Below are 112438 nucleotides of genomic sequence, written 5' to 3' on the forward strand. Positions count from 1 at the left end.
GCTGGTGCTGGTGCTGGTGCTGGTGCTGGTGCTGGTGCTGGTGCTGGTGCTGGTGCTGGTGCTGGTGCTGGTGCTGGTGCTGGTGCTGGTGCTGGCGCTGGTGCTGGCGCTGGCGCTGGACTTGTTGCATCTCCCCCACCACCGCCGCCACAAGCTGCCAGCAAGAAAACCAATCCCATTGAGTATTGCCGCATGTTTCCTCTGTATCAATTTGAAATTTTTGCAGCGGCATTGTATGAATTCCAGTGCATGCGGCGGCACCACCAGTGCAAATTCTGCGTACGTGACTTGAGGGGGATGACTTACCACCGTTTCATGCGCCGTTCGGGGTGCCGCAGCCCTGGGCTATGGAGGGTTTCGACACATGGGCAGCCAAATCCACGTCAAGCGCTCATAATCCGCCAACGTCCCCTCCTGCAGGAGCCTCCCGCCATGTCCTCCATTTCCTCCATCGCCTCCTCCGGCCTGCGCGCCGCGCAGCTGCAGCTGGACACTTCGGCGCACAACGTGGCCAACATGAACACGGAGGGTTTCCGCCGCCAGACGGTGGAGCAGTCTGCGGTGCCGGACCAGGGCGGGGTGGAGGCGCGCGTCGGCCGGGCCGCGCGGGAAGGCGCCTCGCCGGAGGCGGACTCGGTGGACCAGATGTCCGCGACCTATGCCTTCTCGGCCAACCTGCAGACACTCAAGACCGAGGACCGCATGCTCGGTTCGCTGCTGGACACCCGCGCCTGACCCTGCGGCGGCGTCGGGGCGGGGTTCAGCGCCCGGTGGCGAGGTCGGCCAGGCGCTCGACCAGCCAGTGGGAGAACGGCAGTGCCCGGGGCTGCATGGCGAGCGGGTGATGCGCTCCTGCGGTGCGTGTGCAAGCATGTTCCATGGTGGTTCTCCGGCCCGTGGCGCTCAGGCGCCTGCAGCGGCGGGTTGCGCTGCCGCTGCAGCGGCGCGGCGCCGGCCCGCGCGCTCCCAGGCCTTCTCATGGAAGAAAAACGCCACGGCCTGCACGGTGGGCTCCAGCAGGCTCAGCGTGAGCGAGGCGATCAGGTTGCCGGTGACCGCATAGGCCACCATGGCCGCCACGCAGATGTGGATGAGGTAGTAACTGCCCGTCTTCATGAGCGTGGGGAGGTTCTGGCGGGTGGCTTGGCGGATGCGGTCCATGGCGGCTCTCCTTCTTTTGTTCCGTATCGGTGTTCGTGGGGGATTTGTGAATGCTAGGCATTCTCATTGGCGTGCGCCAATTGATCCTCTCGAATCCGGCGATAGCGCCGCGGCCCGGCGCCGCTATGATCGGCCACCGCACGGACGGGTTGGCAGTCCGTTTTCCCTTCTTACAGCCGGAGCACCGCATGGCCCTCATGGACTTCATCAAGAAGCAGTTCATCGACATCATCCAGTGGACGGAAGACGACGACGGAACGCTGGCGTGGCGCTTTCCCATGCGCGACCTGGAAATCCAGAACGGCGGCACGCTGGTGGTGCGCGAGTCGCAGATGGCGGTCTTCGTCAACGAGGGCAAGGTGGCCGACGTGTTCGGCCCCGGCACCTACAAGCTGACCACGCAGACCCTGCCGGTGCTCACCTACCTGAAGAACTGGGACAAGCTGTTCGAGTCCCCGTTCAAGAGCGACGTGTACTTCTTCAGCACGCGCCAGCAGGTGGACCAGAAGTGGGGCACGCCGCAGCCCATCACCATCCGCGACAAGGATTTCGGGGCGGTGCGCCTGCGCGCCTTCGGCAACTATGCATACCGCGTGGCCGATCCCAAGCTGTTCCACACCGAGATCTCGGGCACGCGCGCGGCCTACACGGTGGGCGAGCTCGACGGCCAGTTGCGCGGCCTCGTGCTGCAGAACATCAGCAACGCGATCGCATCGAGCGGCCTGCCGTTCCTCGACCTCGCGGCCAACCAGATCATGTTCGCCGATGCGCTCGCGAAGGAGCTGCAGCCGGCCTTCGCGAAGATCGGCCTGCAGCTGGAGGCGATGACGGTGCAGAACCTGTCGCTGCCCGAGGAGCTGCAGAAGATCCTCGACCAGAAGATCGGCATGGGCATGGTCGGCAACGACATGGGCAAGTTCATGCAGTACCAGACGGCGCAGTCGATCCCAAAGTTCGCGGAAGGCGCGGGCAACGGGGGAGGCGTCGCGGGCGACGCGATGGGCCTGGGCGCGGGCGTGGCGCTCGGGCAGGTGCTGGCGCAGAACCTGCAGCAGGGCCTGCAGGGCGGCGCCGGTGCGCAGGCTCCTGCCGCTGCGGGCGCCGTGCCCGTGTCTGGCGTGCGGCCCGAGGACGTGATGGCCACGCTGGAAAAGCTGGGCGACCTCAAGGCCAAGGGCATCCTCACGCAGGAAGAGTTCGACGCCAAGAAGGCGGAGCTGCTCAAGAAGCTGGTCTGAGCGGGCGAGTCCCGACGCGGCGCAGTCGGCGGGTGGCAAGGTCGCCCACCGCTGCGGCGTGAACCAATCCCTGCCGGCGCGGATGCCGGCAGGAGGCCGACAACACCGATTCCCACATGGCCGACCCCCAACTCCAGCGCCACTACCGCGCACCCTGCCCGGGCTGCGGCGCGCCGGTCGAATTCCGCAGCGCGCAGTCCACGCACGCCGTCTGTCCCTACTGCCAGAGCACCGTGGTGCGCAGCGGGGAGGTTCTGTCGCGCGTGGGCAAGATGGCGGAGGTGTTCGACGACCACAGCCCGCTGCAGCTCATGGCGAGCGGCCGCGCCATGCTGGATGGGCGCGAGCAGCCGTTCACGCTCATCGGGCGGCTGCAGTACAAGGCCGACACGGGCACGTGGACCGAGTGGAACGCGATCCTGGAGGATGGCACCACTGCCACGCTGGGCGAGGACAACGGGGGCTACGTGTTCACGCGGCCCATCGAGCCGGGGCGCGAGCTGCCCGCACCGGAGCGCTTCCGCGTGGGCGCCACCACGGCGATCAACGGCGTGCCCTACAGCGTGGCGGCGAACGTGCAGGCGCACCTGGTGTCCGCACAGGGCGAACTGCCCAGGCTGCCGCCGCTGGGCCAGCCCTTCGCGGTGGTGGAACTGCGCAGCGAGCAGGGCGAAGTGCTGTCCATCGACTATTCGCAGGCACCCCCGAGGGTGGAGCGCGGCCGGGCCGTGCGGCTGGAAGACCTGCGCATGCAGGGCCTGCGGGAGGAGTCGGCGAAGGACGAGAAGGCACGCCAGTTCAGCTGCCCGCATTGCGGTGCGCCGGTGCAGGTGGCGTTCGACACCACCAAGAGCCTGACCTGCCCGTCGTGCGCGAGCCTCATCGACATCTCGGGCGGCATCGGGGGCGAGTTGCGCCACGCGGTGCAGGACGAGCCCGTGCAGCCGCTGATCCCGCTGGGCACGACCGGCCTGCTCGAGGGCGTGGTCTGGCAAGTGGTGGGCTTCCAGCACCGCATGGGCAGCGAGCCGGACGACGACGAGAGCTTCGGCTGGGACGAGTACCTGCTCTACAACCGCCAGCGCGGGTTCGCCTTCCTCGTGGACGCCTCGGACGGCTGGAGCCTGGTGCGGCCCGCGACGGGCGCACCCAAGCTGTCCGCCGACGGGCAGACCGCCACCTACCTGCAGAATCCCTACCGGCTGGATTACCAGTACCGCGCCGAGACCACCTATGTGCTGGGCGAGTTCTACTGGCCCGTGGAGCGGGGGCAGGCCACCCAGAACCGCGACTACAGCAGCAAGGGCGGCCGGGGCCGGCTGTCGATGGAGCAGACCCCGCGCGAGATCACGTGGTCGGTGGGCAGCCTGGTGGACAGCGCCCTGGTGGCCCAGGCGTTCAAGCTCGAAGGGCAGAAGGACCTGTTCAAGCGCGACGATGCCGCTCCGCTGGCGAGCGCCGGCAGCCTCGGGGGGGTGGGCTGCGTCACGGTGATCATCGTGGCGGTCGTGCTGGTCCTTCTGCTGCTGCTGTTCTCGCGGGGCTGCAGCTCCTCCTGCGATCCTGCGCGGGAGAACTGCACCTCGTCGAGCTACCGCTCCTCGGGCGGCTCCTTCGGGGGCTGGTCCAGCGGCGGCGGGCACAAGTAGCGGCCGTGATCGCGGAGCCCGTTTTTTTCCGGTTCGTTGTTTGAATGAAGGAGTTCACCATGCCATTCGACTGGCTGCACCCCGCCGCCTTCTTCGGCTCCATCCTGTTCGCGCTGATCGGCGTGCTGGTGTTCTGGATCAGCTTCATCGTCATCGACAAGATCACGCCCTACGACCTGTGGGCCGAGATCGTCGAGAAGCAGAACAAGGCCCTGGCCATGGTCGTGGCGGCGATGTGCCTGGGCATCAGCATCATCGTGGCGGCAGCGATCCACGGGGGGTGAGGCCGCCGTGGTGCGCTGGCTTGCGGTGCCGGCTGCGGGGGCGGGCGCTGTCAGGTCGGATCGGGTTCCGACGCTGCGAGGGGCACGGCATGGAAGAAGGCCGGGGCATCCAGAGGGAACGCCATGAGGACGACATATCGCATGGTCCGGCCGCACTGGGCCAGCGTCCACAGCTCGATCGAGCGGCGCCCCGCGGCAGCCGTGGCGCTGATGTCGCGCACGATGCGCGAGGCCGCTGTCTCGATGCTCGGGCAAGCCGCCATTTCCGTGGCCTTGGCCTTCACCATGGCCAGCACTTTCGCGCGCTGCGCGGGTGATGCGACGCTGCTGCCAGTGAAGGCCACGGCCGCAACGTCGCCAGTGGCGGGAAAGCCCGCGCCGCCGAGGGCCTTCAGTTCCACCCACGGGTCGGGCGGTGCATCTTCCAGGCGCCAGTCGTAGTGCATGTTGTAGGACGACTGCATGGGCGAGCCAGTGGAGTCGTGTGCCGGCTGGAACCGGCAGGTGGACATGGCGTCCTGGGCCGCCAGGTCCAGCCGCGCGGATCCGCTGGGATGCGCTCGTCGGCTGGCGCTCCGCGCCGTGGACGGTGACGGCGGCCGTCTCCAACCTGTTCGACAAGGAGTACTGGCGCCCGGGCACCAGCGCGCTGCCGGGCACACCGCGATCACTGCTGGTGAGCGCGAGCTACCAGTTCTGAGGCGCTTCGCGGTTCAGAGGCCCAGGGCCCGGCGCATCTGCGCGCCCGTGAGCCGCTGGCGCGGGCCGGCGAGCAGGGCGCACATGCGTTCGTTGCAGGGCGCCCGCAGGCCATGCTCCGCGGCCAGCCGCACGACGGCGCCGCAGAGGTCGTCGATCTCGGTGGGCCGGCCGGCCTCCAGGTCGTCCCACATCGATGAGCGCGCGGCCGGGTCGATGCGCAGCATGCGGCGTGCGAGCCGCGTAAACAGCGCGTCCGGCAGCCGCAGCACGTGCGGCAGCAGTGCCGGCGGCACGGGCGCGACCTTCGCGGGGCGGATGCCGGCGCGCGCCATGGCGCGCAGCGCTTCGGCCTGCAGCGCCGCGAACACCTTGCGGCAGTCGCGGTCCTGCAGTTCCTCGCGCAGCGGCAGGTCCGAGAGCGCATTCACGGGGTTGTTGAGGTTCAGCAGCAGCTTGCCCCACTGCACCGGGCGGATGTCCTCCACGACCGTGGTGCCGAGTCCTGCTGCCCTGAAAGCGCCAGCCGCCGCGGCGACGGCCGGATCGCGCTGCAGGTGGATGTCTCCGGTGGTCGCGCGGTGCACGTGCGTGCCGCGCAGCACCACGTTGTAGGGCACCATGCCCCCGATGGGACGCAGTGCCGGCGCATGGGCGGCGATGCGTGCCACGTTGTCCACGCCGTTCTGCAGCGACACCACCGGCGTGCCGGGCGGGCATGCGCCGCCGAGCGCGCGGGCCGCCTGCGCCGTGGCGCCGCCCTTCACGCACAGCAGGACGACGGCGTCGCCGGGGCATTCCATGCCGTCCAGCGCCGGGGCCAGCCGCAGCGCGTGCGGGGGCACGTGCGCGTCGGCCCCCTCCAGATCGCTCACCCGCAGGCCGTCCCGCGCGATCGCGTCCAGGATGCGGGGTCGGCCCACCAGGGCCACCGTTTCCCCGGCCGCGGCCAGGCGCCCGCCCACGTAAAGGCCGATGGCGCCCGCGCCCATGACGATGAAATGCATGCGAAGCCTCCGGAGGGCCGTACAGGGGCCCGGCGCCCGTGACGGTGTGGGTGGATTGTGCGGCCGGTGGCGGCAAGGTGCGGCGGCGCGCATCCCGCAAAATAGCGGGCTTGACCGCCGCCGCTCCCCTCCCATCCCCCCCGCAGCCCGCTCCCCGTCCGCTGGACATCGCGCTGCTCGCCAGCGTGTTCGTGGTGGCCGCCTGCGGCCTGCTCTACGAACTCGTTGCGGGCGCGCTCGCCTCGTACGTGCTGGGCGATTCGGTGCTGCAGTTCTCCACCATCATCGGAACCTACCTTTTCGCGATGGGCGTGGGCTCGTGGCTGTCGCGGTATTTCGACCGCCAGCTGCCCGCGCATTTCCTGCGGATCGAGCTGCTGGTGGCGGTGGTCGGCGGGGCGCTGCCCGCGCTGCTCTTCCTGGCCAACGCCTACGTGCCGGGCGCGTTCCGGCTGCTGCTCTACGGCATGGTGCTGCTGGTCGGCATGCTGGTGGGGCTGGAGATACCGCTGGTGATGCGCATCCTCAAGCGCAATGTGGCGCTCAAGGACCTGGTCTCGCAGGTGCTCACCTTCGACTACCTGGGCGCGCTCGCGGTCTCGCTCGCATTTCCGCTGCTGCTGGTGCCGCACCTGGGGCTGGTGCGCACGGGGCTGTTGTTCGGCATCTTCAACGCGGTGGTGGCGGTCTGGGCGCTGTGGCTCTTCCGGCACGAACTGCGGCGCTTCCGGGCGCATGCGCTGGCGTGCGCGGCCGTGCTCGTGGCGCTGCTGGCCGGCTTCGCGGGGGCCGAGCACATCACCCGCCTGGCGGAAGACCATTTCTACCAGGACCGCATCGTCATCGCCAGCGCCTCGCCCTACCAGCGCATCGTGGTCACGCACGGCCGCTCGGGCTACCGGCTGTTCCTGAACGGCAACCTGCAGTTCGCCGAGCGCGACGAGTACCGCTACCACGAGGCGCTGGTGCACCCGGCGATGTCCGCCCACGGAGCCCCGAAGCACGTGGCGGTGCTCGGCGGCGGCGACGGCATGGCGGTGCGCGAGATCCTGAAGTACCCCTCGGTCGAGTCGGTCACGCTGGTGGAACTCGATCCGGCCATGACGCGGCTCTTCCGCACCGATCCGGCGCTGGTGTGGCTCAACGCCGGGGCGCTCAACGATCCGCGGGTGCACATCGTCAACACGGATGCCTTCCAGTGGCTGCAGGAGGGGGGCGGGGTGGATTCCACTTTCGACGTGATCGTGGTGGACTTCCCCGATCCCACCAACTTCGCGATCGGCAAGCTCTACACGAACAGCTTCTATGCCCTGCTGGAACAGCGCCTCTCGGCGAGTGGCTATGCGGTGGTGCAGACCACCTCGCCGCTGGTGGCGCGCCAGAGTTTCTGGACCGTGGTGCAGACCGTCGAGTCGGTGGGCCTGGCCACGGCGCCGTACCACGTGCACGTGCCGAGCTTCGGCGAATGGGGCTTCGTCATCGCCAGCCGGCGGCCCTGGCGCCTGCCGGAGCACCTGCCCGGGGGGCTGCGGTTCCTGTCGGTGCCCACGCTGCCGCTGCTGTTCGACTTCCCGCTGGACATGGCCCGGGTGCCGGCGGAGGTGAACCGATTGTCGAACCAGGTGCTGGTGCACACCTACGAGCAGGAATGGGGCAAGGTGGCGGCGCATTGATGCCGGGCACGGCCTGACATGGCCGTGGCGTAGAGTACGCCGCATGCCAGCTTCCCACCTCGATCTTCCCGCGCTGCAGCGCCGTACCCTGCTGCGGGGCGCCACGGCCACGGCCACGGCCGCCGCCTGCGCGCTGGCCGGGTGCGGGCCGGCGCCGCGCGACCTGCCCGGAGGCTTCACGGGCATCGACATGGAACGGGGCCATGCGCTGCGCGACCGGTTGCAGAAGGGCGGGACGATCGAGCCCGATATCGTGCGCCGCACCCAGGTGGTGGTGGCGGGCGGCGGGGTGGCGGGCCTGGCCGCGGCGCGTGCCCTGCGCCTGGCCGGAGTCGATGACTTCATGCTGGTGGAGATGGAGGATTCCGCGGGCGGCAACAGCCGCGCCGGCCAGGTGGATGGCATCGCCTGCCCCCTGGGTGCCCATTACCTGCCGGTGCCGGGCGACGGCGCGCGCGAGGTGCAGGACCTGCTGGAAGAACTCGGCCTGCGGCGCCGCGTGGCGGGGCGCTGGCAGATCGACGAGCGCAGCCTGTGCCACAGCCCGCAGGAGCGGCTGTTCTTCCGGGGGGCCTGGCAGGAGGGCCTGCTGCCCGTGAACGGTATCGGCGCGGACACCCTGGAGCAGTACCGGCGCTTCTCCGCACGCGTGGCGGAGCTGGGCCGCACGGCGCGTTTCGCCATGCCCACGTTCAAGCTGTGGCGGCCGGACCAGCCGGTGTCCGCCGTGCTGCGCTCCCTGGATGCCCTCACGTTCGACGCCTGGCTGTCGCAGGAGGGCTTCTCGGATGCGCACCTGCGCTGGTATCTGGACTACTGCTGCCGCGACGACTACGGCGCCGGCACGGCGCGGGTGTCGGCCTGGGCGGGCATCCACTATTTCGCCAGCCGCCACGGATTCCATGCGCCCGGCGATGCCGCCAGCGAGGACCGCGAAGGCGTGCTGACCTGGCCGGAGGGCAACGGCTGGCTGTCCCGGCGGCTGGCCGCGCCGGTGAACGACGCCGGGGCGCTGCGCACCGGCAGCACCGTGCTGCGCATCGAGGAGAACCGGCGCGGGGTGGAGGTGGACGTGCTGCACCATGCGAGCGACAGCATCGAGCGCTGGCAGGCGCGCCGCTGCGTGGTGGCGTTGCCCGTCTTCGTGGCGGCACGCGTGGTGCGCAACCCGCCCGCGTTCCTCGCGCAGGCCGCGCAGCGGCTGCAGTGGGCTCCCTGGCTGGTGGCGAACCTGCGCATCGACGCCCCGCTGTCGGACCGCGAGGGCGCGGCACCCGCCTGGGACAACGTGCTGTACGACGATCCGGCGCCGGGCGGCCTGGGTTATGTGGACGCGGGCCACCAGCGCCTGGATCCGCGCCCCGGCCCCACGGTGCTCACCTATTACCGGGCGCTGGGCGACGTGCCCGACGGCCGCCGCCAGCTCGCCGAACAGCCCTGGACGCACTGGCGCGACGCCATCCTCGCGAGCCTGTCCGGCCCGCATCCGGACCTGCGCGCCCGCGTGACGCGCGTGGAGATCACCCGCTACGGGCACGCCATGTCCATCCCCGTGCCGGGGACGCTGGCCTTCCTGAGCCAGGCCGGCCGCATGCCCGCGCCCCGGCAGCGCTATGTGCTGGCGAACGGCGAGCGGATCGCCGCGCCTTCCGTGCCCGGCACGGCCCGCCTGGCCTTCGCCCATGCCGACTGGTCCGGCTACTCGGTGTTCGAGGAGGCGTTCACGCGCGGGCATGCGGCGGGCATGGCGGCCGCCGCCTGATCCCGGGCGCCTTCGCTGCGCCAGGCTCCGCCCAAGTCCCCGGTTCGGCCAGGGGATTTCGGTGGGGAGATGTGATTCGATATGAATTCGATATATCTTAGATAAATCGATCTATCGGAGTACGTCCCATGAAAGACCTTGACCTGCTCGAATCCCGCGGCGCGCCGCCCGGCCCGCGGCGCGGCGGCGGCCGCTTTTTCGGCCACGGCGGCCTGCGCCTCGTGCTGCTGCAGCTCATCGCGGACAAGCCGCGCCACGGTTATGAACTCATCAAGGCCATCGAGGAGCGCCTGGGCGGCAGCTACAGCCCGAGCCCGGGCGTGGTCTATCCCACGCTCACCCTGCTGGAGGAACTGGGCCACGTCACCGTGAGCGCCGAGGGCGGCGGCCGCAAGCTGCACACCGCCACGCCCGAAGGGCTGGCCCACCTGGAGAACCACCGCGCCGAGGTGGATGCCCTGCTCGCGCGCATGGCCGACGGCATGGCGCACCGCAGCCACCGGCCCGCACCCGTGGAGCGGGCGGTGCACAACCTGCGCCAGGCCCTGCACATGCGCCTGGCGGGCGCTCCGCTGGATACGGAGCAGATCCACGCCATCGCCGACCTGCTGGACGACGCCGCACGGCGCATCGAACGGCTCTGACCCAAGGATTCGCCATGAGCCAGACACCTCTTTCCACCCCTTCCCAGCCGTCCCCTGCACAGGTGGATGCCCGCGCGCTGCAACGCGTGCGGCACGAACTGCGGCTGCGCACCCTCACCGTGCAGCGCGCCGAACGCATCACGCCCCACTGCGTGCGCGTGACGCTCGGGGGCGAGGAACTCGCCGGCTTCCACAGCCCGGGCTTCGATGACCACGTGAAGCTGTTCCTGCCCGATCCGTCCACCGGCGAGCCCGTGCTGCCGGCCTTCGACGCCCAGGGCGCTGCGGTGCCGGGAGCGCCGCGCCCGGCCATGCGCGACTACACGCCGCGCCTGCACGATGCCCGGGCCGGCACGCTTGCCATCGATTTCGCCCTGCACGATGCGGGCCCCGCCACCGCCTGGGCGCTGCAGGCCGCGCCCGGCCAGCGCATCGCCATCGGCGGGCCGCGCGGGTCGCTGCTCGTGCCGCTCGCGTTCGACGGATACGTGCTGGCCGGGGACGACACGGCCCTGCCCGCCATCGCCCGCCGCCTGGCCGAACTGCCCGCGGGCACGCCCGCCCTCGCGCTCATCGAGGTGGACGGGCCGGCGGACGAGCAGCCCTTGCCCACGCAGGCCGCGGCGCGCATCCATTGGGTCCACCGCCGGGGGGCGGCCCCGGGTGAAGGCCCGCGGCTCCTGGAGGCCCTGCGCGCGCTGCCCCTGCCTGGGGGCGACGTGCATGCGTGGGTGGCCTGTGAAACCGCTGCCGCCAAGGCCCTGCGCGCGCATCTGGTGGACGAGCGCGGCGTGCATCCGAAATGGATCAAGGCGTCGGGCTACTGGCGCCGGGGCAGCGCGGCCACGCACGAAACGCTCGGCGACTGAAAGGCGTCCGGCCGCCTGCGCGGCCTGCTACGGGCATGGGCACGGTCGAGCGCGCGTCCTATAGGGCCGGGCCGCACCGGCAGGCGATACTGCCGGGCCGCCATGTCCTTCATCCGCGAGCATTCCATGCCCCAGCCCACCGACGTGACCGTATCCGCATCCGACCTGCCTGCCGGCGCGGGCGCACACGGCCGCCACGGCAGCGGCGATGCCGCCGGGCAGCGGGCCCTGCGGACCATCGCCACCCTGGAAGCCGTCAAGGGCGTGGTCGCGCTGATGGCCGGCCTGGGCCTGCTCGGCCTGCTGCACCACGACCTGCACCACGCCGCGGTGTCCCTGATCGGGCATGTGGGCCTGAACCCGGGCGAGCGCTACCCTGAGATGCTGCTGTCCCGGCTCGACCTGCTCGCGCACGAGGATTTCCGGTGGCTGATGCTGGCCGTCACCGCCTATGCGGCCCTGCGCTTCACCGAGGCCTGGGGCCTGTGGAAAGGCCGGGCCTGGGGCGAGGCGCTGGGGGCACTGTCGGGCGGCCTGTACATCCCGTTCGAACTCTGGCACTGGCTGCACCGGCCTTCGTGGGCCGCCACCCTGGTGATCGCGTTCAACGCGGGGGTGGTGGGCTACCTGGCCTGGCGGCTCCGGACGCGGCCGGGGCAGGGCGCGTCACCGGCCTGACACCGAAAGGCGGCATCGTGGCGGCCTCATCCGCCATCGCCAAGACATCCCGATGCCTGCCGCTTTCCGCTCCGCCACGCTGGCCGCCGCCCTCGCATTCGCCGCACTGCCGTGCGCCCATGCCGAGCCGGCCGCCTATCCCGCCACGCTCGCCGGCCACGCCGTGCTGCCGGCGCAGTCCTTCATCGCCGCGCCGCCGGACGCACCGGCGGACCTGCGCACCAGCGGCAAGTTCACCACGCCGCGGCGCGTGGATGCCGTGGGCACGGTCGAGGGCACGTCCGCCGGGCGGCCCACGGGCGTGTCGCTGCCGTTCCAGGGCCAGCCGCTGCAGGGCCACTCGGGCATCAAGCGCATGGCGGACGGCACCTTCTGGATCCTGACGGACAACGGCGCCGGGGCCAAGGCCAATTCGCCGGACTTCATGCTCTACCTGAACCACTATGCGGTGGATTTCAAGTCCGGCCGGTTCGAGCGCCTGAAGACCGTGTTCCTGCACGACCCCGACGGGAAGGTGCCATTCCGCATCGCCGAGGAGGGCACCAGGGAGCGCTACCTGACCGGCGCCGACTTTGATCCCGAGAGCTTCCAGTTCGCCGGCGGTGCGCTCTGGATCGGCGAGGAATTCGGCCCCTTCCTCATCAAGGCCGACCTGGACGGCAAGGTGCTGGCGGTGTTCGACACCCAGGTGGACGGCCGCGTGGTGCGCTCGCCCGACCATCCCGCCATCACCACCGCCGCCGCGCCCGATGCGAAGGCCCCGGCCTTCGACATCAAGCGCTCCAAGGGCTTCGAGGGCATGGCTTCGAGCCCCGACGGCAGCAGGCTGTACGCGCTGCTCGAAGGCCCGGTGTGGGACGAATCCGCCAGGGCGTATGAAGCCGTGGACGGCGGCCGGCAGTACCTGCGCGTGCTGGAGTTCGATGTGCGGCAGGAGAAATGGACCGGCCGCCACTGGAAGTACGTGCTGGAGGCGAACCAGAACGCCATCGGCGACTTCAACATGATCAGTCCCACCATGGGCCTCGTCATCGAGCGCGACAACGGCGAGGGCACGCCCGACAAGGCCTGCCCCGAGGGCCAGAAGCGTGCGGACTGCTTCCACGACGTGGCGAAGTTCAAGCGCGTGTACAAGGTGGAGTTGACCGATGCCAACGCGGGCGGCCCGCTGCGCAAGGTGGGCTACATCGACCTGCTGAACATCCAGGACCCGAAGCGCCTGGCCCGCAAGCCCCTGACGGGCGGCGTGCTCGCCTTCCCGTTCTTCACCATCGAGAACGTGGACATCGTGGACGCCACGCACATCGTGGTGGGCAACGACAACAACCTGCCTTTCAGTTCCAGCCGCGAGCCCAACCGCGCCGACGACAATGAGCTGGTGCTGATCGAGGCCGGCGACCTGTTGCGCGCCCGCTGAGGGCCGCGCCCGGGCGGACGTGGCGGATGCGGGCGTCCTTGTTGCGCCCTGCAACGGTGCCGGGCCGCAGTTGCGTCACAATCTCCACCGTTTTCGCCATCGTGGTGCCTTAGTCCGACGCGGCCGCCCCGGTGGCCCGTTTGGGGAGATTCCGTCCTTTGACCCTGTCGCCCGTTCCTCCGCAGCCACCCACGCCCGGGGGCGATGGCGATCCCGTGCCTGGCGGGTTGGCCCCGGTGCCGCTTGCCGTGGCGGGGCAGCGCGTGCGTGCGCTCGAGGAGCGGGAGGCGCACCTGCGCTTCGCCGCGATCGCGGGGCGCATCGGCCTGTGGGAGCTGGACCTGGAGACGTTCGCGCTCACCAGTTCCGAGGTCTGCCGCGAGCATTTCGGCCTGCCTGCCGAGCAGCCGCTGAGCTGGCGCGCAGTGGCGGCATCGGTGCATCCCGACGATGCCGCGCGCGTGCGGGCCGCTTTCGAGCACAGCATCGCGCACCGCCAGGAGTACGCGCTCGACCACCGCATCCGGCGCGCGGACGGCCAGGTGCGCTGGCTCAAGGTGCTGGCCCAGGTGCAGGGCGGCGTGGCCGGCCGCAGCCTGCGCATCGCGGGAACGGCCCAGGATGTCACCGAACAGACGCTCGCCGGGCGCCGGACCCAGGCGCTGCTGCAGCTCGACGACAGCTTCCGCTCGCTCGAGGATCCCGCCGACATGGCCTACGCCGCCGCGCGCGTGCTGGGCGAAACGCTCGGCGTGGGGCGTGCGGGCTACGGGGACATCGACGAGACGAACACGGTCACCATCGTGCGCGACTGGACGTCCCTGGGCATGTCCACGGCCGTGGGCCGGCACCATCTTCCCCACTATGGCCGGTTCTACGAGGACCTGCTGCGCGGCCATATCGTCACCGTGAACGATGTGTCCACCGACGAGCGCACCGCCAGCCACGTGCCCGCCCTGCGGGCGGTGCAGGCGGGGGCGCTGGTGAACCTGCCGCTGATCGAGGGCGGACGGCTCGTGGCGATGCTGTTCCTGAACCACCCGGTGCCGCGGGAGTGGTCCGAGGACGAACTGGCGCTGATCCGCAGCGTGGCCCACCGCACGCGCATGGCCGTGCAGCGGCGCACCGCGGAGCAGCAGTTGCGCGTGCTGGCCGACACGCTGGAAACCAAGGTGGAAGAGCGCACGCGCGAACTGATGGCCGCCGAGGAGGCATTGCGCCAGGCCCAGAAGATGGAGGCCGTGGGGCAGCTCACCGGCGGCATCGCGCACGACTTCAACAACCTGCTGGCCGGCATCATGGCGAGCCTGGACCTGCTGCGGCTGCGCGTGTCCCAGGGGCGCGTGGCCGACATGGAGCGCTGCATCGACACGGCGCACCGCTCCGCCAAGCGGGCCGCCTCGCTCACGCACCGCCTGCTCGCGTTTTCCCGCCGCCAGACCCTGGCACCCGTCGTGGTGGACCTGAACCAGCTCGTCGCGGACCTGCTGGAGCTGGTGCAGCGCACCGTGGGGCCCGCCATCACGGTGCGCTTCGAGCCTGCCGCAGGGCTCTGGATGGTGCGGGCCGATGCCGGGCAGATCGAGAATTCCCTGCTGAACCTGTGCATCAACGCGCGCGATGCGATGCCCCGCGGCGGCACCCTGCGCATCGCCACCGCCAACCATGCCGCCGGCCAGCCCGGCGACGGGCCGCACATGCGCCGCGCCACCGACCTGCCGCCGGGTGAGTATGTCGCGCTGTCGGTGGCCGATACCGGCGAGGGCATGGCGCCGGACGTGGCGGCACGGGCCTTCGAGCCCTTCTTCACCACCAAGCCCCTGGGGCAGGGCACCGGCCTGGGGCTGTCCATGGTCTATGGCTTTGCCCAGCAGTCGGGCGGTTCCGCCCGCATCGCTTCGGTGGCCGGGCAGGGAACGACGATCACGCTCTGGCTGCCACGCCATGCCGGCGCCGATGCGGAGCTGCCGGCCGGCCCGGGCACCGCCGTGCCGCCTGCCGGCCAGGCCCGGGCGCCCGTGGCCGGGCCGGGGCGCGACATGCCGGCGGTCCTGCTGGTGGATGACGAGCCTGCCGTGCGCTCCACGGTGGCGGAGTCGCTGCGCGAGCAGGGCTACCGCGTGCTCGAGGCGGAGGACGGCCCCTCGGCGCTGGAGATGCTGCGCGGGGCCGGGCCGCTCGATCTCCTGCTCACCGACGTGGGCCTGCCCGGCGGCATGAACGGCCGCCAGGTGGCCGACGCCGGACGCGCGCTGCGCCCGGACCTGCCCGTGCTGTTCATCACCGGCTATGCGGAGCAGGCCGTGATCGGCGATCGCGACCTGGACCCGGGCATGGGCGTGCTCACCAAGCCCTTCGACCTGGACGTGCTTGCGGCGCGCGTGGCCGCGGCCCTGGGCGCGTAGCGCGGTCCGCCTTCCCGGGGCGCCCCTGCCGGAGCGGGGGCGAGGGCCCCGGTGGCACAATGCCCGGCGCCTCCCCGCTTCCTTCATCCACAGAGATCCGCGCCATGTTCACAGGTATCGTCCAGGCCACCGCCACCCTCGCCGAGCTGCAGGACCGCGAAGGGCTGCGCACCTTCGTGATCGAGTTCCCCCCCGGCTTCTGCGAAGGACTCGCCATCGGCGCCAGCGTCGCGGTGGATGGCGTGTGCCTCACGGTGACGCGCCTGGTCTCGCCCACGTCGGCCGCGTTCGACGTGATGCTGCAGAGCCTGAACGTGACCACGCTGGGCGGCTATGCGGCCGGGCGGAGCGTGAACGTGGAACGTGCGGCCCGCGACGGCGCGGAGATCGGCGGCCATCCGCTGTCGGGCCACATCGATTTCGCGGCCACGCTGCAGAGCGTGCGCGATTCCGAGAACAACCGCGTGTGGCGCGTGGCGGTGCCGGCCCCGTTCCGCCGCTATGTCTTCGCCAAGGGCTACATCGCCCTGCACGGCGCCAGCCTGACCGTGGCGGAGGTGAACCGTGCCGAGGGGTGGTTCGAGGTCTGGCTGATTCCCGAGACGCGCCGCGCCACCGTGTTCGAGGACCTGCGCGCGGGCGACGCGCTCAACGTCGAGATCGAGCGCAGCACCCAGGTCGTGGTGGACACGGTGCGCGAGGCGGTGGAGGAAAGCCTCGGCGAGTTGCGCCCGGTGCTGGAATCGCTGCTGCGGGAGAAGGGCCTGTCGCTGGACGACTTCGTGCGCCCGCCGGCCGCCCTGCCGCGCTGAGCCGCCGGCCCTTCAGGCAGCTTCCTCGACCCGGTTGCGGCCCCGGTCCTTGGCCCGGTAGAGGGCGGTGTCCGCTTCCGAGAGCAGGTGGTCCAGCACCAGGCCGTGGCGCTGGGAGACCGCCACGCCCAAGCTGGCCGTGAGCCGGAAGCGCTCCCCCGAGGGCAGGATGACCGGTGCCGTCTCGATGGCGTGGCGCAGGCGCTCCGCGAAGGCCGCACCCTCGCGGCCCGCGCAGGGGCCGAGCAGCACCACGAATTCCTCGCCCCCATACCGCGCCACGAGGTCGCCCGGGCGCAGGGTGTTGCGCACCGCGCGTGCCACGGCCCGCAGCGCCTCGTCGCCGGCAGCATGCCCCGCGCGGTCGTTGAAGCTCTTGAACAGGTCCACGTCCAGCAGCATCAGGGCGACGTCGAAGCGCTGCTGCCGCGCCTGCGCTACGCGTTCGCGCGCCGCCGCGAAAAACGCGCGGCGATTGGGCAGCCCCGTGAGGAAATCGGTGAGCGACTGCTCCCGCAACTGCGCGATGAGGCCGTCGCGCTCGCGCTCGAGCACCTGCCGGGCCTGCGTGTGCTCCTGCAGCGCGCGCACGGCGCCGATCACCGCGGCGATCTCGTCGTCGGCCGCAGGCTTGGGCAGCGGTGCGTCCAGGCGGTTGCGGGCCAGGTCCTGCAGGGCCTGGGTGGTCTGGGCCAGGGGGCGCAGCACACGGGCGTGCAGCATGGCCAACGTGCCCGCGAGGATGGCCCAGAGCAGGGCGGAGGCGCCCACCACCTCCACGAAGCTGTGCAAGGCGCGCTCCCGGGCGGCGAGCGCGTCGGCCTGCAGCCGCGCCATCAGCCGGTCGCGCAGTGCCACCACCTTGCCCAGTTCGGGCACGTAGCGCACCGCGAACTGGGCGGCGGTGATGCCGTAGCGCCCGTCCCGCTCGCCGGCTGCCAGCACGGGCGCGACGATGTCCCGCGCCGCATGGCCGAAGTAGCCGCTGTCCACGGCCTCCCAGGCTTCGGCGATGTCGGGCGGGGCATCCTGGCGGGCCAGGCGCTGTTCCAGCAGGAACTGCAGCGCCATGATGCGTCCGCGCGTCTGCTCGATCGCATTCCGTTCTTCGGCCGTGAACGGCCGCTGCTTTGCCAGCGCGGCGGTGAAATGCGATCCGAGCAGGCCCGCATGCTCGCGCAGTTCCGCGGTGATCCGCAGCACCTGCGTGTCGCCGTCCATGGACGGCTGGGCCGTCCGCACGGCCTGGATCAGTGCACTGTTGACCGGTGCGAGCCGCGGCACGATGGCCACCAGGCCATAGACGCTGGCGCGGACGGCCTCGGGCGTGCGCCGGGCATGGGGGAGGGCGATGACCTCGTCGGCCGCCGCCCGGGCGCGTGCGAGCGCCTGCGCGGTGTCGTCCGCCCCGGCCAGCAGGGCGCCCATGTGCGGTGCCTGCGACCGGGCAGCCAGCATGGCGCGCAGCTGTGCCATGGCCTGGTCGGTGCTTTCGCGCGCCTTCGCCAGGGCGGCGACAGCCTGTGGATCGGGCGTTCCGTCGAGCGCACCCAGGCGGGCGTTCGTCGGGCCGCGCTCGCGCGACACCCGTTCGGTCGCCACCAGGCCCAGGCCGAGGTCCGCGAGCGCGCGCGATCCGGCGTCCGCGGCGCGCCACGAACGCCATTGCCCCCAGCTGGCATGCGTGGCCAGCAGGGCCGTCACGGTGGCCAGCACGATGCCGATGAGGCGCAGGAAATGGTTCAGGGACATGAAGGCGCTTGGCCGCCACCGGTCCGGGTCCGCCCGCCCGCCGGAGCACTGATCGCGTTGTGATGTACTGTCGGCACTCTATTACATACCGTGTCGCCCCACGGCCGGGTTGCCCTGCGAACCCGACCGTAACACAAGGATTCATGCGATCTCCAGCCGATCCGACCGCCGTGCCTGTCCTGTCCGCCGTTCCCGTGCCGCCCATGCGCGGGCTGGGCGTGGAAGATCTGCCCGGGCTGCTGGCGGTGCAGCGGGCCTGCTATGGGGAAGGATTCATCGAAAGCGCGGACGTCTTCGCCCGGCGCCTGGCCAGTCCCGTGAACTGTTCGCTGGTGGCCGGGGCGCCGGGCTCCGTGCAGGCCTATCTGGCCGCCTACCGCTCGGTTCGCGGCAAGGTGACGCCGCTGCACGGCGATTTCGAGGTGCCCGCCGAGGTGCCCGACACGCTCTACCTGCACGACATGGCGGTGCATCCCGCCTGCGCGGGGCGCGGCCTGGCCGGCGCGCTGCTGCAGGCAGCGTGGCACGAAGCCCGCGCCGCCGGTCTGCGGCACACCGCCCTGGTCTCGGTGCAGGGGTCGCGCGCCTACTGGGAGCGCCAGGGCTATGCGGTGCGCGAGCCCGCATCGGCCGAATCGCGCGAACGCCTGGCGGGTTATGGCGCGCAGGCGGTGTACATGGAGCGCCTGTTGTAGGCCTCCCGCGCGCCGCCGCTTCTGCCGCCGCGGTGTGCAGTGCGCAGTGCGCGGTCGTTCAGGGCGGCACGGCCCCGTGCGCTGAGTCGGGCGAGGAAGGGATCTCGACGAGCTGGACCGTGGAAGGCGTGCGCTGCGCACCGCGCGCATGGTGCTGGAAAAGCTCCAGCGCGTTGTGCCCGACGTTGCGCAGAGTGCTCCACAGGTCCGCCGGCCGCAGCGAGCGCAGCGTCTCGTACAGCTTCTCGAATCCCTGGCCGGCCGCGTGCCCGATGGGGCCGGGAATGGTGACGTTGAGGACCGCCATGGCCGCTGCGCCCATCAGCATGCCCGAAGTGCTTTTCTCGATGAAATCGTCGCCGGCGTGGTTGGCCGTCAGCACGGCGATCATCACGAGGCTGAGCCCGGCGAAGGACTTGAATTCGTCGAGCGCGTCGGTGCGCGTGACGTTCGGGTTGCGGGCGTTGGCCGTCATCAGGGCCATGGTGAAGACGGCATCGGAGGCCAGGTCCACCATGCCGATCTGATCGGGATACATCAGCGCCGTGGTGGTGGCGCAGACCGCCGTGGTGAACGCCGCCAGCGCGTACTTGGCCACGCGGTCGGGGTCGCCGGCACCCTCCGCGGGCGTGGCGGCGTCCGGCAGACCGTCGGGGTGCAGTACCCGTTCCAGGTCGGTGGCGATATCCAGGAACGCGTTCGCGGCCAGGGTCACCTGCTTGCTGGTGGCGGGACTGAGTTCATGGCCCTGGGCCAGGAACCCGCTCTTGCCATCGGCCAGGGCCTGCTGGTCGGAGCGCGCCCGTTCCAGGGCCTGGGCGAGGAGGGTGAGTGTCTGCGCGGCTTCGGGTGCATCTTCGGCCTGCGCGGCCTGGAGTTCGCGGCCGGCCGCGGCGAGCGACGGGTCCGGCACGCCATGGCGCATGCGCTGGCCGATTTCCTTGATCTCCTTGCCCAGGAAGCCCATGAACAGCGCCGCGGTGGACACCATGCCTGCGCCCACGTTGAAGGCCGGATGGGTGTTGAGCTTGTGCAGTTGCGGCACGAAGGTCGGCAGCGCGAAGATCGCCGCCTGCATCACGTTGATGTAGTGGCGCGACATGAAATGGTCCATCACGCTGTGCCGGTTGGCGGCCGTGGGCGAGCGCACCGAACCGATGGCCATGAGCGCCGTCTTGGCATAGAGGCCCGCCAATTCCGCTTCGAACTGGTTCTGGTGTCCGCGGAAGGCGATGGCGATGGGCAGGGCCGGCAGCAGGGTGTTCATGCCCAGGTAGATGGCTGTGCGGCGCGCGAGCGGCTGGTCGGTCTCCAGCGCAGCCAACGTGGATTCGAGGTGCGCGATCTTGCCCTGGAAGTGCTGCTTCAGCGTGGGGGGTACGTCGGGCGCTTCCAGGATCTGCTCGCGAAGTGCCTGCGTGCCCTGGCGCAGTGCGGGCAGTGTGGCGCCGGCCTGGAGTGCGCCGTTTTCGGGGTCGCCTCCGCCCCTGAGTGCCTCGATGAACTGTGCGTCGTCGCCGCGCATCAGCACCGTGCGGGCATCCATGAGGCGCCCGGCGGTGCTGATCGCCTGTCGCGTGCGCGCCCAGGCCCCTGCGGGCGCGCCGGATGCGGGCCCTTCCGCGGGCCGGGCGGCTCCCGGCGCCTGAGGCGAGGGCGAGGGCGAGCGCGATTGCGCCGCCGGGCTTGCTTCTTCACGGGCGGAGCGCTGGGGCGACGGCATGCCCTGCGGCGCGACCAGGCGCGCAGGCTCGCGCTGCGGGCTCGCCGCAGGCGTGCGGCCTCCCTCCGTCTCCGGCAGGGATACGGGCGACAGCGGGGTGAAGGTGGGGCTATTGATGGATGGCATTTGATTTATAAGGCAAATAAATCGAAGACTATCCATGGCCGGCCGGACAGCCGATGCGCGCGCGAAACCCTTGCTTGGCCGGGCGAAGCCACGTCAGGACGGGCCGGCCTGCTCCATGATCCAGTCCCGGAAGGCGCGCAGGGAAGGGTCCACCAGTACTTCGGGCCGGTGCACCAGCCGGTAGGCCAGTGGCGTCGCCAGCGCGGCCGACGGCACGGCCACGAGCATGCGCGCCGCGATCTCCCCGGCCACGAAGCCCTGCCGCGCCAGGGCGAAGCCCCGGCCTGCCAGGGCTGCCTCGATCGTGCCGTTGGAATGCGTGAACACCACGCCCTGGTTGCAGTCCACGCCCAGGGCCCCGTTCGCCTCGCACCAGAGCCGCCAGTCGCCGCGGTGTCCGTCGTGCAGCAGCCGGGCGCCGGTGATGTCGGCGATGCGGGGCACGCGCCGGGGTGCGATCAGGTGCGGGCTGCAGACCGGCACCAGGTCGTCGGCCACCAGCACCTCGGCCTGCAGCCCGGGCGCCACGCCCAGGCCATGGCGCACCGCGAAATGGATGTCCTCGGACGCCAGATCGACCACGCGGTCGGTGGTGCTCACATGCACATCGACATCCGGTGCCACACGCGAGAAGTCCTCCAGCCGCGGCACCAGCCACTGCACCGCAAAGCCGGCGGTGCAGCTGAGCCGCACCACACGCCGCTGCCCCAGCGCCTGCAGGCGCGCGGTGGCGTGGCCGACGAGCGCCAGTGCCTCGGCGCAGGCCGCGAGGTAGTCGCGCCCCGCCGGCGTGAGCGCGAGCCCGCGCGGCAGCCGCTCGAACAGCGCGCAGCCCAGGAAGCCTTCCAGCCGGCGCAGCTGCTGCGACACCGCACCCGGGGTCACGTGCAGTTCCGCGGCCGCGGCGCGCACGCTCAGGTGGCGGGCGGCCGCCTCGAAGAAGCGTACGGAAGCAAGCGGGGGAAGGCGCATGGCTGTTAAGCAGGGATAAACGATCCAACAGGATAAATCGTTTGCGGCCGCTGCAGCCCACTGCCGAGAATGTCCCTGCGGCCGCACGCCGGCCTGGTCTTCTGTTCTTCCGTTCACCTGCCTGGATACCACCCGCCATGTCTTCCGCCAGCCTCCTGCGCCTCCTGCTGCTCGCCGCCCTGTGGGGCGGGAGCTTTCTCTTCACCCGCTACACGGTCCCGGCGCTGGGTGCCGTGCCCACGGCCTTCGGGCGCGTGCTGCTGGCCGCGCTGGGGCTGATGGCGCTGGTGGCGCTGACGCGGCAGCGCCCCGCGTTCCGGGGGCGCCTGGGGGCGGTGCTCGTGCTCGGGGTGGTCAACTCGGGCATTCCGTTCTGCATGTTCGCACTGGCCGCGCGGGTGCTGCCCGCGGGCTACAGCGCGATGCTGAACGCCACCACGCCGCTCATGGGCGTGCTCATCGGCGCGGCGGCTTTCGGCGAGCGCATCACCGGCGCGGGCGCCGCGGGCGTGCTGCTCGGCATGGCTGGCGTGGCCGTGCTGGCGCAGGCCGGGCCGGTCGTCCTCACCGCGCCAGTCGCGGCGGGCATCGCGGCGTGCCTGGCAGCCACGGCCTGCTACGGCCTCGCGGGCTTCCTGACGCGCCGCTGGATCACCGCACGCGGCGGGCTGGACAGCCGCCTGGTCGCGCTGGGCAGCCAGTGGGGCGCCGTGCTGGCGCTGGCGCCCTGGGCGGCATGGCAGGCCTGGAGCCAGCCGGGCCTCGCAGGCCAGTGGGCCGCGGCGCCTGCGCAAGTGTGGGCGGCGCTGCTCGCCATGGGGCTGCTTTGCACCGCCTGGGCTTACGTGCTGTATTTCCGGCTGATCGCGGACGTGGGGCCGCTCAAGGCCCTTTCCGTCACCTTCCTGGTGCCCGCGTTCGGCGTGGCCTGGGGCTGGCTGCTGCTGGACGAAACCGTGACCGTTGCGCACGCCGCGGGCGGCTCCCTGATCGCGGTGGCGCTCTGGCTGGTGTTGCGGCCGGCACCCGCGCGGCCGTGACGGTAGCGTAACGGGACTGGCTCACCCGGCCGCCGCATGGTCATAATGCGCGCCATGCCCAACCGCTGGAAACCCAACGTCACCGTGGCCGCCGTCATCGAGCAGGGAGGCCGCTTCCTCCTCGTGGAAGAGGACACGGCCGACGGGCTGCGGCTCAACAATCCCGCCGGGCATCTCGACCCAGGGGAATCGCCCGAACAGGCCTGCGTGCGCGAGGTGCTGGAGGAAACGGCTTACGACTTCACCGCCACCGCACTGGTCGGGATCTACCTCAACCGTTTCACGCGCACCCGCACGGGCGACGACATCACCTACCTGCGATTCGCCTTCACCGGCACGCTGGGCGCGCACCATGCCTGGCGCACGCTCGACGACGGCATCGTGCGCACCGTGTGGATGACGCCCGATGAACTGCGCTCCTGCGCCGACCGCCACCGCAGCCCGCTGGTGATGCGCTGCATCGAGGACTACCTCGCCGGGCAGCGGCATCCGGTGGACATGATCCATACCGACCCGAGCGTGCTGCGCGGCACTTGAAGCGGCTGCGGTCACGTTGGCGGCCTGCCGCCGGCAGGCCTTTGCCGCGCGCCGCGAGCAGGCCCCCCGCTCGAAAAATACAATCCCGGGGATGACAGCCTCCCCCAAGCAGCGCATCGTCGTCGGACTCTCCGGCGGCGTGGATTCCGCGGTGACCGCCCACCTCCTGAAGCAGCAGGGCCACGAAGTCGTGGGCATCTTCATGAAGAACTGGGAGGACGACGACGACAGCGAGTACTGCTCCTCCAATGTCGATTTCGTCGATGCCGCGGCCGTGGCCGACGTGATCGGCATCGAGATCGAGCACGTCAACTTCGCCGCCGAGTACAAGGACCGCGTGTTCGCCGAGTTCCTGCGCGAGTACGAAGCCGGCCGCACCCCCAACCCGGACGTGCTCTGCAACGCCGAGATCAAGTTCAAAGCCTTCCTGGACCACGCCATGCGCGTGGGCGCCGAGAAGATCGCCACCGGCCACTATGCACGCGTGCGCCACAACCCCGCCACCGGCCTGCACGAACTGCTCAAGGGGCTGGACCCGGCCAAGGACCAGAGCTACTTCCTGCACCGCCTGAACCAGGCGCAGCTTGCGCGCACGCTGTTCCCCGTGGGCGAGCTGCGCAAGACCGAGGTGCGCCGCATCGCGGAAGAGATCGGCCTGCCCAACGCGAAGAAGAAGGACTCCACCGGCATCTGCTTCATCGGCGAGCGGCCGTTCCGCGAGTTCCTGAACCGCTACATCCAGCACGCGCCGGGCCCGATCCTGGATGACCGGGGGCGCAAGCTGGGGCAGCACGTGGGCCTCTCGTTCTACACGCTCGGACAGCGCCAGGGCCTGGGCATCGGCGGCGTGAAGGAAAAAGGCGCGCAGCGCGGCGGCGGCGAGCATGCTCCGTGGTTCGTCGCGCGCAAGGAGGTCGAACGCAACGTGCTGCGCGTGGTGCAGGGCCATGACCATCCCTGGCTGCTGTCGCACACGCTGCAGGCCACCGATGCGAGCTGGGTGGCGGGCCGGCCGCCGGCCGCCGGCGCCTGCGCGGCCAAGACGCGCTACCGCCAGCAGGATGCGGACTGCACGGTCACGCAGGCGGAGGGGGGGGATTTCGCGCTCGCGTTCCCCGAGGCGCAGTGGGCGGTGACGCCGGGGCAGAGCGCGGTGCTGTACGACGGCGAGGTGTGCCTGGGGGGCGGGGTGATCACGGCCGCCGGGCCCGCGAGCAGCGCGACCTAGCGCAAGACGTCGCACCAGGACCAGAGGGTTTGTCCTTGGGAACTTTTGCGGGAAAGATGGCTTCCCGCGGTGCTGCCGCGCTTTGAAAAATTCCCTACTGCGGCGATCATGTTTCCCGCGGCGCCCGGCGCCGTGCCGGGCGCCCGCGCGCGCCCGTCTTTGCGCCCGAGAGAAACAGACATCGTTCATCCAACGGAGACAAGCGCATGGCCTGGCAGCAAATCTACGACCCGTTCGGCAGCATGGTCCTCTCCACCGCCCTCGCCGCGGTTCCGGTGGTGGTCATGCTGGCGGCCCTCGGCTTCTTCCACATCAAGGCGCACATCGCCGCGGGCATGGGGCTCGTCGCGGCCCTGCTCGTGGCCGTCTTCGCCTACGGCATGCCGGCGGACATGGCCGGCCGGGCCGCGCTGCTGGGGGGCTTCACGGGCCTGCTGCCGATCGGCTGGATCGTGCTCAACATCATCTTCCTGCACCAGCTCACGGAGCAGAACGGCAGCTTCAAGGTGCTGCAGGATTCGCTCTCGGGCATCACGGAGGACCGGCGCATCCAGCTGCTGCTGATCGCGTTCTGCTTCGGCGCGTTCTTCGAAGGGGCGGCGGGCTTCGGCACGCCGGTGGCGGTGACGGCGGCCATCCTCATCGGGCTGGGCTTCTCGCCGCTCGCGGCCTCGGGGCTCTCGCTCATCGCCAACACGGCGCCGGTGGCGTTCGGCGCGCTGGGCACGCCCATCCTCACGCTGGCCAAGGTGCATGGCTACGACGTGATGGCGGTCACGGCCATGGTGGGCCGGCAGCTGCCGTTCTTCTCGCTGCTGGTGCCGTTCTGGCTGATCTGGGCCTTCGCGGGGCGCAAGGGCATGATGGAGATCTGGCCGGCGATCCTGGTCACGGGCGTGTCGTTCGCGGTGCCGCAGTTCCTGGTCTCCAACTTCATCGGGCCCGAACTGGTGGACATCATCGCGGCCATCGTCTCCATGGTCTGCCTGATCGCCTTCCTGCGCGTCTGGAAGCCGAAGTCGGTATGGACTTCGCCTTCGCTGCGCGGCAACGACGTGAGCGCGGCCGAGGCCAAGCCGCCCCAGCCCGTGGCGCGCCACACCCGGGCCGAGCTGGTGGCGGCCTGGATGCCCTGGGCCATCCTGTCGGTGTTCGTGTTCATCTGGGGGCTGCCGCCCGTCAAGGCCTGGCTCAACGGCCTGTTCGCGCCGTCCTTCCCGATGGCTGGGCTGCACAACCTGATAGAGAAGGTGCCGCCCGTGGTGCCCGTGCCCACCAAGGAGGGCGCGGTCTATACGCTCAATCTGCTGTCGGCCACCGGCACGGCGATCCTGCTCTCGGCGGTGGTGAGCGCCTTCCTCATGAAATACAACCCGGTGGCCATCGTCCGCACCTTCTTCAAGACGATCTGGCTGGTGAAGTTCTCGCTGCTCACCATCGTGCTGATGCTGGCGCTGGGCACGCTCACCCGCTATTCGGGCACGGACACCACGCTGGGCCTGGCGTTCGCCAACACGGGCGTGCTGTACCCGTTCTTCGGCACGCTGATGGGCTGGCTGGGCGTGGCGCTCACGGGTTCGGACACGGCGTCCAACGTGCTGTTCGGCGGCATGCAGAAGGTGGCGGCCGAGCAGCTGGGACTGTCGCCCAACCTGATGGGCGCGGCCAACAGCTCGGGCGGGGTGATGGGCAAGATGATCGACGCGCAGTCGATCGTGGTGGCCTCCACCGCCACGCGCTGGTTCGACCGCGAGGGCGAGATCCTGCGCTACGTGTTCTTCCATTCCATCGCGCTGGCCTGCCTGGTGGGGCTGTATGTGACGATGCAGGCGTATGTCTGGCCGTTCACGCTGATGGTTGTGCATTGAGCGAGCGGCCGGCACGGCCCTTCCGGCGTCGTTGCTGCATCTTGTCGTACTGTCCGTACTGCCTGCGATGCAGCGCCTCGCCGGAACCGCTTCGCTGGGCCGTGCCATCCGCTCATTAGAAAGGTTCACATGGAACCTGGCGGCAGTTCCTTCAATGCATCGCGGATCGTGCGCGCGACCAGCTGCTGGCGCTCGCGCGGCATGCGCGCCAGCGTAGTGGCCACGCTGACGGCCGCCACCGGCCGGCCGCGCGCGTCCCGCACGGCCATGCCCACGGCCAGCACGCCGCGCGTGGCGTGGTTGCCGATGACGGACCAGCCGCGCTCGCGCGTGGCGCGCACCAGCAGGCGCATGCGCTCCGGCGTCATGCCGCCGTAGGCGGCCAGGCGCGGGGCGTTGGCCGCGATGATGGTTTCCACTTCCGCGTCCGGCAGGGCGGCGAGCAGGGCCAGCCCCGCCGCCCCCACGCCCAGCGGCTGGCGCGTGCCCACCTCGATCACCAGGATCTGTACCGGGTGCGTGCCCACCTGCCGCGCGATGCAGTGCGACAGCGGCCCTTCCCGCACGATGGCGAAGGCCGCGTCGCCACAGGCGGCGCTGATGCGCGCGAGCAGCGGCTGCAGGTGCACCGCGCGGTTGGGCAGCGCGCCGGCCGGCGCGAGCGCCGCCATGCGCGGCCCGGGCACGTAGCGGAAGCGCCCCTGCCGCGCGACGTGTCCGGCCTCGAGCAGCGTGGACAGCAACCGGTACACGGTGGCCCGCTCCAGCGCCACGCCGCGGCACAGGTCCACCACGCGCACCCCTTCCGGGCCGCCGGCCAGCACGGCATCGAGCACCTGCAGGCCGCGCCGCAGCGTGCGGCTGCCCGGATCGTCCGCTTCCTGATCCGGAGCCTGGTGGCGTGGATCGTCCGGCTGGCGGACGTTTCGATTCGTGGTGCGTGGTGGCATTGCGAAGAATCCAGGTGTCGATGAAGTCCGTGCGCAGTGTGCCCCAGGCCGTGCGACCCGGACCGCGATTGCCCCGTGCCCACCCAGGAGACAAGACCATGACCGCTGCCCCCCTGCACCCTGTTCCAGCCGGCCCCTGTGCCCGCCCCCTCCCGCACTTCCTCGCGCGCCGCCGCATCGTGGCCTTCGGTGCCGCCCTGTGCGCCATTGCCTGCGCGGCCACCACGGCATTGCATGTGCCCGCCGCGCATGCGGAGACGCCTTCTTCCGGAACGTGGCCGTCGCGGCCGATCCGGCTCGTCGTCGGCTATGCGGCGGGCGGCGCGACCGACGTCATCGCGCGCATCGTGGCCGTGAAGCTGGGCGAACGCCTGGGGCAACCCATGATGGTGGACAACCGGGCGGGCGCCAACAGCAACGTGGGAGCCGAGGTGGTGGCGAAGTCGCCGCCGGACGGCTACACGCTCTACGTTTTCACCATCGCCAACACCATCAACGCCTCGCTGTACGGCCGGCTGGGCTACGACCCGCAGAAGGATTTCGAGCCCATCGGCCTGATCGCCAAGATCCCCAACCTGCTGGTGGTCAACAACAGCCTGCCGATCAGGAGCGTGGCCGACTACCAGCGCTTCGCGAAGGAGTCCAGGGACGGCATCACCTTCGCTTCGTCGGGCAACGGCTCCTCCATCCACCTGTCGGGCGAGATCTTCAAGATGCAGACCCATCTGAACATGCTGCACGTGCCCTACCGCGGCAGCGCGCCCGCGATGACCGACCTGCTGGGCGGGCAGGTGCAGTCCATGTTCGACAACGCGCCGTCCGCCCTGCCCCACGTGCAGGCCGGGCGCCTGCGCGCGATCGCCATCACCAGCGCCCAGCGCTCGCCCCTGCTGCCGAACGTGCCCACGGTGGCCGAGTCGGGCCTGCCGGGCTTCGACGTGCAGTCGTGGTTCGGCCTGGCGGCACCGGCCGGTACGCCCAGGCCGATCGTCGAGCGTCTCAACGCCGAGCTGAACAAGGTGCTGAACGCGCCCGACGTGCGCCAGCGCCTGCAGGAAATGGCCGCCACGCCCGTGCCCGGAACGCCGGAGCAGATGCGCAGCTTCGCCCTGAGCGAGACCCAGCGCTGGCGCGAGGTGGTCAAGGCCTCGGGTGCCAAGGCCGAGTGAGCGGCGCAGAGCGCCCTCCTGCCCCATCCACCCTTTCCGACCACCACGACCCGTAGTACCGCTGCCTCCGCAGGAGTGACCCGACCCATGTACCCCATCGACTTCTTCTGGCGCGCCGCCACGCGCTGGCCCGACCGCATCGCCATCGACGCGCCGGAGGGCGCCATCCGCTACGGCGAGCTCGCCGCGCGCGTCGCCGCCCTGGCGGCGGCCCTGGTGGCGCGCGACCCGGCGCCGCAGAGCCGCGTCGGCATCTGCGCGCACAACAGCGCCGACCACATCGCCGCGCTGTTGGCGGTGCTGGCCTGCGGCAAGGTCTGGGTGCCGCTCAACCCCAAGAGCACGGCGCCGGAGATCCGCCGCATCACCGACGCCACCACGCCCGGCATCCTGGTGCTCGATGCGGACTGCGCGCCGCTGCTGGAGGGCGTGCCGGGCGCGCGCATCCATGCCCACGGGCCCGACAGCGAGGCCGTGCCCAGCGTGGCCGCGCTCGCGCGGCGGCATGCTGGCGCTCCGCGCCCGGTGTTCGACCTGCCGGACAGCGCCACGCAGGCCATCAAGTTCACCGGCGGCACCACGGGCGCGCCCAAGGGCGTGATGCAGCCCTACCGCGCCTGGATGGCCAACATCGCCAACCAGATCCATGCCTGGGGCTTCGATGAGCACGAGCGCTACATCGTCGCCGCGCCGATCACGCACGGCACGTCCACCTACCTGCTGCCCATCCTGGCGCAGGGCGGCTGCCACGTGGTGCTGCAGGGCGCGGGCGCCGAGGCCGTGCGCACGGCCTTCCGCGAACGCGGCGGCACCGTGTGCTTCATGCCGCCCACGCTGGTGTACATGCTGATGGCGCTGCCGGGCGCGAGCCGCGCGGACTTCCCGCGCCTGCGCCGGCTGATCTACGGCGGCGCCCCCATGCCGCCCGAGAAGATCCGCGAGGTGCGGGCCTTCTTCGGCCCCGTGCTGGGCACCACCTACGGCCAGACCGAGGCGCCGCAGATCCTCACCGTGATGCGTCCGGAGGACTTCGAGGACGAGCGCAACTGGGCCGCCGTAGGCCGCACCACCTGGTTCAGCGACGTGGCCGTCATGGCGCCCGACGGCCGCCTGTTGCCCCCGGGCGAGGTGGGCGAGGTGGTGGCGCGGGGCGACCTGCTCATGACCGGCTACTGGCGCCTGCCGGAGAAGACCGCCGAAACCCTGGTGGACGGCTGGCTGCACACCGGCGACCGCGGCCTGATCGACGAGCGCGGCTACCTCTACCTCAAGGACCGCCTCAAGGACCTGGTCATCACCGGCGGCTTCAATGTCTATCCGGTGGACGTGGAGAACGCCCTGGGCCAGCACCCGGCGGTCCACGAATGCGCCGTGTTCGGCATCCCCGACGACAAGTGGGGCGAGGCGGTGCAGGCCGCCGTGCAGCTGCGCGCGGGCCATGCCGCCACCGAGGCGGAGCTGATCGCCTTCGTGCGCGAGCGTCTGGGCCCGGTGCAGACACCCAAGCGCATCCACTTACTCGCCAGCCTGCCGCGCTCGCCCGTCGGCAAGGTGCTCAAGAACGCCGTGCGCGAACAGGCGCTCGCCACCCCCTGAACCGGAGAACCCATTCCATGACATCCGTCCGCAACGACGCCCCCGTCACCCGCCTGTGTACGCACACCCTCACCAGCCTGCACTATCGCGACGCCGACCTGGTCGAGGATCTGATGGGCCAGAAGACCTTCACCGAGGTGATGCTGATGCAGATTCTGGGCCGCACGCCGCGCCCGGTGGACCTGCGCATCACCGACGTGGTGCTCATCGTGCTCATGGAGCACGGCCTCACGCCCAGCGCCATCGCCACGCGGCTCATCTACATGAGCGCGCCGGAGAACCTGCAGGGCGCCGTGAGCGCCGGCCTGCTGGCCGTGGGCAGCTCCTTCGTGGGCACCATGGAGAACTGCGCGCGCCTGCTCGACCGCATCATGGCCGCGGAAGATCCCGATGCCGAGGCGCAGGCCATCGCGCGCGACTGCAAGGCGAGCAGGAGCGCCGTGCCCGGCTTCGGCCACCACCTGCACAAGCCGGTCGATCCGCGCGCCTACAAGCTGCTGGAACTGGCGCGCGCCGAGCCTGACCTCGCAGGGCGGCACGTCCGGGCCCTGGAGACGCTGTCCAAGGCCGTGGACGCGGTCGCCGGCCGGCCCATCACCATCAACGCCACGGGCGCCGTCGCCGCGCTGCTGGGCGAGATCGGCGTGCCCACGGGCGTGATGCGCGGCTTCGCCGTGATCTCCCGCGCGGCGGGGCTGGTGGCGCACATCGTGGAGGAGCAGCAGAGCCCCTCGGGCCGCTTCATCTGGGACACCGTGGAGCACGCCATTCCCTATGTGGGCGAGGGCGGCAAGCCTTCGGACGGCGGGGCGCCGGCATGAGTGGCGAAGATGCCGATCCTGGTGCCCGCTGCCCGCCCGCGCTGCCGCTGGACCTGTCCGGCCGTGTGGTCTTCGTCGCCGGAGGGGGCTCTGCCGGCCCCGGCTGGAGCATCGGCCGCGCCGCCTGCGTCACCTATGCCCGCCTGGGCGCGGCGGTCTGCGTGGCCGACCGCGATGCGGCATCGGCCGAGGAAACCACCGCCCTCATACAGGCCGAGGGCGGCGAGGCCGCCACCTTCGTGGGCGACGTGGCGCTGGAGGCCGACGTGCAGCGCCTCTTCGCCGAGGCCCGCGCGCGCTTCGGCGCCATCGACGTGCTGCACCACAACGTGGGCATCGGCAAGACCGGCGGCCCGCTGGAGACAACCGCGGAAGACCTGGACCGCATCCATGCCGTGAACGTGCGCAGCCTGCTGCTGTGCGCGCAGCAGGTGCTGCCGGACATGGTGGAGCGCGGGCGCGGATCGGTGATCGCCATCTCGTCGGTGGCTGGCATGCGCTACGTGGGCTATCCGCACCTGGCCTACAGCGTCACCAAGGCCGCGGTGACCCAGTTCACGCGCATGGTGGCGCAGCAGTACGCGCCCCACGGCATCCGTGCCAACACCGTGGTGCCCGGCCTGATCGACACGCCGCGCATCGCCACCACGGTGGCGAAGATGTTCTCGGAGGGCTGCCTGGACGAGGCCCGCGCCGCCCGCGCGCGGCAGGTGCCCATGGGCCGCATGGGCACGGCCTGGGAAGTGGCGCATGCCTGCGCCTTTCTCGCTTCGGACGCTGCCGCCTACGTTACCGGCACGGAACTGGTGGTGGACGGCGGGCTGACGGGCAAATACGCCTGAGTGCCGGAACCGGGCCAGACGCGCCCTCGCGCGCGCAGGGGTATCCCGCCGCGCGGGTTGGCTTTTCGGGGCGAGGTTGTGGATACTGTGGGCCTGCCGGCTCATCCGTCGGCATTGCCGACCTGCCACAGCCTGCCACCGGACCATGCCCAACTCCTCCACCAAGGCCCTGGCCGACGCCCCGGACACCGGCGACATCGGCGATCCCCTGATGCGGCAGTGGATGGCGCTCGTGGAGGTCTCGCAGCAGGGGTACGCCCTGTTCGACGGCGACGACTGCCTGCGCTACGCCAATGCGGCCTTCCGGTCCGCGCTGGGCGTGGGCGAAGGCGATTTCCTTCCCTGGGAGGAGCTCATGCGCAAGAGCTACCGTTCCTCCACCGGCACGGTGGTCGAGACCAGCGATTTCGAGGTCTGGCTGCGCTCCGCCAGGAGCCGGCGCGGCAAGCTGCCCTACCGCACCATCGAGACGAGCCTGAACGACGGGCGTTGGGTGCTGACCACGGAAACCACGCTGCCCGGAGGCTGGATGCTGTGCGTGGTCACCGATGTCTCCGAGCTGGGCATCGGCTTGCGCGACCTGCGGCAGGAGCGCGACAAGGCCATGAAGTCGGCCCTCAGCGACGAATTGACCGGCCTGAGCAACCGCCGCTACGCCATGGACTTCCTGCACCAGAAGCTCGGGCCCAACAAGGCCCAGGCCATGGCCGTCGCGGTCATCGACATCGACCATTTCAAGGCGGTGAACGACCGCTTCGGGCACGCGGGCGGCGACCTGGTCCTCAAGGACTTCGCGGCGCGCCTGGCGGAGGCCGCCGGCCGCGACGACATGGTCGCGCGGATCGGCGGGGAGGAATTCCTGCTCGTCCTGCAGGGCGCTCGCACCCTGGGCGCCGACAGCGTGCTGCGCCGCCTGGGGACCAGCCTGGATACGGTTTCGCCGCTGCCCGAGGCACCGGAGTTCCGCTACAGCTGTTCCGCCGGCGTCGCGCTGGTCCGCCCCGGTGAAACGGTGGGCGAGGTGCTGCGCCGCGCGGACGAGGCCCTCTACCAGGCCAAGCGCGCTGGGCGCAACCGCGTCGTCATCCACGCGGAGAGCCAGCCGGCCGGCGACGGGCATCCCTGCGCAGGCAACGCTGCCTGAGCGGATCAGCCGCGGCGGGCGTCCGGGTCGCTGGGCCCGTTGCGGTCCGACATCACTTCCGCGGGGGGCTCCAGGTCGCCGCTGTCGCCGCCCTCGGCCTCCCAGGTGCCGCCCTCGCGGCCGGTCTTGCCGCGCGGATAGCCCATGGTGGTGCCGTCGTCGAAATTGAGCGGGCCACCTTCGCGCGGATCGTCGAAGGGCTGGGCCGAGATTTCGTCGATGCCGTCGGAGACATCGCGCTCCGCGTTCAGGTGGTCGTTGAGATCGTCGCCCTCGGGCAGTTCCGCCGTGGGGTCGTCGCTGGGGTCGATGCCGGGTTCGTCGTCGATGGGGGGTGTGCGCATGGCGGTCTCCTGGGTGGAAGGGGCCCTGCTGGCAAGCCGGGCCGCGATGACCGCAGCTTCGCGCAGGCGGGGCGTGCAGGCGGTGGGCACCCTGCCTGAACGCGGGTAGGAGAGCTGCCATGCCGCGGCGCGGTACTCCCGCCGCAGGCCGCGAGCGTCTAGGAGGCGGACGTGGTGCCTGGCAGGGCGTCCGCGCGGCCGAACACGTTCAGCGGGATGCGCAGGTACGCGATGCCTTCCGGCCCCGGCTCCGGAAGGCGCCCGCCGCGGACGTTCACCTGGATCGACGGCAGCAGCAGGCGCGGCACGGCCAGGGTGGCGTCGCGCGCTTGGCGCAGCGCCACGAAGGCGCGCTCGCCGGCCTGCCGGCCCACGTGGATGTTGTTCCGCCGCTGGGCCTCCACCGTCGTCTCGCAGGCCGGTGCCCGGCCTTCTGGCGGATAGTCGTGGCACACGAACATGCGCGTGTCGCCCGGCAGGTCCAGCAGTCGCTGGATGGAGCGGTAGAGCGCCGCCGCATCCCCGCCGGGAAAGTCCGTCCGGGCCGTTCCCACGTCGGGCAGGAACAGCGTGTCGCCCACGAACACGGCCCCGTCGATCCGGTAGGCCATGTCCGCCGGCGTATGGCCCGGCACGCCGATCGCCTGCGCCCCGGTGGCGCCGATGCGGAATGTCTCGCCGTCTTCGAACAGGTGGTCGAAACCGTCGTCCTGTGCGGGCTCCATGCCGAACAGCGGGCCGAAGGTGCGCTGCACCGTGCGGATGGCCGCCCCGATGGCCACCTTGCCGCCCGCGGCCGCCTGGATGCGGCGGGCGGCGGAGAGGTGGTCCGCATGGGCATGCGTCTCCAGGATCCATTCCACGCCCAGCCGCTCGGCCTGCAGGTAGTCCAGCAGCAGCCGCGCGGAGGCGTCGTGCGTGCGGCCGGCATCGGGGTCGTAGTCCAGCACCGGGTCGATCACCGCCGCCTGGCGGGTGGCATGGTCCCAGACCACGTAGGACACGGTTCCGGTCCTGCTGTCGTGGAACGGTTGCACCGTGGCGGTCGCTCCGGTGGAAGAGGGCAGGGGCAAGGATGTCATGGCGGCTCCGTTCGTCGGTATGCTTTTAAATATTATGTTTTTTGGTATATTGATGTCAATGCCATCCACGAGCCCGTCCATGCCGCCCCCATCTTCGGCCGCGCCGCCACCGCTCGATCCCCGGGCGCTGCGGCAGGCTGCCGTCCAGGCCGTCGCCCGGCTCAAGCTGCTCGCCAACGAGGACCGGCTCCTGCTGCTGTGCCAGCTCTCCCAGGGAGAGATGTGCGTGAGCGAACTGGAGGCCAGCCTGGACATCCGCCAGCCCACGCTGTCGCAGCAACTCGGCGTGCTGCGCCGGCAGGGCGTGGTGGCCACGCGGCGCGAGGGCAAGAACATCCATTACCGGGTGGCCGATCCCGCGCTGCTCGAGGTGCTCGCGGTGCTCTACCGCCTCTACTGCCCCCAGGAGTGAATCCCATGGCTGCCATCGACTGGCCTTCCTTCACGCCCGGCGCGGCCCTCGCCGGCGGCGCGCTCATCGGCCTGGCGGCCGGCGCCTTCATGCTGGTGTCCGGCCGCATCGCCGGCATCAGCGGCGTGCTGGGCGGGCTGCTGCGCCCGGCGCGCGGCGACGTGGCCTGGCGCGCGGCCTTCGTGGCGGGCCTGGTGGCCTCGCCCTGGCTGCATGCACTCTTCGCCCCGCTGCCGGTGCCGCGCATCGACGCGGGCACCGGCACCCTCGTGGTGGCAGGGCTGCTCGTGGGATTGGGCACGCGCTACGGCGCAGGATGCACCAGCGGGCACGGGGTCTGCGGGATTTCGCGGCTTTCGGGCCGTTCGCTCGTGGCCACCCTGGTGTTCATGGCCGCGGGCATGGCCACGGTGTATGTGCTGCGGCACGGGGTGGCGTGGCATGCCTGACGCGCGCCTGCACAGCGGAACGCGGTGTCGCAACCGCACGGCAAGGAGTCGATGATGGCGAATATCCTGGCGGCCCTGGCCGTGGGCCTGGTTTTCGGCCTGGGGCTGATTGTCTCGGGCATGTCCGATCCGGCGCGCGTGCTGGGTTTCCTGGACGTGGCGGGCCTGTGGAACCCCTCGCTGGCCTTGGTGATGGCAGGTGCCGTCGCCGTCGCCCTGGCGGCGTTCGCCATCGCGCGGCTGCGGGGCCGCACGCTGCTGGGCGGGGCGCCCCTGCAGTGGCCCATGGCGCGGGGGCTGGATGCGCGGCTGATCGGCGGGGCGCTGCTGTTCGGTGCGGGCTGGGGCCTCGCGGGCTTCTGCCCGGGCCCGGCCCTGGTGGGCCTGGGCATGGGGCTGCGCGGCGCAGCCATCTTCGTGGCGGCCATGCTGGCCGGCATGGCGTTGTTCGAACTGCTGGAGCGACTGCGCCAACGTCGCTGACATGTACTTACCGTCCTCCAGCGTCGCTTGAATCCGTGCGGTGGTGGGCTGGGACAGGACCGCGACTGCGTTGATTCACCTCGGCGTGCGGTCCCCGCGGCTTGATGCACCCGCTGGTGGGCGTATTCTTGGCAGTGTTCTCGGTGGCAGAGTGGATGCGGTGAGAGACGCTGTCTGCAGTGGCATAGGTGGGCAGGTTTCGTATTCTCAATTATTCGAAAGTTAATGAAAAATAATGCTCAATGAATTAGTTTTCAAAGGTTGATCCATAGAATCAAGGGCCTTTCCATTCAGCCGTTGCAGGCTTATAGAAATGGCACTACCTCAGGACGAGAGAAATTATTGGATGCTTCCGCAAAACCCGGAAGAAGGCGGTTATTACAACTATGGGACGCCCTTGCACGGAGCCGGCCAGTATTGCCACCCCCAGCTTCTGAATTTCCTCTTGGCTGCGGGGCGCAAGTGGGCGTTGATGGACCATCGGCGCTTCGGCGTCGGAAACATCAGCCTGGCTGGCGGTGCAACGTTCAGCCCGCACCACAGCCACCGCAACGGTCTGCAGGTCGACATCCGCCCGCTCAGGAAAGATGGCCGGCAGCTCCCGGTGAAGCACGGCAGCCCTGACTATGACCGCCAGGCCACTGCCAAGCTCGTGGCATGCTTCCAGTCCACTGGAATGGTCAGGACAGTATTCTTCAACGATGGCCGCATCCCCCGGGTCCATCCCCTCGCGGGGCATGACGACCATCTGCATATCGAGGTACATGGATGATCCGATCCTTCGCGAGGCTATCGCCCCTGCTTTTCACCGCGCTTTTCTGCCAGGGAGTCCTCGCCGCGGACGAAGAATGGCGGTTCCAATACAAGCCGCTTTCAGGCGCCTATGAGGTCTATTCCGGAGAGTTGAGCGATCCCCGGCCCGCTGGCAAATCCGGTTCCAGCCTTGCCATCCGGATCGACAAGGACGCTGCCCGCCAGATCTTCGAACAGATGGAGCGAGACATCCCCAACCTGTGCCCTTCCGAACCCGGCGAGAGGATGCGGCAGAAGAACGACCTGGCCTGCTACCGGAGCCGGTCCGGAAAACATACCTGCTACGTGGGCTTCGACCTGAAAAGCGGCAGGAGCCAGGCTGGCCATATTTGCTGACGGTTCACACGCAGGCTCAGGGGTATCCCGCCGGGTGGGCGCACCGCCGTGGCCTCGTGCGAGGCGTGCCCGCCGCCAGGTTGGCTCACGGTGGGGGCGCAACGCTGATGCGGTTGCCGCCGCTTTTCTTCGACCGGTACATCGCCCCGTCGGCGTGAAACAGCAGGCTGTGCTCCTCATCGCCGTGGTCGGGATAAATGGAAACGCCGATGCTGGGCAGGATGCTCAGGCGATGGCCCTCCAGGTCGAATGGCTCGCCGAATGCGGCCAGGATCTTCTCGGCCGCGCTCGTGGCATGTTCGGCGAAATGGAAGCCTTCGATCAGCACGACGAATTCGTCTCCACCCAGCCGGGCCACCGTGTCGGATGCGCGCACGCATGCCAGCAGGCGCTGAGCCACCCGCTGCAGCAGCAGGTCGCCCATGGCATGGCCCAGCGTGTCGTTCACCTCCTTGAAACGGTCCAGGTCGATGAACAGCAACGACAGCCGCTGGTTGTCGCGACGGGCCCGCGCCAGCGCGGTCCTGAGGCGGTCCAGGAACAACTGGCGGTTGGGCAGCTGGGTGAGCTGGTCGTACTGGGCCATCTGCCGCAGGCGCTCAAGCGTCTGCTTGCGTTCCACGGCCGCCGCCACCTGGGTGGAGACGAACTGCAGCAGGTCCTTGTCCTTGTCGGTGTAGTGCGACCCCTGCAGCACCAGCACGCCCAGGACGCCGTTGGACGTCTGCAGCGGCACGCCCAGCCACGCTTGGGGCTGGTGCGGTGCGTGCGCTTCGGCGTCGGGGGCGAGCAGCAGCGTGCGGCCGGTGCGGATCACCTCGGCGTGCAGCGGCGCTTCGGCCAGCGGCAGGGGGGGCGGGGCGTGACGGTGCTCATTGGCGTGGTACGGAAAGCTCAGTGTTTGCGCCGAAGCGTCGTATAGCGCCACGGAAAGGTTGGCGGCCGGCAGCAGCCTGCCGATGATCCGGTGGATGCAGCTGAACAGCGACTCCAGCGTCTGCTCGGCGTGGGTCGCCTCCGAAATGCCGTAGATGGCCGCCTGCAGTGCCTCGGTGGACTTGCGCTCGGTGATGTCGTGCGCCACGGCCAGGCGCACGTTGTGCTCTTCCAGCAGGCGCGCCGTCCAGCGGATGTGGGCGATGCGCCCGTCCTTGCGGATGTACCGGTTCTCGAAGTGGAGCTGGAGCTGGCCGCCGGTGATGCGCTGCACCTGGTCCTGGGTGGCGGGCAGGTCTTCGGGGTGCACCATGTCGAGCATGCGCTTGCCCGCCACTTCCTTCGGCGCGTAGCCGAAGATGCGCTCGAAGGCCGGGCTGACGAAGATGATGGTGCTGTCCGCCTCGACGATACACACCGCATCGAGCAGCAGGTCCACGATGTTCAGGGACGAAATGCGTTGCATGGGGCAAAAAGGGTGCTCCTGGCCTGGAGACCCATTGTGCCGCGATGTCATGCTTTCGCTGCCGGTGCAGGGCAGGCCCCGGCAGCGCTCCTCCGCGTGACCCACCAGGCCGCCCCGACGACCAGCAGTCCGCCGAGCCAGCCCTGCGCCGTCATGCGCTCGCCCATCCACAGCATGGCGATGAGGGCGCCCCACAGCGGCTCGCTGCCCATGAGCAGGGCCACGCGCGAGGGGCTGGTGCGTGATGCCGCGTGGTTCTGCACGAAAAACGCGAACAGCGTGCACAGCAGCACCAGGAAGGCCATGGCCCCCCAGAACGGCACGGTGCGCGGCAGCGGCGGCCAGCCGGGGCCCTGCACCGCGAGCATCAGGGCTGCCGAGCCCAGGGCCATCACGCCCATCTGCACCGCGGTCACGGTGAGCGCGGGCAGCCCGTGCCGCTGGCCGTGGCGGCGCGTGAGGCAGACCATCGCGCCGCGCAGGAAGGCCGCGAGCACCATCAGGCCGTCTCCCCAGGCGAGGCCGGATACCCCGCCGTGCTGGAAGGCCAGCAGCCCGGCGCCCAGCAGCGACAGCGCGGCGGCCGACAGCACGGCGCGGCCGGGCCTTTCCCTGAGCAGCCACCATTCGCACAGCGGCGTGAAGGCCACGCAGAGGCTGATCAGGAAGGCTGCGTTCGATGCCGTGGTCAGCGAGACGCCGAAGGTTTCGCACACGAAGATCGCCAGCAGGTTCAGGCCCAGCACCGATGCACCACCGAGCGCCGCGCGCCAGTCCGGCACGGCGAGCCCGCGCAGTGCCGGCAGCAGGAGCAGGAAGGTCAGGCCGAAGCGCAGCACCAGGAACTGCAGCACGGGCACCTGGGCGGTGGCGGTCTTCGCGGCGCTGTAGCTGCCGCCCCAGATCACGGCCACCAGGAGCAGCAGCGCCTCGGTGGCGCCGAACCGCGGCATGCGCCGCATGCCGATGTTTCCGTCAACGCGGATGCCGCGTGCCTGCATGCCTGTGCTCCTGGGGTACTGTGTGCCGGGATTGTTCGCCGCGCTGCCGGGCATTGACTAGACTGCGCGGCAGAACAGGAGCTGTGCCCGGTGAGAACAGATGACGCCCTCGAGGTGATGGTGGAACTCGTGGCCTTCGTCCGCGTGGCGGAAGCCGGCAGCTTCTCCGCGGCCGCGCGCCGGCATGGGCTGACGCCGTCCGCCGTGAGCCGGCAGGTGGCGCGCCTGGAAAAGACCCTGGGCGTCTCCCTGCTGCAGCGCACGACCCGGCAGCTGCGGCTGACGGAGGCCGGGCTGGAGGTGCTGGAACGCGGGCGCGCCATGGTGGCCGCCGCCCGGGCCACCCTGCAGGCCGCCGAAGGCCATGTCGGCACGCCCCGGGGGCTGGTGCGTCTCAGCGCGCCCAAGGCCTTCGCGCGCCATGTGCTGCACGGGCCCCTGCTGTCCTTCCTGCGCCTGCATCCGGAGGTGGACCTGCACCTGCTGGTGCTCGACCGGCCCGTAGATGCCCTGCGCGAGGACATCGACCTCGTCGTCCGCATGACCGACGACCCGCCGCAGGGCATGGTGGCCCGAGCGCTGATGCCGGTGCGGCAATGGGTGCTCGCCAGCCCGGACTATCTCGCCGCGCGGGGGGCTGTCCGCCGGCCCGAGGACCTGGCAGGCCACAGCTGCCTGCCGCTCGGCGAGCAGCCGGGAGACAGCCGCTGGCGCTTCGCCCGTGACGGCGACGGACATCACGGAGATGGCGTGGTGGAGGTGCAGGTCGCCGGCCGCTACACGGTCAACCACAGCGAGATGCGCCTCGCGGCGATCGAGTCGGGGCTGGGCGTGGGTTGCGTGCCGGATTTCGTGGCGCGCGACGCGCTGCAGGCCGGGCGGGTGGTGCGCGTACTGCCCGGCTGGACCGTGGGCAGCGATTACCAGGGCACCGCCTACCTGGTGTTTCCCGCGTCCTGCCATACCGCGCCTAAGTTGCGGGCGCTGATCGACCACCTGGTTGCCGAACTGGCACCTGCCGGCAGGAATCCGCCCTGTCGCCCTGCCTCTCCATGAATCAAGGATGGCTATCGGACAAGGTTCACCCGTAAACTACGCACGAGAGAGGGCTGGGCAGCGCCGCAACGGGCTGTGCAGGCAAACAAGGAGGTATATGGCAACGACCAACTACTCCGATCCGCTGGCACCGTTCTTCGAGCATTCCGTCAGCGCCACCGGGCTCGAGCGCGTCCTGCAGGTGGTCCGCAGGCATCTGTCGATGGACGTTGCGTTCATCTCCCGCTTCCAGGAAAGCGACCGCGTGCTCGACTACGTGGATGGCGATGAACCCTGCGTACTGCGACCCGGGCAGGTGATCCCGCTCGGCAGCGGGTACTGCCTGAAGGTGATCCGGGGCGAATTGCCGGAATACATCCCCGACACGTCCCGCGTGCCCGCGGCCATGGAGATTCCGGAGACGAAGTCCATTCCCATCGGCTCGCACCTCAGCACGCCCATCGTGCTGGAGGACAAGCGCCTGTTCGGTACGCTGTGCTGCTTCAGCTACGCGCCCGTCGCGTCGCTGGCCGAGCGCGACATGGACGTGCTGCGCGCCTTCGCCGAGTTTCTGGGCTTCTATTTCGACGCGGCAGCCCGGCGCGAGAAGGAGCAGGAGGCCGTCGCGCGCGTCATCCGCACGGCGATGCACGACGGCCACCTGCGCATCGTGTTCCAGCCCGTCTATGACCTGGCGCGGCGCAGCCTCCACAGTTTCGAATGCCTGTCCCGGTTCGACGTGGAGCCCCTGCGACCGCCGGACCAGTGGTTCAGCGCGGCCCACAGCGTGGGGCTGGGCATGGAACTGGAACTGCATGCCATCCGCCGGGCCCTGGCGTCGCTGGGATGCTTTCCCGCCGATGTCCCGTTCAACGTGAACTGCTCTCCGGACTTCATCCTCTCGGGCAGGCTGCAGTCGCTGCTGGAAGACGGCACCGACCTGTCGCGCGTGGTGCTGGAGGTGACCGAGCATGCCTCCGTGAACGACTACGCGGCCCTGGCCGAGGCCCTGCAGCCGCTGCGCGCCCAGGGGGCCCGCCTGGCCGTGGACGATGCGGGTGCCGGCTACTGCAGCATGCGCCACATCCTCCAGCTGCAGCCGGAGATCATCAAGCTCGACATGAGCATCACGCATTCCATCGACCGCGACATCCACCGGCGGGCGCTGGCCAAGGGGCTGATCAGCTTCGCGCACGAGATCGGCAGCCAGATCGTCGCCGAAGGGGTGGAAGAGGCCGCCGAACTGGAGGCCCTGGGCCGCCTGGGCGTGGACTTCGTACAGGGCTACTACCTGGCCCGGCCCCTGGGGCTGCAGGATGCCGTCCTGGCTGCCCGGGGGGCCTAGGGACGACGCCGCACGAAGCGCTGCTCCAGCACTTCCCGCCCCCACTGGCTTCCCGGACGCTCCTCCTCGCAGGCGAAACCATGCGCCTCGTACAGGCGGCGGGCGGCGTGCAGGCCGCTGAAGGTCCACAGGTGCGTTTCGGCGAAGGCCGGCCGGGCGTCCACAAATGCGAGGGCGGCCTCCAGCAGCTGGCGGCCGACGCCGCCGCCGCGCACCCCGTCATCCACGATGAACCAGCGCAGGTGGGCAGTGTCCGGGCCGAGGTCTTCGCCGTCGATGGCCACCGATCCGGCGATCCGGCCGTCCACCTCGGCCGTCCACACGGCGTTGGGCGACGGATCCTGGGTGTCCAGCCGGCCGCAGAACTCCGCCAGGCCGCCCGCCACCACGGATTCGAACCGCTGGCCGAAACCCGCCTCCCGCGCGTAGAAGAGCGCATGCATTTCGGTGACACGGGCGATCAGCCCGGGGCGGTAGCCGGAGCACAGGGCCACCGCGGGCCGTGGCTGTGGACGCTGAGGGGCCGCTGCGGGCCCGCCCTGGTCCATCCGGGCCAGCGCGGCGGCATACAGGCGCACGCCTTCGAGCACGGCGCGGTCTTCCCCCGGCCCCAGGTGCTCCAGGGCGCCGACCACCTGAGCCCGCGCGAACGCATGGATGCCCGCCACGCGTCGCCGGCCGCGCGCTGTCAGCGCCAGTTGCTTCACGCGCCCGTCCTGCGCGCCGGCCGTTTCCCGCACGTCGCCCGAGGCCACCAGCTTGCGCAGCATGCGGCTCACGCTGGATTTCTCCAGCCGCAGGCGCTCGCCCAGGTCGCGCGCCGTCAGCTGTCCGCCGTCCTGCCCGATCTCGATCAGGGCGTGCACCGCGGAAGGCGAGAGATCGGTGCCCGCGAAATCGCCCCCCATGAAACCGAGGGCGCGCACCAGGGTGCGGGATGCGGCGCGGAGTTCTTCGACCAGTACGGGAGGGGTGGACATGGGCTGGCTCCAATTGGTTGTATCGTACAACCAATTGGAGCGCCCGCCTACATGCGTTCGATCCCCGCCATCTCCACCCACTGCGCCCAGCGGCGGATGTCTTCCTGGATGAAGCGCTGCAGGTCGGGCCCGGAGCGCCATGCGTTCTCGAAGCCGCGCGCGGCGTAGGCCTGTTGTACCGCGGGGTCGGCCATGGCCTGCTGCAGTGCGCGGCCCATGCCCTCGACGGCCGCGGCCGGCGTGCTGGCCGGCGCAGCCAGGCCGAACCAGCCCTGCAACTCCAATCCGGGCACGACAGAGCTGGCCGCCGGCACCTGGGGCAGCGCCGGCAGCGGTCGGGGGCTGGTGACGGCGATCGGGCGCAGCCGGTCGTTTTGCAGCGCGGGCGCGGCCGAGAGCGTGTCGATGAACACGAAATCCAGCTGGCCGCCGATGAGGTCCGTCAGGATCTGCGTGACCGATTTGTATGAAACGCCCTGGTAGCGCAGATGGGCGAGCACGCGCAGCAGTTCGGCCGGCACCTGGGAGGACGAGCTGTAGTAGCCGTAGTTCAGCGTGCCGGGGCGGGCGCGCGCCGCCGCCACCAGTTCCTCCAGGCTGCGGTATGGCGCGTCGGAGCGCACCAGCAGCACGGAGCTGAAGCGGCCGAACATGCCGACCTGCACGAAATCCTTCAGCGGGTCATAGCGCAGGTTGCGGTAGAGGCTGACATTGGCGGCGTGCGTGGAGTTGCTGGTGAGCAGGAAGGTATAGCCGTCCGGTGGCGCGGCCTTGGCGGCCAGCGCGCCCAGGATGCCTGCGGCACCCGGGCGGTTGTCCACCACCACGTTGGCCTGCGGCAGCGTGCGAGGCACGTGGCTGGCGAAGGTGCGCGCCACGAAATCCGCCGCCCCCCCCGCCGCGGAAGGCACGATGAGGCTGATGGGCCGGCCGCCCGGCCACGGAGCATCCGCCGCGCGGGCAGCGGGCAGGGCCAGCGGGGCGAGCGGCAGGCACGCCAGGCCGCGCAGCAGGGCGCGGCGCCGGGGCAGCGGCGGGGTGGAAGGGGCGGTGCGGCGCATGGGAATGTCTCCTGTTGGCTGGTCTTGGAATGGGGGCGAGGGGAGGCCGGTGTGGCGTCACGCCTGTGCCGGCAGGCGGGCGAGCGCGGCCAGGAAGGGGTGCAGCGCCTGCAGGTACTGCGGCAGGCAGTCCACCATGGGCGTGTGGCCGCCGGGCAGCAACCGCAGCTGTGCCGAGGGCAGGCAGTCCGCGAGTTCCTCGGCATCCGCCACGCTGCGACGCACGTCCCGTTCCCCGTGCAACACGAGTGCCGGGCAGCGCAGCGAGGGCAGCAGAGGGCGCAGGTCCACGGCGCGCAGGCCCTCGACGCTTTGCAGCAGCGCCTCGGGCGCCAGGCTGTCCAGGTAGGCGCACAGCTGCGCGAAAAGCATGGCTGGCGGCGTGCGGGCGAAGCAGGTGCGCAGGAAATCCCGCCGGGCCTCCGTGGTCCAGCCTTCGCGCACCCGACGGGCGAAGCCTGGATCGCCATGGCGGCTGCTGTGCGCGCCGGTATTGCCCGCCACCACGCCCGCCACCGGCAACCCGGGCTGCAGCGCGGTCAGCAGGGCCAGCACCCCGCCCACGGAGTAGCCCAGCAGGACTACCGGCCCGGCATCGCCGTCCTGCACGCGCGGGCGCAGGGCGTCGGCCAGGCGCCGCGCCACTGCGCGCGGTTCGCAGGAATGCGGACTGCGGGGCGGCTCGGCCCAGTCCACGGGCTGCACCGTCCAGCCCGGCGCGTGCAGGCGCCCGAACACGGCGGGCGAGCAGCCAGCGCCGGGCAGGGCCACGAGCAGCGGTCCGCGCAGCGCGCGCCAGTCCACCGCATCCATGGCCGCGGGCGGCAGGGGCGGCGCTCCGGGGGCATCGACGGGGTGGGGGCGGGAGGCGGGGAGCGGGGGCATGGCGGCCATCGTAGGCAGCAGCCGCTGATGCGGATAGGGAATAATTTTCATCCAATGATGAGCAAGAGGAATCAAATGCCATGACTTCTCCGTCCCCGCTGCTGCCCGACCTGCCGGTCACCCAGGTGCGCCACTTCCTGCTCGTGGCCGAGCACGGCGGCTTCCAGGCAGCGGCGGACAAGGCCTTCCGCACGCAGCCGGCCATCACCAAGTCGATCCAGGCGCTGGAAGAGCGCCTGGGCGGCGCGCTGCTGGAGCCGGGCCGGCGCTCCGTGCTCACGCCCCTCGGCCTGCAGTGCCTGCCGTTCCTGCGCGAATTGGTGTTGCACCACGACCGCACGGCCGCGGCGGTGTCCGCTTTCGTGCGCAAGGACCGGGGCACGCTGACCGTGGCGGCCATCGCCGCGGTGGCCGGCAACTGGCTGCCGGGCCTGGTGAGCGGCTACCTGCAGGACCACCCGGGCGTGGCCGTGCGCCTGCTGGACGACAACTCGCGCAACGTGGAGCGCATGGTGCGCGACGGGGAGGTGGATTTCGGTGTGGGCAGCCTCGTGTCGGAGGCGCCGGAGATCGCATTCGAACCCCTGGCGGACGATGCCTTCGGCCTCGTGTGCAGCCGCCGCCACCCGCTGGCGCGGCGCCGCCAGTTGCGCTGGGACGAACTGCAGGGCCTGCCCCTGCTGGGCACGACCGCCCACCACCAGCTGGCCGCCTGGCCGGAAGAGGCCCGCTGGCTGCAGGCACCGGTGATGCAGGTCAGCACCATGCTGACCATGCTGGCGCTGCTCGACGCCAACGTGGGAGTGACCGTGCTGGCCCGCCTGGGCATGCCGGCCATGCTGGCCGACCGGCTGGCCTTCGTGCCCCTGGTGGCGCCCCGGCGCGAGCGCCGGCTGGGCATTTTGCGCTTGGCGGGCCGGTCGCTCAGCCCGGCCGCGCAGGCGATGCGGGAGCGGTTGCTGGAGCATGCGGAGGGGTTGCGGGTTACCTAGGGCTTGTCCGAAGACCGTTTGCGCAGCACCGCTTGGATCCGGTCCGTACCGGAGGCGGCCGCGACCACCGCATGGAGGCCTTCTTCCATAGCAGGCCATTCGATCGCCGCATCGACGCGATCTAGTCGTGTCGTCAGGTGAACGCCCGCTTCGTCACTTGTTTAAATCGCTACCTGCCAGGCGACATGCTACCCGCATCAGGCTCTCGCCCATGGTCCGTGCTACAGGAAACCTGAACGCTAACTCGTCGTCCTCAAACCGGTACTCTCCTGCGCGCACAGAAGAAGCGGTGTCGGAGAAGTAGACGGTTTGTATGGGTGCCCAACTGCGATACAAACAGTTGTAAAGCGCAGTCGTGATGCTGCTGCGATATTCGAAGCCCCGGACACCCGTGACGTCGGAGCTTGCGATGCGGCTTCTGGCAAAGACGTATTTGCCCCGCACCTCTACACTCGTGGCATCCAGATAGGACGCCGTTCTACTATTCGAATCGACAAGCAGCCAATCGCCCTGTGGACCTACCTTCGAGTCTCCTACCGCGTTCGCAGTCGGCATGTTGAGTAAGGACACGGACAGGACTAGCAGCACCCTCAATGAAGAACACTTCCAAAATGAAAAATTTCTCGTCATTGCTTCGAACCCTGGTTGCAGCGGCGACTTTGGCCCAATGCAGCATGTTGAGTGCCCAAGAGGTCAGATACGCTGAATCGCCGCGTATCGCAGTGTACCTACCTGATGGGTTTTGTGAGTTGGGTTCCAGTGCGCATGAGATGGAGCGGAAACGTTTTGTGCAGGAGAGCTTGGGAAGTGCACGCGAACTCCTAAGTCTTCTCGCTCCTTGCAATGAGGTCGTGAAGCTTGCGGCGGGAAAAACGATCGCATTTCAACGTTGGGTGATTGTCGAATTGCCAAAGGTTAATGAAACGTACTATTCCGCACTGTCGAGTGAAACGTTTGTGCAGCAGGCTATGGCACAAGCTGCTGAAGATCCCGCCGATGTGTTGACGCGGTTGGAAAAAAGGCTGAAGCGACAGATGCGTGACCAGATCGCTATAGATCCTATACATTCAGGCGTTATTTCCTCAGATTTAGCTACGTATCAAGGTAGTATTGCCAGCGTCAAGACTCTGGATGGAAAAATCGGGACCATAATTGGCGTTGAAGCGATGACGGCTGCAAAGGGCATTGTTGTCAGGTGCTCCATGTTTGAGCTTGCTGATGCAATGTCGTCGTTCGAAATGTTGCTCAAAAAGCAGCGTGGGCTCATGGCGAAGTTTCTGGCGATCAACGAATAGGAGCACACTTGGATCCCGATCTATATCGGGTGACTAACGCTTGCGGCATAACCCCACTCCGCAATTCGCAGCGTCATCGCATAGCGCGCTTCTACGCACATCTCGTCAGCGAGCCAATACGTATCTCAACTTGCCATTGCTTGGTCAGGTTAACGGCAATGGTTTGCTAACAACCCAGATGAGAATTGCCCCGCATAACATTCTTCAGCAAATCGAGCCGCGTGACGCGCTGAACTTCCATGGTCCTTACTTCATGAGCGCCTCTATCTCCTTGAAGAGCGTCAGCATGTCCTCCGCGACCTCAGCTTTTTCCAGCTTTGCAGCTACGTCATCGCGAGTAATGCTGAAGAAGCGTTTAAGTGAAGTATCGCCTTTCGTGAAAATTTCCTTTGCGTGAGCGTCCTGCACGGCCGCGACCACGTCGGAGGGCGTGGGGTCATCTGGCAGCAGGAGCGAATGCTTCTGTGCAAAGTAGTCGTTGACCTGCTGAACATCCACATCAGCGGCGCGCGCGATTGCCTCCTTAGAAAGCAGATAGTTCTCGACGTGTCTGCGACGCCATTTCAATGCCTTGTACCCCGCCTCTTTTGACGGGAAGCTCTTGTCGAATAAGGAAGAGCTAGTCGTGTTGCTCGGTTCGTCGTCACGGTCCCTGATGCTGATCGCCTTCAACCCAGGAATTTCCTTCAGCAGTTGCATGTAGAGCTTGTGTCGCTCTCCCGCCGAGCCGGTCCAGTACCAGGGCACCAACTTCTCCGGCCACGCTACGCCAGCCCGCTCGGCGATAGTCTTCAAAAAGCGCTCGTCACTTGGAGCTTCAAGAATCAAGAGTCGCCTGCTTTCCATCAATGCATGGAGCGTGGGGGTGTGGACTGTGCCAATCCCACCGAGAACCGAGACCTTCGCTGCGGCGTCAGCCATGTACTTCGCCTTTCGGTTCGCGACGGCAAGTATGCGATCGTGATCATAGAGACGGATTAGCTCGGGCGAATGCGTCGCAAGCAAGACTTGCTTATTCTTAACGTCAGTTATGTTGTCAAGCGCCAAGAGCAATTCTTTCTGAAGGGCTGCATTGAGGTGGGCGTCAGGCTCGTCGAGCAACACGATATCCACATCATCGGAAAGTGCCAGCGCGTAAACACTGAGCCATTGCAAAAAGCCACTGCCCTCGACCATGATGTCGCGCGCGTTGTAGCGAGGGAACCGCTCGAATGACCCGTCGTCCTTCACTTTGCCTTTGACGCATTCGACACGCAGATAGCTGTGATAACGCTCGTTGAAGGGCATCATTCTCAGGTCCGTCCCAAAGATTGACTGAGTCGTCCGAAGCAAAATCTCCCATGCATCATTCTGTCGAAGGCGGCGGAGGTCAGAGTTTTTGATTTTTGGTTTATCACCGCGCAAAACCAAACGCGCCGCCTGGTTTCGAGAGTGCATCTCGAACAACATGTTGCGAATTACGCCGCCTGAAAGCCCTTGACCTAGCAGACGCGCACGCATTGCCGGCGACAAACGGTTCTCCCGGTCTGTAATTCCAGCGAAGGGCGGCAGGTAGGCGACCCGAGGAACCCTAGGGCCCACTGAATCGTCTGGGCCGGGATTGACTTCGTTGGCCTTAAGGTTCGTCGAGGTAGCTTTGATAAAAAGGCGATCATTGGAGAGAGCAAGGCCAATCTCCAGATGCCGCTCATCCCCTGGGGCAATATCCCAGTAGACGCCTATTTTGAGCGTATAGCCATCTGGCTCGCTCTCACGAATTGTCTTCAGGTTGGTCCAAAGATGGCTTAAAGCCGGCAGTTGTAGCGGTGTGAAGTCCACGATGCCTAGTCCAATCCCAGCTTTGGATACCGTGGGCAACCAGCCTGCAGGGCCCTTTTCTATCTCAAGCAGCGTCTTGCAGAACTGCCAAGTAGCAAGCGCTTGCAAAACCGAAGACTTGCCTGAGTTGTTACCCCCAACAATCAGGGAAAGCCCCCCCCTGAGGTCGATGCTGGTCGCCTGAAATTGCTTAAACCGGTGCAGCGTGATCTTCTTAATCTGCATAGCGCCTCCTTGTACGGGCGAAGTATGACTCCGCTGCAGCGCAGGAACTGATTGCGGCGTACGAGACGCTCGGCGTTGCCTACATCCAGCGAAGCAACGGCATGCCTGCGACCTAAGGCTGGACAGTGGAACTGAAAGTGCGGTGTGCCTTAGGGCCAAAGAGATCGGCCATCTCATGCTCGCTAAACAGACTTACTGCGTTGGATCGGCCTTGCCTGTGTTTAGACGGGGAAAGCAAGCCCGTCGAGCTTCTAGCTTTTCAGTAAGCGACCTTGCCCGCAACGCTCCAGCAGGTTCGCTTTGCTTTGAGTAAGAAAAAGCCCCGCAGGCCGATGGCATGCGGGGCTCTGTGATACCGGCCATGCCGGCGCAGCGGTGTCTGCGGATCAGAACGGAATATCGTCGTCCATGTCATCGAACCCCGACGCCGCGCGCGGCGCCTGGGCCGCGGGGGCCGGAGCAGGGCGGGGCGCCGGTGCCGGCCGCGGTGCCGCCGCCTGGGGCGCAGGGCGGCGCGCGGGCGCCGGCGCGCTGTTGCCGCCGCCGTAGCCATCGTCGCCACCGCCGTAGCCGCCGTCGTCATAACCGCCACCACCGCCCTGGCCGCCGCCCATGCCCTGGCGGCTGCCGAGCATCTGCATGGTGTCGGCACGGATTTCGGTCGTGAATTTTTCCTGGCCCGACTGGTCGGTCCATTTGCGGGTGCGCAGGCTGCCTTCGACATAGACCTGGGAGCCCTTGCGCAGGTACTGGCCCACGATCTCGGCCAGGCGGCCGTTGAAAACGACGCGGTGCCACTCGGTGGCTTCCTTGTTTTCGCCGGTGTTCTTGTCGCGCCAGCGGTCGGTGGTGGCGATGGTGACGTTGGCGACCTGGTCGCCGCTGGGGAAGGTGCGCATCTCGGGGTCGCGCCCGAGGTTGCCGACGATGATGACTTTGTTGACGGATGCCATGGTGTGAAGGGGCCTGTAGAGAATGGTGGAGGAAAGGCACTACGGCCTGCGCGGCGGCCACGGGGGCGCCGCGAAGAGGGAGCGGGGATTGTGCCCCAAGCGGCCGATGCCTGCGCGCATCGCTCCCGCCCGGCAGGGTGCCACAATGTCCCTCCGCCCTGCCGCACCGACCGGCGCCCGCCGCGCCTGCGTCCGCCCCCGCCCACTGCCCCGCCATGCAACGAGAACCCGACTTCCTGGACAACCTGCGCTCGGAACTGCGCGACGGCCAGCGCTGGCTGGAGCGCAGCATCGTCCTGGCCTATGCCGTGGCGGCCGGGCTCAGCGTGGTGGTGTTCACCATGCTGGCGGAGTGGGCCTTCGCGGTGTTCGAGCGTGTCTATCACTGGGGTGGCGGCTGGGCCGTGCTGCTGTGGACGCCCGCGATCACCGCGGCGGTGGTCTGGGCCACGCGGCGCTGGGTGCCGGGCGCGGCCGGATCGGGCATCCCTCAGGTGATCGCGGCGCTGGAGCCCGGCCTCACGGCGCCCCAGCGGGGCCGTTTCGTCTCGCTGCGGCTGTCGGCCGCCAAGATCCTGCTGGCCAGCGCGGGGTTCATGGCGGGCCTGTCGATCGGGCGGGAAGGGCCGTCGGTGCAGGTGGCGGCGGGCGTGATGCACCATGCGCGCCGCTGGTTCGGGCCCCGGTCGGGCATCACCGCCCATGCGCTGCTGGTGGCCGGCGGGGCGGCGGGCATCGCCGCGGCCTTCAATGCGCCGCTGGCGGGCGTGGTGTTCGCCATCGAGGAGCTGTCCCGCAAGCTCGAGTCGCGCAGCAGCGGCCTGATCATCGCCGCCATCGTGCTGGCCGGCCTGATGGGGGTGTCGGCGTTCGGCAACCTGAGCTACTTCGGGCGCATCCAGGTGCCGCGGCTGGGCTGGGAGGCGCTGCTGCCGGGCCTGGCCGTCTCGCTGGCCTGCGGCGTCCTGGGCGGGCTGTTCGCCAAGCTGATGGCGGCGTCGCTCACGGGTGCGCCGGACCGTTTCAACCGCTGGCGGGCGCGCTGGCCGGTGCGCTTCGCGGCGGCCGGCGGGCTGGCGATCGCGGTGATCGGTCTCGTGACGGGCGGAGCGACCTTCGGCGCGGGCTCGGAGGCGGTCAAGCACATGCTGGCCGGCCAGGCGGACGTGCCGGCCTTCTACGTCACGCTCAAGTTCATCGCCACGTGGCTGTCGGCCTGGGTGGGGGTGCCGGGCGGGATCTTCGCGCCGTCGCTCTCGATCGGAGCGGGCGTGGGCCACAACGTGGCGCTGCTGGCCGGCGGGGACATCGCACCGGCCATCGCGCCGGCCCTGATCGCCATGGGCATGGCGGCCTTCCTGGCGGCGGTGACGCAGGCGCCGCTCACGGCCTTCATCATCGTGATGGAGATGGTGGACGGGCACGCGCTGGTGCTGAGCCTGATGTCCTCCGCGATGCTGGCGAGCCTGGTGTCCCGCATGCTGGCGCGGCCCCTCTACGAGACCCTGGCGGCCTCCATGCTGAGCGCCGCGCGGCTGCCCGAGGCGCCCGCGGACGTGGATGCTGCGGCGGAGCCTCCCGCTCCCGCGGAGGATGGCGCCCCGCGGGAACCCGCCGGTCGCTGAGCCGACCCGGGCGGACGGGCCTTACTTCCGCGCGCGGCCGCCGTGGGCCGGCACCGGCCGCATGCCCCAGGCCGCCGCCAGCCAGCCGAGGCAGAGCAGGGAGGTCGCCACGAACAGGCCGTGCGCGCCGCCCCAGCGCAGTAGCGCACCACCCAGGGCGCCGCCCGCGAACAGGCCCAGCGACTGCAGCGTGTTGTAGGTGCCCAGCGCCGCGCCACGCACGGCCGGCGGCGCGGTGCGGGAGACGAGGCTCGGCTGGCTGGCTTCGAGCGCGTTGAAGCCGCAGAAGAACAGGAACAGCAGCCCTCCCAGGGCCCACAGCCCCGGCGGCGTGCCGGCCGATGCCGCCCAGCCCAGCCCGAGCTGCACCAGCAGCACGAGGCCGATGGCACCCAGCAGGGCGCCGCGCAGCCGGCCGGCGCGCTCCAGGGCGAACAGGCCGCCCATGGCCAGGAAGGACAGCACCACGGCGGGCAGGTAGAGGTGCCAGTGCGCGCTCTTGGGCAGTCCGGCCTGTACCAGCAGGGCGGGCACGGCCACCCACATGGCCAGCTGCACCGTGTGCAGCGCGAAGACGCCGAGGTTCAGCCGCAGCAGGTCCGGGTGGCGCAGCACGTCGGCCAGGCGGCCGCGCGGTGCGTCCGCATGGCGTGCGGGCTCGGGCGGCACCACCCAGAGCACCACGGCGATGCCGGCCAGTGCCAGCGCGCAGGTCAGCCCGAAGATGCCGGGCAGGCCGAAGCGGGCGGCCAGCGGCGGGGCGGCCACGAGCGCCACGGCGAACATCAGCCCGATGCTGCCGCCCACGAGGGCCATGGCCTTGGTGCGCACCCCGTCGCGCGTCTGGTCGGCCAGCAGGGCGGTGACGGCGGCGGAGACGGCGCCCGCGCCCTGCAGCGCGCGGCCCAGCAGCAGCCCGCCGAGCGAATCGGCCAGTGCCGCCAGCAGGCTGCCGGCCGCGAACACCAGCAGGCCGAGCACGATGACGCGCTTGCGCCCGAAGCGGTCGGAGGCCATGCCCAGGGGCAGCTGCAGCACGGCCTGGGTCAGGCCGTAGATGCCCATGGCCAGGCCGACCAGGGCGGGGTCATCGCCGCCGGGGTACTTGCGCGCTTCGAGCGCGAACACCGGCAGCACCAGGAACAGCCCCAGCATGCGCAGCGCGAAGATGAGCGCCAGCGACAGGCTGGAGCGCCGCTCCAGCGGCGTCATCGTGGTGGCGGAGGCGGCGGGGATATCGGTCGCGGGCGTAGGCGGCAGGGGGTCCGGCACGGCAGAGGTCATCGGTTGCGGTCGATGGAAAGACGGCGATTCTCGCCCATCGCGCGCCTGCCGCGCCGGCGGGCCGTCAGCGGCGGCGCTGCCGCCAGCCGAGCACGCCGGCCGCGCAGGCCAGCAGCACCAGCGCGGCGGGGGAAAGCGTGGGCACCGGCGTGGCCTGTGCGGGCGCCGGCGCGGCCGCCAGCAGCGCCGGGCCGCCCGGATCGGCGATCACGCCCACGGTGGGGTCGGTGTCGCCCGCGCCGTTGTCGGTGATCGTGAAGGTGATCGTGTCGCCGGCGATCTGCGCGTCTGTCCATTCGAACCAGGTGTAGCGGTCCGCCCCGGGGCCGGAGGGGCCGAACTTGATGAATCGGGTGCCGTCGGGCAGGGCCTGGGGGTATTTCAGCGTCACCGTCACGCTGCCGGTGCAACTGGTGGCGACGAAGCGGAACACTCCGTGGGGGAACTGCGCGCCGGCCGGGCCGCCGGAGGGTATCTCGAAGGCGGTCTGGGTGGTATCGAACTGGCAGCCGCCCGCGACGGCCGGGCCGGACAGCGTGGCCGTGATGGTGCCCGTGCCGGTGGCCGACGCCGCCGAGAACGTGGTCGGGCTCAGCCGCTGCACGAGGTGCAGCGTGGAGTCCTTCTGGATGTTGTAGTCGGAGAGCGTGCGGCCGTCCTCCAGCTGCTTGCCCGCGAAGATGAGGCGCTGCTGCTCGGGCGGAATGCCCTTCTTGTCCTGTATCTGCGCCTTCACGTTCTCGATGGAGTCGCTGGGCTCCACGTCCAGCGCCAGGGTCTCGCCCGAGAGCATCTTCACGAAGATCTGCATGGCCCAGGCACCCTGGGCCCCGAAAGCGAGCACGCAGATGAGCGCAAATCGGGCGAAGGCGCGGCGCAGGGAGTCGGTGGCGGGCAGCGGGAAGGCGGGGGAAAGACCGGAGGGCATGGAAAAACGGTGGCACGACCGGAAGGCCGGGCCAAAAAGAAGGGGTAGAAGGCGTAACCGTCGAGCACGGAAAGCGTAACCCTCCATCATGACGGAACCACCTTGCCATGGAAAGCGCGTTCTGCGCAGTTTCCGCAGCCCAGGGCCGAACCACCGCCGGGCTGCAGGCCGGCGGGCCTGCGGATCAGGAAAGGTGGGCCTGGGTGGGCGGCAGGCCCAGTTGCGCGCGCAGGCGCTGTACGCACTGCGCCACGGAAAGCGCATCGGTACGCAGCTCCAATGCGGGAGCCTCCGGCGGCTCGTAGGGCGAATCGATCCCCGTGAAGCGCGGCAGTGCGCCGCTGCGGGCGCGCCGGTACAGGCCCTTGGGATCGCGCTCCTCGGCCACGGCCAGCGGCACGTTCACGTACACCTCGAGGAAATCCCCGGGCGCGAACAGCGCCTGCGCGGCCGCGCGCTCGGCCCGGAACGGCGAGATCAGCGCGACGATGGCGACCACCCCCGCATCCACGAACAGCCGCGCCACGTGCGCGGCCCGGCGGATGCTCTCGGCCCGGTCCGCGTCGGTGAACCCCAGGTCGCTGCTGAGCCCGGCACGCAGGCGGTCGCCGTCGATCACGAAGGTGCGCAGGCCGTCGCGGTGCAGCGAGGCCTCCAGCGCGTGCGCGAGGGTGGTCTTGCCCGCGGCCGAGAGACCCGTGAGCCAGACGGCCCGGGCGGGATGGCCCTGCAGGCGTTCGCGGTCCTGGCGGGTGATAGCGGTGGAAGCGGTGGACGGGAAGGTCATGGCGCGGGCGCCGGTGGAACGGGCTCTGATTATGGGCACGGGCGCCGCCGGCCCGCCTCACCTATCATGGTGGGTTTCCCGCTTGCCGACGCCCTCAGTGACCGAGCCCACCGCCCCCGATGATCCGCGCCCCGGCGACGGCGCCTATCTGGCCCGCGCCCTGCGCGAGCAGCGCATCAGCATCCGCGGCGCGCGCACGCACAACCTCAAGAACATCGACCTGGACCTGCCGCGCAACCAGTTGGTGGTCATCACCGGGCTGTCGGGCTCGGGCAAGTCCAGCCTCGCTTTCGACACGCTCTATGCCGAGGGCCAGCGGCGCTACGTGGAGAGCCTGTCTGCCTATGCCCGGCAGTTCCTGGGCCGCCTGGACAAGCCGGACGTGGACCTGATCGAGGGCCTGTCGCCCGCGATTTCGATCGAGCAGAAGGCCACCAGCCACAACCCGCGCTCCACCGTGGGCACGGTGACCGAGATCCACGACTACCTGCGCCTGCTCTACGCCCGCGCCGGCACGCCTTATTGCCCCGAGCACGGCCTGCCGCTGGCCGCGCAGACGGTGAGCCAGATGGTGGACACCGTGCTGGCGCTGCCCGAGGACACCCGCCTGATGGTGTTGGCCCCGGTGGCGCGCGGCCGCAAGGGCGAGTTCACCGAACTGTTCGCGCAGATGCAGGCGCTGGGCTACGTGCGCTTCCGGGTGGATGGAACGATCCACGAGGTGGAGAACCTGCCGCAGCTCAAGAAGACCGAGAAGCACGACATCGATGTGGTGATCGACCGGCTGAAGGTGCGCTCCGACGCGCAGCAACGGCTTGCCGAGAGCTTCGAGGCCGCGCTGCGCGTGGGCCAGGAGGCCGCGGGCGCCGACGGCAATGGCCGCGTGCTGGCGCTGGAGATGGATTCGGAGCGGGAGCACCTGTTTTCCAGCAAGTTCGCCTGCCCCATCTGCGGCTTCTCGCTGCCCGAGCTGGAGCCGCGCCTGTTCTCGTTCAACTCGCCGATCGGTGCCTGCCCCACCTGCGACGGCCTGGGCCAGCAGGAGGTGTTCGATCCGGTGCGGGTCGTGGCTTTCCCGTCTTTAAGCCTGGCCAGCGGCGCCATCAAGGGCTGGGACCGGCGCAACGGCTACTACTTCGCCATGCTGGAGAGCCTGGCCCGGCACTACGGCTTCGATGTCGAGGCGCCGTTCGAGTCGCTGCCCGAACGCGTGCGCAGCGCCGTGCTGTACGGCTCCGGCGAGGAAGAGATCGCCTTCAGCTACATCCTGGACAGCGGCGCCAACAAGGGCAAGGCCGTCGTCAGGAAGCACCCGTTCGAGGGCATCCTGCCGAACATGGCAAGGCGCTACCGCGAGACCGATTCCACCGTCGTGCGCGAAGACCTCGCGCGCCTGCGCAGCACCCAGCCCTGCCCCGACTGCCACGGCACGCGCCTGCGGCTGGAGGCGCGCCACGTGCGCGTGGGCGAGGGCGAGCAGTCCCGCGCCATCTACGAGGTGAGCCGCGCCACCCTGGCCGAGGCCCGGGCCTGGTTCGGGGCGCTGCAGCTGAGCGGCGCCAAGGCCGAGATCGCCGGCAAGGTGGTGCGCGAGATCGCCACGCGCCTCACGTTCCTGAACGACGTGGGCCTCAACTACCTGAGCCTGGACCGCAGCGCGGAGACGCTCTCGGGCGGCGAGGCGCAGCGCATCCGCCTGGCCAGCCAGATCGGCTCGGGCCTCACGGGCGTGATGTACGTGCTCGACGAGCCCAGCATCGGCCTGCACCAGCGCGACAACGACCGGCTCATCGCCACGCTGCAGCACCTGCGCGACATCGGCAACAGCGTGATCGTGGTCGAGCACGACGAGGACATGATCCGCGCCGCCGACCACTGCGTGGACATGGGCCCGGGCGCGGGCGTGCACGGCGGCCGCGTGATGGCCCAGGGCACGAGCGACGAGTTGAGCGCCCATCCCGAATCGCTCACCGGCCAGTACCTTTCGGGTGCGCGCGTCATCCCCGTGCCGGCACGCCGCACGCCCTGGCTGCCGGTGCTGGAGGCGCAGTCAGAGCCCGAGCCGCCGAAGAAGGGCAAGTCGCGCTTTCCTGAAACCGACGCGAGCCGCCGCCGCGCGGAGCGCATGGCCGAGCACCGCGCCACCCAGGGGCGCCTGCAGGCGCTGCGCGTGGTGGGCGCCACGGGCCACAGCCTGAAGAACGTGAGCGTGGAGTTCCCCGTGGGGCTGCTCACCTGCGTGACGGGCGTCTCGGGCTCGGGCAAGAGCACGCTGGTCAACGACACGCTCTACGCCGCCGTGGCCCGCCAGCTCTACCGGTCCCATGACGAGCCCGCGCCGCATGAAGCGATCGAGGGCATCGAGTACTTCGACAAGGTCATCAACGTCGATCAGTCGCCCATCGGCCGCACGCCGCGCAGCAACCCGGCTACCTATACGGGCCTGTTCACGCCGATCCGCGAGCTGATGGCCGAGACCAACATTGCCCGCGAACGCGGCTACGGCCCGGGCCGGTTCAGCTTCAACGTGGCCGGCGGGCGCTGCGAGGCCTGCCAGGGCGACGGCGTGGTGAAGGTGGAGATGCACTTCCTGCCCGACGTGTATGTGCCCTGCGACGTCTGCCATGGGCAGCGCTACAACCGCGAGACGCTGGAAGTGCAGTGGAAGGGCCGGAACATCGCGCAGATCCTGGACCTGACGGTGGAGGATGCCCATGCCTTCTTCCAGGACGTGCCGGCGATCGCCCGCAAGCTGCAGACACTGCTCGACGTGGGCCTGTCGTACATCCGCCTGGGGCAGGCCGCCACGACGCTTTCGGGCGGCGAGGCCCAGCGCGTGAAGCTGGCGCAGGAGCTGTCCAAGCGCGATACGGGCCGCACGCTCTACATCCTGGACGAGCCCACCACGGGCCTGCATTTCGCCGACATCGACCTTTTGCTCAAGGTGCTGCACCAGTTGCGCGACGCGGGCAACACCATCGTGGTGATCGAGCACAACCTGGACGTCATCAAGACGGCCGACTGGATCATCGACATGGGGCCCGAAGGCGGGGCGGGCGGCGGTACCGTGGTGGCCGAAGGCACGCCCGAGGAGGTGGCGGCGAACCCGGCGAGCCACACCGGGCGGTACCTGCAGCGGTATCTGGCGTAGGCGCGCCGGGTACGGCCGCCTACCGCCGCAGCAGCCGCGCCACCAGCGGGTCCAGCGATGCCATGAAGTCTTCCACCGCCTGGGTGTAGCCACCGTCCAGCCCCAGGTCGCCGTTGATCTCCCCGTGGTCCAGGGGCTGCGGCAGCACCGTGGCGCGGCTGCCCCGGGCGTGCACCTTGCGGGCCATGGATTCGGCCTGCAGGCAGGGCTGGTCGGGCCGTTCCGTGGAGCAGACGAACTGCCAGGGGGGCGTGCCGGCCACCAGCTGGTCGTAAGGCGACAACCGGGCCCACGCGGCCGGATCGGTGCCGAAGGCTGCGTCGTAGAGCGGCAGGTGCGGCGCGGCCATGAACCGCGGCACGTCGAGCACGGCGCTGTCGAGAACGACGGTGCCGAGCCAGGGCCATGCCCCCCATTGCACCGCGGCGGCGGGCCGGGCATTGAGCAGGGCCACCAGGTGCGCCCCGGCCGAGTGCCCCATGAGGATGAACCGTCCCGCGTCCGCGCCCCATTCGCCCGCGTGCTGCTGGGCGGTGGCCAGCGCCAGGGCCACGTCCTGCGCCTGCTGCGCCACGGGCGTGTCGGGCAGCATGCGATAGTTGATCGACACCAGCACGAAGCCCTGCGGCACCCAGCGGGCGACCTTGTGCTCCACCACCTTGGGCATGGCCTTGTCGCCGGTGCGCCAGGCCCCGCCGTGCACCATGAAGATCACCGGTGCGCGCAGGCCCGGGGCCGGTGCGCCGGAGGTCGGCAGATAGACATCCATGCGCTGGCGCGGATCGGCGCCGTAGGGCAGGTCGACGATCCTGCGCACGCCGGCGGGCAGGGGGGCCGCGGCCGCTCCGCCCCGCATGCGTTCGGCCCAGCGACCGCGCGGGGATTCGCCGCCGTCGCCGATGCCGGCGCTCACGCTCTGGCCTGCTGCCAGCAGGACGACGCACAGGGCCAGGGAAGCGGCGCGGGAAGAGGGCGAGGGGCGGGTGGAGCGGTGGTTCATGGCTGCGGACTCCTGGACGGGGTGGTGCGGTGCAACGCGTTGGGGATGGTCTCCATGGTGCCCCGCGGGCCGGCCTGCGCGGTGAAGCGCGTGCGGCAAATCATGACAAGGCATGACAATCCGTCCAGGGGCCGTCACCGCCTGTCATCATCGCGCCATGACCGAACCGCTCGCCAGGATCCTCGTGGCCGACGACGAGCCCGACCTGCGCGCCCTGCTGCAGCGCTACCTGGGCGACCAGGGATACGCCGTGCGCGCCGTCGATGGCGCGGCGCCCCTGGAGCGGCTGCTCGCGCGCGAACGCTTCGACGTGCTGGTGCTGGATGTGATGATGCCCGGCGAGGACGGCCTTTCGCTGTGCCGCCGCCTGCGTGCGCAGGGCGAGACCATTCCCATCCTCATGCTGACTGCGCGCGGCGATCCGGTGGACCGCGTGGTGGGCCTGGAGATGGGGGCCGACGACTACCTGCCCAAGCCGTTCCAGCCGCGCGAGCTGCTCGCCCGCATCCAGGCCCTGGTGCGGCGCCAGCGCCTGCTGGGCGCACACCACGGGCCCGTGACCGCTGCCGCCGCGCCCGAGTGCATCGGGTTCGGCGACTGCACCCTCTGGCCCGGCACCCGCCGGCTGCAGCGGGCGGGGCAGGAGGTAGACCTGTCCAGCACCGAATTCGCCCTGCTGCTGGCATTCGCGCGCCAGCCGCGCCGGCCGCTGGGTCGCGACCGGCTCATCGCGCTGGCCTACGGCCCGGGCCACGTGGCCACCGACCGCAGCATCGACGTGCAGGTCATGCGCCTGCGCAAGCTCATCGAACCCGACCCCGCGCACCCCCGCTACCTGCGCACCGTGTGGGGCGTGGGCTATGTCTTCCTGCCCGATGGGCCGGTTCCGCTGCCCGCTGGCTCGCCCCGGGCGTCGCCCGGTCCGGAGGCGCCGCAATGAACACCGCGGCCTCCATGGCACCGGCCGGCCACGGCTGGCCGCGCAGCCTGTTCGGCCGCCATCTGCTGCTCATCGTGGCCCTGGTCGTGGCGGGGCAGCTGTGCGCGGCCTGGCTCGCGCGCCGCCTCATCGTGGAGCCGCGCATCGCCACGGCGGCCGAGGGCTCTGCACGCCAGCTGGCCGCGCTGCGCGCCGGCCTGCAGGCCCTGCCGCCCGCGCAGCGGCAGGCCTTCGTGGATGCCTTCAACCGCCAGGTGGCCGGCATGCAGGGAAGGGCGCAGGGACCGGGCACGCCCTCCCCTCAAGGCAGCCCTGCGCTGACGCCGCTGGAGCGCCGCTTCCAGCAGGCCCTGTCGGACCGCCTGGGCGCCACCGGCTGGCTGGTGCCCGGCACCGGGCCCGTTTGGCAGCGAGGGGGGGCGGGCGTGCTCTGGCTGCACCTGCAGCCGCTGCCGGATGCCGGCGCCGATCCGGCCGCGGCCTGGGTCGCGCTGCCGGTCACCGGCACGTTCCGCGCTTTCACGGGGGCCTGGCTCGCGGCCACGCTGGCCGGCGGGTTGCTGGCACTGGCCGGCGCCGCCTGGCTGCAGCGGCAGCTGCACCGCCCGCTGCGGCGCGTGGTGGCAGCGGCGCAGGCCATCGCGCGCGGGCAGCCCCACACGCCCCTTCCCGAGGATGGTCCGCAGGAGATCGCCGCGCTCGCGCACGGCATCAACCACATGGCCGAGGCCCTGCAGGCGGCCGACCGCGAGCGTGCGCTGATGCTCGCCGGCATCTCGCACGACCTGCGCACGCCGCTGACCAAACTGCGCCTTGCGGCGGAGATCGCCCGCCCGCACATGGAGCCGGCCCTGGCCGCGAGCATGGAGCGCAGCGTGGACGAGATGGATGCCGTGGTGGTGCAGTTCATGGATTTCGCGCGGCTGGATGCCGGCCCGGAAGGGCGCGAGGCTGCGCACGCCGCGCCCCTGGATGCCTTGGCCGAGGCCCTGGCGGAGGCGCAGGCCGGCCACGGCCGCGTGCTCGCGCTGGGGGGCGGCGCGCCCACGCCCGTGGCCGTGCAGCCCCGGGCCCTGCGCCGCGCGGTGGAGAACCTTGTCGAGAACGCCTGGCGCCACGGCCTGCCGCCCGTGGTGCTGCGCACGGGCGAGGATGCGGACGGCGCCACCGCCTGGATCGAGGTGGCCGACAGCGGGACCGGTATCGACCCCGCCGAACTGGAGCGGCTGCGCCGACCGTTCGCGCGTGGCAGCGGCACGGCCCGGGCCGGTACCCCGGGCGCCGGCCTGGGCCTGGCCATCGCCGACCGCGTGGCCCGGCTGCACGGCGGACGGCTCGACCTGCATGGGGTGCCGGGGCAGGGGTTGCGGGCGCGCATCGTGGTGCCCATGCGGCCTGCCCACGGCGATGCGCCCGTTCCGGGCCGCGAATAGGCCGTTCCCCAACGGTTGGCGGTAGCGGCAGCAACGCTCCGCGCGGTAGCGCTTCAGCCCATGAACCCCAGGTTCACCGGATACATCGATCCTCCGAAATTCCCGATGCGCGGCAGCACGCCTGCCAGCTCGGTATTCGCCACGCCGAACCAGCGCGCGAGCGTGGCAGCGTACTGGTCCACGGCGGTGCTGGGCAGCAGGCGCCCCTGGCCCACGTGCCACTGGTCTTCGCTGCCGCTGCCGTTGCCCACGCTGATGGGGGGCGGCGTGCCGTAGAAGGCTGCGCCGCGCACCGCGCCGCCGACGACGAAGTGGTGGCTGCCCCAGCCATGGTCGGAACCGTCGCCGTTCGACGTGAGCGTGCGGCCGAAGTCCGACGCGGTGAAGGCCGTGACCTTGTCCGCCACGCCCAGCTCCGCCGTGGCGTTGTAGAAGGCGGTCATGGCGCTGCTCACCTTGTCCAGCAGCACCTGCTGGGTGGCGATGAGGTTGTCGTGCAGGTCGAAGCCGCCCAGCGATACGAAAAACACCTGCCGCTTCGTGCCGAGCGTGCCCCGCGCCGCGATCAGCCGCGCCACCACCTTGAGCTGGTCGGCGAGCGCGTTGTTCGCGGGAAAGGCGGTGGACAGGTTCGTGCCGGCCAGGGCCGCGGAAATCTGCCCTTCCGCGCTGATGGAGCGCTGCGTGACGCGTGCGTATTCCGCCTCCAGCACATGGCTGCTGGCAGCCTGCACCAGGTCGCCGAGCACGCCGCGCACCGCGCTGGAGCCATAGACATTGTTCTTCACGCCGTTGATGGGCACGGCGCCGCTGGGACTGATCTGGTATTGCAGCGCCTGGTCGCCCGCCAGGAACACCGCATTGCCGCTGGCCGAGATGCAGGTGAAGAGCGAGGTGGCGTTGGACGACAGCGCGAGGTCGCCCAGGTTGCCGCCCCAGCCCACGGTGGAGCCTTCGGCACCCTGCGACTGCCACACCGACTGCTGGTCGTTGTGCGAGAAGAGCTTGGGCGGCAGCGGATAGTTGCGCCGGTCGCCGCTCGCGTACTGCGCGCGCGTGAGCGGCACCAGCAGCGGGCCCACGTTGAGCTGCACGGCCGCATGGCCGGCGTTGAAGAGGCCCGCCATGCCGGTCATGGCCGGATGCAGCGCGTACTGCAGGCCCCCCGCCAGCGGCGTGGCCGGCTGCAGCAGCGTGCCACCCAGCGCCCCCCGCCCGAGCGCGATGCCGCCGGCCGCGCCGTCGGAGCCGCCGCCGCGGATGGCGGCGTATTGCGTGTAGCGGCTGCTGTCGTACGGCACGACGGTGTTGGCGTAGTCGCAGCCGCCGAGCAGGAAGACGCAGACCAGCGCCTTGTAGTCCTGTGCGTCGAAGGCGGCGGCCTCGCCCATCGCGGCGAGATTGAGCGCCATGGGCAGCGCGGCACCGGTGGCGGCGAGCTGGGCCGAGCGGCGCAGGAAGGCGCGGCGCGTGTGGCGTGCGGGATCGATGAACGGCATGGAATGGGCTCCGGTGGGGGACGGCGCGGGCCGTTCACTTCTGCACGAGATAGGCCGGGCAGGCCATGACCAGGAAGACGGCCGCGGCGACGCGGTTGAGCTTGACCGCCGCGCTGCTCGAGGCCGTGACCGGGGTGGCTGCCAGCGCGTTGGCGATGCGCGCCTGCGTGACATCGGAGATCTGGCCTCCCGACAGCAGCAGTGCCACCTTGCGCACCAGCGCGGCTGGATCGGACACCAGCGGGAGCAGGGCGGCATAGTCGCAGGTGATGTCGAAGCCGTTGTTGCCGTTGCTCGCGTTGTTCTGCGGCAGGTCCGGCGCGTTCACGAACAGGCCGTTGCGGATCGCGTTCTGCATGAAGTTCAGGTAGCCGCCCACGCTGGACTCGGTGACGATCTGGAACTCCGGCGCCACCTGCCCGGCGGACGCCATGGCCGTGGAGGGCGGCACGTAGCCCGGCCGGAAGAAGTTGAACACCGACGGCGAGCGCAGCGGGCTCTGCCCCAGCCGCGAGGCCGGGTCGCTCAGGTCGCCGAGCTTCCAGCTGCCCCGGGCCGACCGCAGGCCGAACGTGCGGCCCCACTGCACGAAGCGCACCATGGGCTCGCGGAGCCGGCCGAAGGAGGTGCTGGAGAGACCGGCAGCGCCCCGGGCCTCGCTGTCGAGCAGGATCGCGGCCACGACGGCGCGCAGGTCGCCGCGCACGCCGCTGCCGTTGTTCGCGAAGACGGCCGCCACCCGCGCCACATAGCCCGGGCTGGGGTTGCTCGTCACCAGCCGCTGGATGAGCTGCCGGCCGATGAACGGGGCGACGTTGGGGTGGTTGAAGAGCGTATCCAGCGCGGTCTTCAGGGCCGCGTCGCCCGGGGTGCCCGCTGCGATCGTCGTGCCCAGGAAGGTCGCGGCCAGTGCCGAGTGCCGGCTGGGGACCAGCACCATCGGCCGCCCCGCCTGCTGCGGCCCCGGCACGGTGCTGGTGCCCACGGTGAAGGACTGGTTCTGGCTGCGGTCGTAGTCGTAGCCGGTGAACACCCGCGCGAGGTTGCTCACGTCGGAAGCCCCGTAGGTATCCATCCGGTTGCCGTTCGCGTCGCGCTGCTCGGTACCGTCGGCGTTCAGCCGGTACAGGCCCAGGGTGAAGAGCTGCATCACCTCGCGGGCGTAGTTCTCGTCCGGCTGGCGGCCGGTGCGCGCGTCTTCCTTCTGGCTGCCCAGGGCGTTGAGGTACACGCCCATGGCGGGGTTGAGCGTCACGGCCTCCAGCAGCGCGCGGAAATTGCCGAAGGCATGCCGGTTGAGCACGTCCCAGTAGCCGGCCGCGAGGAAGGCGGGCCAGGGCTGGTTGAGCCCGTTGGTGGACACCACCATGATCTCCGAGAGCGCCAGCGCCACGCGCTTGCGCACGGCATCGCGCTCGGTGAACAGCTGGCTCCACAGCATGTAGTCGGCGGGATAGGAGGCGTTGTGGTAGCGCGTGTCCGCGTTCGCCACGCCATAGCCGCGCTGCGCCAGCCAGTCGGTGCCCGTCGTGCCGATGGGCTGCGCGAACTGGTCGGCCAGCCAGGCGGCGTAGCCCTTGGTACGCACGGCGGAGGTGTCCTCGTCGGTGGCGGAGAACTGGGCCTGGAGCAGGAAGCGCGCCGCTTCCGCATCGGTGGCGGGCGCTGCGGAGGCCGCGCCGCCGGAGCTGGCGGCGGTGGCTTCCGCATAAACCGCCGGATCGCCGCTGCTGCCCCCGCCGCAGGCGGCCAGCAGGCTGGCCGCGGTGACGGCGGCCAGGACAGGTGGGGCCGGGAGTGCCGGTCCGGGGGAGGAGCGGGGCCGCGCCGGGTCAGCGGGCGGCACCTCGGCGGTGGCCGTGGGCGTGGGGTGCATGGGTCGGCTTCCGTTTCAGCGGAGGCGGCAAGGACCGCCGGATCCGGGAACCTGTGCCTAACGCGACGCACTGTTCCCGGTTGTCAGCATGCGCCCTGGTTTGCGGAAAAATCGTGACGAAATGTTATTCGTGCAGGGTGTTGTTGTGCGGCGGAGTCACCCTGCCTGCCATGGCGTGGCTGGTCAGGTGGCGGTCAGGCGGCCCGGCCCTGGCCGATGCGCAGCGCGCTGCCTGCGCCCGGCTCGTCCCCTGCCGCGAGCCGGAAGACGGCCGCGGCGCGCACCAGTTCGTCGGCCTGCGTGCGCAGGCCATTGGCCGCCGCGGCCATTTCCTCGACCAGCGCCGCGTTCTGCTGGGTGGCCTGGTCCATCTGCGTCACGGCCTCGCCCACCTGAGCGACACCCTGGCTCTGCTCCTGGCTCGCTTCGCTGATCTCGCCCATGATGCCGGTCACGCGCTGGATGGCCTGCACCACCTCGGCCATGGTCGCGCCCGCCTGGTCGGCGAGTTCGCCGCCCTGCTGCACGCGCTGCACGCTGTCGCCGATGAGCGCCTTGATTTCCTTGGCGGCCTCGGCGCTGCGCCCGGCCAGGGCCCGCACCTCGCCCGCCACCACGGCGAAGCCCCGGCCCTGCTCGCCGGCGCGGGCGGCTTCCACGGCCGCGTTCAGTGCGAGGATGTTGGTCTGGAACGCGATGGAATCGATCACCCCGATGATGTCGGCGATCTTGCCGGACGCGGTGCGGATGCCCTGCATGGTCTGCACCACCTGCGTGACGACCTCCCCGCCCTGGGCGGCGACCAGGCTGGCATTCATGGCAAGCTGGTTGGCCTGGCGCGCGTTGTCCGCGTTCTGCCGCACGGTGGCCGTCATCTGCTCCATCGAGGCGGCGGTTTCCTCCAAGGCACTGGCCTGGCTTTCCGTGCGTGCCGAGAGGTCCATGTTGCCCTGGGCGATCTCCGCGCTGGCCGTGGCCACGCCTTCGGCACCACCGCGCACCTGGGCCACCATGGGCTTGAGGCGCGCTCGCATCTGCTGCTGCGCCGCGATGAGCCGGCCGACCTCGTTGGTGCCGTGCGGCACGTCGTCGCCGCTCAGGTCGCCGTCGGCCACGGCGCTGGCCAGCCGCACCGCCTGCGCGAGCGGCTGGGTGATCGAGCGCATGAACACCACGCCCAGGCCCAGGCCCAGCGCGAGCGCGAGCAGCAGCGCGGCCGAGGCGGCGCCCAGTTTCCGCTGGTCGGCGGACACGCGCTCCAGCAGCGCCGCATCCAGGCTGGCCATCGCGGTGGTGTTGAGCTGGTTCAGCGCTTCCAGCGTGCCGGTGAGCTGGTCGAAATAGTCCTTGGCGGGCATGGTGATCTCGCTGGCCGACAGCAGGCTGCGGTCCACCAGCTGGCGCGATGCCGCCACGCGCTGGCGCACGTCCTGCACCGGCCCGGCCAGGGTCTTGCGCAGGTCTTCGTCCACCAGCGCGCGCTCGAAATTGCGGAAGGTATCCGCCTCCAGCTCGCCCACGCGCTGCTGCAGCGCCTGCAGCGCGCCCTTGCCTTCCGGCGGCAGGGCCTGGCGTGCGAGGTAGCCGGAGCCCTGCCCGCGCAGCAGGCCGAGCTTTTCCCCGAGCATGGGCGAGTTCACCACCGCGGCCTGGATCAGGTCCTGCGTGGCCATGTCCGGATCGGTCTGGAAACCATAGTGGTGCAGCAGTTCCTCTCCGATCTGCATCAGCGTGCCCACGAGCTGCGTGTGCTGGGCGAGGCTCTGCGGCGGCTGCAGGGAGCGCGCGGCAACGGCCTGTTCCAGGCTCTGCCAAGTCTGGGCGGCGGCGTTCCAGGCCTGCATCTGGGCCTGCGGCACACCGGCCTGGGCAAATGCCTTTCCGGCTTCCGCGAAGGCCTGGTTGAGCGCATCGCGCGCGGCGGGCCGGCGCGCCGCCAGCGCCTCGTCGCCGCCCAGCATGGCCGCAGACAATCCGCGATGGACCTGCAGCCGCTGTACCGCCTGGTTGACCGCGATCAGCGCCGGCGCGCCCTGGCTTTCGTAGCGGGCCGCGCCGATCTGCTGGAGCGCGCCACGCACGTACAGCACGGTGGGCAGTGCGCCCATGAGCAATGCGATCACCCCGAGGATCAGGAATTTGTGGAGCAGGCTCAGTCGGTGCAGCATGGACATGTATTGGCGTCTGTTGAGTGAAAGGGCTTGCGCGGCGGCCCCTCCCCCCGCGCGCGTTGCCGGCGATTCGCCACCGTGCGTAAGCAATTGTGAAACACGCCTCATGCAAATGGTATGCCGGAGGGCGGAAAAATTGACGGATATCAAGTCGGCGCCATCTTCATAATCTCTGAAGTCGGCCGACCCTGCAACGCGACAGTCGCGCGCCTCCCGGCGGGCCCCTCTACCCGTGCTGTGCAAGCCTCTTCCTTTTTCCCTCCCTTCCCAGGATTTCCATGCCTTTCCTGCTTCCGTCTTTCCCCGTCACACCGCTTCCGGCGCGGCCACGAGCCATGTCCGCGAAGGCGCGTACTGCCGGTGGCGGTTGCGGGGGCGGCCGGTGAGCGCCGGGCCGCAATCCGCGCCGCTGGCACCGCGCGACCTGCTGGCGGCGCTGGCGGTCGTCGTGCTCTGGGGCGTCAATTTCGTCGCCATGAAATGGGGACTGCGCTCCTTCACCCCGTTCCAGCTGGGCGCCATGCGCTACGTGTTCGCGGCCCTGCCGCTCGTGTTCTTCCTGCGGCCGCCCGCCGTGCGCTGGCGCTGGGTGGTGCTCTACGGGCTTTTCCAGGGCGTGGGGCAGTTCGGCATGGTCTTCCTCGCCTTGCGCGTGGGGCTGACCGCGGCGCTGGCGAGCGTGCTGCTGCAGACCCAGGTCTTCTTCACCGCGTTCTGGGCCTTCCTGCTGCTGCACGAGCGGCCGGGCCGGCCGCTGCTCGTCGGGCTGGGCCTGGCCGCGCTGGGCCTGGCCTGTTTCGGCATGCATTTCATCGCGCCCGGCGCAGTCTCGGACGACGTGACCCTGGCAGGCGTGGGGCTCGCGCTCTGCGGCGCCGCTTCATGGGCCGCATCGAACATCGTGGCGCGCAAGGCCCAGCAGGAGTCGCCGGGCTACCGGCCCCTGGCCTTCGTGGCCTGGAGCAGCCTCGTGCCCATCCTGCCCTTCATGGCGCTGTCCGCGGCCTTCGATGCCGACGCCCCGCGCTGGATGCAGGCCGATGCCTGGGCCGCCCTGCCCTGGCTGGCCTGGGGCTCCGTCGCCTACCTCGGCTGGGCGGCCACCATCCTGGGCTACGGCCTCTGGACCGGGCTGCTGACGCGCTACCCGGCCAACCGCGTGGCCCCGTTCAGTCTCGCCGTGCCGGTCGTGGGCCTGTCCGCCGGCATGCTGGTGCTCGGCGAAACCGTCTCGCCGTGGCAGTGGGCCGGCATCGCGGCGGTCGTGGCCGCGCTGGCCTGCGTGGTGCTGGGGCCGCGCTGGGCCGCGGCACGGCGGCGATAGGCCCCGGGCCCACGCCGTCTTCGCGGGCCGGTGTCCAATCGGTGCCATGGGCATCCACCACCTCTACCTCGCGATAGCGATCGGCGCCGAGGTCCTCGCGACCTCTTTCCTCAAGGCCTCGGATGGCTTCACCCGGCCCGTGCCGAGCCTGGTCACCGTGGCCGGCTATGGCGTGTCGTTCTATTTCCTGTCGCTCACCCTGCAGGCGATCCCCACGGGCATCGCCTATGCCATCTGGTCCGGCGTGGGCATCGTGCTCGTCTCGGCCATCGGCTGGCTGGCCTACGGCCAGCGGCTGGACGGCCCCGCGCTGGCCGGCATGGGGCTGATCCTGGCGGGCGTGCTGGTGATCAACCTGTTCTCCCGCACCGCCGGCCACTGATACGGATTCGCGATCAAGGCGATAACCGCGTTGCTTCGCCCTGTTCCCGCTTTGATGGCAAATTCGTATGAGGCGGTGCAGCGATCACAGCGGGCGCCGCCGCGCGAAGCGCACCACGGTCACGCCCGCGCGGGCCTGGCGTGTGGAAGGCATCACCAGCACGCAGTCGTCATAGGGCGTGGCGACGGGCTCGCCGTCGTTGTCGCCGATCACCGTGCCCGCCTGGGGGATCACGTCCAGGGCTGCCACGGGCCGCGTGAAGCGGAAGCCGCTGCTGCGCGCCACGACCGGGCCGGTCACTTCCAGTACCCATTGCCGCGGCGCATCGGGCTGCCGCCAGCCGGGCAGCGCCCGTGCCAGCGTGGCCGCGTCCAGCGAACCTGCCGCTTCCAGGAACCGCACGCACTGGTCGCGCGCCACGGTGCGGCTGGCCGGGTCGCCATGGAAGCCGCACTCGATGAGCAGCGAGCGCGTGCCGTCGGGGCCCGCTTCTTCGGCATCCGGGCGGCCGAAGCGGCCGTAGTCGCGCATGCGCACGCCGTCCTGGTGGCCGGCGTCGGCCACCACGTACTCGGGCGCGCCCATGCGCCGCGCCAGGGCATGGTTGCGCGCATGCGTGCCGGTCAGCAGCAGCGGTGCGCCCGGCTCGTGCATGGAGTGCAGGTCGAGCAGCCAGCCGGCCTCGCGCACGAACGGGCGCAGCGCGGCGGCGCGGCGGCGCTCCTGCGTGTCCGCGGCATCCAGGCGGTCGTCGCTCCACTGGCGGTTCATGTCCTGGTCCACGAAGCGCGAAGCGTCGTGGTCCTGCGGGTCGAAGCGGTCGAAGGCCGCCAGGTTGCAGAACGCCAGGGTGAGCCGGCCTGCCCCGGGGCGGATGCCGGCCTCCAGCAGGTCGCGCAGCGCCCAGGCGCCGCACAGCTCGTTGCCGTGCACGAGCGCGGTGATCAGCACGTCCGGCCCGGGCACGCCGGAATCGAAGCGCCAGACGCCTTCGGTGCCGGTGTTGCCGGCACGCCATGCGCCGAGGTCGGGCTTCGGGAGCTCGAAGCGCAGGGAGGAATCAGCGGTATGGAGGGGCACAGGCATCACTCTTCGATCTTGGCGAACTGGACGATCTTGCGGTACTTGGCCACTTCGGCGGCCAGGTAGGCGTCGAGGTCCACGGCGGGGGACGCCACGACCGATCCGCTGGCTTCCATCTTCTTGCGGAAATCGGGCGACTGCAGGGCTTCGCGCGTCGCCTTGCGCAGCTTGTCCGCCACCGGGCGCGGCAGGTTCGCGGGGCCCATCAGCGCGAACCACACGTTGATGTCCACGTTCTTGAACTGCGGCAGCTCGGCCAGGGCCGGGATGTCGGGCGTGATCGCCGAGCGGCGCGCCTCGGTCGTGCCCAGCGCGACCACCTTGCCGCTGCGGATGTGCGGCAGCGCGCTGGAGAGCACGAACACCCCGAACTCGATGTTGTTGCCCATCAGGTCGCTGGTCAGCGGCGCCACGCCGCGGTAGGGAATGTGCGTCATGAAGAGCTGGCCCTGCTCCTTGACCATCTCGCCGGCCAGGTGCAGCGAGGTGCCCACGCCCGAGCTGCCGTAGCTGGTCTTGCCCGGCTGCGAGCGCACGCGCTGCACGAAATCGGCGGCGTTCTTCACGCCCGAGCCGGAGGACGCCACCAGCACCAGCGGCTGCGAGGCCACCAGCGCCAGCGCGGTGAAATCCTTGACGTCGTACTTGACCTTTTTCGTGACGAGCCGGTTGATGGCGATCTCGTTGCTCGCGCCCAGCAGCAGCGTATAGCCGTCGGGCGCGCTGCTGGCCACCTTCTGCGCGCCGATCGCGCCGCCGGCCCCGCCGAGGTTCTCGATCACGACCGGTACGCCCAGGCGCGAGGAGAGTTCCGGCCCCAGGGTGCGGGCCGTCAGGTCCGTGCTGCCGCCGGGCGGATAGCCCACGACCAGGGTGATCGGCCGCGCGGGCCAGGCGTCCTGTGCAAGTGCGTACTGCGGGCCGGCCATGGCGGCGACCAGCGCCAGCGGGGCGAGCAGGGCGAGCGAGCGTCGGCGGCCCGCGTGGGCTTGGCTGCGCCCAGGGCCACTGGCCTGGAAGGGGCGGAATGAGGACATGGGACGATCTCCGTGGGCGGTAGGGTATGTGCAGGGGTGGGCCGATTGTGGGAGCCGCGTGCAGCTGTGCGGTGCTGAATGGGCACCAGCCCGTGCTGATTCGGCACCATGATGCCGGAGTGGCCCGGCCGTCAGGAGCGCGCGAGGGCCTGCCAGACCGCCTCGGCGGCATCGGTGAGCCGGCGCTTGGGCCGCACCAGGCGCACGTCGAACCGCAGTTCCAGGCGGCGCTCGCCGGCCGGCGCGAGCCGCCCTGCCTGGCAATCAGACCGCACCATGGACCACGGCAGCCAGGCCACGCCCAGCCCGCGGTGCACGTACTCGTATTGCGCGTCGGCCGAGTCGCATTCGATGATGCGGCGCAGCCGTGGCGCCAGCGGATGCCGGGCCAGCAGGTCTTCCACCAGGCGGCCGAGCGCCAGCGTATCGGCATAGGCAAGGTAGGGCACGGCGGGGCCCGACGAGGCCAGCGCGTGCCGCGGCAGGCCCTGGGCATCCGCGCGCGATACGGGCACGAGCTTGTCGGATGCGAGCGTGGCGTGCGCGTACGAGCGCCCATCCAGCCGCACTTCGAGCGCGGCATGGTGGTAGCCCAGCCAGAAATCCGCCTCGCCGCGCTCCAGCATCTCCACCGTCTGTGCCAGCCCGTTGGTCACCACCCGCAGCTCTGCGGACTGCAGGACCGCCCGCAGCCGCGGGAGTGCATCCGCCAGCGCCGTGCGCGCCAGCGTGCGGCCCGTGGCGATGGTGACCGACCGCGCCTGCCGGCCGGCGATGGCGCGCAACTCTTCCTGCGATTGCAAAAGCTCGCGCGCCAGCTGCTCGGCCGTCGCGAGAAAGGCCGTCCCCGCCGCGGTCAGCCGTACCGGCCCACCCACGCTGCCGCGGCTATGAAGCGGGCCCGTGTCCTGCTTCGCCTCCTGACTGCCGCGTTCGACCAGGGCCGTCCCGGCCCAGGCCTCCAGTGCACGGATGCGCCGTCCGAACGCGGGATGCGTGACATGCCGCTGCTCGGCAGCACGCGTGAAGCTGCGCTCGCGCGCCAGCGCGATGAAGTCTTCCACCCATTTGAGCTGCATGCAGAGGGTGGATGGATCGGCGGTGCGGGTTGGCCCGGCCTCAGCCCCGCGCCGCGTTCAACGCAGCGCGCGTGGCCTGCGCGGCCTGCCGCGCCGCAGCGGCGAAGCCCTCGTCCCCGCTCGCATACAGGATGGCGCGCGAGGAGTTCACGACGATCGGGCCGTCCGGGCGCAGGCCGGCGCGCACCGTGGCCGCCGCGTCGCCGCCCTGGGCCCCCACGCCCGGGATGAGCAGCGGCAGCGTCGGGGCGAGGGCGCGCACGCGCTCGATCTCGGCCGGGTAGGTGGCGCCCACCACGAGGCCCAGCTGGCCGTTGCGGTTCCAGGGGCCCTGTGCCTGCCGCGCGATGTGTTCGAACAGCAGCGGCTGCCCGTCCACGCTCGCCAGGCGCTGGCTCTGCAGGTCATCGCCGCCGGGGTTGGAGGTGCGGCACAGCAGGAACGCGCCCTTGCCGTGGTAGGCCAGGTAGGGCTCGATCGAATCGAAGCCCATGAAGGGCGAGAGCGTCACCGCATCGGCACCGTAGCGCTCGAAGGCCTCGATCGCGTACTGCTGGGCCGTGGAGCCGATGTCGCCGCGCTTGGCATCCAGGATGACCGGCACGTGCGGCGCCGTGGCGCGCATGTGCCGCATGAGGCGCTCGAGCTGCTCTTCCGCGCGGTGCGCCGCGAAATACGCGATCTGCGGCTTGAAGGCGCAGGCGAGGTCGGCCGTGGCATCGACGATCGCCGCGCAGAAGTCGTAGATACGGCCTGCGTCTCCGCGCAGGCCGGCGGGAAAGCGCGCGGGTTCGGGGTCCAGGCCCACGCAGAGCAGGGAGTCGTTGCGCGCGGTGGCATCCCGCAGTTGTTCGATGAAGGTCATGGCCGCCAATCGTCGGGTGGTCGCAGGCAGCTCACGCGGCGCTGGCGCGCTTTTGCAGGATCTCGAAGGCCGGAAGCGTCTTGCCTTCCAGCACTTCCAGGAAGGCGCCGCCGCCGGTGGAGATGTAGCCCACTTCCTTCTCGATGCCGTACTTCGCGATGGCGGCCAGCGTGTCTCCACCGCCGGCGATGCTGAAGGCCGGCGACTCGGCGATGGCCTGGGCGATGGCCTTGGTGCCGTTCTCGAAGGCGGCGAACTCGAACACGCCCACCGGCCCGTTCCAGACGATGGTGCCGGCGGCCTTGAGCTGGGCGGCCAGCTTCGCGGCCGTCTGCGGGCCGATGTCCAGGATCAGGTCGTCGTCGGCCACGTCGGCTGCGGCCTTGACGGTGGCGGGCGCATCGGCCGAGAAGGTCTTGGCGACCACCACGTCGGTGGGAATCGGCACCTCGGCGCCGCGCGCCTTCATGGCCTCGATCACGGCCCGGGCCTCGTCCACCAGATCGGGCTCGGCCAGGCTCTTGCCGATCGACAGCCCCGCGGCCAGCATGAAGGTGTTGGCGATGCCCCCGCCCACGATGAGCTGGTCCACCTTGTCGGACAGGCTCTTGAGGATGGTCAGCTTGGTGGAGACCTTGCTGCCCGCCACGATGGCGGCCAGCGGGCGCGCGGGCTGGGCCAGCGCCTTGCCGATGGCATCGATCTCTGCGGACAGCAGCGGGCCGGCGCAGGCCACCTTCGCGTACTCGGCGATGCCGTAGGTCGTGCCCTCGGCGCGGTGCGCGGTGCCGAAGGCATCGTTCACGTAGATGTCGCACAGCCGTGCCATCTTCTGCGCCAGTTCGGGCTTGTTCTTCTTCTCGCCCACGTTCACGCGGCAGTTCTCCAGCAGCACGACCTGGCCGGGCTGCACCTGCACGCCGTCCACCCAGTCGGCCACCAGGGGCACCTCGCAGCCGAGCAGTTCCGACAGGCGCGCCGCCACGGGCGCGAGCGAATCCGCGGGCGTGAGCGTGCCTTCCGTGGGGCGGCCGAGGTGGCTCGTCACCATCACCGCGGCGCCCGCGTCCAGCGCCATCCGGATGCACGGCACGGATGCGCGGATGCGCGTGTCTTCGGTGATGCGGCCGTCGTCGTCCTGGGGCACGTTCAGATCGGCGCGGATGAACACGCGCTGGCCGCGGGCCTGGCCTTGGGCGCAGAGGTCGGAAAAGCGAAGGATTTGCATGGGCTGGAACGGTGTGGAAAAGCCCGGCCGGCCACCAGGAGTGGCGCGCGGGCGGGCTGGGGCAAAAAAACTGCGAGGGATTGTAGGCGCCGCAGCCCGGGGCACTTCGTAGGCGGCGGCCCACAGGCGCGCGGAGCGCTACCAGCCCAGGCCGATGTGCAGCGGCAGATAGACCGCCATGCCCACGCAGATCGTGCCCAGGATGCCGTGGCGCCAGAAATAGTAGGCCGCGGCGCAGGCCATTGCCGGCAGCCGGGCGTCCTGTAGTGTCCCGATGAATTCGCCGTCCGCCATGAAAAGCTCCGGCGCGAGCACGGCCGCCAGCGCCGCGAGCGGGGCATATTTGAGCCCGCGCTTGAGCCAGTCGGGCATCGGGAGCTCTTTCTCGGGAATCATGAAGAAGGCACGCGTGATGAGCGTGATCAGCGCCAGCCCCACGGTCGCCACCACGATCTCCGTCACCGAGGCGTTCATGGATGGTCCTCCTCGCGCAGCGGCACCACGTCGCCGTCCTGCACGTGCTTCTTCTCGTCCGGCCGCAGCGTGCCGTGCGCCGGCACGAGCCGCACCTCGGGCCTGCGCCGCAGGTGGCGGTCCGCTGCCTCGATCATCAGCCCCGCGGCCACGGCGGCTGCGATCGCGACCAGGATGTTGAGCTTGAGCGGCAGCGAGAACGCGGCGATCGCCGCCGTCATCGCCACGCCCGTGGCGATCCAGGTGGCGCGGTCGAAGAGCATGGACAGCAGCACGCCCAGCAGCGCCAGCACGCCCGCGAAGCCCAGTCCCCACGACAGCGGCACCACGTTCGCGAGCAGGATGCCGGTGATGGACGGAATCTGCCAGGAGCACCAGTTGAGCACCGCCGCGCCCCAGAAATAGGGCACCTGCTCGGCCTGCGGCGCAGGGCGGGGGAAGCGCTTCATGAACGCGACGAAGATCACGTCGCCACTGAAATATCCCACCGCCAGCCGTTGGCGGCGCGGCAGCCACGCGAAATAGCTGCGCCACATGCTGCTGAAGATGACGAACCGCAGGTTCACGCACGAGGCCGCGAGCCACATCACCCACAGCGGCGCCCCCGCGGCGAGCAGCGGCAGCACGGTGAGCTGGGCGCTGCCTGCATAGACGGTGAGCGACATGAAGATCGCCAGGCCCACGGGCATGCCGCTCTTGACCATCGCCACCCCGGTCACCAGTCCCCAGGCGCCGATGCCCACGCTGGTGCCGATCATGTCGATCATGCCGGTGCGGAAAAACGGATGCCGCACCATCTCCCCCGCCGATTGCGGCACGGCGCAGGGCGGTTCGGTGGATGGCGCGTCCCCAGGCATGCTCATGTGCCGGCCTCGCCGCCGAGCACCATGCCCGGCACCAGCGGATGGCCGCGCAGGAAGTCACCCACCGGCAGCCGCTTGCCACCCGCGCGCTGCAGCACCGTGAGGCGCAGCACGCCATCCGCCGCGCCGGGCCCGCCGCAGGCCACGGCCACGCCGGCCTCGTCCACCTGCAGGATCTCCCCGGGCCGCGCGCCTTCCGGCGGCGTCGCCTGCAGCGGCTCGCATCCCCAGACCTTGATGGTCTCGGCGCCGCATTGCGTCGAGGCGCCGGGGAACGGATCGAACGCGCGCACGCGCCGGTCGATCGCCGCGGCGGGCAGCTTCCAGTCGATCGCGCTCTCGGCCTTCTCGATCTTGTGCGCGTAGGTCACGCCTTCGGCCGGCTGGGGCGTGCCCGACAGGCCGCCGCAGGCCGCCAGCTCCATGGCCTCCACGATCAGCCGGCCGCCCAGGTCGGCCAGCCGGTCGTGCAGCGTGGCCGTGGTCTCGCGCGGCGCGATGGGTGTTCTTTCGATGAGCAGCATGGCCCCCGTGTCCAGGCCGGCATCCATCTGCATGATGGTCACGCCCGTCTCGGCGTCGCCCGCCTCGATGGCGCGGTGGATGGGCGCCGCGCCGCGCCAGCGCGGCAGCAGGCTCGCGTGGATGTTCAGGCAGCCGAGCCGGGGCAGGTCCAGCACCCACTGCGGCAGGATCAGGCCGTAGGCCGCGACCACCATGGCGTCGGCCCCGGCCGCCTCCAGCGCGGCGCGCGCGGCGGCAGCGTCATCGGCATATTTGCCGTCCAGCCGGAGCCCGCGCGGCTGCGCCACGGCAATGCCGTGGGCCAGCGCGCACTGCTTGACGGGCGACGCCTGCAGCTTCATGCCCCGGCCGGCGGGGCGGTCGGGCTGGGTGAGCACGAGGGGGACTTCGGCGCCCGCGGCGAGCAGGCGCTCCAGGGCCACCCGGGCGAACTCGGGCGTGCCCGCAAAAATGATCTTCATGGCAACGGAAAAAGACGCGCCCCGCAGGGGCGCCGGTCGGTCAGAAAGCGCGCCACTCGCGCGGATCGGGCTCGTCGGTGAACATCACCTTGCGCACCACGCCCTGGCGGTCGATGTGCACGTGCGCGAAGCGGCGCGTGTTGATGTCGTCGAGAAAACGGTAGGTCCAGATGTCGCCGTCGAAGCGGGCCACCTGCTCCACGCGCATCGGCGGGCCGAAGAAGCGGCGCACCTCCTCGACCGTCGTGCCGGTGGGAATGCCGGCGAGGTTCTGGAACGTGAGGACCTGCTCGCGGTGCACGAGGCGACCCTGCGCGTCGAAATCGAGGTGGAAGACCTGCCGCCCCATGGGCTGGGTGGTATAGACCATGCGCTCGCCGCCACCGGGCAGCGTCGAGGAAAAGTAGGGCTGGCCCAGTTCGCGCAGCACCTCGCCGCGCTGCGCACCCGGCCGCAGGAAGTCGGGCGACGCGCAGGCGGCCAGCAGCACGGCCAGGCAGGCCGCCGCGGCGCGGCGCCAGAACGTGGCCGTGCGGGCGGTCATGCCCGGGCACCCCGCTGCTGCTTGAGCATCTTGGTCTTGATGCGCGTGCGCTTGAGAGGGGAGAGGTATTCGACGAACACCTTGCCCAGCAGGTGGTCCATCTCGTGCTGGATGCAGATGGCCAGCAGGCCTTCGGCCTCGATGACGCGGGACTGCCCCTGCGCGTCGAGAGCCTGCACGCGCACGGCGGAGGAGCGCTCCACCCCGTCGTAGATGCCGGGGACGGACAGGCAGCCTTCCTCGCCGACCTGCTTGTCCTCGCTCGCCCAGAGGATCTCCGGATTGATCAGCACCAGGGGCGTGTCGCGGTCTTCGGACACGTCGATGGTGATGATCCGCTCGTGGACGTCCACCTGCGTGGCCGCCAGCCCGATGCCCTGCGCGTCGTACATGGTCTCGAGCATGTCGTCCAGCAGCGCACGCACGCGGTCGTCCACCACCTGGACGGGCTGGGCCACCTTGTGCAGGCGGGGATCGGGATAGCAGAGGATGGGAAGGAGGGCCATGGGACAACGGACGAAGATGTCGCTATTTTCGCCACTTTCGCGCTGCGCCGCTGGGGGCGGTGGCAATAATCATTGCCCGATCCGGGGCTTGAGGCCAGAATCCTTGATGATTTGTAACGTATCGGCCGGCAAGTTTTGTCACCAGCAAGACGGCCCGCTGCCAGCGAGGGGCGCTTAGCGATGTGTGCTGACAAGAGCAAGAGCAACGGGATCCAGAACATGAATGCATCCAACCGCCTGCGGGCACCGGCCCTGGGCGCGCTCGCGCTCGCCGCTGCGGCCATCGCGGCCCCGCTGGCCGGGCATGCGCAGAACTATCCCGTCACGGGCGGGCAGCGCGCCACGGCCCAGCAGGTGGCCTCGCGCGGCGTACCGCTCGCCGAACTGGCGCCCAATGCGCCCGACACCTACGTCGTCAAGCGCGGCGACACGCTCTGGGGCATCTCGGGCATGTACCTGCTGCGCCCCTGGCGCTGGCCCGAACTCTGGGGCATGAACCTGCAGGCCATCCCCAATCCGCACCTGATCTTCCCGGGCCAGACCCTCTACCTCGAGAAGGTGGACGGCTATGCGCGCCTGCGCACCGCCCGCGGCGGCTCGGACGGCGACCCGGAAACCGTCCGCGTCTCGCCCCGCACCCGCACGGACAGCCTCGCCGGCACGGCCCTGCCCACGCTGGCCCCGCACCTCATCGAGCCCTTCCTGGTCGAGCCGCTGGTGGTGGACGAGCTGACCTTGTCCCAGACCCCGCGCATCGTGGCCACGGTGGACGAGCGCGTGCTCATGGCCAACGGCGACCGCGCCTACGTGCGCGGCCCGGCAGGGCGTCCCCTGCGCCTCGACCCGGGCGTACCGCGCCAGTACCGCGTGTTCCGCAACGCCGTCCCGATGAAGGACCCCGAGACCGGCGAAATCCTGGGCTACGAGGCCCAGTACGTCGCCCGGGCGGACCTGGTGCGCGGCGAGGACACGGAAGAGACCCGCACGCCCGACGGCGGCACCCGCACGGACCCCGTCCCCGCCACCATCGACCTGTCCGGCGCGAAGGAAGAGATCCGTTTCGGCGACCGCCTGCTGCCCGCCCCGGAGCGCGGCTACACGAGCTACACGCCGCAGGCACCCCAGTTCCCGGTGGATGCGCGCGTCGTGTCCATCTACGGCAGCGCGGCCGTCGCCTACGCGGCGCAGAACCAGGTGGTCGCGATCAACCGCGGCACCCGGGACGGCATGCAGCCGGGCCTCGTGCTGACCGTGCTCACCAAGGGCGAGCGCATCCTGGACAAGACCGATCCGGACCGCAGCACCATCAAGCTGCCCAGCGAGGCCAATGGCACGGCCATGGTCTTCCGCACCTTCGACCGGGTCTCGTACGCGCTGCTCCTGCAGGTGCGCCAGGGCGTGCGCGTGGGCGACCGCCTCGTGAACCCACAGTAAGGGGCTGCTCCAGGCCCGGCACGGGCTTGGCGGGCCCGGCCAGCGGGCAAAGTAACGCGGCCGTGGCGCCGCGCCGCTATGCTCGCCGCATGCAACGCGACGAACTTTCCGCATGGCTGCGCCTCATGCTCACCCCCGGCGTGGGCCCGGGTACGGCGCGGCGGCTGCTGGCTGCCTTCGGCCTGCCGCAGCAGATCTTCCAGCAACCGGAGGGCGCCCTGGCGGCGCTCGCCACATCTGCGCAGGCGAAAGCGCTGTGCGCCGTCCCGCCGGGCCTTGCCGCGCTGGAGGACGCCACCTGGCAATGGCTCCACACGGCGGAGCCCGCAGGGGATGAGGGGGCGCCCGTGCGGCGCATCGTGTCGCTGGGCGATGCGGCCTACCCTGCGTCCCTGCTCGCCACCGAAGACCCTCCGCTGCTGCTGCACCTGCTCGGCGCCCCGCGCTGGCTGGACGGGGACGGCCCATCGCGCTGGCCGCTGGAGCGCTGCCTGGCGATCGTCGGCAGCCGCAATCCCACGGGCCAGGGCGCGGAGAACGCCCGCCAGTTCGGCCGGGCGCTGCGCGGCGCGGGCCTGTGCATCGTCTCGGGGCTGGCGCTCGGCATCGATGCCGCTGCGCACGAAGGCGCCCTGGAGGCGTGCCCGGCCCCGGACAGTGGCGCTTGCGTCCCCTGCACCATCGCCGTGGTCGGCACGGGGCTGGACCGCGTCTATCCGGCCCGCCACCGTGACCTGGCCCACCGCATCGCCCGCCAGGGCGTGGTGGTCAGCGAGTACCCGCTCGGCACGCCGCCCCTGGCCGCGAATTTCCCCCGGCGCAACCGCATCATCGCCGGGCTTTCGCAGGGAACGCTGGTGGTGGAGGCCGCCCTGGCCTCCGGCTCGCTCGTCACGGCGCGGCTGGCGTCGGAGCAGGGGCGCGAAGTGTTCGCCATCCCGGGTTCCATCCATGCGCCGCAGTCGCACGGCTGCCATGCGCTCATCCGCCAGGGCGCGAAGCTGGTGGAGTCCGCCCAGGACGTGCTGGAGGAGCTGCGCCTGCCTGCCGCGCCATCCTCGGCTTTGCTGCCGGCCGGCCCCGCAGGGGCGAGCAATGGTGAGCCGGGCCGGGCTGTTTCCGGCCCGCACGCCGACGTGCTGGAAGCGCTCGGATTCGACCCGATGGGCCTGGATGCCCTGGTGGCGCGCACGGGGCTGGATGCGTCCCGGCTGCAGGTGGCTTTGCTCGAGCTGGAACTGGAAGGGCAGGTCGCCCGGCTGCCGGGCGGGCTGTTCCAGCGCATGGCCCTGGCCTGAGTGTCGCCCCCGGATCGCCCGGGGGCACGGGGGTTGAACCTTACAGCTTACAGGTCCAGCATCAGCCGCAGGTTCTGCACGGCCGCGCCGCTCGCCCCCTTGCCGAGGTTGTCCAGGCGGGCGACGAGCACGGCATGCCGGTGGGTCTCGTTCGCGAACACGCGGATCTCCAGCATGTTGGTGTCGTTGAGCGCCAGCGGGTCGAGCTTGCCGTCCTCGGTGGGCGGCAAGACCCGGACCCACTGCTCCGGCGTGTTGCTGCGGGCGTAGTGCGCGGCCAGCGCCTCGTGCAGGTCGGCGCCCTTGGGCGCGCCCGGCAGCAGATCCAGGTGCAGGGGCAGCTGCACCAGCATGCCCTGCGCGAAATTGCCCACCGACGGCACGAAGATCGGCCGGCGCGTGAGGCCGGTGTACTTCATGATCTCTGGCAGGTGCTTGTGGGACAGGCCCAGTGCGTAGAGCTCGAACGGCGCGGCGTCGCCCTTCTCGTAGGCCTCGATCATGGTGCGGCCGCCGCCGGTGTAGCCGCTCACCGAAGGCAGCGCGACCGGGAAGTCGGCCGGCACCAGGCCGGCATCCAGCAGGGGGCGCAGCAGCGCGATGGCGCCGGTCGCATAGCAGCCAGGGTTGGCCACGCGCGTGGCGCCCGCCACGGCGTCGCGCTGCCCCTGCGCCAGTTCGGGAAAACCGAAGACCCAGCCCGGTGCCGTGCGGTGGGCCGTGCTGGCGTCGATCACCTTGATCGTGCGGCCCGTGGCGGCCTCGATGGAGTCCACCAGCGCCACCGTCTCGCGCGCCGCATCGTCGTGCAGGCACAGCACCACGAGGTCCACGCCAGCGATCAGGTCGCGCTTGGCCGCGGGGTCCTTGCGCAGTTCCGGCGCGATGCTCACGAGCTCCACCTGCGGCATGTCCTGCAGGCGCTCGCGGATCTGCAGTCCCGTGGTGCCGGCTTCGCCGTCGATGAAGATCTTGGCCATGGAGGTCTCCTGGAAAGGGAAGGCGCGGAAAGCCAGCAGGGTACGTGACTGCCGCAGGGGATGGTGCGTCGCAGCATGATACAGTCGCCGGCTGCCATGTCACCCGCCCGCGGCCAGACATCCGGTCATGGCAGACGGGTTACCACCATCCTTCCCCTGAGAGAGACCTCATGAAGATTCACGAATACCAAGGCAAGGAAATCTTGCGCAATTTTGGTGTGCCCGTTCCCCGCGGCATTCCCGCGTTCACGGTGCAGGAAGCCGTGGAAGCCGCCCAGAAGCTCGGCGGCCCCGTGTGGGTGGTCAAGGCCCAGATCCACGCCGGTGGCCGTGGCAAGGGCGGCGGCGTCAAGGTCGCCAAGAGCATCGACGACGTGAAGAAGCTCGCTGGCGACATCCTGGGCATGCAGCTCAAGACCCACCAGACCGGCCCCGAAGGCCAGAAGGTCCGCCGCCTCTACATCGAGGACGGCGCCGACATCAAGAACGAACTCTACGTCTCGCTGGTCACCGACCGCGCCACGCAGAAGGTCGCCCTGATCGCCTCCAGCGAAGGCGGCATGGACATCGAGGAAGTGGCCCACTCCACGCCCGAGAAGATCGTCACCGAGATGATCGACCCCATCGCCGGCATCACCACCGAGCAGAGCAAGAAGGTCGCGGCCGCCATCGGCCTGACCGGCGCCTCCGTCGACCAGGCCGTGGACATCTTCGCGAAGATCTACAAGTGCTACATGGAAACCGACGCGTCGCTGGTGGAAATCAATCCGCTGAACTGCGACTCCAAGGGCAACCTGATGGCCCTGGACGCGAAGTTCAACTTCGACGCCAACGCCCTGTTCCGCCATCCCGAGATCGTGGCCTACCGCGACCTGGACGAAGAAGATCCGGCCGAAGTGGAAGCCTCCAAGTTCGACCTGGCCTACATCAGCCTGGACGGCAACATCGGCTGCCTGGTGAACGGTGCCGGCCTGGCCATGGCCACCATGGACACCATCAAGCTGTTCGGCGGCGAGCCGGCCAACTTCCTGGACGTGGGCGGCGGCGCCACCCCCGAGAAGGTCACCGAAGCCTTCAAGATCATGCTGAAGAACCCCAAGGTCGAAGGCATCCTGGTCAACATCTTCGGCGGCATCATGAAGTGCGACACCATCGCCACCGGCGTCATCACCGCCTGCAAGGCCGTGAACCTGAACGTTCCGCTGGTCGTGCGCATGAAGGGCACCAACGAAGAGCTGGGCAAGAAGATGCTGGCCGAATCCGGCCTGCCCATCATCGCCGCAGACACCATGGCCGAAGCCGCGACGAAGATCGTCGCCGCCGTCAAGTAAGCCCGGAGAACACTCATGTCGATCTACATCAACAAAGACACCAAGGTCATCACCCAAGGCATCACGGGCAAGACGGGCCAGTTCCACACCGAGAAGTGCCAGGAATACGCGAACGGCAAGAACTGCTTCGTCGCGGGCGTGAACCCCAAGAAGGCCGGCGAGTCGATCTTCAACATCCCGATCTACGGCAGCGTCAAGGAAGCCGCGCAGCAGACCGGCGCCACCGTGTCGGTGATCTACGTGCCGCCCGCAGGCGCTGCCGCCGCGATCTGGGAAGCCGTCGAGGCCGACCTGGACATGGCCATCTGCATCACCGAAGGCATCCCCGTGCGCGACATGCTGGAAGTGCGCAACAAGATGAAGGCCAAGGAAGCCGCAGGCGGCAAGAAGACCCTGCTGCTGGGCCCCAACTGCCCCGGCCTGATCACGCCCGATGAGATCAAGATCGGCATCATGCCCGGCCACATCCACCGCAAGGGCCGCATCGGCGTGGTCTCGCGCTCCGGCACGCTGACCTATGAAGCCGTGGCCATGCTGACCGAAGTCGGCCTGGGCCAGTCGAGCGCCGTGGGCATCGGCGGCGACCCGATCAACGGCCTCAAGCACATCGACGTGATGAAGGCCTTCAACGACGATCCCGACACCGACGCCGTCATCATGATCGGTGAAATCGGCGGTCCGGACGAGGCCGAAGCCGCCCAATGGTGCAAGGCCAACATGAAGAAGCCCATCGTCGGCTTCATCGCCGGCGTCACCGCCCCTCCCGGCAAGCGCATGGGCCACGCCGGCGCGCTGATCTCCGGCGGCGCCGACACGGCCGATGCCAAGCTCGCCATCATGGAAGAGTGCGGCTTCGTCGTGACGCGCAACCCGTCCGAACTGGGCAAGCTGCTCAAGGCCCAGCTGAAGTGATGGCCTGGGTTCCGCTGCCCGGAAGGGCGGCGGACCGACCGGGGGCTAAGCAAAACTACGCACGCCAGTGCGTGGCTTCACCGTTACACTGAAAGTTCCCCAAAAAAGAAGCGCCCGAAACGCATGTTTCGGGCGCTTCTTGCATTCATAACAGTGGAGCACACGCAATGGAATTCCTGAATTCCGCCGACTTCTGGATCGGCCTGGTGAAGATCGTCTGGATCAACATCATCCTCTCGGGCGACAACGCCGTCGTCATCGCCCTGGCAGCCCGCTCGCTGCCGCCGCACCAGCAGAAGCAGGCCATTTTCTGGGGTTCCGGCGCTGCCGTGGTGCTGCGGATCGCGCTCACCGTGGTGGCCGCCAAGCTGCTCGAGCTGTCCTTCCTGCAGATCATCGGCGGCTGCCTGCTGCTGTGGATCGGCCTGCAGCTCATGACCGACGGCGACGACGAGGAGGAATCCAGCGGCGCCAACGCGGGCCTCATGGCGGCCGTGCGCACCATCCTCATCGCCGACCTGGTGATGAGCCTGGACAACGTCATCGCCGTGGCGGCAGCGGCCCACGGCAACATGGTCCTGCTCATCCTGGGCCTCGCCATCAGCATTCCGCTCGTGATCTTCGGCAGCACCCTCATGATCAAGCTCATGGAGCGCTTCCCCGTCATCGTGCTGCTGGGCGCCGGCCTGATCGGCTGGGTGGGCGGCGAAACCATCGCCAGCGATGCCTCGCTGCACGACTTCGCCGAGGCGCATCCGTCGCTCCACTACATCGCCGCCGCCCTGGGCGCGGCCTTCGTGGTCGGCGTGGGCAAGTTCATGCAACTGCGCTCCCAGCGCGGCGCCACGGCCTGATCCCGGCCCCCGGCGGGTGACCCGGCCCGCTCCCGGCCCCGGTGCCTCGTCTATGATGCGGCACGGAGTACATAGGGAAAAAGTATGGGGAAATGCATATGTCCGCAACGCAAGGGATGACGCCGGTGCCGGTGCGCTCCAGCCGCCAGGCGCGCGCGCGCCTGCTGCCGCCCATCCTCCTGGAGGCAATCCGGGCATGAGTGCATCGTCCCCGCTGGCGTACGAGTTCTGCGCCCTCACCGACCAGGGGCGCGTCCGCTCCAACAACGAAGACGCCGTGACGGTCGATGTAGCAGGCCAGGTGGCCGTGCTGGCCGACGGCATGGGCGGCTACAACGCGGGCGAGGTGGCCAGCCGCATGGCCACCGAGCTGATCCGGCAGGGCCTGGCCGAATGGCTGGCGGGCGCCGGGCGCGACGCTTCCCTGGCCGATCTCCGCCAGGCCATGGAAGCCTGCGTGGACTCCGCCAACCGTGCCATCTACGACGCATCGCATTCCAACGCGCAATATGCCGGCATGGGCACCACCGTCGTGGTCGCCGCCTTCCGCGAAGACCGGCTCGTGCTCGGGCACATCGGCGACTCGCGCTGCTACCGTTTGCGCGACGGCGACCTGCAGCAGATCACGCGGGACCATTCCTGGCTGCAGGAACAGATCGACGCCGGGTTGCTCACGCCCGAGGAGGCCGCGCTGTCGGGTTTCCGCAACCTCGTGACCCGGGCGATGGGCGTCGAATCCACGGCGGCGCTGGAGGTCAATGAGTTCCAGGTGCAGCCCGACGATCTCTTCATCCTGTGCTCGGACGGGCTCACGGACATGCTCGACGACGAGGAACTGCGGGCCCTGGCCGCCTCCTCCGACCCGCTGGCCGAGCGGGCGGCGCGCATGATCGAGGCCGCCAACGAGCGCGGCGGACGCGACAATATCAGCGTCCTGCTGGTGAGGGCCGGCGCCGGCGAGAAGAAGCGCGGCCTGGTGTCACGATTGTTGCTACGTACCGATTGAGAACCCGGTTCGCCGCCATCCGCGCGGCGTGGACCGGACACCAGCGCAGTCATCCACCAGCTAGCCCAGACAGACAGACGAGGAACGGTTCATGCCCAAAATGATCGTGTCGATCGACGGAGTGGTCATCAAGGAAGTGGCGCTCACCAAGGAGCGTACGACGCTGGGGCGCCGCCCCTACAACGACATCGTCATCGACAACCTGGCCGTCAGCGGCGAGCATGCCGTGCTCCACATGGCCGGCGACGCGGTGGAGATCGAAGACATCGGCAGCACCAACGGCACCTATGTGAACGGCCAGCCCGTCAAGCGCCAGCCGCTGCGCAACGGCGACCTGGTCGAAGTGGGCAAGTACAAGATCCGCTTCCTGGGCGACGGCGCCGGCGAGAACTACGAAAAGACCATGGTCTTCACCCCCGGCATGCTGCCCCCGCGCGTGGCCGCATCGCGCCCCGCCCCGCTGCCGCCCCCGGCCAGCGTGCCGCTCAATGCCGCCATCCGCGTCATGTCCGGCGCCGCCACCGGCCGCGAGGTGGACCTGGTCAAGGTCGTCACCACCATCGGCAAGCCCGGCGTGGCCGTGGCCTCCATCACCAAGCGCCACCACGGCTTCGTCCTGGCCCATGTGGAAGGCGCCGAGCCTCCGCGCCTCAACGGCCAGCCGATCACTGCCGAGCCGGTGCTGCTCAAGGACGGCGATCGCCTGGGGCTGGCGGGGACGGAGATGGAGTTCCGGCAGCGGTGATGGGGTGGGCGGCGAGTACGTCTCGTAGTGCCTGCAACGGTTGCTGACAGAGATGGGTGACGAAATTGTCACCTTGGGCACAGGCGAAGACATTGCCGGAAGGGCGAAGGGCCAAGCCCTGTTGGCATGCAACCTGCTTTGAAGGAGCCAGCCTGCGAAATCCTTCGGCAGGTTGACATTGCAACTGTTCCTCCGGGAGAGATTTATGAAGCGTACTGTTCAGCAAGGTTTCACCTTGATCGAACTGATGATCGTGGTGGCGATCATTGGTATTTTGGCTGCCGTGGCCCTGCCGGCTTATCAGGACTACACCGTTCGTGCCCGCGTGTCCGAAGTCATCCTGGCCGCCTCTAGCTGCCGTACGACGGTGACGGATACGGTGCAGAACGCGCCTGGCTCCAATGTGTCTTCGGCACTGAACAACGGTTGCAGCATCACGCCTACCAAGTTCGTTGCCTCTGGCACTGTTGATTCGAGTGGTATTATTACCGTGGTTGGTAATGAAGGCACTCTCAAGGGTGATGTGAAGTCCAACGCCAACAGCATTATTTTGAAGCCCTATATTGGGGTTGGTTCGGCTGCTGCAGCCCTGGACAGTGCTAACGACGGTGGGAAAACCATCACGGAATGGCGTTGCGGTCCCGCTACGACGAACCCTATGCCTCTCAAGTATCTGCCTGGATCTTGCAAGGCCGCATGATTCAGTGAATAGCTGAATTGGAAAAGAGGGAGCTACGCTCCCTCTTTTTTTGTTCTTCTGAGAGGGTGTGGTGGAAATCTTCAACAAAGAAAATCGCCGATGCACCGGCATCATTGCAGCGGCTTTTTTGTTCTTATTTCTGACGTTATTTCTGCGCCCCTATGACGGAGTGCGGCACGATTCGATCCTGTACTTTGGCCAATCTATCAGGATATTGATTCCTTCGGAACTGGATCGCGATCTTTTCTTTGCTCATGGGTCGCAGTCTCAGTACACGATTTTTCCGCAGATGCTCGCCAAGCTGTTGGAAAATTTTCAACCTGGTGCTGTGTCCATGGCAGGGCTGTTGCTCGCATTTGGACTCTTTTTGCTCGCCAATGCTCTCTTTTCCAATATCGCAGTCCCAAAGAGACTGGTGGTTTTTTCCATCGCCTGTGTTTTGATTTGGCCGTCCGGATACGGCGGTTTTGGGGTGTTCCGTTTTCAGGAACCCTATCTCACCGGGCGAAGCTTTTCCGAGCCTCTGGTAATCTTGGCACTGGCTCTGCTGCTTTCGAAAAAGCCATGGCTGGCCTTGATGATGCTGGCATGCGCCGCGTTAATTCATCCACTGCAGGTGCTTCCTGGAATGATCGTCTGGTGGGCATGGCAAGCGTCTGAAAATAGGAAATGGTTCTTGCTGCCCCTCCTGGCTGCGCTAGCTCTTCTGATTCTGAGTGCACTGAATATCCCTCCTGCCAATAATCTGTTCATACGTTATGATCAGGAATGGCTTGATGCTATTTCTGAGCCCAATAAGCATGTATACATGCTGGAATGGCCCTTGCAATCCTGGCTCTGGCTCATTATCGATTGTTTCATTTTGCTTGCAGCTATGCCTTGGCTCAATGGAAAAGCCAAGCGCTATGTCAAGGTACTTCTATATGTGTCGCTGGCTTGCTTCGCGGTCAGCATCCTCTTTGTTGATATTTGCCAGTTCGTGTGGGCGGCTGGAGTCCAGTTATGGAGAATCCACTGGATTCTGCATTGGTCGGCGATGATTTTTGCACCAACCGTCGTATATGGACTTTACACGAGGCGCCTTCATGCAAAACTTGTTCTTTTCGCAGCTGTCATGCTTGCTGCGGCGCCCTATGGAGCATTTGCTTCTGTGTACGCGGCTATTTTTCTGATGCCTCTATATTTTTTCTGGGATAATATAAAGGGAAGTATAGGCTTAAATTATGTGCGCCTGCTTTATGCCGGAATTACCGTGGCTTTGTTTGGCACCTATCTGCGCTATCTCTGGTATTTGCTCAAGGTGAGCGATTACGGCTGGTCGGGCGCTCAATGGGCAAACCTTCTGCTGGGCGTCTCACATCCTATTGTGCTGACGCCTATTGTTCTGCTCGGAATATGGTGTTGGAGAAATTATGAGCGTGTCAGGGTATATCTGCTGTGTGGCTTGGCTGTCGGCTTTGTATTGAGCGCGGCCTATTGGGATAGGCGAACGGAGCGGATGCGGTTGATTGAAAGCAGTCCACCCACAGATAGTGTTTTCGGTTATCCCATTGAAGCCGGAGCCTCGGTATTTTGGTACGGAGATCTGCTTTCACCCTGGATGCTATTGAAAAGATCCAGCTATTGGAGCGATCTGCAGCAGGCGGGCCTGCTTTTCAATCGAGGGACTGCCATCGAGGCTCAGCGTAGGGCCTTGCTGTTGGAGCCCTTTCTCTTCCAGGCAGAGTTCTGCCAGCTGATGGACAGACTTAATAATAAGCATGACAGTTGTCAGATCGATATCGATTCATTAAAGGGGCCTTGCCATGACAGTCATGCGAGTCTGAACTACCTTGTGTTGCCGCAACGCCTTTCTGTTGCGCCTCTCGGAAAAATTTTTCTGTCCGACGGCCCGGAAAAATTTGGAAAACAGATAGAGTACGGGCGGCACTATTATTTGTATTCTTGCAAGGACATCTGATGCTGAGAGTCTTGAGTTCTTGGGGGCACCTGGAAAGGTTCCGTGACAAGCAGGTGCAACAATTCTTGGCATATTTCCTGGTTGCCGTTGTCGCGCTGCTCGTTGATTTCTGCTTGCTGGAAATTATGGTCCGTGTTTTCGGGCTTTTCGTGACATGGGCTGCCGTCCCTGCCTTTGTCGGCGGAGCCTTCGTCAACTACTGGTTGAGCATCAGGTTCGTCTTTGCCGAACGAAGGCTGAAAGAGCGGGGAATGCTGGAGTTCGGCCTGTTCATGCTGATAGGGGTGTTAGGTCTTGCTGTCACCCAGATGGTTCTTTATGTTGGTGTCGCAATCTTGGCCGGCAACATGGAAGTGGTGAAGGTAATCGCTGCTGGCGCAACGTTCGTGTCCAATTTCCTTATAAGAAAACTTGCATTGTTCTCCTGAAATGAAAAAAAAGATCATCATCATCGGTGCAGGGCCTGCGGGTTTGACGGCTGCGCGTGAACTGCAGGAGGCAGGTGAGCGGGACATAACCATTTTCGAGGCCGACGATTGCGTTGGCGGAATTTCCCGCACTGCAAACCATAATGGGAATCGAATCGACATTGGAGGGCACCGTTTTTTCTCGAAATCTGAATGGGTAATGAGCTGGTGGCAACAGTACCTGCCTGTCGATTCCCATGGCGCCGAGAGTGAAGGGCGTCTCTTCAAATACCAGGGGCAAGAAATGAGGGCGCCTGCCTCGATGGCTGGTGAAGTAAATGACAAAGACTCTGTGATGCTGGTGCGGGAGCGATTGTCAAGAATATATTTCAATAAACAGTTCTTTGATTATCCACTGAAAATAAATGCAGGCAGTCTCAGAAAGCTGGGTATCGCCAAAGTGGCCACATTTGGAGTCGGCTATATCGGTGCCAGGGTGCGGCCTGTGACCCCTGAGAGATCGTTGGAAGACTTTCTGATCAATCGCTTCGGAAGGCCGCTTTATCACCAGTTCTTCAAGGAGTACACCGAAAAGGTTTGGGGGGTGCCATGCAGCGAGATCAGTGCCGATTGGGGTGCTCAACGCATCAAGAGCCTTTCGATCGTGAAAGCCGTAGTGCATGCATTGAAAAAATCTCTGGGAGTGAAACAGGGCAATGCGGAGCAAACCTCACTGATCGAGAGCTTTATCTATCCTAAATACGGTCCTGGGCAGATGTGGGAGACCGTCGCCAAGCGCTTTGAAAGCGATGGAGGCGTATTGCGGATGAAGGTGAAGGTCGTTGGGGTGAAGATCGAAGATGCACGTGTTGCATCCGTGACCGTGAGGGATTCCGAAGGTCACGAGGAAATTCATGAGTGCACTCATGTCATTTCCACGATGCCGATCAAGGAATTGGTTGCCGCTTCCGGAGACAGATGGGGCGGCAAGGAACGGGGAATTGCGGAAAAGCTTCAATATAGGGATTTCTTCACTGTGGGACTCTTGTATCATCGGAAGGATTTGAGGGAGGAGCTGCGGGACAATTGGATATATATCCAAGAACCGGGAGTGAACGTGGGGAGAGTGCAGATCTTCAACAACTGGAGTCCTTATATGGTAAGTGACCCGGAAACAGTCTGGCTCGGGCTTGAGTTCTTCTGCAAGGAAGAAGACGATATCTGGAAGAAGCCCGATGCTGAACTCAAGCAACTGGCTCAAATGGAGATCAAGAAAATCGCTCTCGTGAATTCGGATTCAGCTCTGGATGCCGTTGTGCTGCGGGTGCCGAAGGCGTATCCCGGATATTTTGGAGAAGCTTACAAGCAGTTCGATAGCCTGAGGGAGTCATTGGACGGAATCGAGAATATGTTCCTTGTCGGCAGAAATGGAATGCACCGATACAATAATCAAGATCATTCCATGTTGACGGCCAAGGAAGCGGCTCGGCAGATCGTTGCAGGGGTGGTGGAGAAGGAAAAAATATGGGCGATTAATGTCGATGATGAATACCACGAGGAAAAGACTTGAGCCTGCGGGGGCAGATCATGAAAGCAGCTCATTCTCGTTTCAGGGCCTTTGGAATTCACTTGGCGTGCAGTCTGGTCGTAGTGATTTTCGCATGGTTGCTTGTGGGGGTGTGGTATCCGCGCCCATACATCGATATTCTTGGTGGCGGACAAATATTCCTGGTGCTGATGCTTGTGGACTTTGTGGCTGGTCCTTGCCTGACGTTTTTAGTTTTCAATGAAAAAAAATCGCGACGAGAGCTATCCGTCGATATTTCTGTTATTGCACTGCTGCAGGCTGCCGCACTCTCTTTCGGAGTCTGGACCATGTACACGGCACGGCCGGTTTACCTGGTTTTCGAGTACAGCCGAATGGCGGTGGTCACTGCTGCCGACGTCAAGGAGTCAGACCTGCAAAGTGCGCCCGAAAGCTTCAGAAAACTTCCTTCGGACGGCCCTCGAGTGATTTCCTTGCGAACTTTCAAGAATCCCGCTGAGGAATACGATTCGGTGGTTCGCGCCATGGCCGGACAACCTCAAGCTGCTCAGCCCAACCTGTGGCAACCATACGGATCTGCCCGTACAGAAATTCTCAAGGCAGCCCTCCCTTTGAAAGACCTCATGGCACGCAAGGGTGGCGTGCAGCAACTTTCCGATGCGCTGGCAGCGACGGGGTTGCCTGCAGATAAGGTGAAGTATTTGCCTCTACAGGGCCGGGAACGAAGCTGGACCGTGTTGCTGGACGGTTCAAGCGGAGAGCCGATGGGTTTTGCACCCGTCGACTCTTTTCAAGCGAATTGAGTGCATATTTCGCATATGGGCCAGCGCGCTTTTGCTCTGCATTAGTCGATCCTATCTGCCACGAAACTCCCGCTCTTCCCCCCGTGCTTTTCCATCACCCGCACATCCTGCATCACCATCCCTCGATCCACAGCCTTGCACATGTCGTAGATCGTGAGCAACGCCACCTGCACGGCCGTCAGGGCTTCCATTTCCACCCCGGTGGGTCCGACGGTTTCCACGGTCGCGGTGCAGCGCACGCATGAGGCGTCGGCATCGAGTTGAAAATCCACAGCCACCCGCGTGAGCGCGAGCGGGTGGCACAGCGGAATCAGGTCGCTGGTCTTCTTCGCGGCCTGGATGCCGGCGATGCGGGCGATGCCCAGCACGTCCCCTTTGCCGGCGGTGCCCGAGGCGATGAGCGCCAGGGTGGCGGGTTGCATGGTGATGTGCCCGCTTGCCACGGCAATGCGCCGGGTATTGGGCTTGTCGCCCACGTCCACCATGTGGGCCTGGCCGCCGGCGTCGAAATGGGTGAGGTGGGGCGAACGGGAGGTCATGGGAAGAGGCCCTTTGCGGGAATAGGTAACGGGGTGGCACCATCGGCGCGCCGGGGCATCATACGGTCCATGCGCGCATCCAAAAGGCCCCGCCAGGGGGTTGTCACGAGGAGGGTTGCTCCCATGGGTTCCACACCCGCATCGCAAGGTTTTCCGGCGGCTGCTGTCCTGCGCCGCTCGGCGGTGGCCTGGGCCATCGCCGCAACGCAGTGCCTCCTGCCCCTGCCCGGCTGGGCCCAGGGCCCCCTGCCCACGCTGGGCGACGGCTCCGACATGACGACCAGCCAGGAACGGCGCCTGGGCGACCGCATCATCCGCGAGCTCTACCGCGATCCGGATTACATCGACGATGCGGTGCTCAACGAGTACGTGCTGGGCATTTTCCTGCCGTTGGTGAAGGCGGCGCGGGAGCGGGGCGAACTGCCGCCCGAGCTGGACGAGCGCTTCGCCTGGGAGATCCTGCTGGGGCGGGACCGGACGGTGAATGCCTTTGCCCTGCCGGGGGGCTATTTCGGGATGCACCTGGGCCTGATCGGCGTGGTGTCCACGCGCGATGAACTGGCCTCGGTGATGGCGCACGAGCTGAGCCATGTCACGCAGCGGCACATCTCGCGGCTGATCACGCAGCAGAGCCGGCAGGGGCCGCTGATGCTGGGGGCGATGGTGCTGGGCATGCTGGCCGCCACGAAGAACCCGAGCGCGGGGCAGGCCATGCTGGTCGGCGGGCAGGCGCTGGCCGCGCAGACCCAGCTCAATTTCTCGCGCGACATGGAGCGGGAGGCCGACCGCGTCGGCTATGGCCTGATGGCACCGGCCGGCTTCGCGCCGCAGGGTTTCGTGTCGATGTTCGACAAGCTGCAGCAGGCCAATCGCATCAACGACAACGGCAGCTGGCCCTACCTGCGCAGCCACCCGCTCACCACGCAGCGGATCGCGGACCTGCATGCGCGCATTCCCCCGGCCGTGGCCCAGTCGCCCGCGCCCGGCCCGACCCTGGAGCACGCCATGATGGCCGCCCGGGCGCGGGTGCTGTCCCGGCCCGGCATCGATGTCTGGCGGCAGTGGGTGAACGAGCCGCAGGCAGGCGGCTTCGGCGCGCAGCCATTGCCGCGGCGGGTGGGCGCCTGGTATGCGGCTTCGCTCAGTGCGCTGCAGCTGCAGGACATGGCGGCGGCGCGGGCCGCGCAGCGATCGCTGCTGGAGGCCGCGCGGGGCGATGCCGCGGGCACGCGCCAGGCCCATCTGCTGGGCGCGGAAATCGAACTGGCCGGAGGGCAGGCGGACGCGGCGCTGGAGCAACTGGCCCTCATCCCGGCCGCGGGCCCGCAGGCAGGTGCAACGGCGTCCGGGAGCGGTGCTGCGCTGACACTGGAATCCGTGACCAGCCCGGGCCAGGGGGCGTCCGCTTCGGCGTCCGGCGGGGTGGGGCGCCCGGAGATGATCCTGCGCACGCAGGCGCTGCTGCGGCAGACCCGTGCGGCGCCGATGACCGGCACGCTGCAGACCTGGGTGACGAACCATCCGCGCGATGCGTCGGTGTGGTACTTGCTCGCCGCGGTGTGGCAGCAGCAGGGCCAGCCGCTGCGGGCGGTGCGGGCGGAGGCGGAGGCGCACGTGGCGCGGTACGACTATGCGGCGGCGGTGGACCGCTTCAAGGCCGGCCAGGACATGGCGCGCAAGACCGGAAGCCGCGGCGGGGATGCCGCGGAGTACATCGAGGCCTCGATCATCGAGACGCGCCTGCGCGCGACCGAATCACTTCTTAAGGAACAGGCCGCCGAGCGCTGATTCGATGAGCATGCCCAGCACGGTGTAGATGAGCGAGCCGATGAGCGCCGCGCCGAAACCGTGCACCTGGAAGCTGTCGCCCAGCACGGACGCTGCCGCCCAGAACATCAGCGCGTTGATGACGAAGAGGAAGAGGCCCAGCGTGACGATGGTCACCGGCAGGGTGAGCACCACGAGCACGGGCCGCAGCACCACGTTGAACAGCCCGATGACGAAGGCCGCGACCATCGCGGAGCCGAAGCTGCGCACCTCGACACCGCCGTACAGGTAGGTCACGCACAGCAGCGCGGCGGCGCTGAGCAGCCATTTCAGGAGGAGTTTCATGGCGCAGGAGGATAGCACCGGGGTGCTGTCCCGGGTGCTGCCGTGTGTCGATGGGAGGGGCGGGCGCCGGGCGCCCGCCAAGCTCAAGGCTGCTCGGCGAACAGCAGGAAGAGCGCTCCCAGGCTGGCCAGCGTGCCCGGGAGGGACCAGCGCCGGGGAATGGGCTTGCGCACCACCAGGGGCGGTGCGGCTGGCAGGGCGGCGGGCTGGGGTGCGGGGGCCTCCTGCTTGGGGCGGCGGGCATCGACGATCTGTGCACTGCCGTGCTCGGCCTGCAGTTCGGTCGCGAGTTCCGGCAGCGGCCCCTTGGCCAGCACGGTGGTGATGGTGGCGCCGCCGGCCTGCAGCCAGGGCAGGACCTGGGCGAACAGCTTGTCGGCCCACTTGGCGCGCCAGTTCTCGCGGGCGCTGTGGCTGACCCACTTGCTGATGCGGTGGGTCATGCGCGGGGCGCAGGCCACGACCACCCAGTGGGTGCCGGGGGCATGGGCGCGGGCGGCCAGGGGGGCGAGGATCTGCTGCGCGTAGGCTGCGTCGTCCACGTACACGATGACTTTGTCCATGAGGGCTCTCCTGTGGGGTGGTGGGCGTTGGTGACTAAAAGGGTCGAGTCGCTTGGCGGGCCCGGAGTTCACCGGGCCCCAAGGGTATCAGCCGTGGGAGACGGCCGCCGTGCGGCGCGAGGCCACCGCCTTGCCCACGATCAGCACGAGCAGCGCACCCGCCACGCTCGCACCATACTTCACGACATCACTTTGCGGCAGCTTGAGCATCCACTGCCAGCGGTCGGGATTGGCCAGGGCCGGGTCGGTGACCAGCATGCCCCCGGCGATCCAGCCCAGCAGCATGCCGCCGGCCACGATGATGAACGGGAAGCGCTCCATGAGCTTGATGACCAGCTGGCTGCCCCAGACGATGATGGGGATCGAGATCAGCAGGCCGAGCACCACCAGCAGCATGGAGTGGTCACCCGCGTTCTGGGCGGCGCCGGCGATGGCGATCACGTTGTCCACGCTCATCACCAGGTCGGCGACGATGATAGTCTTGATGGCGGCGAAGAGCTTGTCGCTGCCGGCCACGTCGCCGTGGCCTTCCTCGTCGGGGGCCAGGAGCTTGATGCCGATCCACACCAGCAGGATGGCGCCGACGAACTTCAGGAACGGCAGGTTCAACAGGGTCATCGCGAAGGCGATGAGGATGACGCGCAGCACGATGGCACCGGCGGTGCCCCAGATGATGCCCTTGGTGCGCTGCGCGGGCGGCAGCTTGCGGCAGGCCAGGGCGATCACCACCGCGTTGTCGCCACCCAGCAGGATGTCGATGATGATGATCTGCCCCAGCGCGACCCAGAACTCGGGCGATGTCAGAAATTCCATAGTTTCCTCGTTGTCGTTTGGCGATAGGCCGCGCGGCACCGTGGTGCGGGGCCGGCGATTCCACAGACGTTCAGGCCCGCTCGGGGGCCGTCAAGGAAGCTGGAGGGCATGTGCGCCGCGCTGGGCGCCCATGCCAGGGAGTGCATGGCCTTGAACGGCCCGTGGACGGGCCTTTCAAAGGTCTTGCTCGGCCGGCGTGCCGTGCGGCTCCGCCAGGACCCGGAAATGCCGGAAGCCTCGCGGCTTCGTATTGACGACATGACCGACAGTGCCGGCGGCTCGGGCCATGCCTTCGCGCCGGGACCGGGAGCTACTCCCCCTCGAAGCCTGCATTGGAACACAGCCCCGCGCGGCGCGGCAAGGAGGATTCGCGGTTTGGCGGCTGCATGGTTCGAGTGAAAGTCGCTGCAAGAGACCGCCGGTATTGATTTGGTTGCTATGTTTTGATGAGTTTCGGGGTGAACCCGGAGAGTCCGCGGGCCCATGGCACTCCACCGGCGCGGCCCGGGGGCGCCGCGGGTAAGATCGGCCGCCTTTTTCCCGCGTGTTTTTCCCGCGTGTCCATGGCCGCCCTGCACATCACCGATATCGAATCCGCGATCAACCATTGGCGCGCCCGTGCGCCGGCGGGCGCGGGGCTGGCGCTGGCGCCCGCGCTCCAGGCGCTCGCGGAGGTGTATGCGCGCATGGTCTATGCGCACGTGGACGAGGTGGAGGAGTCCGCGTTGCCCGCCGAAGCCATGGCGGCCTGGCTGGCGTGGTACGAGACGACGCCCGACACGCCCTGCATCGCCATCTGCTCGACCAGCCAGGGCGACGACCATTGCAAGGGATGCGGCCGCAGCTTCGCTGAGGTGCAGCACTGGCTGGCGATGGGGCCGGCCGAAAAGCGCGCCGTGTGGCGGCGCATCACCATCGAGAACACGGCCTGGCGGTTCAACCGCTATGCGGAGCGGGCGGCAGAGGGATCGCCGGCACCGCATGCTGTGCGTCCGGGCCTGCAGCCTGGGGCGGTGGCGCGTGACAGGCGCCATGGAACCCCCTAAGCTGGCCGCATGCTGCGCTTGACCCAGGCCCCGAACATCGCGATCGCCACGATCTGGGCCGATCTGCTGAGCGAGGGCGGCATGCCCGCCACGGTGCAGCGCCAGCACCTGCTGGCGGCGGCGGGGCAGCTGCCGCCGGACCAGTGCTTGCCGGAAATCTGGCTGGAGCACGAAGAGCATGCTCCGCAGGCCCGGCGCCTGCTGCAGGCACTGGCGGACCTGCCCCAGCGGCGCTGGCATTGTCCCGGGTGCGGCGAATGGATCGAAGGCGGTTTCGAGCAGTGCTGGAACTGCGGGGCGTTCATGCCCGCGGCAGGCTGGCGCTGAGCCCCACGGCGCCACTGGCGCCGCCAGGGCGCGCTCTCACTTCCAGCGGATGGGCTCCAGGTGGACGCTGCCCAGGCCGCTGCTCAGCGTGAGGCCGCCTTCCTGCACCGTGGCCTGCAACTGCATGCTGCGCTCGGCCAGGGACGCCAGCTGTTGCGATGCCTCGGCCGGCAGGCGCCAGACCTGCAGCTTGTCCTGCCGCGTGAGCTTGCCCTCGATGCCCTTCCACCAGACCTCGGCCGCGTGGTGGAAGCAATACACCAGCACCGCATCCGCCTTGGAGGAGGCCTTGGCCAGCGGCTTGTCCTCGGGCTGGCCGACCTCGATCCACAGGCGCTTGCGGCCCGTGAAATCGGTGATGGACACGTCCGGGTCGTCCGGATCCGAGAGGCCGGCGCCGAAGGCCAGCGTGCCGTCGCCCTGGCACATGGCCTGCAGCTGCCAGGCGTTGAGCGCCAGCGCCGCCAGCCGGACCATCATGCGCTCGTCGGTCTCGCTGGGGTGGCGCGCCAGGGTCAGGGCGTGGTCGGCGTAGTAGCCGTGGTCGATGTCGGCGATCGCGAGGTTCGCCTTGAAGATGGTGGACTTGATGGCCATGCTCAGACGCGGCGGGCGAGTTCGGCGGCCTTGCCGACGTAGCTGCCCGGCGTCATGGCCAGCAGGCGGTCCTTGTCGGCCTGGGGGATCTCCAGGCCGGCGATCAGCGCGTGCAGCGCCTCGGCCGTCACGGTCTTGCCGCGCGTGACTTCCTTGAGCTTCTCGTAGGCGCCCTGCACGCCGTAGCGGCGCATGACGGTCTGGATGGGCTCGGCCAGGACTTCCCAGCTGGCGTCCAGGTCGGCGGCCAGGGCTTCCTCGTTCAGTTCCAGCTTGTTCAGGCCGGTCATGAGCGAGGTGTAGGCGAGTGCGGCATAGCCCATGGCCACGCCGATGTTGCGCAGCACGGTGCTGTCGGTGAGGTCGCGCTGCCAGCGGCTGACGGGCAGCTTCTCGGACAGGTGGCGCAGCAGTGCGTTGGCCAGGCCCAGGTTGCCTTCGGCGTTCTCGAAGTCGATGGGGTTGACCTTGTGCGGCATGGTGCTGGAGCCGATCTCGCCGGCCTTCAGGCGCTGCTTGAAGTAGCCCAGGCTCACGTAGCCCCAGATGTCGCGCGACAGATCGACCAGGATGGTGTTGGCGCGGGCGATGGCGTCGAACAGCTCGGCCATGTAGTCGTGCGGCTCGATCTGGATGGAATAGGGCTGGAAGGTGAGGCCCAGGCCCAGCGGCTCGGGGGTTTCGACGACCTTCTTGCTGAAGGCCTCCCAGTCGAAGTCGGGCCAAGCCGAGAGGTGGGCGTTGTAGTTGCCCACGGCACCGTTCATCTTGCCCAGCATCTTCACGCTGGCGATGCGGTCGCAGGCAGCCTGCAGGCGCACGACCACGTTGGCCAGTTCCTTGCCCACGGTGGTGGGGCTGGCGGTCTGGCCGTGGGTGCGGCTCAGCATGGGGACTTCGGCGTAGGCGTGCGCCATCTCGCGCAGTTTCAGGACGACGCGGTCCAGGCCGGGCAGGATGACCTGGTCGCGCCCGGAGCGCAGCTGCAGCGCGTGGCTGGTGTTGTTGATGTCTTCGCTGGTGCAGGCGAAGTGCACGAACTCGGCGGCCTTCTCCAGTTCGGGGCGGGCCTCGAATTTGGACTTGATCCAGTATTCGACCGCCTTGACGTCGTGGTTGGTGGTCTTCTCGATGTCCTTGATGGCCTGCGAGTCGGCCTCGGAGAAATTCTTCACCAGGCTCAGCAGGTAGGCGCGTGCGCCGGTGGTCAGGGGCTTGAACTGCTCGAAGCCGGCGTCCGACAGCGCGATGAACCATGCGACTTCCACCTGCACGCGGCGGTGCATGTAGCCGTGCTCGCTCATGATGGGGCGCAGGGCGGACAGTTTGGCGGCGTAGCGGCCGTCGAGCGGAGAGAGGGCGTTGATGGTGGACAGGCTCATGGGGCGGGATTGTAGGTGCCGACCGTGGCGCAGGCGCCGCACTGGCGTCCCGCCCGATGCAGCGCGAGTGCGGCCGGCCCCCTAGAATCGGCGGCCGCCCGTTCGTTCTCTCTTGCCCTGCCCGCGCCCGGAAACACACCATGAAACTCATCGGATCCTCTGCCAGTCCCTATGTGCGCAAGGTGCGCATCGTGATGGCCGAGAAGAAGCTGGACTACCGCTTCATCGAGGAAAACGTCTGGGCCGACGACACCACGATCGCCACGTCCAACCCCCTCGGCAAGGTGCCCTGCCTCGTCATGGAAGGGGGCGAGGCGGTGTTCGATTCGCGTGTCATCGTCGAATACCTGGACACCCTGTCGCCCGTGGGCCGGCTCATTCCTACCCAGGGCCGCGAACGCGCGGAGGTCAAGACCTGGGAAGCCCTGGCCGACGGCGTGATGGATGCCGGCGTGCTGGCCCGGCTGGAGGCCACGTGGAAGGATCGCCAGGACGGGGAGCGCAGCCAGGCCTGGATCGACCGCCAGCTCGGCAAGGTGCATGCCGGCCTCAAGGCGATGTCGCAGGGGCTGGGCGAGAAGCCGTATTGCAGCGGCATCCACCTGAGCCTGTCCGACGTGGCGGTGGGATGCGCCCTGGGCTGGATCGAGTTCCGGTTCCCCGGGATTGCCTGGCGGACGGAGCATCCCAACCTGGGGCGCTTGCTCGACAAGCTGATGCAGCGGCCCAGCTTCGCTGATACGCAGCCCCGCTGAGCCCTCTGCCGGGCTGCCAGGAGCCTGCATAGAGGCCCCAGAAAGCCAAAAGCGCGCACCTTGCGGTTGCGCGCTTTTTTGCGGCCGGAATAAAAAAAGTTGCGAAGCGTCCCGAAACGAATTAGAGAGGGAGGGAGGAGAAGCGCTTCAGGATTTCAGTCGGACAGGTCCGAAAGGCTTCGCAACGAGAAACTGGAAAACTCAACATGCGGGACGAGCGTAGTTAACTTGTCCACGGCCGATAGATTAGTGCCAAACCGGCAAAGTTCCAGCATTCAAGGCTCCAAAATCATCAAAAAATGTAAGATTTCCGCAGATCGGAATATGACACCGGAAAACGTCGCAAATTAACGATGCAGTTTCAGTTGCTGCTCGATCGCCCGGACGATCTTCGGGTCGTCCGGGGCCACGGAACTGCCGAAGCTCGCCACCACCTTGCCGTTCCGGTCGAGCAGGTACTTGTGGAAGTTCCATCGTGGCACCTCGCCTGCCTGGGCCGCGAGTTCGCGGTAGAACGGCGATGCGCTGCCCCCCTTGACGCTGCTCTTGGCGAACATGGGAAAGCGCACCCCGAAGGTGTTGCTGCAGAAGTCGGCAATTTGCGCATTGCTGCCGGTTTCTTGTGCGAAATCGTTCGACGGAAAACCCAGCACTGCGAAACCTTGCGTCTTGTAACGGGCATGCAGCGCCTCCAGGCCCTCGTACTGGCCGGTGAATCCACAGTAACTGGCGGTGTTGACTACGAGCAGCACCTGGCCCTTGTACTGGCACAGGTCCTGGGGCGCTTCGTCCTGCAGGCGCGGCATGGTGTGGCGCAGGGCGGCAGGACAGGCCGCGGCCGATGGGGCGGGCCCTGCCGGCACGGCCGGCGGGGTTTGCGCGGCTACCGGCAAGGCTGCGGCCCAGGCCGCGAGTGCGAGGATCAGCGGGGCGGTGAGGCGGGACATGGCGGTTCTCCCGGAGTCGGCAGGGGGGCGAGAGGCCGTGGCACGGCCGTCCTCGACGGTAGTACAAAAGCCGTGCGCGTGGCAAGCGCAGGCCGCGCTCACACCAGCGCCAGCAGTCGCGCGAGGGGTAGCTGCACCCGCACGTCGCGCAGCGCCACGGCGCCCGTGATCTTCCAGGCCGGCTGGGCCGTGTCCCGCGGAATGGGCTCGCCCGTCGGCATGCCGCTGCGGTTGAGCACGACGGCCACGCGCGGCGTGGTGGCGCTGGCGCCGCGGCGCAGCACCACGGCGACTTCCTGGCTGGCCAGGCGCACGAAGGCGCCGGGCGGATACACGCCCAGGGCTTTGACGAGGGCCGAACCTGCTTCATCGACCTGGTGGGCCTCGTCGTAATAGGTGGCCTGCATGGCGGCGGTGACGGGCATGGGCGCCCGCGAGGCGCGCGGTGCCAGGCGGGCACCGAAGATGTCGGCCCGCTGGATGAGGCGGGCCATCTGCTGGGCCTCGCTCTTGCCCGCAAGGGGCCCGGGGGCGCGGTGGTGGTGGGTGCGCACGGCTTCCAGCCAGACCGGGTCGTCCACGCCGAGCTGCCGGAGCAGCGCCTCGGAGCGTGCGGCATGGGTTTCGATGTCGGCCAGTTGCAAGGCGGTCAGCGGCTGGGTCTGGACGGCGAGCTGGTCCTGCAGCGTGGTCATGGCGATGTTCATCGACAGCGCTGCGCGCCCCAGCTGCAGGACCTTGGGCACCGGCCAGCGCAGGTGCTCGGCGGCCACGATCATGCACACGCTGGCCACCAGCAGGGCATGCGTGCCGCTGTACTGCTGCGTTTCCTGGCCCGACAGATAGACGAGCGCGAGCAGGGTCGCGTCGGGCGTGGCCGCGCAGTGGCGGGCGAGTTCGCCGTGCAGCGCCTCGAAGCGTTCGCTGAATTCCGCTGCCGGCGGAGGTGCCCGCAGCAGCTGGGTGGCGCGCAGTTGCAGTTCGGGCCAGTCCGGCGGACCGTTGCCCGCGTTCGCCTTCTCCCGCGAGGCCGAGGCGCCCGCGGAGATCTTCATCGCTGCGATCTGGCCCAGGGAGGTGTCCGTGAGCAGCATCTTCTGCAGCTGGGCGAGGTAGGCACGGTGGCTGTCGCCCGATTCGTCGGTGTCCACGCACAGGCTCAGGCCGCGCGCCACCATCAGGTCCAGCTCCTCGCGGTTGCGGATCACATAGCCCCGCTGCGCGAGCAGCACCCCGCTGGCACCCCGGAGCACGAAGGGCAGCGGGTGCCCGAGGGGGATCGTGTCGATGTTCAGCGCAACGAGGTTCATGGCGGGTCGCCCATTATCGGCGGCGCCGCGGGGGGCTAAGCCCGCCCGAAGGGCAGGGTTTTGCCTCTATTCGGGCGTTGGAGCCCGGCTCCCGGCCTCCGATTCCCGGAGGCGGGTCAGGCCGGCGGTCCCGACGGCGGCGCGCGGCGCAGGACGCGGCGGCCGAACCATTGCGCGAAGTCGTCCACGTAGGTGAACACGGCCGGCACGACCAGCAGGCTGAGCACGGTGGAGGTGAGCAGTCCGCCGATCACGGCCACGGCCATGGGCGAGCGGAAGCTCATGTCCGCATCGCCCCAGGCCATGGCGATGGGCAGCATGCCCGCGCCCATGGCGAGCGTGGTCATGATGATGGGACGGGCCCGCTTGTGGCAGGCGTCCAGCAGGGCGTCCCAGCGGCCCATGCCCTGGTCGCGCCGCGCGACGATGGCGTACTCCACCAGCAGGATGGAGTTCTTCGTGGCGATGCCCATGAGCATGATGAGCCCGATGAGCGACGGCATGGAAAAGCTCTTGCCGGCGATCAGCAGGCCCACGAAGGCGCCGCCGAGCGACAGCGGCAGCGCCATGAGGATGGTGACCGGCTGCAGGAAGTCCTTGAAGAGCAGCACCAGCACGAGGTAGATGCAGACCACGCCGGTGAGCATGGCCAGGCCGAAGCTGGCGAACAGCTCGCCCATCATCTCGGCGTCGCCCACGTCGATCAGGCGCACGCTGGCCGGCTTCTGGCGCACGGAGGGCAGCTGCCGCACGGCTTCGGTGACCTCGCCCAGGCCCTGGGTGCCGAGCTCGATCTCGAAGTTGACGTTGCGGGCCCGGTCGTAGCGGTTGATGACGGCGGGGCCGCTGCCGACCTCGAGGCGGGCGACCTCGCCCAGTCGCACCGGCCCGCGCGACCCCGGCACCGCCAGGCGCTCCAGCACCGAGAGGTCTTCGCGGGCCGCGTCATCCAGGCGCACGACGATGGGCACCTGCCGCTGGGGCAGGTTGAGCTTGGGCAGGTTCTGGTCGTAGTCGCCCACGGTGGCCACCCGCAGTGTTTCAGCGATGGCGCTGCTGGTGACGCCCAGGTCCGCGGCGCGGGCGAAGTCCGGGCGCACCACGATTTCCGGCCGCACGAGGCTGGCGCTGGAGCCGATGTTGCCGATGCCGGGGATGGTGCGCAAATCGCGCTCCACCGCGCGTGCGGTATCGGCCAGGGCCTGCGGATCCTCGCTGGCAAGGGCGAGCACGTACTTGTCGTTGGAGCCGCCGAGGCCGATCTTCACGCGCACGCCGGGCAGGTCCGCCATGGCCGCGCGCAGTTCCTGCTCGATGGCCTGCTTGAGCGGACGCTCGCCCCGGGCCACGAAGCGCAGCGTGAGCGTGGCCTTGCGCGGGTCACCGGCGCTCGATCCGCCCGCCATGGGGTCGGCGCCCGCGGAGCCGCCGCCGATGGCGGTGTAGATGCTGCGCACGTGGCCCACCTTCATCACGCGCTCCGTCGCCTGGGCCACCGCGGCGCGGGTTTCTGCGATGCGGGTGCCGGGCGGCAGCTCCAGGTTCACCTGGGTCTGGGCGTTGTCGTCCGGCGGAATGAAGCCCGACGGCAGCAGCGGGATGAGCGCGATCGAACCCGCGAAGAACAGCAGTGCGCCGAGCAGCGTCAGCACGCGGTGGCGCAGCGCCCAGGCGGAGGCGCGCATGTAGGCGGAGAGCCAGCGGGGCTCATTTTCCTCGCCGGAGAGGGGCTTGAGGATGTAGGCCGCCATCATCGGCGTGAGCAGCCGCGCCACGACCAGCGAGGCGAACACGGCGAGCGCCGCGGTCCAGCCGAACTGCTTGAAGAAGCGCCCGGGAATGCCGCTCATGAAGGCCGTGGGCAGGAACACCGCGATCAGGGTGAAGGTGGTGGCGATCACCGCCAGGCCGATCTCGTCGGCCGCTTCCATGGCGGCTTGGTAGGGCGTCTTGCCCATGCGCAGGTGGCGCACGATGTTCTCGACCTCGACGATGGCGTCGTCCACGAGGATGCCCACCACGAGCGAGAGGGCCAGCAGCGTGATGATGTTGATCGAGAAGCCGAGCAGGTACATGCCGATGAAGGCCGGCAGCACGGACAGCGGCAGCGCCACCGCCGAGACGATCGTGGCGCGCCAGTTGCGCAGGAAGAGCCACACCACGATGACGGCCAGGATGGCGCCCTCGTACAGCAGGCGCATGGAGCTGTCGTATTCGCCGCTGGCGATTTCCACGAAGTCCACCGTGCGGGTGAGGTGCAGGTCCGGGCGTTCCGCCACCAGCTGGTCGAGGGCGCGCTGCACGCCCGCGCCCACTTCCACCTCGCTGGCGCCGCGGCTGCGCGAGACTTCGAAGCCGATCACCGGCTTGCCGTCCAGCAGTGCGGCGGTGCGCGGCTCGGCCACCGTGTCGGTGACGGTGGCGATGCGGTCCAGGCGCACATGTCCGCCGGCAGACAGCGGAATGTCGAGCGCGGCGACCTCCTGTGCGGTGCGGACGGTGGCGATGGTACGCACCGGCTGCTCGGCGCCGCCGAGGTCGGTGCGCCCGCCCGCGCTTTCGGTCTGCACCAGGCGCAGCTGGCGCGAGACGTCGGCAGCGGTGGCGCCCAGGGCCTGCAGGCGCAGCGGGTCGATGGCCACGCGCACCTCGCGCTGCACCCCGCCCACGCGGCTGACAGCCCCCACGCCGGGCACGGCCAGCAGGCGGCGCGTGAGGGTGTCATCGACGAACCAGGACAGCGCCTGGTCGTCCATGCGGTCGGAAGCGATGGCGAAGGCGAGGATGGGCTGCGAGGAAAGTTCGAGCTTGGTGACGATGGGGTCGCGCAGGTCGGCAGGCATGTCCGCGCGCACGCGGGAGACGGCCGAGCGCACGTCGTCCACGGCCTCCTGCACGGGCTTTTCCAGCCGGTACTCGGCCGCGATCGTGGCCGTGCCGTCCACCAGGGTGGTGGTGATGTGCTTGAGGCCCTGCGTGGTGGCGATGGCGTTCTCGATCTTGCGCGCCACGTCGGTCTCGAGCTGCCCCGGCGCGGCGCCGGGCAGGGCGGCGGTGACCATCACGACCGGCAGGTCCATGTCCGGGAAGTTCTGCACCTTCATCGCGCGGAACGACAGCAGCCCCGCGAAGGTGAGCAGCACGAACAGCATCGCGGCCGGGATGGGGTTGCGGATGGACCAGGCGGAAAGGTTCATGGCTGCGGGCTCTCGGGGCTCTGGCGGGAATGCGGATGCGGCATGGGCGGGGTTGGCTCTTGTTGCTTCTCTGCTCTACCGCGCGGCGCTGGCGGTTTTCGCGGCCGGCGGGGCGGCCGGCGGGGCGGCTGGCGCGGGTGCGCCGGATGCCTCGACGCGCACGGTATCGCCATCGTTGAGGAACGCGCCGCCGCGTTCCACGAGGGTGGCGCGTTCCTGCAGTCCCGAGAGGATCTCCACCCGGTCGCCGTTGCGCTGGCCGGTCTTCACCTGGCGCATCGCCACGCGGCCGCCGTCGCCGACCTCGAACACGGCACTGAAGCCGTCGCGCACGACTACTGCCGATTGCGGGACGGTGAGGGTCTCGCGCTGCGCGAGCAGGAAATCGCCGCGCGCGAACATGCCGGCCCGGATGTCGGGGTGGGCAGGCAGATCGACATAGACGAGGGCGTTGCGCGTTTGCGGGTCCACCGTGGGGGCCACCACGCGCACGGTGCCTTCCACTTCGGCGCCGCTCGCGGCGGTGATCCGTGCGCGGATGCCCGGCCGCACGCGCGGCAGCTCGCTGGAAGTGACCTCGGCGCGCCATTCGAGCCGGCCCTTGCGCACCATGCGGAACAGCTCGGTGCCCGCGCCCACCACTGCGCCCACGGTGGCGGTGCGCGCGGAAATGACGCCGCTGTCGGGCGCGAGCACTTGCGCGTGCTTCAGGCGCAGCTGCTGCGCGGACAGTGCCGCCTGGGCGGCTTCGACCCGGGCTGCAGCGGTCTCGCTCGCGGTGGTGTACTGCTGGATCTGCTGCTGGCTCAGGGCTCCCGAGGCCTGCAGCGTGCGGGCGCGCTCGGCGTTGGCGGCGGCCTCGGCGGCGCTCGCGCGGGCTTCCAGCAGGCTGGCGCGGCTCTGGGCCAGTTCGGCCTGCACCGTGTCGGAGGAGAAGACGGCGAGGACCTGCCCCGCGCGCACCGTGTCGCCCACGTTCACGCGCACTTCGGTCAGCCGCAGGCCGTTGCTTTCGGTACCGATGCTCGCCTCCTGCCAGGCGGCGACGTTGCCGTTGGCCGGCAGCCGGGCCGCGATGGATTCGCGGCGCGGCGTGGTGGTGGTCACCGTGAGTGCGGGGCGGGGCGCCGGCGCGGCGGCATCCTTGCCCTTGGCGGCTTCGGCGTGGGAGGCGCCGGGCGTGGCCAGCACGAGGGCGCCGCCGGCGACGGCGGCGAGGCAGGCGGCCGACAGGGCCAGGAGCAGTGAAGGGCGTGAACGCAGGCGCAGCATGGAAGAGGTCCGGGATTTGCGGTCGTTGAAACGGTTCGGATCAGGGCGCCGGAGGCGCTGGTCGGTGCGGGGCCGGTGGCTCCCAGCCGCCTCCCGCGGCGCGGTAGAGGCCGATCCACGCCGCCATGCGCTCCTGCCGCAGTGTGATGAGCGCGGTTTCGGAGTTGAGCGCGGTGCGGCGCGTCTCCTCCAGTTCCAGCAGGCTTGCGAGCCCGCCGCGCCAGCGCGCTTCGGTGGCGACGAAAGAGGCCCGGTAGCCTTGCGCGGCGCGCTCGGCGTCGGCGCTGCGCGCGGCCGTGCTCGCGAGCCGCACCAGCGCCTGCTCCACCTCGCCGACCGCACGGCGCACGTTGGCGCGGTAGAGCTGAGCGGCTTCCTCGTAGCGTGCCTCGGCGGCATCGACCTGGGCGGCTCGCCGCCCTGCATCGAAGAGCGGCAGGCTGATGCCCACGGGGCCGATCGACCAGGTGTTGGTGGCGACGCTGGTGCCACCCGTGCTGCCCCATGCCCGGCCGATCGATCCGGCCAGCGTGAGGCGCGGGAAGCGCTGGGCGCGCGCATTGCCGACATCGGCACTGGCCGCGGCCACCTCGCGCTCGGCGGCATACACGTCGGGCCGCTGGGCCAGGAGGCGGGCCGGCAGGGCATCGATGGCGAAGAGCGCATCCGGGAGGGCCTGTGGCGCCGGGGACGCTGCCGCCCGGGCGCGCAGCTCCGCTTCCGGGATGCCGGTGAGCGCCACCAGTCCCTTCAGGTCGATGTCGCAGGCCATGCGCTGCTGTTCGGCGCGCACGCGGCCTTCGGCGCCGCTGGCTTGCGCGAGCGCCAGCGTGGCGGGCGCGGTGAAGCCCGCTCGCTCGCTGGCTTCGGTCAGGCGCGCGCTTTCCGTGCGGGAGCGGGCATCGGACTGCGCCACTTCGGCCAGCCGCAGGCACTGGCGCCATGCATCGTATTGCGTTGCCACCTCGGCTGCGACCGAGACGCGGGCCTCGTGCCACTGGGCCTGCGCGCCCGCGAAACGCTGGCGTGCGGCTTCCTCGGCCGCAGCATTGCCCCCGAAAAGATCCACCTCCCAGCCCGCCTGCACGGTGCCCTGAACGGTCGTGGCGAGGCCGGCGGCCTGCTGGCTGGTGCCCCGGCTGGCATTGCCCTGGGCATCGAGCGTCGGCAGCAGCGCGGCGCGTGCAGCCACCTGGGTGGCACGTGCCTGCTCCACGCGCGAGCGTGCCTGGGCGATGTCCGGGGACACATCCTGCGCCCGGCCGATCAGCTCGGTGAGCAGCGGGTCGCCCAGGCGGTCCCACCAGCGGGCAAGGTCTTCGACGCGGCCCTGGTGCGGCAGCGGGGCCTGCCAGCCGGCGGGCATGGCCGCTTCGGTGCGCGGCGCGGGCGATGTCACCGCACAGCCGGACAGGGCCAGCAGTGCGATGGCGCAGAGAAGGCGGCGTGGGCCGGGAAGGAGGGTCAGCGTCATGATTTCGGCGTCTTGCGGCGGGCCGTTGCAGGTGGGGCGGGGGCGCGGGCAGGCCCCCGGGCTGCGGCGTGCGTGGCATGCCGCCAGGATGTCTCGGCCGCGATCATGGCCAGCGCATAGTCCACCATGCGGTCGGCCCAGAGCTTCACGGCCTCGGCCGTGGCCAGCAGTTCGGGCTCGATGGCCTCGATGTCGTCGCGATGGCCCCACAACTGGAACGCCATGCTGGAGAGGGTCAGCGCCAGCCGGTGGATGGCGAGATCCGCCGTGGCGACCCCCATGTGGCGGCACAGCAGGCGCACGAGCGCGTCATGGGGCTGGCGCACGTCCTTGTCCAGCGCGCGTTCCCACTGGCCCGTGGGCTCGAGCATTTCCCGGATGTGCAGCCGCACGCTCTGGCGGGCCAGTTCGCCATGGCGGAGGGGTGCGAGCGCCGCGTGGAAGTAGCGGCGCAGCGCCTCTTCCATCGTGATGCCGGGCTGGGCGAAGGCGGAGCGCAGCGACTCATGGTCCCACGTGGGCTCGGTGAAGACGGCGCTGTAGAGCGATGCCTTGTCTCCGAAGTAGTAGCTGACAGCCGCCACGTTGGCCTGCGCCGCCGCGGCAATGGCCCGGACCGAGGTCTTGGTGTAGCCCTGCTCGGAAAACAGACGCAGTGCGGCGGACAGCAGGCGCGCCCGCGGGGAGGCCGGCTCCTCTCCCGTCGGGGCTGGAGACGATGCCGGAGGCGGGACCTCGGCAGGACGTGGACCTCGTGCGGGCATGGCCGCGGATTACACCACATTCAATCAAACGTTTGTTTGAATTGCCCGAATGCTCCGTCTGGCGCCCCGCCGTAGCGGCGTGACCGTGGTGGCCGTTCAGGCGGGTGTGCGGGCCTCGATGAAGTCGCGGCAGCGTTCGCTGCTCTCCGGGCCGAAGACCGCCGTCCAGCCTGCGGGCACCACCAGGAATTGCGGCCACAGGGATGCCTGGCCTGCGGCGTTGTGCAGCACGAGGAAGAGGCCGTTGCTGTCGTCAAGGGGGTGGGTCATGGGAAAGCTCCGGTTCAGTTCTTTTCTGCATGGTTACGCCAAGGCCGGCTGCGGCCGGTTGCGTTCCACCGCCCCGGGCAGGCTCTCCAGGGCCTGGGCGATGCTTGCCAGCGCGTCGTATCCCGCAAAGGCGTCCCGCATCGCCTGGGCGCGTTGCCGGTAGGAGGCATTGCCGAGCAACTGGTGGATCGCGTCCGCGATCGCACGGCTGGTGGGCTGCCCGGTCTTCAGGTTGATGCCCGCTCCCGTCCACGCGATGCGGGCCGCGATTTCCGGTTTCTCCTCCGTGCTTCCGGCCACCACCATGGGGATGCCGAGGCTGAGTGCATGGTTGACCGAGCCATAACCGCCGTTGGTCACCAGCGCATGCACCTTCGGCAACAGGCGGTCGTAGGGCACGAAGTCGAGGACGCGGGCATTCGCGGGAGCCGCTGCCGCGACCCCGGGCGGCACGGGCCCGCCCGTGGTGGCGATCACGTGCAGGTGTGGCATGTCGGCCAGCGCCTTGAGCGTGGGGACGATCAGATGGTTCGGGTCCTCGTTGGCCAGCGTGCCCTGCGTGACCAGCACCACGCTGCGGCCATCGTCCAGCGTGTGCCACCACGGAGGCGGCTCGAAACCCTGCGAGGGCGGCGCGAGCAGCGGTCCCACGAAGCGGACCGTGCCGGGCAGATCGCTGCGCGGGTACTCGAAAGCCTCGGCCGTGAGCTGCAGGTAGAGGTCCGGCAGGGTGAACATGGCATCGGCGAAGAACCCCGGAAGCGGCGGACACCCCAGTTGCGCGAGCACGCCGTCGAAATGGCGCTGCACGTCGTCGAACGTCGTTCGCCGGACCATGGCCTGTAGCGCCTGGTATTGCCGTCGCTGTTGCTCGTTGGCGGGCGGCGGCAGCGCCGAGCCGAACATGGCCGTGTCGGCGCTGGAGAGCGCCAGCGCGCTGATGCCCAGTGCGACCACGGCAGGCCTGTCGCTGCGCGGCCCCAGCAGCATTGGGATGGTGCCGCAGAACATCGTGTCCGTGACGATGGCGTCGGCGTCGAAGCCACCGTCCAGTATGCGCCGCAGGCCTTCATGCTGCAGCGCGATGGCGTCGGCGAAGAAGTGCTTGAGGCCGTAGGCGAGCCGGGGCGGGCCGGGCGGCAGCCGTTGCAGTTGCGGGTGCTGCTGGCCGAATTCGCGAAAGTCTTGGCCGATGCCGGGCAGCAGCGGGACGAAGCTGGCGCCGGTACCTTCGGCCTGGGTGCGGAAGATGCCGCCGGTGTGGATCCGCACTTCGTGGCCGAGCTGGACGAGGTGCCGTGCCACTGCCAGGACCGGCATGACGTGTCCGGGCAGGGCGGTGGCTGCGAGCAGATAGCGTGCCATGGGTTCAGTTTCTCCTGCGATGGGTCAGCCGAGGGCCACGGCGGGTTGTGCGCCAGCGGCATCGGCGGCGTCGCCGATCCCGAGGTGCTCGAAGTAGCGCCGCAGCAGCTCCCGGTCCGCCGAGCGGATCGCCGCCCCCGCGGCTTGCAGCCGTTCCTGGGTGGCAGTGGCGCAGACGATGGCCGGCACGGAGTTGTGGAGGTCGTAGCCGTCCAGGATCGTGAGGAGCGCCGCCAGGTCGAGGTCCTGAGTGATGGCCAGGCGCTGTTGCGCATGGCGCATCCAGTTGGCGAAATCCGTGGACTGCAGCGGCCTGCCGATCTGCTGGAACACGACGCTCATGTCGTTGACGTGCAGCGGATCGGATCCGAGCAAGTGGAAGACTTCGCCCCACGAGTCCTGCCGGAGCGAGAGCCGCACGATGGCCTGCGCCACCTCGTCCACGGGCGTCAGGCTGATGGAAAGATCCAGATGGGGCGAGATCCCCAGTTCCGCATACAGCCGGGCCAGGCGCCAGAACATGTCGGTGTCGTTGCAGACAGCCCGTGCCTTGTCTCCCGTGACCGCGCCCAGGCGGTAGATTGCCACGGGCAGGCCCCGTGCCTGCGCGGCCCGGGCCAGGTGGTCGGCCACCCACTTGCTCTTCGCGTAGCCGTTTCCCAGTCCGTCGGGCGTGGACAGGGCGGACCGCTCGGTCACCACCGGCGTTTCGGGGTTCATGCCGATCACGGCCAGCGTGGAGACGTGGTGCAGTACTTTCGGCCGGCCCTGGGCCGTCCATTCCAGCAGCGTGACCACGCTGTCCACGTTGGACGGCTTCAGGGTCTCGTAGGGATGGAGGTAGTCCACCTGCGCGGCGCAGTGGTAGATGGCATCGCATTCGGCCACGCGGCGGATGGCGTCTTCGGTCATGCCGAGCCTTTCCGCGGCGAGATCGCCGGTGGCGATCTCGATGCGCGAGGCATCCCACGCCCCGCCGAGGCGGCGCTCCGCCAGCGCGTGCTGCAGGCGTTGCAGTCCCGCGCGCTCGTTTGGTGCGCGCACGTGGCAGAGGATGGTGGCGGACGTTTCGCGCAGCAGCGTGGCGAGCAGGTAGCTGCCCACGAAGCCGCTCGCGCCGGTCAGGAAGACCCGCCGGGGGCTGGCCGGTGGCGCTGGCAGGTCCGGCCTGCGGATGTGCTCGGGCAGCGCGATCTGCGCCCTCAGGTCGGTGGCGGGGCGCATGCCCCCGTTGGTGTCGAACCAGACCGCGAGCTCTGCGATGGTGTGCCGGTTGTAGAGTTCGGCCGGCGGAAAATCCGGGTGCATGTGTTCGCGGATCTTCATGCCGAGCTGCATGGCCATGAGCGAATGCCCGCCAAGGTCGAAGAAGCTGTCATGGATGCCCACCTTCTCCACGTGCAGCGCGCTGGCCCACAGCCCTGCGAGCTTCTTCTCGATCGCGGAGCGCGGAGCGACATAGCCCGGGTCAGAAATGCAGGCGGTGGGAGCTGGAAGCGCCCGGCGATCGAGCTTGCCGCTCGGCCCCAGCGGCAGTTCCTCCAGGATGACGAAGGCGGATGGCACCATGTACTCGGGCACGCGTTGCGCCACATGGGCCTTCAGGGAGAAGTCATCCAGCCGGTCCCCGGCAGCGGGCACGCAATACGCTACCAGCATAGTGCTTCCGCCAGCGTCCTCCCGCATCACCACGGCCGCCTGTTGCACGCCGGGGTGGCGCATCAGCGCCGACTCGATTTCGCCCGGTTCGATGCGCAGGCCGCGTATCTTCACCTGGTGGTCGGAGCGCCCGAGGAATTCGAGCGTGCCATCGTTGCGCCACCGCGCGAGGTCACCGGTGCGGTACATGCGGCTGCCTGCCGGCCCGTGCGGATCCGCGATGAAGCGCTCCGCAGTGAGCGCAGGGCGGTTCAGGTAGCCCAGCGCCAGGCCGTCGCCTGCGATGTACAGCTCGCCCGTGGCACCCACCGGCAAGGGCTGCAGGCCCGGGTCCAGCACGTACATGCGGGTATTCCAGATGGGGCGCCCGATCGGGATGCGCGCCAGGCCGGCGCATGCCTCGGGCGTGCATGCCCAGGCGGTGACGTCCACCGCCGCCTCGGTGGGGCCGTAGAGGTTGTGCAGTGCGCACCACCCCAGCATGCCGTGGAACCGCGCCGCCAGCGAAGCAGGCAGGGCCTCGCCGCTGCAGATCACCCGGCGCAGCGTGTGGCACGCCGCCGCCGCAGGCTCCTGCAGGAACAACTCGAGCATCGAGGGCACGAAGTGGACGGTGCTGACGGCTTCCCGCGCGATGAGGTCCGCCAGGTAGGACGGATCGCGGTGCCCACCGGGCCGTGCGATCACGAGCGTGGCGCCCGCGAGCAGCGGCCAGAAGAACTCCCACACCGAGACATCGAAGCTCGAAGGCGTCTTCTGCAGCACGCGATCGCCGGAGTCCAGCCCGTACTCCGCCTGCATCCAGCGCAGCCGGTTGACGATGGCGGAGTGGGGCACCACGACGCCCTTGGGCCTGCCGGTGGACCCCGACGTGTAGATGACGTAGGCCGGTTGCGATGGGTGCAGCGCTGCGGCCGCGGGGGCGCCGGCAGGCGCATTCTGCTGGAGGCCGGCCTGTGGTTCCGCGGCATCGACGAGAAAGCGCGGAATGCCGCCATCGAAGCGCCCGGAGAGCTCCTGCGTGGTCATGAGGCACACCGGCTGTGCGTCGTCCAGCATGAAGGCGAGGCGGTCGGCGGGAAAGTCCGGATCGATCGGCAGGTACGCCGCCCCGCTTCTCAGGACCGCAACCAGGGCTGCCACCAGTTCCAGCGACCGCGGAATCGCCAGCGCGACGACGCGGTCCGGGCCGGCACCCATGGCCGCCAGGCGGTGGGCCCATTCCCGTGACTGGCGGTCGAGCTCGCCCCGGGTCATGGAACGGCCTTCGAAGCGCAGCGCGATCGCGCCGGGGTCGCGCGACAGGCCGGCGTCCAGCAATTCGGCAAGGTGG

At 69.1% G+C, this 112438-nt stretch carries 104 protein-coding genes (1 of these 104 cut by a window edge); 54 read left to right on the forward strand and 50 right to left on the reverse strand.

Annotated features, from left to right (window positions below; genetic code table 11):
* Window positions 1-292, forward strand: a 292-nt coding sequence (locus T336_RS27490; protein ID WP_035225449.1) for a hypothetical protein, incomplete at its 5' end; no start/stop codon positions are given.
* A gap of 140 nt (window positions 293-432) precedes the next feature.
* Complete coding sequence (locus tag T336_RS0107460) at window positions 433-735, forward strand: flagellar basal body protein (RefSeq protein ID WP_026432062.1); 303 nt, start codon at window positions 433-435, stop codon at window positions 733-735.
* A gap of 168 nt (window positions 736-903) precedes the next feature.
* Here the strand turns inward: T336_RS0107460 and T336_RS0107470 are convergent, their stop codons facing one another.
* A complete protein-coding gene (locus T336_RS0107470) occupies window positions 904-1161 on the reverse strand; it encodes a DUF2061 domain-containing protein (protein ID WP_026432063.1) in 258 nt (85 codons plus the stop codon).
* 188 nt (window positions 1162-1349) lie between these two features.
* On the opposite strand from T336_RS0107470, the gene T336_RS0107475 reads away from it, so the two are divergent.
* From T336_RS0107475 to T336_RS0107485, 3 genes are all read left to right on the forward strand, one after another.
* Window positions 1350-2399, forward strand: coding sequence for an SPFH domain-containing protein (locus T336_RS0107475; RefSeq protein WP_026432064.1), 1050 nt, complete (start codon window positions 1350-1352; stop codon window positions 2397-2399).
* Window positions 2400-2515: 116 nt separating this feature from the next.
* Window positions 2516-4048, forward strand: a complete 1533-nt coding sequence (locus T336_RS0107480; RefSeq protein WP_026432065.1) for a DUF4178 domain-containing protein — start codon at window positions 2516-2518, stop codon at window positions 4046-4048.
* A 59-nt stretch (window positions 4049-4107) separates the two neighbouring features.
* Window positions 4108-4332, forward strand: a complete 225-nt coding sequence (locus tag T336_RS0107485) for a DUF350 domain-containing protein (protein ID WP_013597062.1) — start codon at window positions 4108-4110, stop codon at window positions 4330-4332.
* A gap of 50 nt (window positions 4333-4382) precedes the next feature.
* Here T336_RS0107485 and T336_RS0107490 read toward each other — a convergent pair whose 3' ends face one another.
* Entirely contained in the window at window positions 4383-4796 is a 414-nt protein-coding gene (locus tag T336_RS0107490; protein WP_035225451.1) for a hypothetical protein, read from the reverse strand.
* A 249-nt stretch (window positions 4797-5045) separates the two neighbouring features.
* The gene (locus T336_RS0107500; protein ID WP_026432067.1) at window positions 5046-6038 is read right to left on the reverse strand and encodes a 2-dehydropantoate 2-reductase; all 993 of its coding nucleotides are present in this window, start codon (window positions 6036-6038) and stop codon (window positions 5046-5048) included.
* 110 nt (window positions 6039-6148) lie between these two features.
* Between T336_RS0107500 and T336_RS0107505 the strand changes: the two genes are divergently transcribed.
* The 8 genes from T336_RS0107505 to T336_RS0107540 all read left to right on the forward strand — a co-directional run bounded on the left by T336_RS0107505 (window position 6149) and on the right by T336_RS0107540 (window position 16298).
* On the forward strand, window positions 6149-7711 hold the full coding sequence (locus T336_RS0107505; RefSeq protein ID WP_035225453.1) for a polyamine aminopropyltransferase: 1563 nt from the start codon (window positions 6149-6151) through the stop codon (window positions 7709-7711).
* Window positions 7712-7754: 43 nt separating this feature from the next.
* Window positions 7755-9473 (forward strand): FAD-dependent oxidoreductase, encoded by a 1719-nt coding sequence (locus T336_RS0107510; protein ID WP_026432069.1) that lies wholly within the window; start codon window positions 7755-7757, stop codon window positions 9471-9473.
* Between the two features lie 128 nt (window positions 9474-9601).
* Window positions 9602-10117, forward strand: coding sequence for a PadR family transcriptional regulator (locus tag T336_RS0107515; protein ID WP_026432070.1), 516 nt, complete (start codon window positions 9602-9604; stop codon window positions 10115-10117).
* Window positions 10118-10131: 14 nt separating this feature from the next.
* Window positions 10132-10986: a siderophore-interacting protein gene (locus tag T336_RS0107520; RefSeq protein ID WP_035225455.1), complete on the forward strand. Its 855-nt coding sequence runs from the start codon at window positions 10132-10134 to the stop codon at window positions 10984-10986.
* A gap of 126 nt (window positions 10987-11112) precedes the next feature.
* Window positions 11113-11664: a DUF2127 domain-containing protein gene (locus T336_RS24880; protein WP_244883894.1), complete on the forward strand. Its 552-nt coding sequence runs from the start codon at window positions 11113-11115 to the stop codon at window positions 11662-11664.
* Window positions 11665-11716: 52 nt separating this feature from the next.
* Window positions 11717-13081 (forward strand): esterase-like activity of phytase family protein, encoded by a 1365-nt coding sequence (locus T336_RS0107530; RefSeq protein WP_026432073.1) that lies wholly within the window; start codon window positions 11717-11719, stop codon window positions 13079-13081.
* A 158-nt stretch (window positions 13082-13239) separates the two neighbouring features.
* Window positions 13240-15486, forward strand: coding sequence for a response regulator (locus tag T336_RS0107535; RefSeq protein ID WP_026432074.1), 2247 nt, complete (start codon window positions 13240-13242; stop codon window positions 15484-15486).
* Window positions 15487-15590: 104 nt separating this feature from the next.
* The gene (locus T336_RS0107540; RefSeq protein ID WP_026432075.1) at window positions 15591-16298 is read left to right on the forward strand and encodes a riboflavin synthase; all 708 of its coding nucleotides are present in this window, start codon (window positions 15591-15593) and stop codon (window positions 16296-16298) included.
* Between the two features lie 12 nt (window positions 16299-16310).
* Here T336_RS0107540 and T336_RS0107545 read toward each other — a convergent pair whose 3' ends face one another.
* Window positions 16311-18050: a GGDEF domain-containing protein gene (locus tag T336_RS0107545; RefSeq protein WP_026432076.1), complete on the reverse strand. Its 1740-nt coding sequence runs from the start codon at window positions 18048-18050 to the stop codon at window positions 16311-16313.
* Window positions 18051-18193: 143 nt separating this feature from the next.
* On the opposite strand from T336_RS0107545, the gene T336_RS0107550 reads away from it, so the two are divergent.
* Window positions 18194-18745 carry a GNAT family N-acetyltransferase gene (locus T336_RS0107550; protein ID WP_026432077.1) on the forward strand — a complete coding sequence of 184 codons (552 nt, stop codon included), beginning with the start codon at window positions 18194-18196 and terminating at the stop codon, window positions 18743-18745.
* 58 nt (window positions 18746-18803) lie between these two features.
* Here the strand turns inward: T336_RS0107550 and T336_RS0107555 are convergent, their stop codons facing one another.
* On the reverse strand, window positions 18804-20594 hold the full coding sequence (locus tag T336_RS0107555) for a hypothetical protein (protein WP_084151386.1): 1791 nt from the start codon (window positions 20592-20594) through the stop codon (window positions 18804-18806).
* A gap of 93 nt (window positions 20595-20687) precedes the next feature.
* Window positions 20688-21566 carry a LysR substrate-binding domain-containing protein gene (locus T336_RS0107560; protein WP_026432079.1) on the reverse strand — a complete coding sequence of 293 codons (879 nt, stop codon included), beginning with the start codon at window positions 21564-21566 and terminating at the stop codon, window positions 20688-20690.
* A gap of 137 nt (window positions 21567-21703) precedes the next feature.
* On the opposite strand from T336_RS0107560, the gene T336_RS0107565 reads away from it, so the two are divergent.
* From T336_RS0107565 to T336_RS0107580, 4 genes are all read left to right on the forward strand, one after another.
* Entirely contained in the window at window positions 21704-22606 is a 903-nt protein-coding gene (locus tag T336_RS0107565; RefSeq protein ID WP_026432080.1) for a DMT family transporter, read from the forward strand.
* A 54-nt stretch (window positions 22607-22660) separates the two neighbouring features.
* Entirely contained in the window at window positions 22661-23143 is a 483-nt protein-coding gene (locus T336_RS0107570; RefSeq protein WP_026432081.1) for an NUDIX hydrolase, read from the forward strand.
* A gap of 91 nt (window positions 23144-23234) precedes the next feature.
* Window positions 23235-24371 carry a tRNA 2-thiouridine(34) synthase MnmA gene (mnmA, locus tag T336_RS0107575; protein ID WP_026432082.1) on the forward strand — a complete coding sequence of 379 codons (1137 nt, stop codon included), beginning with the start codon at window positions 23235-23237 and terminating at the stop codon, window positions 24369-24371.
* A 206-nt stretch (window positions 24372-24577) separates the two neighbouring features.
* Window positions 24578-26239 (forward strand): L-lactate permease, encoded by a 1662-nt coding sequence (locus T336_RS0107580; protein WP_026432083.1) that lies wholly within the window; start codon window positions 24578-24580, stop codon window positions 26237-26239.
* Between the two features lie 125 nt (window positions 26240-26364).
* Here T336_RS0107580 and T336_RS0107585 read toward each other — a convergent pair whose 3' ends face one another.
* A complete protein-coding gene (locus T336_RS0107585; RefSeq protein ID WP_026432084.1) occupies window positions 26365-27189 on the reverse strand; it encodes an IclR family transcriptional regulator in 825 nt (274 codons plus the stop codon).
* A gap of 98 nt (window positions 27190-27287) precedes the next feature.
* Here T336_RS0107585 and T336_RS0107590 point away from each other — a divergent pair, with 98 nt between their 5' ends.
* The 5 genes from T336_RS0107590 to T336_RS0107610 all read left to right on the forward strand — a co-directional run bounded on the left by T336_RS0107590 (window position 27288) and on the right by T336_RS0107610 (window position 32761).
* Window positions 27288-28358, forward strand: a complete 1071-nt coding sequence (locus T336_RS0107590; protein WP_035225460.1) for a tripartite tricarboxylate transporter substrate binding protein — start codon at window positions 27288-27290, stop codon at window positions 28356-28358.
* An 87-nt stretch (window positions 28359-28445) separates the two neighbouring features.
* On the forward strand, window positions 28446-29954 hold the full coding sequence (locus tag T336_RS0107595; RefSeq protein ID WP_026432086.1) for a class I adenylate-forming enzyme family protein: 1509 nt from the start codon (window positions 28446-28448) through the stop codon (window positions 29952-29954).
* 17 nt (window positions 29955-29971) lie between these two features.
* Window positions 29972-30775: a citryl-CoA lyase gene (locus tag T336_RS0107600; RefSeq protein WP_026432087.1), complete on the forward strand. Its 804-nt coding sequence runs from the start codon at window positions 29972-29974 to the stop codon at window positions 30773-30775.
* A complete protein-coding gene (locus T336_RS0107605) occupies window positions 30772-31617 on the forward strand; it encodes an SDR family NAD(P)-dependent oxidoreductase (RefSeq protein WP_051647082.1) in 846 nt (281 codons plus the stop codon). Before T336_RS0107600 ends, T336_RS0107605 begins: the two co-directional genes overlap by 4 nt.
* Window positions 31618-31762: 145 nt before the next feature.
* Entirely contained in the window at window positions 31763-32761 is a 999-nt protein-coding gene (locus T336_RS0107610; RefSeq protein ID WP_019702083.1) for a sensor domain-containing diguanylate cyclase, read from the forward strand.
* Window positions 32762-32766: 5 nt separating this feature from the next.
* Here the strand turns inward: T336_RS0107610 and T336_RS0107615 are convergent, their stop codons facing one another.
* Together T336_RS0107615 and T336_RS0107620 are read right to left on the reverse strand one after the other, a co-directional pair.
* Window positions 32767-33105, reverse strand: a complete 339-nt coding sequence (locus T336_RS0107615; RefSeq protein WP_019702082.1) for a hypothetical protein — start codon at window positions 33103-33105, stop codon at window positions 32767-32769.
* 158 nt (window positions 33106-33263) lie between these two features.
* Window positions 33264-34187, reverse strand: a complete 924-nt coding sequence (locus tag T336_RS0107620) for an MBL fold metallo-hydrolase (protein WP_051647083.1) — start codon at window positions 34185-34187, stop codon at window positions 33264-33266.
* Window positions 34188-34266: 79 nt separating this feature from the next.
* Here T336_RS0107620 and T336_RS0107625 point away from each other — a divergent pair, with 79 nt between their 5' ends.
* The 5 genes from T336_RS0107625 (at window position 34267) to T336_RS0107645 (ending at window position 36680) form a co-directional block, all read left to right on the forward strand.
* A complete protein-coding gene (locus tag T336_RS0107625) occupies window positions 34267-34599 on the forward strand; it encodes an ArsR/SmtB family transcription factor (protein WP_026432090.1) in 333 nt (110 codons plus the stop codon).
* Between the two features lie 5 nt (window positions 34600-34604).
* Entirely contained in the window at window positions 34605-35048 is a 444-nt protein-coding gene (locus T336_RS0107630; protein WP_026432091.1) for a YeeE/YedE family protein, read from the forward strand.
* A gap of 54 nt (window positions 35049-35102) precedes the next feature.
* Window positions 35103-35531, forward strand: coding sequence for a DUF6691 family protein (locus T336_RS0107635; RefSeq protein WP_026432092.1), 429 nt, complete (start codon window positions 35103-35105; stop codon window positions 35529-35531).
* Window positions 35532-35844: 313 nt separating this feature from the next.
* On the forward strand, window positions 35845-36303 hold the full coding sequence (locus T336_RS26000; protein ID WP_084151387.1) for a penicillin-insensitive murein endopeptidase: 459 nt from the start codon (window positions 35845-35847) through the stop codon (window positions 36301-36303).
* The gene (locus T336_RS0107645) at window positions 36300-36680 is read left to right on the forward strand and encodes a hypothetical protein (protein ID WP_026432094.1); all 381 of its coding nucleotides are present in this window, start codon (window positions 36300-36302) and stop codon (window positions 36678-36680) included. The genes T336_RS26000 and T336_RS0107645 overlap by 4 nt, the downstream gene beginning before the upstream one ends.
* An 85-nt stretch (window positions 36681-36765) precedes the next feature.
* Here T336_RS0107645 and T336_RS0107650 read toward each other — a convergent pair whose 3' ends face one another.
* Both T336_RS0107650 and T336_RS0107655 read right to left on the reverse strand, forming a co-directional pair.
* A complete protein-coding gene (locus tag T336_RS0107650; RefSeq protein WP_026432095.1) occupies window positions 36766-38082 on the reverse strand; it encodes a GGDEF domain-containing protein in 1317 nt (438 codons plus the stop codon).
* Between the two features lie 47 nt (window positions 38083-38129).
* Window positions 38130-39083 carry a DMT family transporter gene (locus tag T336_RS0107655; protein ID WP_026432096.1) on the reverse strand — a complete coding sequence of 318 codons (954 nt, stop codon included), beginning with the start codon at window positions 39081-39083 and terminating at the stop codon, window positions 38130-38132.
* 90 nt (window positions 39084-39173) lie between these two features.
* Between T336_RS0107655 and T336_RS0107660 the strand changes: the two genes are divergently transcribed.
* On the forward strand, window positions 39174-40139 hold the full coding sequence (locus T336_RS0107660; RefSeq protein ID WP_026432097.1) for a LysR family transcriptional regulator: 966 nt from the start codon (window positions 39174-39176) through the stop codon (window positions 40137-40139).
* A 97-nt stretch (window positions 40140-40236) separates the two neighbouring features.
* Window positions 40237-41463 (forward strand): sensor domain-containing phosphodiesterase, encoded by a 1227-nt coding sequence (locus tag T336_RS0107665; protein WP_026432098.1) that lies wholly within the window; start codon window positions 40237-40239, stop codon window positions 41461-41463.
* Here the strand turns inward: T336_RS0107665 and T336_RS0107670 are convergent.
* From T336_RS0107670 to T336_RS0107680, 3 genes are read right to left on the reverse strand one after another with little or no spacing between them, the layout of a single operon-like run.
* Window positions 41460-42443: a MarR family winged helix-turn-helix transcriptional regulator gene (locus T336_RS0107670; RefSeq protein WP_026432099.1), complete on the reverse strand. Its 984-nt coding sequence runs from the start codon at window positions 42441-42443 to the stop codon at window positions 41460-41462. The genes T336_RS0107665 and T336_RS0107670 overlap by 4 nt on opposite strands.
* A 47-nt stretch (window positions 42444-42490) precedes the next feature.
* A complete protein-coding gene (locus T336_RS0107675; protein ID WP_026432100.1) occupies window positions 42491-43504 on the reverse strand; it encodes a Bug family tripartite tricarboxylate transporter substrate binding protein in 1014 nt (337 codons plus the stop codon).
* Between the two features lie 57 nt (window positions 43505-43561).
* Window positions 43562-44389: an alpha/beta fold hydrolase gene (locus T336_RS0107680; protein ID WP_244883895.1), complete on the reverse strand. Its 828-nt coding sequence runs from the start codon at window positions 44387-44389 to the stop codon at window positions 43562-43564.
* An 80-nt stretch (window positions 44390-44469) separates the two neighbouring features.
* On the opposite strand from T336_RS0107680, the gene T336_RS0107685 reads away from it, so the two are divergent.
* Window positions 44470-45381, forward strand: a complete 912-nt coding sequence (locus tag T336_RS0107685; protein WP_035225462.1) for a LysR family transcriptional regulator — start codon at window positions 44470-44472, stop codon at window positions 45379-45381.
* A gap of 153 nt (window positions 45382-45534) precedes the next feature.
* Here the strand turns inward: T336_RS0107685 and T336_RS27590 are convergent, their stop codons facing one another.
* The gene (locus T336_RS27590; protein WP_404821583.1) at window positions 45535-46011 is read right to left on the reverse strand and encodes a surface-adhesin E family protein; all 477 of its coding nucleotides are present in this window, start codon (window positions 46009-46011) and stop codon (window positions 45535-45537) included.
* On the opposite strand from T336_RS27590, the gene T336_RS26555 reads away from it, so the two are divergent.
* Window positions 45975-46676, forward strand: coding sequence for a hypothetical protein (locus tag T336_RS26555; protein ID WP_156957814.1), 702 nt, complete (start codon window positions 45975-45977; stop codon window positions 46674-46676). The two genes, T336_RS27590 and T336_RS26555, sit on opposite strands and share 37 nt — an antisense overlap.
* Window positions 46677-46922: 246 nt before the next feature.
* Here T336_RS26555 and T336_RS26005 read toward each other — a convergent pair whose 3' ends face one another.
* Both T336_RS26005 and ssb read right to left on the reverse strand, forming a co-directional pair.
* A complete protein-coding gene (locus T336_RS26005; RefSeq protein WP_035225463.1) occupies window positions 46923-48719 on the reverse strand; it encodes an ATP-dependent nuclease in 1797 nt (598 codons plus the stop codon).
* A gap of 386 nt (window positions 48720-49105) precedes the next feature.
* Window positions 49106-49672: a single-stranded DNA-binding protein gene (ssb, locus tag T336_RS0107705; RefSeq protein WP_013597010.1), complete on the reverse strand. Its 567-nt coding sequence runs from the start codon at window positions 49670-49672 to the stop codon at window positions 49106-49108.
* 215 nt (window positions 49673-49887) lie between these two features.
* Between ssb and T336_RS0107710 the strand changes: the two genes are divergently transcribed.
* Window positions 49888-51297, forward strand: coding sequence for a chloride channel protein (locus T336_RS0107710; protein WP_026432104.1), 1410 nt, complete (start codon window positions 49888-49890; stop codon window positions 51295-51297).
* A 21-nt stretch (window positions 51298-51318) separates the two neighbouring features.
* Here T336_RS0107710 and T336_RS0107715 read toward each other — a convergent pair whose 3' ends face one another.
* The 3 genes from T336_RS0107715 to cysC form a co-directional block, all read right to left on the reverse strand.
* Complete coding sequence (locus T336_RS0107715; RefSeq protein ID WP_026432105.1) at window positions 51319-52509, reverse strand: MFS transporter; 1191 nt, start codon at window positions 52507-52509, stop codon at window positions 51319-51321.
* Between the two features lie 136 nt (window positions 52510-52645).
* Window positions 52646-53509 (reverse strand): ubiquitin family protein, encoded by an 864-nt coding sequence (locus tag T336_RS0107720; RefSeq protein ID WP_026432106.1) that lies wholly within the window; start codon window positions 53507-53509, stop codon window positions 52646-52648.
* A gap of 184 nt (window positions 53510-53693) precedes the next feature.
* The gene (cysC, locus tag T336_RS0107725; RefSeq protein ID WP_026432107.1) at window positions 53694-54296 is read right to left on the reverse strand and encodes an adenylyl-sulfate kinase; all 603 of its coding nucleotides are present in this window, start codon (window positions 54294-54296) and stop codon (window positions 53694-53696) included.
* 97 nt (window positions 54297-54393) lie between these two features.
* Between cysC and uvrA the strand changes: the two genes are divergently transcribed.
* A complete protein-coding gene (gene uvrA / locus T336_RS0107730; protein ID WP_026432108.1) occupies window positions 54394-57447 on the forward strand; it encodes an excinuclease ABC subunit UvrA in 3054 nt (1017 codons plus the stop codon).
* Window positions 57448-57466: 19 nt separating this feature from the next.
* Here uvrA and T336_RS24890 read toward each other — a convergent pair whose 3' ends face one another.
* Window positions 57467-58447, reverse strand: coding sequence for an alpha/beta hydrolase (locus T336_RS24890; protein WP_051647084.1), 981 nt, complete (start codon window positions 58445-58447; stop codon window positions 57467-57469).
* Between the two features lie 157 nt (window positions 58448-58604).
* Here T336_RS24890 and T336_RS24895 point away from each other — a divergent pair, with 157 nt between their 5' ends.
* Window positions 58605-59387: a response regulator gene (locus T336_RS24895; RefSeq protein WP_051647085.1), complete on the forward strand. Its 783-nt coding sequence runs from the start codon at window positions 58605-58607 to the stop codon at window positions 59385-59387.
* Window positions 59384-60820, forward strand: a complete 1437-nt coding sequence (locus tag T336_RS0107745) for an ATP-binding protein (protein WP_244883896.1) — start codon at window positions 59384-59386, stop codon at window positions 60818-60820. The genes T336_RS24895 and T336_RS0107745 overlap by 4 nt, the downstream gene beginning before the upstream one ends.
* Window positions 60821-60873: 53 nt before the next feature.
* Here T336_RS0107745 and T336_RS0107750 read toward each other — a convergent pair whose 3' ends face one another.
* The 3 genes from T336_RS0107750 to T336_RS0107760 form a co-directional block, all read right to left on the reverse strand.
* Window positions 60874-62319 (reverse strand): DUF1501 domain-containing protein, encoded by a 1446-nt coding sequence (locus tag T336_RS0107750; RefSeq protein WP_026432110.1) that lies wholly within the window; start codon window positions 62317-62319, stop codon window positions 60874-60876.
* Window positions 62320-62353: 34 nt separating this feature from the next.
* Window positions 62354-64195 (reverse strand): DUF1800 domain-containing protein, encoded by a 1842-nt coding sequence (locus tag T336_RS0107755; RefSeq protein ID WP_026432111.1) that lies wholly within the window; start codon window positions 64193-64195, stop codon window positions 62354-62356.
* Window positions 64196-64389: 194 nt separating this feature from the next.
* Window positions 64390-66369: a methyl-accepting chemotaxis protein gene (locus tag T336_RS0107760; protein WP_035225464.1), complete on the reverse strand. Its 1980-nt coding sequence runs from the start codon at window positions 66367-66369 to the stop codon at window positions 64390-64392.
* Between the two features lie 379 nt (window positions 66370-66748).
* Between T336_RS0107760 and T336_RS0107765 the strand changes: the two genes are divergently transcribed.
* Together T336_RS0107765 and T336_RS0107770 are read left to right on the forward strand one after the other, a co-directional pair.
* Window positions 66749-67690, forward strand: a complete 942-nt coding sequence (locus tag T336_RS0107765; protein WP_026432113.1) for an EamA family transporter — start codon at window positions 66749-66751, stop codon at window positions 67688-67690.
* A 46-nt stretch (window positions 67691-67736) separates the two neighbouring features.
* Entirely contained in the window at window positions 67737-68072 is a 336-nt protein-coding gene (locus T336_RS0107770; protein WP_019703473.1) for an SMR family transporter, read from the forward strand.
* Window positions 68073-68156: 84 nt separating this feature from the next.
* Here the strand turns inward: T336_RS0107770 and T336_RS0107775 are convergent, their stop codons facing one another.
* The 10 genes from T336_RS0107775 to def form a co-directional block, all read right to left on the reverse strand.
* Window positions 68157-69158, reverse strand: a complete 1002-nt coding sequence (locus T336_RS0107775; protein ID WP_026432114.1) for a M14 family metallopeptidase — start codon at window positions 69156-69158, stop codon at window positions 68157-68159.
* Window positions 69158-70192 (reverse strand): Bug family tripartite tricarboxylate transporter substrate binding protein, encoded by a 1035-nt coding sequence (locus T336_RS0107780; RefSeq protein ID WP_026432115.1) that lies wholly within the window; start codon window positions 70190-70192, stop codon window positions 69158-69160. The genes T336_RS0107775 and T336_RS0107780 overlap by 1 nt, the downstream gene beginning before the upstream one ends.
* A 131-nt stretch (window positions 70193-70323) precedes the next feature.
* Window positions 70324-71271 carry a LysR family transcriptional regulator gene (locus T336_RS0107785; protein ID WP_026432116.1) on the reverse strand — a complete coding sequence of 316 codons (948 nt, stop codon included), beginning with the start codon at window positions 71269-71271 and terminating at the stop codon, window positions 70324-70326.
* A 40-nt stretch (window positions 71272-71311) separates the two neighbouring features.
* Window positions 71312-72136: an orotidine-5'-phosphate decarboxylase gene (pyrF, locus tag T336_RS0107790; RefSeq protein ID WP_026432117.1), complete on the reverse strand. Its 825-nt coding sequence runs from the start codon at window positions 72134-72136 to the stop codon at window positions 71312-71314.
* A 31-nt stretch (window positions 72137-72167) separates the two neighbouring features.
* The gene (locus tag T336_RS0107795) at window positions 72168-73364 is read right to left on the reverse strand and encodes a phosphoglycerate kinase (RefSeq protein WP_026432118.1); all 1197 of its coding nucleotides are present in this window, start codon (window positions 73362-73364) and stop codon (window positions 72168-72170) included.
* A 138-nt stretch (window positions 73365-73502) separates the two neighbouring features.
* Entirely contained in the window at window positions 73503-73838 is a 336-nt protein-coding gene (locus T336_RS0107800) for an AzlD domain-containing protein (protein ID WP_013596972.1), read from the reverse strand.
* On the reverse strand, window positions 73835-74635 hold the full coding sequence (locus tag T336_RS0107805) for an AzlC family ABC transporter permease (RefSeq protein WP_035225507.1): 801 nt from the start codon (window positions 74633-74635) through the stop codon (window positions 73835-73837). Before T336_RS0107805 ends, T336_RS0107800 begins: the two co-directional genes overlap by 4 nt.
* Before the next feature lie 62 nt (window positions 74636-74697).
* Complete coding sequence (gene fmt, locus T336_RS0107810; RefSeq protein WP_026432120.1) at window positions 74698-75687, reverse strand: methionyl-tRNA formyltransferase; 990 nt, start codon at window positions 75685-75687, stop codon at window positions 74698-74700.
* A gap of 40 nt (window positions 75688-75727) precedes the next feature.
* On the reverse strand, window positions 75728-76231 hold the full coding sequence (locus T336_RS0107815) for a membrane protein (RefSeq protein WP_019703465.1): 504 nt from the start codon (window positions 76229-76231) through the stop codon (window positions 75728-75730).
* Window positions 76228-76737, reverse strand: coding sequence for a peptide deformylase (def, locus tag T336_RS0107820; RefSeq protein WP_019703464.1), 510 nt, complete (start codon window positions 76735-76737; stop codon window positions 76228-76230). The genes T336_RS0107815 and def overlap by 4 nt, the downstream gene beginning before the upstream one ends.
* A 219-nt stretch (window positions 76738-76956) precedes the next feature.
* On the opposite strand from def, the gene T336_RS0107825 reads away from it, so the two are divergent.
* Together T336_RS0107825 and dprA are read left to right on the forward strand one after the other, a co-directional pair.
* A complete protein-coding gene (locus T336_RS0107825; RefSeq protein WP_026432121.1) occupies window positions 76957-78171 on the forward strand; it encodes a LysM peptidoglycan-binding domain-containing protein in 1215 nt (404 codons plus the stop codon).
* Between the two features lie 89 nt (window positions 78172-78260).
* Complete coding sequence (dprA, locus tag T336_RS0107830) at window positions 78261-79469, forward strand: DNA-processing protein DprA (RefSeq protein WP_026432122.1); 1209 nt, start codon at window positions 78261-78263, stop codon at window positions 79467-79469.
* A gap of 47 nt (window positions 79470-79516) precedes the next feature.
* Here dprA and argC read toward each other — a convergent pair whose 3' ends face one another.
* A complete protein-coding gene (argC, locus tag T336_RS0107835; protein WP_026432123.1) occupies window positions 79517-80449 on the reverse strand; it encodes an N-acetyl-gamma-glutamyl-phosphate reductase in 933 nt (310 codons plus the stop codon).
* A gap of 170 nt (window positions 80450-80619) precedes the next feature.
* On the opposite strand from argC, the gene sucC reads away from it, so the two are divergent.
* The 10 genes from sucC (at window position 80620) to tfpZ (ending at window position 90713) form a co-directional block, all read left to right on the forward strand.
* Complete coding sequence (sucC, locus tag T336_RS0107840; RefSeq protein ID WP_026432124.1) at window positions 80620-81780, forward strand: ADP-forming succinate--CoA ligase subunit beta; 1161 nt, start codon at window positions 80620-80622, stop codon at window positions 81778-81780.
* Between the two features lie 15 nt (window positions 81781-81795).
* Entirely contained in the window at window positions 81796-82692 is an 897-nt protein-coding gene (gene sucD, locus T336_RS0107845) for a succinate--CoA ligase subunit alpha (protein ID WP_011797684.1), read from the forward strand.
* A 167-nt stretch (window positions 82693-82859) separates the two neighbouring features.
* The gene (locus T336_RS0107850) at window positions 82860-83546 is read left to right on the forward strand and encodes a TerC family protein (RefSeq protein ID WP_019703459.1); all 687 of its coding nucleotides are present in this window, start codon (window positions 82860-82862) and stop codon (window positions 83544-83546) included.
* Window positions 83547-83742: 196 nt separating this feature from the next.
* Window positions 83743-84552 (forward strand): Stp1/IreP family PP2C-type Ser/Thr phosphatase, encoded by an 810-nt coding sequence (locus T336_RS0107860; protein ID WP_026432125.1) that lies wholly within the window; start codon window positions 83743-83745, stop codon window positions 84550-84552.
* 91 nt (window positions 84553-84643) lie between these two features.
* Window positions 84644-85297 (forward strand): FHA domain-containing protein, encoded by a 654-nt coding sequence (locus T336_RS0107865; RefSeq protein WP_026432126.1) that lies wholly within the window; start codon window positions 84644-84646, stop codon window positions 85295-85297.
* A gap of 205 nt (window positions 85298-85502) precedes the next feature.
* The gene (locus T336_RS26010; protein WP_026432127.1) at window positions 85503-85997 is read left to right on the forward strand and encodes a pilin; all 495 of its coding nucleotides are present in this window, start codon (window positions 85503-85505) and stop codon (window positions 85995-85997) included.
* A gap of 70 nt (window positions 85998-86067) precedes the next feature.
* On the forward strand, window positions 86068-87957 hold the full coding sequence (locus tag T336_RS26560) for a hypothetical protein (RefSeq protein ID WP_156957815.1): 1890 nt from the start codon (window positions 86068-86070) through the stop codon (window positions 87955-87957).
* A complete protein-coding gene (locus T336_RS0107875; protein ID WP_026432128.1) occupies window positions 87957-88385 on the forward strand; it encodes a GtrA family protein in 429 nt (142 codons plus the stop codon). Before T336_RS26560 ends, T336_RS0107875 begins: the two co-directional genes overlap by 1 nt.
* Window position 88386: 1 nt before the next feature.
* Entirely contained in the window at window positions 88387-89934 is a 1548-nt protein-coding gene (locus T336_RS0107880) for an NAD(P)/FAD-dependent oxidoreductase (RefSeq protein WP_026432129.1), read from the forward strand.
* On the forward strand, window positions 89931-90713 hold the full coding sequence (tfpZ, locus tag T336_RS26565) for a TfpX/TfpZ family type IV pilin accessory protein (protein WP_244883897.1): 783 nt from the start codon (window positions 89931-89933) through the stop codon (window positions 90711-90713). Before T336_RS0107880 ends, tfpZ begins: the two co-directional genes overlap by 4 nt.
* Before the next feature lie 41 nt (window positions 90714-90754).
* Here tfpZ and moaC read toward each other — a convergent pair whose 3' ends face one another.
* Window positions 90755-91252 carry a cyclic pyranopterin monophosphate synthase MoaC gene (moaC, locus tag T336_RS0107885; protein ID WP_026432130.1) on the reverse strand — a complete coding sequence of 166 codons (498 nt, stop codon included), beginning with the start codon at window positions 91250-91252 and terminating at the stop codon, window positions 90755-90757.
* A gap of 123 nt (window positions 91253-91375) precedes the next feature.
* Between moaC and T336_RS0107890 the strand changes: the two genes are divergently transcribed.
* Window positions 91376-93040: a M48 family metalloprotease gene (locus T336_RS0107890; protein ID WP_026432131.1), complete on the forward strand. Its 1665-nt coding sequence runs from the start codon at window positions 91376-91378 to the stop codon at window positions 93038-93040.
* Here the strand turns inward: T336_RS0107890 and T336_RS0107895 are convergent.
* The 3 genes from T336_RS0107895 to T336_RS0107905 all read right to left on the reverse strand — a co-directional run bounded on the left by T336_RS0107895 (window position 93008) and on the right by T336_RS0107905 (window position 94740).
* A complete protein-coding gene (locus T336_RS0107895) occupies window positions 93008-93364 on the reverse strand; it encodes a phage holin family protein (protein WP_013596954.1) in 357 nt (118 codons plus the stop codon). The two genes, T336_RS0107890 and T336_RS0107895, sit on opposite strands and share 33 nt — an antisense overlap.
* An 83-nt stretch (window positions 93365-93447) precedes the next feature.
* Window positions 93448-93927, reverse strand: coding sequence for a hypothetical protein (locus T336_RS0107900; RefSeq protein ID WP_026432132.1), 480 nt, complete (start codon window positions 93925-93927; stop codon window positions 93448-93450).
* Between the two features lie 87 nt (window positions 93928-94014).
* Window positions 94015-94740: a TerC family protein gene (locus tag T336_RS0107905; protein ID WP_013596952.1), complete on the reverse strand. Its 726-nt coding sequence runs from the start codon at window positions 94738-94740 to the stop codon at window positions 94015-94017.
* 563 nt (window positions 94741-95303) lie between these two features.
* On the opposite strand from T336_RS0107905, the gene T336_RS24900 reads away from it, so the two are divergent.
* Window positions 95304-95786: a DUF3717 domain-containing protein gene (locus T336_RS24900; RefSeq protein WP_035225467.1), complete on the forward strand. Its 483-nt coding sequence runs from the start codon at window positions 95304-95306 to the stop codon at window positions 95784-95786.
* Between the two features lie 9 nt (window positions 95787-95795).
* A complete protein-coding gene (locus tag T336_RS0107915) occupies window positions 95796-96113 on the forward strand; it encodes a hypothetical protein (RefSeq protein ID WP_026432133.1) in 318 nt (105 codons plus the stop codon).
* Window positions 96114-96149: 36 nt separating this feature from the next.
* Here T336_RS0107915 and T336_RS0107920 read toward each other — a convergent pair whose 3' ends face one another.
* Together T336_RS0107920 and purB are read right to left on the reverse strand one after the other, a co-directional pair.
* Window positions 96150-96710: a YaeQ family protein gene (locus T336_RS0107920; RefSeq protein ID WP_026432134.1), complete on the reverse strand. Its 561-nt coding sequence runs from the start codon at window positions 96708-96710 to the stop codon at window positions 96150-96152.
* A 2-nt stretch (window positions 96711-96712) separates the two neighbouring features.
* Window positions 96713-98092 (reverse strand): adenylosuccinate lyase, encoded by a 1380-nt coding sequence (purB, locus tag T336_RS0107925; RefSeq protein WP_026432135.1) that lies wholly within the window; start codon window positions 98090-98092, stop codon window positions 96713-96715.
* Window positions 98093-98232: 140 nt separating this feature from the next.
* On the opposite strand from purB, the gene T336_RS0107930 reads away from it, so the two are divergent.
* A complete protein-coding gene (locus tag T336_RS0107930; protein WP_026432136.1) occupies window positions 98233-98847 on the forward strand; it encodes a glutathione S-transferase family protein in 615 nt (204 codons plus the stop codon).
* 347 nt (window positions 98848-99194) lie between these two features.
* Here T336_RS0107930 and T336_RS0107935 read toward each other — a convergent pair whose 3' ends face one another.
* The 9 genes from T336_RS0107935 to T336_RS0107975 all read right to left on the reverse strand — a co-directional run.
* Window positions 99195-99794, reverse strand: coding sequence for a glutathione peroxidase (locus tag T336_RS0107935; RefSeq protein ID WP_026432137.1), 600 nt, complete (start codon window positions 99792-99794; stop codon window positions 99195-99197).
* A gap of 98 nt (window positions 99795-99892) precedes the next feature.
* Window positions 99893-101104: an HD-GYP domain-containing protein gene (locus T336_RS0107940; protein ID WP_019703448.1), complete on the reverse strand. Its 1212-nt coding sequence runs from the start codon at window positions 101102-101104 to the stop codon at window positions 99893-99895.
* A 116-nt stretch (window positions 101105-101220) separates the two neighbouring features.
* Window positions 101221-104301, reverse strand: coding sequence for an efflux RND transporter permease subunit (locus T336_RS0107945; RefSeq protein ID WP_026432138.1), 3081 nt, complete (start codon window positions 104299-104301; stop codon window positions 101221-101223).
* 75 nt (window positions 104302-104376) lie between these two features.
* Window positions 104377-105573: an efflux RND transporter periplasmic adaptor subunit gene (locus T336_RS0107950; RefSeq protein WP_026432139.1), complete on the reverse strand. Its 1197-nt coding sequence runs from the start codon at window positions 105571-105573 to the stop codon at window positions 104377-104379.
* Between the two features lie 40 nt (window positions 105574-105613).
* A complete protein-coding gene (locus T336_RS0107955) occupies window positions 105614-107047 on the reverse strand; it encodes an efflux transporter outer membrane subunit (RefSeq protein WP_026432140.1) in 1434 nt (477 codons plus the stop codon).
* Window positions 107044-107811 (reverse strand): CerR family C-terminal domain-containing protein, encoded by a 768-nt coding sequence (locus T336_RS0107960; protein ID WP_026432141.1) that lies wholly within the window; start codon window positions 107809-107811, stop codon window positions 107044-107046. The genes T336_RS0107955 and T336_RS0107960 overlap by 4 nt, the downstream gene beginning before the upstream one ends.
* Before the next feature lie 96 nt (window positions 107812-107907).
* Window positions 107908-108081 (reverse strand): MbtH family protein, encoded by a 174-nt coding sequence (locus T336_RS0107965; RefSeq protein ID WP_026432142.1) that lies wholly within the window; start codon window positions 108079-108081, stop codon window positions 107908-107910.
* Window positions 108082-108114: 33 nt separating this feature from the next.
* Entirely contained in the window at window positions 108115-109446 is a 1332-nt protein-coding gene (locus T336_RS0107970; RefSeq protein ID WP_026432143.1) for a glycosyltransferase, read from the reverse strand.
* 24 nt (window positions 109447-109470) lie between these two features.
* A protein-coding gene (locus T336_RS0107975) for a non-ribosomal peptide synthetase (protein ID WP_026432144.1) crosses the window boundary here: on the reverse strand, window positions 109471-112438 show its 3' portion. 1382 nt of this gene lie beyond the right edge of the window; the window shows 2968 of its 4350 coding nt (coding positions 1383-4350); the start codon falls outside the window, past its right edge — the gene reads right to left on this strand; the stop codon is at window positions 109471-109473.

The organism is Paracidovorax oryzae ATCC 19882, assembly GCF_000687165.1.
GTDB classification, from domain to species: domain Bacteria; phylum Pseudomonadota; class Gammaproteobacteria; order Burkholderiales; family Burkholderiaceae_C; genus Paracidovorax; species Paracidovorax oryzae.

Bases quoted from the DNA above. Each gene is read 5' to 3' on its own strand.
- T336_RS0107460 (WP_026432062.1), top strand. From the start codon at position 433: ATGTCCTCCATTTCCTCCATCGCCTCCTCCGGCCTGCGCGCCGCGCAG.
- T336_RS0107470 (WP_026432063.1), bottom strand. From the start codon at position 1,161: ATGGACCGCATCCGCCAAGCCACCCGCCAGAACCTCCCCACGCTCATG.
- T336_RS0107475 (WP_026432064.1), top strand. From the start codon at position 1,350: ATGGCCCTCATGGACTTCATCAAGAAGCAGTTCATCGACATCATCCAG.
- T336_RS0107480 (WP_026432065.1), top strand. From the start codon at position 2,516: ATGGCCGACCCCCAACTCCAGCGCCACTACCGCGCACCCTGCCCGGGC.
- T336_RS0107485 (WP_013597062.1), top strand. From the start codon at position 4,108: ATGCCATTCGACTGGCTGCACCCCGCCGCCTTCTTCGGCTCCATCCTG.
- T336_RS0107490 (WP_035225451.1), bottom strand. From the start codon at position 4,796: ATGCAGTCGTCCTACAACATGCACTACGACTGGCGCCTGGAAGATGCA.
- T336_RS0107500 (WP_026432067.1), bottom strand. From the start codon at position 6,038: ATGCATTTCATCGTCATGGGCGCGGGCGCCATCGGCCTTTACGTGGGC.
- T336_RS0107510 (WP_026432069.1), top strand. From the start codon at position 7,755: ATGCCAGCTTCCCACCTCGATCTTCCCGCGCTGCAGCGCCGTACCCTG.
- T336_RS0107515 (WP_026432070.1), top strand. From the start codon at position 9,602: ATGAAAGACCTTGACCTGCTCGAATCCCGCGGCGCGCCGCCCGGCCCG.
- T336_RS0107520 (WP_035225455.1), top strand. From the start codon at position 10,132: ATGAGCCAGACACCTCTTTCCACCCCTTCCCAGCCGTCCCCTGCACAG.
- T336_RS24880 (WP_244883894.1), top strand. From the start codon at position 11,113: ATGCCCCAGCCCACCGACGTGACCGTATCCGCATCCGACCTGCCTGCC.
- T336_RS0107530 (WP_026432073.1), top strand. From the start codon at position 11,717: ATGCCTGCCGCTTTCCGCTCCGCCACGCTGGCCGCCGCCCTCGCATTC.
- T336_RS0107540 (WP_026432075.1), top strand. From the start codon at position 15,591: ATGTTCACAGGTATCGTCCAGGCCACCGCCACCCTCGCCGAGCTGCAG.
- T336_RS0107545 (WP_026432076.1), bottom strand. From the start codon at position 18,050: ATGTCCCTGAACCATTTCCTGCGCCTCATCGGCATCGTGCTGGCCACC.
- T336_RS0107550 (WP_026432077.1), top strand. From the start codon at position 18,194: ATGCGATCTCCAGCCGATCCGACCGCCGTGCCTGTCCTGTCCGCCGTT.
- T336_RS0107555 (WP_084151386.1), bottom strand. From the start codon at position 20,594: ATGCCATCCATCAATAGCCCCACCTTCACCCCGCTGTCGCCCGTATCC.
- T336_RS0107560 (WP_026432079.1), bottom strand. From the start codon at position 21,566: ATGCGCCTTCCCCCGCTTGCTTCCGTACGCTTCTTCGAGGCGGCCGCC.
- T336_RS0107565 (WP_026432080.1), top strand. From the start codon at position 21,704: ATGTCTTCCGCCAGCCTCCTGCGCCTCCTGCTGCTCGCCGCCCTGTGG.
- T336_RS0107570 (WP_026432081.1), top strand. From the start codon at position 22,661: ATGCCCAACCGCTGGAAACCCAACGTCACCGTGGCCGCCGTCATCGAG.
- mnmA (WP_026432082.1), top strand. From the start codon at position 23,235: ATGACAGCCTCCCCCAAGCAGCGCATCGTCGTCGGACTCTCCGGCGGC.
- T336_RS0107580 (WP_026432083.1), top strand. From the start codon at position 24,578: ATGGCCTGGCAGCAAATCTACGACCCGTTCGGCAGCATGGTCCTCTCC.
- T336_RS0107585 (WP_026432084.1), bottom strand. From the start codon at position 27,189: ATGCCACCACGCACCACGAATCGAAACGTCCGCCAGCCGGACGATCCA.
- T336_RS0107590 (WP_035225460.1), top strand. From the start codon at position 27,288: ATGACCGCTGCCCCCCTGCACCCTGTTCCAGCCGGCCCCTGTGCCCGC.
- T336_RS0107595 (WP_026432086.1), top strand. From the start codon at position 28,446: ATGTACCCCATCGACTTCTTCTGGCGCGCCGCCACGCGCTGGCCCGAC.
- T336_RS0107600 (WP_026432087.1), top strand. From the start codon at position 29,972: ATGACATCCGTCCGCAACGACGCCCCCGTCACCCGCCTGTGTACGCAC.
- T336_RS0107605 (WP_051647082.1), top strand. From the start codon at position 30,772: ATGAGTGGCGAAGATGCCGATCCTGGTGCCCGCTGCCCGCCCGCGCTG.
- T336_RS0107610 (WP_019702083.1), top strand. From the start codon at position 31,763: ATGCCCAACTCCTCCACCAAGGCCCTGGCCGACGCCCCGGACACCGGC.
- T336_RS0107615 (WP_019702082.1), bottom strand. From the start codon at position 33,105: ATGCGCACACCCCCCATCGACGACGAACCCGGCATCGACCCCAGCGAC.
- T336_RS0107620 (WP_051647083.1), bottom strand. From the start codon at position 34,187: ATGACATCCTTGCCCCTGCCCTCTTCCACCGGAGCGACCGCCACGGTG.
- T336_RS0107625 (WP_026432090.1), top strand. From the start codon at position 34,267: ATGCCGCCCCCATCTTCGGCCGCGCCGCCACCGCTCGATCCCCGGGCG.
- T336_RS0107630 (WP_026432091.1), top strand. From the start codon at position 34,605: ATGGCTGCCATCGACTGGCCTTCCTTCACGCCCGGCGCGGCCCTCGCC.
- T336_RS0107635 (WP_026432092.1), top strand. From the start codon at position 35,103: ATGGCGAATATCCTGGCGGCCCTGGCCGTGGGCCTGGTTTTCGGCCTG.
- T336_RS26000 (WP_084151387.1), top strand. From the start codon at position 35,845: ATGGCACTACCTCAGGACGAGAGAAATTATTGGATGCTTCCGCAAAAC.
- T336_RS0107645 (WP_026432094.1), top strand. From the start codon at position 36,300: ATGATCCGATCCTTCGCGAGGCTATCGCCCCTGCTTTTCACCGCGCTT.
- T336_RS0107650 (WP_026432095.1), bottom strand. From the start codon at position 38,082: ATGCAACGCATTTCGTCCCTGAACATCGTGGACCTGCTGCTCGATGCG.
- T336_RS0107655 (WP_026432096.1), bottom strand. From the start codon at position 39,083: ATGCAGGCACGCGGCATCCGCGTTGACGGAAACATCGGCATGCGGCGC.
- T336_RS0107665 (WP_026432098.1), top strand. From the start codon at position 40,237: ATGGCAACGACCAACTACTCCGATCCGCTGGCACCGTTCTTCGAGCAT.
- T336_RS0107670 (WP_026432099.1), bottom strand. From the start codon at position 42,443: ATGTCCACCCCTCCCGTACTGGTCGAAGAACTCCGCGCCGCATCCCGC.
- T336_RS0107675 (WP_026432100.1), bottom strand. From the start codon at position 43,504: ATGCGCCGCACCGCCCCTTCCACCCCGCCGCTGCCCCGGCGCCGCGCC.
- T336_RS0107680 (WP_244883895.1), bottom strand. From the start codon at position 44,389: ATGCCCCCGCTCCCCGCCTCCCGCCCCCACCCCGTCGATGCCCCCGGA.
- T336_RS0107685 (WP_035225462.1), top strand. From the start codon at position 44,470: ATGACTTCTCCGTCCCCGCTGCTGCCCGACCTGCCGGTCACCCAGGTG.
- T336_RS26555 (WP_156957814.1), top strand. From the start codon at position 45,975: ATGAAGAACACTTCCAAAATGAAAAATTTCTCGTCATTGCTTCGAACC.
- T336_RS27590 (WP_404821583.1), bottom strand. From the start codon at position 46,011: ATGACGAGAAATTTTTCATTTTGGAAGTGTTCTTCATTGAGGGTGCTG.
- T336_RS26005 (WP_035225463.1), bottom strand. From the start codon at position 48,719: ATGCAGATTAAGAAGATCACGCTGCACCGGTTTAAGCAATTTCAGGCG.
- ssb (WP_013597010.1), bottom strand. From the start codon at position 49,672: ATGGCATCCGTCAACAAAGTCATCATCGTCGGCAACCTCGGGCGCGAC.
- T336_RS0107710 (WP_026432104.1), top strand. From the start codon at position 49,888: ATGCAACGAGAACCCGACTTCCTGGACAACCTGCGCTCGGAACTGCGC.
- T336_RS0107715 (WP_026432105.1), bottom strand. From the start codon at position 52,509: ATGACGCCGCTGGAGCGGCGCTCCAGCCTGTCGCTGGCGCTCATCTTC.
- T336_RS0107720 (WP_026432106.1), bottom strand. From the start codon at position 53,509: ATGCCCTCCGGTCTTTCCCCCGCCTTCCCGCTGCCCGCCACCGACTCC.
- cysC (WP_026432107.1), bottom strand. From the start codon at position 54,296: ATGACCTTCCCGTCCACCGCTTCCACCGCTATCACCCGCCAGGACCGC.
- T336_RS24890 (WP_051647084.1), bottom strand. From the start codon at position 58,447: ATGAACCACCGCTCCACCCGCCCCTCGCCCTCTTCCCGCGCCGCTTCC.
- T336_RS24895 (WP_051647085.1), top strand. From the start codon at position 58,605: ATGACCGAACCGCTCGCCAGGATCCTCGTGGCCGACGACGAGCCCGAC.
- T336_RS0107745 (WP_244883896.1), top strand. From the start codon at position 59,384: ATGAACACCGCGGCCTCCATGGCACCGGCCGGCCACGGCTGGCCGCGC.
- T336_RS0107750 (WP_026432110.1), bottom strand. From the start codon at position 62,319: ATGCCGTTCATCGATCCCGCACGCCACACGCGCCGCGCCTTCCTGCGC.
- T336_RS0107755 (WP_026432111.1), bottom strand. From the start codon at position 64,195: ATGCACCCCACGCCCACGGCCACCGCCGAGGTGCCGCCCGCTGACCCG.
- T336_RS0107760 (WP_035225464.1), bottom strand. From the start codon at position 66,369: ATGTCCATGCTGCACCGACTGAGCCTGCTCCACAAATTCCTGATCCTC.
- T336_RS0107770 (WP_019703473.1), top strand. From the start codon at position 67,737: ATGGGCATCCACCACCTCTACCTCGCGATAGCGATCGGCGCCGAGGTC.
- T336_RS0107775 (WP_026432114.1), bottom strand. From the start codon at position 69,158: ATGCCTGTGCCCCTCCATACCGCTGATTCCTCCCTGCGCTTCGAGCTC.
- T336_RS0107780 (WP_026432115.1), bottom strand. From the start codon at position 70,192: ATGTCCTCATTCCGCCCCTTCCAGGCCAGTGGCCCTGGGCGCAGCCAA.
- T336_RS0107785 (WP_026432116.1), bottom strand. From the start codon at position 71,271: ATGCAGCTCAAATGGGTGGAAGACTTCATCGCGCTGGCGCGCGAGCGC.
- pyrF (WP_026432117.1), bottom strand. From the start codon at position 72,136: ATGACCTTCATCGAACAACTGCGGGATGCCACCGCGCGCAACGACTCC.
- T336_RS0107795 (WP_026432118.1), bottom strand. From the start codon at position 73,364: ATGCAAATCCTTCGCTTTTCCGACCTCTGCGCCCAAGGCCAGGCCCGC.
- T336_RS0107800 (WP_013596972.1), bottom strand. From the start codon at position 73,838: ATGAACGCCTCGGTGACGGAGATCGTGGTGGCGACCGTGGGGCTGGCG.
- T336_RS0107805 (WP_035225507.1), bottom strand. From the start codon at position 74,635: ATGGTGCGGCATCCGTTTTTCCGCACCGGCATGATCGACATGATCGGC.
- fmt (WP_026432120.1), bottom strand. From the start codon at position 75,687: ATGAAGATCATTTTTGCGGGCACGCCCGAGTTCGCCCGGGTGGCCCTG.
- T336_RS0107815 (WP_019703465.1), bottom strand. From the start codon at position 76,231: ATGACCGCCCGCACGGCCACGTTCTGGCGCCGCGCCGCGGCGGCCTGC.
- def (WP_019703464.1), bottom strand. From the start codon at position 76,737: ATGGCCCTCCTTCCCATCCTCTGCTATCCCGATCCCCGCCTGCACAAG.
- T336_RS0107825 (WP_026432121.1), top strand. From the start codon at position 76,957: ATGAATGCATCCAACCGCCTGCGGGCACCGGCCCTGGGCGCGCTCGCG.
- dprA (WP_026432122.1), top strand. From the start codon at position 78,261: ATGCAACGCGACGAACTTTCCGCATGGCTGCGCCTCATGCTCACCCCC.
- argC (WP_026432123.1), bottom strand. From the start codon at position 80,449: ATGGCCAAGATCTTCATCGACGGCGAAGCCGGCACCACGGGACTGCAG.
- sucC (WP_026432124.1), top strand. From the start codon at position 80,620: ATGAAGATTCACGAATACCAAGGCAAGGAAATCTTGCGCAATTTTGGT.
- sucD (WP_011797684.1), top strand. From the start codon at position 81,796: ATGTCGATCTACATCAACAAAGACACCAAGGTCATCACCCAAGGCATC.
- T336_RS0107850 (WP_019703459.1), top strand. From the start codon at position 82,860: ATGGAATTCCTGAATTCCGCCGACTTCTGGATCGGCCTGGTGAAGATC.
- T336_RS0107860 (WP_026432125.1), top strand. From the start codon at position 83,743: ATGAGTGCATCGTCCCCGCTGGCGTACGAGTTCTGCGCCCTCACCGAC.
- T336_RS0107865 (WP_026432126.1), top strand. From the start codon at position 84,644: ATGCCCAAAATGATCGTGTCGATCGACGGAGTGGTCATCAAGGAAGTG.
- T336_RS26010 (WP_026432127.1), top strand. From the start codon at position 85,503: ATGAAGCGTACTGTTCAGCAAGGTTTCACCTTGATCGAACTGATGATC.
- T336_RS0107875 (WP_026432128.1), top strand. From the start codon at position 87,957: ATGCTGAGAGTCTTGAGTTCTTGGGGGCACCTGGAAAGGTTCCGTGAC.
- T336_RS0107880 (WP_026432129.1), top strand. From the start codon at position 88,387: ATGAAAAAAAAGATCATCATCATCGGTGCAGGGCCTGCGGGTTTGACG.
- moaC (WP_026432130.1), bottom strand. From the start codon at position 91,252: ATGACCTCCCGTTCGCCCCACCTCACCCATTTCGACGCCGGCGGCCAG.
- T336_RS0107890 (WP_026432131.1), top strand. From the start codon at position 91,376: ATGGGTTCCACACCCGCATCGCAAGGTTTTCCGGCGGCTGCTGTCCTG.
- T336_RS0107895 (WP_013596954.1), bottom strand. From the start codon at position 93,364: ATGAAACTCCTCCTGAAATGGCTGCTCAGCGCCGCCGCGCTGCTGTGC.
- T336_RS0107900 (WP_026432132.1), bottom strand. From the start codon at position 93,927: ATGGACAAAGTCATCGTGTACGTGGACGACGCAGCCTACGCGCAGCAG.
- T336_RS0107905 (WP_013596952.1), bottom strand. From the start codon at position 94,740: ATGGAATTTCTGACATCGCCCGAGTTCTGGGTCGCGCTGGGGCAGATC.
- T336_RS24900 (WP_035225467.1), top strand. From the start codon at position 95,304: ATGGCCGCCCTGCACATCACCGATATCGAATCCGCGATCAACCATTGG.
- T336_RS0107915 (WP_026432133.1), top strand. From the start codon at position 95,796: ATGCTGCGCTTGACCCAGGCCCCGAACATCGCGATCGCCACGATCTGG.
- T336_RS0107920 (WP_026432134.1), bottom strand. From the start codon at position 96,710: ATGGCCATCAAGTCCACCATCTTCAAGGCGAACCTCGCGATCGCCGAC.
- purB (WP_026432135.1), bottom strand. From the start codon at position 98,092: ATGAGCCTGTCCACCATCAACGCCCTCTCTCCGCTCGACGGCCGCTAC.
- T336_RS0107930 (WP_026432136.1), top strand. From the start codon at position 98,233: ATGAAACTCATCGGATCCTCTGCCAGTCCCTATGTGCGCAAGGTGCGC.
- T336_RS0107935 (WP_026432137.1), bottom strand. From the start codon at position 99,794: ATGTCCCGCCTCACCGCCCCGCTGATCCTCGCACTCGCGGCCTGGGCC.
- T336_RS0107940 (WP_019703448.1), bottom strand. From the start codon at position 101,104: ATGAACCTCGTTGCGCTGAACATCGACACGATCCCCCTCGGGCACCCG.
- T336_RS0107945 (WP_026432138.1), bottom strand. From the start codon at position 104,301: ATGAACCTTTCCGCCTGGTCCATCCGCAACCCCATCCCGGCCGCGATG.
- T336_RS0107950 (WP_026432139.1), bottom strand. From the start codon at position 105,573: ATGCTGCGCCTGCGTTCACGCCCTTCACTGCTCCTGGCCCTGTCGGCC.
- T336_RS0107955 (WP_026432140.1), bottom strand. From the start codon at position 107,047: ATGACGCTGACCCTCCTTCCCGGCCCACGCCGCCTTCTCTGCGCCATC.
- T336_RS0107960 (WP_026432141.1), bottom strand. From the start codon at position 107,811: ATGCCCGCACGAGGTCCACGTCCTGCCGAGGTCCCGCCTCCGGCATCG.
- T336_RS0107965 (WP_026432142.1), bottom strand. From the start codon at position 108,081: ATGACCCACCCCCTTGACGACAGCAACGGCCTCTTCCTCGTGCTGCAC.
- T336_RS0107970 (WP_026432143.1), bottom strand. From the start codon at position 109,446: ATGGCACGCTATCTGCTCGCAGCCACCGCCCTGCCCGGACACGTCATG.